The organism is Endozoicomonas numazuensis, assembly GCF_000722635.1.
Lineage (GTDB): Bacteria > Pseudomonadota > Gammaproteobacteria > Pseudomonadales > Endozoicomonadaceae > Endozoicomonas_A > Endozoicomonas_A numazuensis.
The window spans coordinates 1016201-1131543 of sequence record NZ_JOKH01000001.1 but is presented as its reverse complement, the minus strand read 5'-3'; the positions used below and the strand labels follow the sequence as shown (position 1 = coordinate 1131543).

92 protein-coding genes and 1 other RNA gene (1 of these 93 cut by a window edge) are annotated in these 115343 nt (G+C 46.4%); 35 read left to right on the top strand and 58 right to left on the bottom strand.

What is annotated here, in order from left to right; genetic code table 11:
* From GZ78_RS05010 to GZ78_RS28760, 3 genes are all read right to left on the bottom strand, one after another.
* Window positions 1-1672, bottom strand: partial view of an ATP-binding protein gene (locus tag GZ78_RS05010; protein ID WP_034833223.1) — the 5' portion only. The gene continues 53 nt to the left of window position 1, outside the view; 1672 of the gene's 1725 nt are visible here — the first part of the coding sequence; the start codon lies at window positions 1670-1672; its stop codon lies off the left edge, out of view.
* Complete coding sequence (locus GZ78_RS05005; RefSeq protein ID WP_161787308.1) at window positions 1672-2457, bottom strand: SIR2 family protein; 786 nt, start codon at window positions 2455-2457, stop codon at window positions 1672-1674. Before GZ78_RS05005 ends, GZ78_RS05010 begins: the two co-directional genes overlap by 1 nt.
* 90 nt (window positions 2458-2547) lie before the next feature.
* On the bottom strand, window positions 2548-2865 hold the full coding sequence (locus tag GZ78_RS28760) for a hypothetical protein (RefSeq protein WP_051785828.1): 318 nt from the start codon (window positions 2863-2865) through the stop codon (window positions 2548-2550).
* 294 nt (window positions 2866-3159) lie between these two features.
* On the opposite strand from GZ78_RS28760, the gene GZ78_RS05000 reads away from it, so the two are divergent.
* Window positions 3160-9591: an NACHT domain-containing protein gene (locus GZ78_RS05000; protein ID WP_034834205.1), complete on the top strand. Its 6432-nt coding sequence runs from the start codon at window positions 3160-3162 to the stop codon at window positions 9589-9591.
* Between the two features lie 99 nt (window positions 9592-9690).
* On the opposite strand, the gene GZ78_RS04995 is transcribed toward GZ78_RS05000, so the two are convergent.
* The 4 genes from GZ78_RS04995 to GZ78_RS04980 form a co-directional block, all read right to left on the bottom strand.
* Window positions 9691-11598 carry a TniQ family protein gene (locus GZ78_RS04995; protein WP_034833222.1) on the bottom strand — a complete coding sequence of 636 codons (1908 nt, stop codon included), beginning with the start codon at window positions 11596-11598 and terminating at the stop codon, window positions 9691-9693.
* Between the two features lie 19 nt (window positions 11599-11617).
* The gene (locus GZ78_RS04990) at window positions 11618-12730 is read right to left on the bottom strand and encodes a TniQ family protein (RefSeq protein WP_034833221.1); all 1113 of its coding nucleotides are present in this window, start codon (window positions 12728-12730) and stop codon (window positions 11618-11620) included.
* Window positions 12731-12825: 95 nt separating this feature from the next.
* Window positions 12826-13872 (bottom strand): TniB family NTP-binding protein, encoded by a 1047-nt coding sequence (locus GZ78_RS04985; RefSeq protein WP_034833219.1) that lies wholly within the window; start codon window positions 13870-13872, stop codon window positions 12826-12828.
* Entirely contained in the window at window positions 13850-14713 is an 864-nt protein-coding gene (locus GZ78_RS04980; protein WP_034833217.1) for a Mu transposase C-terminal domain-containing protein, read from the bottom strand. Before GZ78_RS04980 ends, GZ78_RS04985 begins: the two co-directional genes overlap by 23 nt.
* Window positions 14714-14914: 201 nt before the next feature.
* On the opposite strand from GZ78_RS04980, the gene GZ78_RS04975 reads away from it, so the two are divergent.
* Window positions 14915-15883, top strand: a complete 969-nt coding sequence (locus GZ78_RS04975; protein ID WP_034833215.1) for an IS1595-like element ISEnu2 family transposase — start codon at window positions 14915-14917, stop codon at window positions 15881-15883.
* On the opposite strand, the gene GZ78_RS04970 is transcribed toward GZ78_RS04975, so the two are convergent.
* The 3 genes from GZ78_RS04970 to parE all read right to left on the bottom strand — a co-directional run bounded on the left by GZ78_RS04970 (window position 15869) and on the right by parE (window position 19651).
* Window positions 15869-17008 (bottom strand): hypothetical protein, encoded by a 1140-nt coding sequence (locus tag GZ78_RS04970; RefSeq protein ID WP_152558555.1) that lies wholly within the window; start codon window positions 17006-17008, stop codon window positions 15869-15871. The two genes, GZ78_RS04975 and GZ78_RS04970, sit on opposite strands and share 15 nt — an antisense overlap.
* Window positions 17009-17010: 2 nt before the next feature.
* On the bottom strand, window positions 17011-17631 hold the full coding sequence (locus GZ78_RS27150; protein ID WP_081869672.1) for a TnsA endonuclease N-terminal domain-containing protein: 621 nt from the start codon (window positions 17629-17631) through the stop codon (window positions 17011-17013).
* 130 nt (window positions 17632-17761) lie between these two features.
* Complete coding sequence (gene parE, locus GZ78_RS04960; protein WP_034833212.1) at window positions 17762-19651, bottom strand: DNA topoisomerase IV subunit B; 1890 nt, start codon at window positions 19649-19651, stop codon at window positions 17762-17764.
* A 307-nt stretch (window positions 19652-19958) separates the two neighbouring features.
* On the opposite strand from parE, the gene GZ78_RS04955 reads away from it, so the two are divergent.
* A complete protein-coding gene (locus tag GZ78_RS04955) occupies window positions 19959-21446 on the top strand; it encodes an AMP-binding protein (protein ID WP_034834197.1) in 1488 nt (495 codons plus the stop codon).
* A gap of 322 nt (window positions 21447-21768) precedes the next feature.
* On the opposite strand, the gene GZ78_RS04950 is transcribed toward GZ78_RS04955, so the two are convergent.
* The 4 genes from GZ78_RS04950 to focA form a co-directional block, all read right to left on the bottom strand.
* Window positions 21769-23259, bottom strand: a complete 1491-nt coding sequence (locus GZ78_RS04950) for an MFS transporter (RefSeq protein WP_161787307.1) — start codon at window positions 23257-23259, stop codon at window positions 21769-21771.
* A 241-nt stretch (window positions 23260-23500) separates the two neighbouring features.
* Window positions 23501-24130 carry a YqiA/YcfP family alpha/beta fold hydrolase gene (locus tag GZ78_RS04945; RefSeq protein ID WP_034833209.1) on the bottom strand — a complete coding sequence of 210 codons (630 nt, stop codon included), beginning with the start codon at window positions 24128-24130 and terminating at the stop codon, window positions 23501-23503.
* A gap of 51 nt (window positions 24131-24181) precedes the next feature.
* Entirely contained in the window at window positions 24182-24739 is a 558-nt protein-coding gene (locus GZ78_RS04940) for an LOG family protein (RefSeq protein WP_034834194.1), read from the bottom strand.
* Window positions 24740-24947: 208 nt separating this feature from the next.
* Window positions 24948-25805, bottom strand: coding sequence for a formate transporter FocA (focA, locus tag GZ78_RS04935; protein WP_034833208.1), 858 nt, complete (start codon window positions 25803-25805; stop codon window positions 24948-24950).
* A 624-nt stretch (window positions 25806-26429) separates the two neighbouring features.
* Here focA and GZ78_RS04930 point away from each other — a divergent pair.
* Window positions 26430-26966: a hypothetical protein gene (locus GZ78_RS04930; protein WP_152558553.1), complete on the top strand. Its 537-nt coding sequence runs from the start codon at window positions 26430-26432 to the stop codon at window positions 26964-26966.
* Window positions 26967-27324: 358 nt separating this feature from the next.
* Here GZ78_RS04930 and GZ78_RS04925 read toward each other — a convergent pair whose 3' ends face one another.
* Together GZ78_RS04925 and GZ78_RS04920 are read right to left on the bottom strand one after the other, a co-directional pair.
* Entirely contained in the window at window positions 27325-28797 is a 1473-nt protein-coding gene (locus GZ78_RS04925) for a S41 family peptidase (protein ID WP_330217597.1), read from the bottom strand.
* Window positions 28798-29066: 269 nt separating this feature from the next.
* Window positions 29067-30215, bottom strand: coding sequence for a murein hydrolase activator EnvC family protein (locus GZ78_RS04920; RefSeq protein ID WP_051785823.1), 1149 nt, complete (start codon window positions 30213-30215; stop codon window positions 29067-29069).
* Window positions 30216-30411: 196 nt separating this feature from the next.
* Between GZ78_RS04920 and GZ78_RS04915 the strand changes: the two genes are divergently transcribed.
* The gene (locus GZ78_RS04915; protein WP_034833206.1) at window positions 30412-31383 is read left to right on the top strand and encodes a ribonuclease Z; all 972 of its coding nucleotides are present in this window, start codon (window positions 30412-30414) and stop codon (window positions 31381-31383) included.
* A 36-nt stretch (window positions 31384-31419) separates the two neighbouring features.
* On the opposite strand, the gene GZ78_RS30595 is transcribed toward GZ78_RS04915, so the two are convergent.
* Entirely contained in the window at window positions 31420-31545 is a 126-nt protein-coding gene (locus GZ78_RS30595) for a hypothetical protein (RefSeq protein WP_269078734.1), read from the bottom strand.
* A gap of 437 nt (window positions 31546-31982) precedes the next feature.
* Here GZ78_RS30595 and GZ78_RS04910 point away from each other — a divergent pair, with 437 nt between their 5' ends.
* Complete coding sequence (locus GZ78_RS04910) at window positions 31983-32603, top strand: FKBP-type peptidyl-prolyl cis-trans isomerase (protein WP_034833204.1); 621 nt, start codon at window positions 31983-31985, stop codon at window positions 32601-32603.
* Between the two features lie 170 nt (window positions 32604-32773).
* On the top strand, window positions 32774-32911 hold the full coding sequence (locus tag GZ78_RS29310; RefSeq protein WP_161787306.1) for a hypothetical protein: 138 nt from the start codon (window positions 32774-32776) through the stop codon (window positions 32909-32911).
* 65 nt (window positions 32912-32976) lie between these two features.
* On the opposite strand, the gene gpmM is transcribed toward GZ78_RS29310, so the two are convergent.
* On the bottom strand, window positions 32977-34506 hold the full coding sequence (gene gpmM / locus GZ78_RS04905) for a 2,3-bisphosphoglycerate-independent phosphoglycerate mutase (RefSeq protein ID WP_034833202.1): 1530 nt from the start codon (window positions 34504-34506) through the stop codon (window positions 32977-32979).
* Window positions 34507-34964: 458 nt separating this feature from the next.
* Here gpmM and GZ78_RS04900 point away from each other — a divergent pair, with 458 nt between their 5' ends.
* The 3 genes from GZ78_RS04900 to secB all read left to right on the top strand — a co-directional run bounded on the left by GZ78_RS04900 (window position 34965) and on the right by secB (window position 36319).
* Window positions 34965-35381, top strand: coding sequence for a rhodanese-like domain-containing protein (locus GZ78_RS04900; RefSeq protein WP_034833193.1), 417 nt, complete (start codon window positions 34965-34967; stop codon window positions 35379-35381).
* 60 nt (window positions 35382-35441) lie between these two features.
* Window positions 35442-35693, top strand: a complete 252-nt coding sequence (gene grxC / locus GZ78_RS04895; RefSeq protein WP_034833186.1) for a glutaredoxin 3 — start codon at window positions 35442-35444, stop codon at window positions 35691-35693.
* Window positions 35694-35854: 161 nt separating this feature from the next.
* A complete protein-coding gene (secB, locus tag GZ78_RS04890) occupies window positions 35855-36319 on the top strand; it encodes a protein-export chaperone SecB (RefSeq protein WP_034833184.1) in 465 nt (154 codons plus the stop codon).
* A gap of 43 nt (window positions 36320-36362) precedes the next feature.
* On the opposite strand, the gene trmL is transcribed toward secB, so the two are convergent.
* Entirely contained in the window at window positions 36363-36827 is a 465-nt protein-coding gene (gene trmL / locus GZ78_RS04885) for a tRNA (uridine(34)/cytosine(34)/5-carboxymethylaminomethyluridine(34)-2'-O)-methyltransferase TrmL (protein ID WP_034834189.1), read from the bottom strand.
* A 1280-nt stretch (window positions 36828-38107) separates the two neighbouring features.
* On the opposite strand from trmL, the gene GZ78_RS04880 reads away from it, so the two are divergent.
* From GZ78_RS04880 to GZ78_RS04855, 5 genes are all read left to right on the top strand, one after another.
* Window positions 38108-38668, top strand: a complete 561-nt coding sequence (locus GZ78_RS04880) for a hypothetical protein (protein WP_034833183.1) — start codon at window positions 38108-38110, stop codon at window positions 38666-38668.
* Window positions 38669-38802: 134 nt separating this feature from the next.
* Window positions 38803-41292: a TcfC E-set like domain-containing protein gene (locus tag GZ78_RS04875; RefSeq protein WP_081869671.1), complete on the top strand. Its 2490-nt coding sequence runs from the start codon at window positions 38803-38805 to the stop codon at window positions 41290-41292.
* A gap of 143 nt (window positions 41293-41435) precedes the next feature.
* Complete coding sequence (locus GZ78_RS04865; protein WP_161787305.1) at window positions 41436-42464, top strand: hypothetical protein; 1029 nt, start codon at window positions 41436-41438, stop codon at window positions 42462-42464.
* A 68-nt stretch (window positions 42465-42532) separates the two neighbouring features.
* The gene (locus GZ78_RS04860) at window positions 42533-43498 is read left to right on the top strand and encodes a hypothetical protein (RefSeq protein ID WP_034833178.1); all 966 of its coding nucleotides are present in this window, start codon (window positions 42533-42535) and stop codon (window positions 43496-43498) included.
* A 25-nt stretch (window positions 43499-43523) separates the two neighbouring features.
* The gene (locus GZ78_RS04855) at window positions 43524-44426 is read left to right on the top strand and encodes a hypothetical protein (protein WP_152558552.1); all 903 of its coding nucleotides are present in this window, start codon (window positions 43524-43526) and stop codon (window positions 44424-44426) included.
* 1 nt (window position 44427) lies between these two features.
* Here the strand turns inward: GZ78_RS04855 and GZ78_RS04850 are convergent, their stop codons facing one another.
* The 6 genes from GZ78_RS04850 to glnA form a co-directional block, all read right to left on the bottom strand.
* The gene (locus GZ78_RS04850) at window positions 44428-45138 is read right to left on the bottom strand and encodes a fimbrial biogenesis chaperone (RefSeq protein ID WP_161787304.1); all 711 of its coding nucleotides are present in this window, start codon (window positions 45136-45138) and stop codon (window positions 44428-44430) included.
* A 130-nt stretch (window positions 45139-45268) separates the two neighbouring features.
* Window positions 45269-45793, bottom strand: a complete 525-nt coding sequence (locus GZ78_RS04845) for a hypothetical protein (RefSeq protein WP_034833176.1) — start codon at window positions 45791-45793, stop codon at window positions 45269-45271.
* Between the two features lie 166 nt (window positions 45794-45959).
* The gene (ntrC, locus tag GZ78_RS04840) at window positions 45960-47387 is read right to left on the bottom strand and encodes a nitrogen regulation protein NR(I) (RefSeq protein WP_034833175.1); all 1428 of its coding nucleotides are present in this window, start codon (window positions 47385-47387) and stop codon (window positions 45960-45962) included.
* Window positions 47388-47415: 28 nt separating this feature from the next.
* A complete protein-coding gene (gene glnL / locus GZ78_RS04835; RefSeq protein ID WP_051785821.1) occupies window positions 47416-48528 on the bottom strand; it encodes a nitrogen regulation protein NR(II) in 1113 nt (370 codons plus the stop codon).
* Between the two features lie 192 nt (window positions 48529-48720).
* Window positions 48721-49266 (bottom strand): DUF4124 domain-containing protein, encoded by a 546-nt coding sequence (locus GZ78_RS28115; protein WP_081869670.1) that lies wholly within the window; start codon window positions 49264-49266, stop codon window positions 48721-48723.
* A 237-nt stretch (window positions 49267-49503) separates the two neighbouring features.
* Window positions 49504-50907, bottom strand: coding sequence for a glutamate--ammonia ligase (gene glnA, locus GZ78_RS04825; protein ID WP_034833172.1), 1404 nt, complete (start codon window positions 50905-50907; stop codon window positions 49504-49506).
* 576 nt (window positions 50908-51483) lie between these two features.
* Between glnA and thiI the strand changes: the two genes are divergently transcribed.
* Complete coding sequence (gene thiI, locus GZ78_RS04820; protein ID WP_034834184.1) at window positions 51484-52944, top strand: tRNA uracil 4-sulfurtransferase ThiI; 1461 nt, start codon at window positions 51484-51486, stop codon at window positions 52942-52944.
* Window positions 52945-52953: 9 nt separating this feature from the next.
* Here the strand turns inward: thiI and GZ78_RS04815 are convergent, their stop codons facing one another.
* Entirely contained in the window at window positions 52954-56376 is a 3423-nt protein-coding gene (locus GZ78_RS04815) for a class I SAM-dependent methyltransferase (protein WP_034833171.1), read from the bottom strand.
* Between the two features lie 21 nt (window positions 56377-56397).
* Window positions 56398-61701, bottom strand: a complete 5304-nt coding sequence (locus GZ78_RS04810) for a hypothetical protein (RefSeq protein WP_034833170.1) — start codon at window positions 61699-61701, stop codon at window positions 56398-56400.
* A gap of 254 nt (window positions 61702-61955) precedes the next feature.
* Here GZ78_RS04810 and GZ78_RS04805 point away from each other — a divergent pair, with 254 nt between their 5' ends.
* From GZ78_RS04805 to GZ78_RS04795, 3 genes are all read left to right on the top strand, one after another.
* On the top strand, window positions 61956-62465 hold the full coding sequence (locus GZ78_RS04805; RefSeq protein WP_034834183.1) for a dihydrofolate reductase: 510 nt from the start codon (window positions 61956-61958) through the stop codon (window positions 62463-62465).
* Between the two features lie 267 nt (window positions 62466-62732).
* Window positions 62733-65102, top strand: coding sequence for a hypothetical protein (locus GZ78_RS04800; RefSeq protein ID WP_034833169.1), 2370 nt, complete (start codon window positions 62733-62735; stop codon window positions 65100-65102).
* A gap of 287 nt (window positions 65103-65389) precedes the next feature.
* On the top strand, window positions 65390-66775 hold the full coding sequence (locus GZ78_RS04795; protein ID WP_034833168.1) for a hypothetical protein: 1386 nt from the start codon (window positions 65390-65392) through the stop codon (window positions 66773-66775).
* Between the two features lie 38 nt (window positions 66776-66813).
* On the opposite strand, the gene argA is transcribed toward GZ78_RS04795, so the two are convergent.
* The 4 genes from argA to GZ78_RS04775 all read right to left on the bottom strand — a co-directional run bounded on the left by argA (window position 66814) and on the right by GZ78_RS04775 (window position 71561).
* Window positions 66814-68121, bottom strand: coding sequence for an amino-acid N-acetyltransferase (gene argA, locus GZ78_RS04790; RefSeq protein WP_034833166.1), 1308 nt, complete (start codon window positions 68119-68121; stop codon window positions 66814-66816).
* 113 nt (window positions 68122-68234) lie between these two features.
* Window positions 68235-69389, bottom strand: coding sequence for an acetylornithine deacetylase (gene argE, locus GZ78_RS04785; protein ID WP_034833165.1), 1155 nt, complete (start codon window positions 69387-69389; stop codon window positions 68235-68237).
* Between the two features lie 196 nt (window positions 69390-69585).
* On the bottom strand, window positions 69586-70857 hold the full coding sequence (locus GZ78_RS04780; protein WP_034833156.1) for an inorganic phosphate transporter: 1272 nt from the start codon (window positions 70855-70857) through the stop codon (window positions 69586-69588).
* A gap of 23 nt (window positions 70858-70880) precedes the next feature.
* On the bottom strand, window positions 70881-71561 hold the full coding sequence (locus tag GZ78_RS04775; protein ID WP_034833155.1) for a TIGR00153 family protein: 681 nt from the start codon (window positions 71559-71561) through the stop codon (window positions 70881-70883).
* Window positions 71562-71730: 169 nt separating this feature from the next.
* Here GZ78_RS04775 and GZ78_RS04770 point away from each other — a divergent pair, with 169 nt between their 5' ends.
* On the top strand, window positions 71731-72360 hold the full coding sequence (locus GZ78_RS04770; protein ID WP_051785820.1) for a CYTH domain-containing protein: 630 nt from the start codon (window positions 71731-71733) through the stop codon (window positions 72358-72360).
* Here GZ78_RS04770 and GZ78_RS04765 read toward each other — a convergent pair.
* Entirely contained in the window at window positions 72357-73670 is a 1314-nt protein-coding gene (locus GZ78_RS04765; protein ID WP_051785819.1) for a GntP family permease, read from the bottom strand. The two genes, GZ78_RS04770 and GZ78_RS04765, sit on opposite strands and share 4 nt — an antisense overlap.
* A gap of 90 nt (window positions 73671-73760) precedes the next feature.
* On the bottom strand, window positions 73761-74021 hold the full coding sequence (locus GZ78_RS04760; protein WP_152558551.1) for a hypothetical protein: 261 nt from the start codon (window positions 74019-74021) through the stop codon (window positions 73761-73763).
* A gap of 236 nt (window positions 74022-74257) precedes the next feature.
* Here GZ78_RS04760 and GZ78_RS04755 point away from each other — a divergent pair, with 236 nt between their 5' ends.
* From GZ78_RS04755 to GZ78_RS04740, 4 genes are all read left to right on the top strand, one after another.
* Window positions 74258-76009 carry a GspE/PulE family protein gene (locus GZ78_RS04755; RefSeq protein WP_034834178.1) on the top strand — a complete coding sequence of 584 codons (1752 nt, stop codon included), beginning with the start codon at window positions 74258-74260 and terminating at the stop codon, window positions 76007-76009.
* A 234-nt stretch (window positions 76010-76243) separates the two neighbouring features.
* Entirely contained in the window at window positions 76244-76663 is a 420-nt protein-coding gene (locus GZ78_RS04750) for a hypothetical protein (RefSeq protein WP_034833153.1), read from the top strand.
* Between the two features lie 167 nt (window positions 76664-76830).
* Window positions 76831-78024 carry a type II toxin-antitoxin system RelE family toxin gene (locus GZ78_RS04745; protein ID WP_034833152.1) on the top strand — a complete coding sequence of 398 codons (1194 nt, stop codon included), beginning with the start codon at window positions 76831-76833 and terminating at the stop codon, window positions 78022-78024.
* A gap of 38 nt (window positions 78025-78062) precedes the next feature.
* A complete protein-coding gene (locus GZ78_RS04740) occupies window positions 78063-78797 on the top strand; it encodes a hypothetical protein (RefSeq protein ID WP_034833151.1) in 735 nt (244 codons plus the stop codon).
* A gap of 214 nt (window positions 78798-79011) precedes the next feature.
* Here GZ78_RS04740 and GZ78_RS04735 read toward each other — a convergent pair whose 3' ends face one another.
* From GZ78_RS04735 to GZ78_RS04725, 3 genes are all read right to left on the bottom strand, one after another.
* Window positions 79012-79368: a hypothetical protein gene (locus tag GZ78_RS04735; protein WP_034833150.1), complete on the bottom strand. Its 357-nt coding sequence runs from the start codon at window positions 79366-79368 to the stop codon at window positions 79012-79014.
* 198 nt (window positions 79369-79566) lie between these two features.
* On the bottom strand, window positions 79567-79920 hold the full coding sequence (locus tag GZ78_RS04730; protein ID WP_034833149.1) for a hypothetical protein: 354 nt from the start codon (window positions 79918-79920) through the stop codon (window positions 79567-79569).
* Window positions 79917-80717 (bottom strand): hypothetical protein, encoded by an 801-nt coding sequence (locus GZ78_RS04725; RefSeq protein ID WP_161787302.1) that lies wholly within the window; start codon window positions 80715-80717, stop codon window positions 79917-79919. The genes GZ78_RS04730 and GZ78_RS04725 overlap by 4 nt, the downstream gene beginning before the upstream one ends.
* Window positions 80718-81127: 410 nt before the next feature.
* On the opposite strand from GZ78_RS04725, the gene GZ78_RS28750 reads away from it, so the two are divergent.
* Window positions 81128-81313 carry a hypothetical protein gene (locus tag GZ78_RS28750; protein WP_161787301.1) on the top strand — a complete coding sequence of 62 codons (186 nt, stop codon included), beginning with the start codon at window positions 81128-81130 and terminating at the stop codon, window positions 81311-81313.
* Window positions 81314-81917: 604 nt separating this feature from the next.
* Here the strand turns inward: GZ78_RS28750 and GZ78_RS04715 are convergent.
* The 14 genes from GZ78_RS04715 to GZ78_RS04665 form a co-directional block, all read right to left on the bottom strand.
* Entirely contained in the window at window positions 81918-82472 is a 555-nt protein-coding gene (locus tag GZ78_RS04715; RefSeq protein WP_034833142.1) for a recombinase family protein, read from the bottom strand.
* Window positions 82473-82761: 289 nt separating this feature from the next.
* Window positions 82762-82947, bottom strand: a complete 186-nt coding sequence (locus GZ78_RS28110) for a type VI secretion system tube protein Hcp (protein WP_081869668.1) — start codon at window positions 82945-82947, stop codon at window positions 82762-82764.
* Between the two features lie 216 nt (window positions 82948-83163).
* A complete protein-coding gene (locus GZ78_RS28745; protein ID WP_152558548.1) occupies window positions 83164-83355 on the bottom strand; it encodes a hypothetical protein in 192 nt (63 codons plus the stop codon).
* Window positions 83356-83414: 59 nt separating this feature from the next.
* Window positions 83415-84023, bottom strand: coding sequence for a DarT ssDNA thymidine ADP-ribosyltransferase family protein (locus GZ78_RS04710; protein WP_034833135.1), 609 nt, complete (start codon window positions 84021-84023; stop codon window positions 83415-83417).
* A 58-nt stretch (window positions 84024-84081) separates the two neighbouring features.
* Window positions 84082-85098, bottom strand: a complete 1017-nt coding sequence (gene darG, locus GZ78_RS04705) for a type II toxin-antitoxin system antitoxin DNA ADP-ribosyl glycohydrolase DarG (protein ID WP_034833133.1) — start codon at window positions 85096-85098, stop codon at window positions 84082-84084.
* Between the two features lie 4 nt (window positions 85099-85102).
* Window positions 85103-85753, bottom strand: coding sequence for a type II toxin-antitoxin system toxin DNA ADP-ribosyl transferase DarT (gene darT, locus GZ78_RS04700; protein WP_034833132.1), 651 nt, complete (start codon window positions 85751-85753; stop codon window positions 85103-85105).
* Between the two features lie 239 nt (window positions 85754-85992).
* Window positions 85993-86856 (bottom strand): DUF2971 domain-containing protein, encoded by an 864-nt coding sequence (locus GZ78_RS04695; protein WP_034833131.1) that lies wholly within the window; start codon window positions 86854-86856, stop codon window positions 85993-85995.
* A 90-nt stretch (window positions 86857-86946) separates the two neighbouring features.
* On the bottom strand, window positions 86947-90099 hold the full coding sequence (locus GZ78_RS04690) for a type I restriction endonuclease subunit R (protein WP_236631475.1): 3153 nt from the start codon (window positions 90097-90099) through the stop codon (window positions 86947-86949).
* Window positions 90100-90227: 128 nt separating this feature from the next.
* Window positions 90228-90644 carry a hypothetical protein gene (locus tag GZ78_RS04685; protein WP_034833130.1) on the bottom strand — a complete coding sequence of 139 codons (417 nt, stop codon included), beginning with the start codon at window positions 90642-90644 and terminating at the stop codon, window positions 90228-90230.
* Window positions 90641-91234 (bottom strand): nucleotidyltransferase domain-containing protein, encoded by a 594-nt coding sequence (locus tag GZ78_RS04680; RefSeq protein ID WP_034833129.1) that lies wholly within the window; start codon window positions 91232-91234, stop codon window positions 90641-90643. The genes GZ78_RS04685 and GZ78_RS04680 overlap by 4 nt, the downstream gene beginning before the upstream one ends.
* Window positions 91235-91454: 220 nt before the next feature.
* The gene (locus tag GZ78_RS04675; RefSeq protein ID WP_034833126.1) at window positions 91455-92288 is read right to left on the bottom strand and encodes an Arm DNA-binding domain-containing protein; all 834 of its coding nucleotides are present in this window, start codon (window positions 92286-92288) and stop codon (window positions 91455-91457) included.
* A 223-nt stretch (window positions 92289-92511) separates the two neighbouring features.
* A non-coding RNA gene (gene ssrS, locus GZ78_RS28105) (6S RNA) lies at window positions 92512-92690 on the bottom strand.
* Between the two features lie 207 nt (window positions 92691-92897).
* Window positions 92898-93197, bottom strand: a complete 300-nt coding sequence (locus GZ78_RS04670; RefSeq protein WP_034833125.1) for a cell division protein ZapA — start codon at window positions 93195-93197, stop codon at window positions 92898-92900.
* The gene (locus GZ78_RS04665; protein ID WP_034833124.1) at window positions 93197-93406 is read right to left on the bottom strand and encodes a TIGR02449 family protein; all 210 of its coding nucleotides are present in this window, start codon (window positions 93404-93406) and stop codon (window positions 93197-93199) included. The genes GZ78_RS04670 and GZ78_RS04665 overlap by 1 nt, the downstream gene beginning before the upstream one ends.
* A 223-nt stretch (window positions 93407-93629) precedes the next feature.
* Here GZ78_RS04665 and GZ78_RS04660 point away from each other — a divergent pair, with 223 nt between their 5' ends.
* The 5 genes from GZ78_RS04660 (at window position 93630) to GZ78_RS04640 (ending at window position 99182) form a co-directional block, all read left to right on the top strand.
* Window positions 93630-94208 carry a UPF0149 family protein gene (locus tag GZ78_RS04660; protein WP_051785817.1) on the top strand — a complete coding sequence of 193 codons (579 nt, stop codon included), beginning with the start codon at window positions 93630-93632 and terminating at the stop codon, window positions 94206-94208.
* 168 nt (window positions 94209-94376) lie between these two features.
* On the top strand, window positions 94377-95588 hold the full coding sequence (ubiH, locus tag GZ78_RS04655; protein WP_034834175.1) for a 2-octaprenyl-6-methoxyphenyl hydroxylase: 1212 nt from the start codon (window positions 94377-94379) through the stop codon (window positions 95586-95588).
* Window positions 95589-95670: 82 nt separating this feature from the next.
* Complete coding sequence (locus GZ78_RS04650; protein ID WP_034833123.1) at window positions 95671-96855, top strand: FAD-dependent oxidoreductase; 1185 nt, start codon at window positions 95671-95673, stop codon at window positions 96853-96855.
* Window positions 96856-96981: 126 nt separating this feature from the next.
* Window positions 96982-98091 carry a histidine phosphatase family protein gene (locus GZ78_RS04645; protein WP_034833122.1) on the top strand — a complete coding sequence of 370 codons (1110 nt, stop codon included), beginning with the start codon at window positions 96982-96984 and terminating at the stop codon, window positions 98089-98091.
* Between the two features lie 278 nt (window positions 98092-98369).
* Window positions 98370-99182 carry a hypothetical protein gene (locus GZ78_RS04640; protein ID WP_034833120.1) on the top strand — a complete coding sequence of 271 codons (813 nt, stop codon included), beginning with the start codon at window positions 98370-98372 and terminating at the stop codon, window positions 99180-99182.
* Window positions 99183-99255: 73 nt separating this feature from the next.
* Here GZ78_RS04640 and GZ78_RS04635 read toward each other — a convergent pair whose 3' ends face one another.
* Window positions 99256-104259: a hypothetical protein gene (locus tag GZ78_RS04635; RefSeq protein WP_034833118.1), complete on the bottom strand. Its 5004-nt coding sequence runs from the start codon at window positions 104257-104259 to the stop codon at window positions 99256-99258.
* Between the two features lie 269 nt (window positions 104260-104528).
* On the opposite strand from GZ78_RS04635, the gene GZ78_RS04630 reads away from it, so the two are divergent.
* The 3 genes from GZ78_RS04630 to GZ78_RS04620 all read left to right on the top strand — a co-directional run bounded on the left by GZ78_RS04630 (window position 104529) and on the right by GZ78_RS04620 (window position 107172).
* Window positions 104529-105899 carry a glutamine synthetase family protein gene (locus GZ78_RS04630; RefSeq protein ID WP_034833116.1) on the top strand — a complete coding sequence of 457 codons (1371 nt, stop codon included), beginning with the start codon at window positions 104529-104531 and terminating at the stop codon, window positions 105897-105899.
* Between the two features lie 91 nt (window positions 105900-105990).
* Complete coding sequence (locus tag GZ78_RS04625) at window positions 105991-106695, top strand: glutamine amidotransferase-related protein (RefSeq protein ID WP_034833115.1); 705 nt, start codon at window positions 105991-105993, stop codon at window positions 106693-106695.
* Window positions 106696-106950: 255 nt separating this feature from the next.
* Complete coding sequence (locus tag GZ78_RS04620) at window positions 106951-107172, top strand: DUF2835 family protein (protein ID WP_034833113.1); 222 nt, start codon at window positions 106951-106953, stop codon at window positions 107170-107172.
* A gap of 158 nt (window positions 107173-107330) precedes the next feature.
* Here the strand turns inward: GZ78_RS04620 and GZ78_RS04615 are convergent, their stop codons facing one another.
* From GZ78_RS04615 to GZ78_RS04605, 3 genes are all read right to left on the bottom strand, one after another.
* Window positions 107331-107582, bottom strand: coding sequence for a YfhL family 4Fe-4S dicluster ferredoxin (locus GZ78_RS04615; RefSeq protein ID WP_034833112.1), 252 nt, complete (start codon window positions 107580-107582; stop codon window positions 107331-107333).
* Between the two features lie 61 nt (window positions 107583-107643).
* Window positions 107644-108135, bottom strand: a complete 492-nt coding sequence (coaD, locus tag GZ78_RS04610) for a pantetheine-phosphate adenylyltransferase (protein WP_034833111.1) — start codon at window positions 108133-108135, stop codon at window positions 107644-107646.
* Window positions 108136-108470: 335 nt separating this feature from the next.
* Window positions 108471-109952 carry a coniferyl aldehyde dehydrogenase gene (locus GZ78_RS04605; protein WP_081869664.1) on the bottom strand — a complete coding sequence of 494 codons (1482 nt, stop codon included), beginning with the start codon at window positions 109950-109952 and terminating at the stop codon, window positions 108471-108473.
* 221 nt (window positions 109953-110173) lie between these two features.
* Here GZ78_RS04605 and GZ78_RS04600 point away from each other — a divergent pair, with 221 nt between their 5' ends.
* Window positions 110174-110833, top strand: coding sequence for a TetR/AcrR family transcriptional regulator (locus GZ78_RS04600; RefSeq protein WP_034833109.1), 660 nt, complete (start codon window positions 110174-110176; stop codon window positions 110831-110833).
* Window positions 110834-110975: 142 nt separating this feature from the next.
* Here GZ78_RS04600 and GZ78_RS04595 read toward each other — a convergent pair whose 3' ends face one another.
* The 4 genes from GZ78_RS04595 to tnpA all read right to left on the bottom strand — a co-directional run bounded on the left by GZ78_RS04595 (window position 110976) and on the right by tnpA (window position 115093).
* Window positions 110976-111968, bottom strand: coding sequence for a hydrolase (locus GZ78_RS04595; RefSeq protein WP_034833107.1), 993 nt, complete (start codon window positions 111966-111968; stop codon window positions 110976-110978).
* A gap of 456 nt (window positions 111969-112424) precedes the next feature.
* Window positions 112425-113192, bottom strand: coding sequence for a hypothetical protein (locus GZ78_RS04585; RefSeq protein ID WP_034833104.1), 768 nt, complete (start codon window positions 113190-113192; stop codon window positions 112425-112427).
* 152 nt (window positions 113193-113344) lie between these two features.
* Window positions 113345-114439, bottom strand: a complete 1095-nt coding sequence (locus GZ78_RS04580; protein ID WP_034833103.1) for a malate dehydrogenase — start codon at window positions 114437-114439, stop codon at window positions 113345-113347.
* 249 nt (window positions 114440-114688) lie between these two features.
* The gene (gene tnpA, locus GZ78_RS04575; RefSeq protein ID WP_034833101.1) at window positions 114689-115093 is read right to left on the bottom strand and encodes an IS200/IS605 family transposase; all 405 of its coding nucleotides are present in this window, start codon (window positions 115091-115093) and stop codon (window positions 114689-114691) included.
* Window positions 115094-115162: 69 nt separating this feature from the next.
* On the opposite strand from tnpA, the gene GZ78_RS04570 reads away from it, so the two are divergent.
* Window positions 115163-115343 (top strand): helix-turn-helix domain-containing protein (locus GZ78_RS04570; RefSeq protein ID WP_034833100.1); only part of this gene is annotated, 181 nt, incomplete at its 3' end.

The window sequence follows — 115343 nt, the reverse complement described above, 5'->3', positions numbered from 1 at the left end:
TGTACTTAGGCTCCCTCACCTTGATGGTCATAGGCATTGCAAGCTCGGTTCCCACTACCAACGCTTCCCCTTGCCCAAGGCTTGGTAAAAAACTTGCTGCTGTAGCATCCAAGTCTCCACAAGCTCTTTCTACAACCGCCCGATCTTTATCATTGACCAACCTGTGTACAATCAGGGTTCCCATCTGGCTGAGAACATCTTCTGGTATATCCCTAGGTCGCTGGGTTGCGAGGACAGTAGTGAGGCCATATTTTCGCCCCTCTTTGGCGATCAGACCGAATGCATCTAGCTGGACACGGTTATTTTCATCTCCAACCTGCTTGTTGAGAAACTGATGAGCTTCATCAAGTACTGTCACCAATGGCATAGTCCGAAACTTTCCAGCTCTAGCAAGTTTCAGCAGATAGCGGCCAATAGCATTTGTGACCAGTTCTCTGGCATGCATATCAAACGGCATTGCTTCCAGAGATATTCTTAATACCTGATTTCTACTATCTACAAGAAAATCCTCGATGACTCCCGAAAGAGGTGTAGTATCTTCAGGCCTAAAAATGCAGTCTAGGTGACCTGAATTCAGGGTTGCATCAATCCGTGAAATCAAGCTAATGCAGTATCCAACCTCACCGTCATGAGTTCTTCCCCATGTAGATGGGTCAGGGTTGTTTGCATAACCACCATTAGGCCATACACATTCATTCTGAACTTGCTGAGACAGCTTGCTAATCTCAAAGTCAGCAAGTGTAGAGCTTATCTGACTTGAGTGTTCTCTTATCGCATCCAAAACAGGACGTTTCATCTGCCCTGCTTTGATAAGCTGTCCGTCATTTGCTAGATCTTCTCGGAGTTTCACTAGCTTTAGACTCTTAATCGCTTCACGCATTTTGGGAGCTTGCGCCCCTGCACTTGGCTGAAAAATAGCAAAGAGGTCTCTCTCTTCCAGCTCGTAATATGGGAATGACACAAACTCAACAGTTTCTTCATCATGACCTTCCAGAGAAGGGTTGTGGTCCCCAAGATATACACTACGAACGCCGTCTTTTTGCTTATAGAACTCTCCAGTTGCATCCAGAAGAATAGCCTTACCACCAATTCTTCTGATCTCTTCCACTATCCTTGCTACAGTCCAGCTCTTACCTCCGCCAGTTGCACCAAGAACACCACAGTGCCTTCCAAATAGCGTCTCAGGCTTGAGATTTAGAGCTACGTCCTGGGCACTGGGGAATGTCGCAAGTTTGATCGAACTTTGTGATTCGCCCGAACCGCTTTCAACCATATACTTCAGCAAACTGGGGTGAGCTGAGTACACATGTTGACCAATTCGAGGGTAGGAAATAATTCCGGGCTGCACCCTCTTGGTAGTCATATCCAGCGTTGCCAGCATCTGCACAGAGCCAATAGGGTTAGAGGTGATTTTTCTCCCCAGCTCAGCCTCTACAGTCAGACGTTCGCCCTCAGGTAGATGGACTTCAACAATGCGACCAAAAATGGCTTTTTCTTCCTGCTCAATAAAAACAAATTCCCCCACCTCTCCTGCACCAAAACGATAGCCGCTGTGGTGTCTAGCCGAAGATTCAGCCGCATAGGGAAGGTTGATACGAGCAAAGTTGGCAGAAACCTTTGTAATGGTTCCAATTTCTCTGGCTGGATCAAAGGGGCTAAACAGTGATGACATCAGCTTGCCTCCGCCATTCGCTTTACTCGCTCAAGATGCTTCTCCAGTGCGGTTTCTGCGAGAATGTCAGGCATGACCGAAACCAAATCTTCAAAAGTCCCGTTCAGCAACGCCAGTCGAGGATCGCCGTTTTCGATTAGGCTCTGAACTTTCTTCAAGTATTGATTGGTTTTCGCTATACCATCCCAGTCTTTCTCACCTTCACTTCGAGCCTTTTCTGGAGCCAGTACAGGATCACAGACAACAACCTTCAGGTTCAGATTGGAGCGCATAGCTGCAAGTATTGGTTCTGATATGTGGTTGTCATTAAAGCCGAAGCCGACGACGATTAGACCAGTGTTGGGCTTACGAATGGCAGCTTGAAAAGCGGACATCATTTCCAGATAGGGCTGCTCAAATGCAAGCTCATATTTAGTATGCCGAGGGTATATCAGAACAGGATTTTCCGGAGTTTCAGTCTTGGAAATTTCCTTGGTCTCAGGGTGGCGAGTCCAGTCTACACTGCCATGCATCTTGTATAAGTGAAATACATTGCTTATGTAATCTGGCGAGTCTGTATGCTCATCGCGCTGAACTATATCATAGCCAAAATAGCTGGCATCAAAGGTTTGCGGAAGCATATGTGAAAAGCCATCTATCACTACAAATCGACCCGCACTCCCAGCTTGCTCAAAGCACTTGTCATAGTTAGTGGTAAAGATCTTTGTCCTGACCTTACGGTTTGAGCGACGGGCGACACGACGAAGAAAGTCTGCATGAACAGGCAGCTCTGTAGATGAATCCAAAAAACAGGTCATCTGATGAACAATTTTCTCAGTCCTTTCAACGAAGGTGTTAAGCAGATCTTCATCTGCCCCTGTTATAAAGCCCTGAGCCTACTTGCATAGGGAGAGTAGTACTTCAATATTATCCTTTGGTTCCTCAGGGTATCGCACTATCCCCATGACCCTCTTCAGGTCTTCCTCCCCTGAACTTTTTACTGCCCTCCACAGGTCTGCCATCGTAGGGGCTAATTTTGCATCTTCAGCCCCTTTGACGCAAAGCGAAGTCCCTAGACCTGTCAGCACAACAAGGTGCTCGCATTTCATGGTCTCTGACAGGAAATATTTAACTTTTTGGAGAGCCTCCTTACCTGAATCATCGTGTATTGTATCTTTCCAAACTTTTTCAGTTTGCGCTGAAAGAAACTTCATCTCATCCCCCTACAAATAACCCCAAGTACTTCAAGTAGACAACGCTATATTTCCTTTTGTTATGAATCAAGCGATATCTATACGCCCCCATCGTCTGCTAGTAACATGTGGATAATTTCAAAAGCTCAACCCAACGAGTCATCACAAATTTTCAGACTTTTCATGGAGCACTTTGTTTATAAACATTTGGCTGCCAAACGCATGGGATAAGAGTTTCGTGCATACCTTGCCTCTATGTTGCTGATACGTTGGGATGGGCAGTCATGGGAACTTACTATTACAACAGGTGGAAAATTGAGCCAAGAAATAGCCTCCATCGACACGGTGCGTGCTTCTCGCGCAGGTCACACGTTTCATGAACGATGGGCTGCACGTCGCGCCTTACAGCTTGTATTTCCCAAAGATGATCTTTTTGCTATAGCCGTTGAAGGTCTGTCAACGAACGAGACAGCTGAACCAGGTAATGAAGCTGAAGATATTGCCGACCTTATTTTGTATTTTGGAAAAGGCGACACCTTTCAAACGTGCCGAGCTTTTCAAACTCTTCAGTTCAAATACAAAGCCACCCCAGATCCCGTTACATCTTCGTATCTCAAGAAAACGATAAAGAAATTCGCTGCAACTTTGCTCGGATATGAAAAAGAGTTTAACCGAACAGAAGTCGATACAAAGCTGACATTTTCGTTTGTAACAAATGCCGACTTTTCGGAACAGCTCTGGGGGGCGATTCGCTGCCTTAAGGAAGGATCAGAACCAAGCGAAAAAGCTGAGCGTCTGCAGTATACAAACTTGAAGAAATGGTGCGAAGAGGAAAACGTAAACGCTGGTCACTTGTGCCAACTAATCGAATTTAGAGCATCAACAAGTGACCTTTCAGCACAAAATAGCAGTCTTCACAAGACTCTCAGCGACTGGACTCCAGGTGTTGATAGTCAAGCACGCATGCGCCTCCATGGCCTTCAAGAGCTTGTTCGAGAAAAGGCTGGTTTGTCTGGGCAACGGAATAACCTTATCAAGCGTGAGGACATTCTGGATTCCCTTGAATGTGAACCAGAAGACCTCTTTCCCGCAAACACAGAATTTTTAGATATCGGCATAGTTATAGAAAGGGAAGCACTTTGCGAAGCCAGACATCTCATAGAGAATTCGACGCATTCAGTTTTTATTAATGCAGATGGTGGTGTCGGAAAGACAGTCTTCATTCAAAGCCTTGCTAATCACATGAATAGCAATTTCGAAACAGTGATATTTGATTGCTTTGGAGGCGGAAGCTACCGAGCAGAGGATCAAGCCAGACACCTCCCTAAGATAGGCCTACTCCAGATTGTCAACGAACTGGCATCTCGCGGTCTCTGTGATCCTCAACTCCCTTCTGATGGTGATCGGCAAGCCCTCATTAAGGCGGCCAGAAAGCGTCTGGAACAAGCGGCAAACACTGTAAAAAATCAATCATCGAAAAGCGGTGTGCTCGTAATTATTGATGCAGCTGACAATGCACAGCTTGCAGCTGATCATCGCAAAGAAGATGCTTTCCCAAGACTTCTCCTGGCAAGCCTGAGTCGAGAGCCAGTGGATGGCGTTAAAATAGTTTTAACAGCAAGACCCCACCGTATGGATGGTGTCATCGGCAGGAGTCTGGTCGAACGTTTTGAGCTCGGTGCTTTTTCTGAAGGCGAAACACGCCGCTTCTTGGAAACTAGGCGTTCTGACCTGAACGAGCTGGAGTTTACAACTGCTCTGGCACGTTCAGCCGGAAATGCTCGGGTTCTGGACTATTTGGTGACAAGCTGGAACGAGAATATTTCTGGCTCGATATCAAAAGAAAAAATCACAGTTGAAGAACTGATCCGACAGCGTTGTGACAAAATTCAGAGTGATCTTCACCTGGCTGGGTGGGACGATGATGAGATCAAGCAATTCTTTGTGGCAATATCTCTTCTTCCTCCTCCGATCCCCTTAGATGAAATGGCTGATGCACTTGGCTGGCCGCGAACTAAAGTGAACAGTGCAGTTGCTGATCTTGCGCCACTGCTTGAGCTGCTCAAGCATGGTGCAATTTTCCGGGACGAACCGACGGAAACATTTATTCGTGAAACCTATGCCACAGAGAAAGAGGCTCAGCAGTCTATCGCTGATAGACTCAATGCACGTCAAGTTAGCTCCGCATATGCGGCTGAAGCACTCCCGCATTTACTTGTAGTGATTAATGATGCTCAGCGTGCTTATAGGCTTTCTACCTCCAATGAATATCCCAACAGCATCCAATCTGAATATGGACGTAGAAGACTGCGGCTTATGCGACTGCATGCGGCCTTTATTCTAGCTGCGAAGGAAAGAGATTATGATCATGTACTAAAGCTAACCATGCAGCTTGCACAAGTGGCCGCAGCAAATGCAAAAGGCGATGAGTTCATACGCCGTTTGCCAGGTGTGTCAGTACGTCTCGGTGATCAGGATGCATCGCGACGGTTATTTCAGGACCGTTCGGGGTGGCGTGGTGCGAGAGACGCACGATTAATTGTTGCATTCGCTTTTCAAGAAGAGAGAGATGAAGCAAAGATCCACCAAAGTCGAGCCATAGGATGGATCAACTGGTACAACCAAAACCGTCGTGAAGACGAATTGCAGGATAGAGAAGGTCCTTCAGCCCCCGACCTTTCGGCTGTTCTGCTTCTCAGTATTTTGGAAGGTAATTATGGTTTGGCGGACCGCAACATTGCAAAGTTGAATTTTCAATTTGCTTTATCAGTTTGTCACCAAGTTATCGCACTCATTAAGCAGTATGAGGCACTTTGTGGCACGCGCATTTTGGGGAGTCTCACCGTATTTGCTTCAAGCAAAGACTGCCATTCTCTTGCACTTCAGGTGTCCTTGCTTGCGAGTAAAAAATGCCTCAATAGCGGTGAGCTAAAGCAGCTCTCCCGTGCGACAAGTACAAATGCAAAGATTATCAAAAGTGATGTGTTTGACAATGGGTATGACTATGAAAACAAGCAGCAAGGATTTATCTGTGACGCTGCAATGACTGCGCTGATTCACGGATCGCGACAATCAGCTTTGAATATTGTCCGATCAATTAAGACTGAACGTATGTCGAGCTATGACTATCAAGAACGTCATAGCCCTCTCAGGATCTGGTCTCCCATTCTCGGAGCCTGTGTTAGCGCATGGTCTGCTGGAAATAAGCTTCGTTTTCATCATCTCTTGCCGCGTGAGGTTCGAATTAACCGCGTCGCTAAAACCATCATGAATCGCCCAGAACTAACCACATTTCTCGGTGAACTGATGAAGAATATTCCTTCTGGCTCACGTAAGAGGGGAAAAGACAAAGATAAACCAGAGCACCTATTTAGTAGGAATGAATGCGAGAACATCGCAAAGAGCGTTGAGCTGGTATGTCATCTCGCAGAACCTTTGCAGGATGCAGTTCTAGCTCGGCGTACAATAAACGAGCATGATTTTCATGATTTCCTTGAGAAGTGGAAAGGTAAGCTCAGGACCAATGTTCATTGGCGTGCCGAGAATGCACAAGACAAGCTTGTAAAAAATGTCGGCTTTGGTTTCGCAGAAATACTCCTGCAACATGCAACAAAAGTTTCTCAGAATGACAGCCAAACTCTTATCGATATACTTAGCCGTGGACGATTCTCAGTATCAGAAAAACTAAATGCACTATTTCTGATGGCACGGCATGAGAACTTGCAGGAACAAACAGGCCTGTTCGCGCAGTCAATCTCGGAAATTATTCGTCAAGATGAGTATGTTGACCAGCGTGCAGAGCAGTATTCTCGGCTTGCTGAAGCCCTTCTGCCTTTAAGTCACGCAGAAGCTCAACAGTACTTTAGAGACGGGCTATCACAGCTCGATCAAATGGGGGGGGATGACTACGATATCATTTACTCCCTCTTGCGATATGCTGCCGAGCAGCATGGTGGATGGCTTCAACCTGTGCTCGGTCATCGCCTGATGAATCTTTGCCAAACAATATTTCAACATGAGCCAAGTAAATTTGACTGGACACTATTTGGTGAAGCTGCGGCAAAGTCCATAGGGTGCCAAGCACTATTCAAACTTCTCAGATGGGCTGATCAGGATGTGTCCGATTTTTCTTACGGACTGCCGCAGTTCGTTTGTTATCTCGCAAAGATAGGTCGTCTTGATGCACGGCGGGCGGCATTCATTTTGTTACTCTGCGAAGAGCAGGGCTGGTATAACTGGAAAATAGGGGATGGTCTAAAGGATATTATGGAGGTTGCAGAGGCGACAGATCGGTCTGCTATTTTCCACGCCATCTTCTCGAAACTAAAACTTGAACACCCCTTTGGGGGGAGAGAGTCTTTATGGAATAGCCTTCTAGAGGCAGCCGAGACATATCCCGGCGTTGTGGATCAAAGTGTTTTGAACTCGATCAAATCTCTAGGCCAAAAAGCTCGCGCTTTGCTAGACGATGAAAATAAACGTCAGAATTCTTTCAGCAACCACTCATTTGTTGAAAGGTCAGAAGATAAAGATGGTCAAAAAGAGGCTGAAGAAGCCTTTGAGAAGATTATAAGTGGATGTGATATCACTTCTCCTCATTCCATTGATAAGGTTATTCGCAACGTTCGACAAGACCGTCGTTTTAACTTTAACGTACACAAGAGAGTCATAGAGTGCTTGCGTAAACGATGCCCTTATGACAAACGCATCGAATTTATCAATATGCTTGCCGAACTTGTTGAACTTGATTTCGATGATGCCATTGAAGCAATTAGGGACAGTGTCGAGCTTTGGGGGGCGACTTCGATCCACATTACCTCATGTAAGAAAGATTTCATCCGTAAGATCTTTGAAACAAGAGGCTCAGAGCTTTTTGATTTGAGGTTTACAGGATCTCTTCGAGAAATAAAACGTCTGATCGATTTTTGCAATGATGGAAACTTTGTTCTGGGGTTGGTCTTAGACACTGTCGCTAAGGAAAAAATTGAGCTGACCGGCGATGAGTGGCTTCAGCTCGCAACAGCTCTTTGTCCCTATACTTCCGGTGAAGCTAACCTAAAGTCACTCGAAGACTTATTGTCTGGCCCAGCTGCAAAAATCGGCGATGAGATCGGAGAGGGAGCTTTCAAGTCGGTATATTCGCCAACGGAAAAGCAAAGTTCAATAGTGGCACGAATTACCTGGCATCTTCTTGGCAATGAGAAGGCATTTACTCGCTGGACAGCAGCACGGAGCGTCAAAAGTCTTGCTGATCTAGATCTTCACGATGACCTCGATGCACTACTTGGTTGCTTCGGCCAGGTCAAAGTAGACGCTCTTGTCTCTGAAAATATGGATTCTTCATTCCTTAATGCAGAGCAATGGTTACTTATGGGGTTATCCAGAGCCAGTTTCTATCATGGTTCTTCACTCGCGTATTTACGAGATCGATTTGAAAATCTGGCGGTACGTGATGACATTCATGTGATTAATAAGATTCATATATTGAGGTGTTTGAAGAATATCTCAGGTTCTTCTGCATCGTCGCGATGTATCAGAGAGCTTGAAAAGGAAATCTATTGTCCAGCAAAGGGTTATGCGGAGGAAAATGGTTGGCCCAAACCTATAGACTCTAAGACTGGATTTATCTTCGACTATGAATTTAACAAGCATGAAGTTTCCAGCCTTGCCCGTTTATTCGGAATTTCTGAGGGGGAGGCAACCGATGCCATTGCTGTCGAAATTCAGAAAAGATGGCCGGAGGCAAAAGACATGGATTACTTCCATGGTCAGGAGCGCTATGACTACACAAGCTCAGAACGACATGAAAGTTATCGTGACAGTGTTCAGCGGCACGCTTTGCTGAACGCGGCCACAACACTAGTCAAAACCCGATCAGTCATTCGGAGTAGCTACGAACCGATTGATTCATGCCCATGGATTGATTGGCTAAGGAAGTATGATGTCAACTGTGATAATGGTATTTGGCTTGCAGACCGAAAAGATAAAGTGCCTGATCAAGCAAAGGAATTTTTTGTTACTCGTTCCAAAGATGCAGAGGTTCTTGATGCTGACGAAACCTTACTTCGTAAGATTGGGGTAATAGCAAAAGGCTCAGATTCATTTTTCCCAATATGTGGATCTTGGAGGTCTCGTGATGGTGTACATGTAAGCATCTCATCTGCACTTGCTTTGAGGAAGGGAGTCATAGGGCAGTGCAAGACGTTCTCGCAGAGTCCTGATCATGATATCTGGCTTCCAAGATTTGACTCGGATGGCACGCCTGATCTGTATATAAGGCAAAGTAAATTCGAGCCTTTTATCTGGAGTCCTGAAGAGTACCCAATCGGCATTGACATTAATGATGAATTTGCAACCCGTTTTGTGAAGGAGCGGGAGCGACTTGGTAAGGAGATCATCAGAAGGTTGGGCTTTAAATCGAGTGACGATTTTCAGAAGTGGTTTACCCAAGATGGAAATCAAGCAATGAAGAGTCAGGTATGGGGGCAATGGCGACCAGATCAGAATGATCATCAGCGTGGTTGGTTTCAAGACGAAGGTAGCATACTTTGGGCTAACTCATCGTGGCTGGATTCTGCCTTAGCAACACTCAACCGAGCACTGGTGATGCGTATCGATTTTCACAAATATAAGTCATACCGCAGTTATGATGATAGACCAGAGCTTCGAGCTGTGTATATTGGTTTGCGTAAGTCCGATGGGGAATTTCGCTATTGGAAGGCTAAGACTGCTAGTAAGAACAAGTAGGAGGAGAAAGGGCTTCCCATAGGGAGGGGGGATCAGAACTGGGTATGCTTCTATAGGGGAAGATACCCAGCTTTTACATTCTAGCCATCAGAGGAGCGGTCATCTTCTGGTAGCACTTACCTCTGCTGCTAGCTTCCTGATAAATTGAGTTGGCAATTTTTTCTTGGAGTACAACCAGCAGTATCCCCCGTCAATGTCGGGTCCAGAAATAGGCAGGATTTTATTAGAGGATAATACTTTCATAGCCTTGGGGGAGTTCGTTCCAAGTTTTTTGGCAATTTCAGGCAGAGGGAGTTTCATTTTTTTGAAGCGTTCAACGACTGACTTTTTACAAGCCACTACAGGACGGGTTCTGCCTGGCAGATTTATTTTTTCCAAAGGAAGCTGCCCACTGTTGAGTAGCCCGAAAACAACATGTTTCTTGCAGCCCAGAAATTTTTGAATCTGAGGTGGTTGCCAATATTCAGAGTCGGACTGAATATCAGGGCGCAGGGCTTTAATTTCTTCCAGAGAAAACGCCAGCTCCCCTAAGCTAACTTCTTTGCCAGAAATAGCAGGGGTTAGCTTGCCCTTGATAATTTCCGAGACTAACTCTGGTAACCCGAGGTTGTAATATGAGACCTGTTCTAAAGCCTGCCTGAGGTTGAGCTTATGGGATTTGCGGAATCCTGATCTGATACTTTTTTTGCGAATACTTTCCTTCAAAGCTTCGATTGTTTCAGGATTGATGTACCAGTCTCTGGACTTGTCTACTGTAGGGCCACGGAATGGAGTAATGACACCTTTGTGTATCATGTTCCTCAGCTGGTATACCGTAATACCAAGCTGGTCGGCAGCTTGGCTGATAGTAAGGAGTTTGTCTAATATCGATTGCATCTCTGCAAGTCGTTCTTTCGATATAAATCGGTATAAGCTAGGCCCTTTCTGTAAGCGAATCTTGAGGAGTTTACAGAATTTCAGAAGTTGCTCTGGACGAATTTGTAGCTCCTTTGCGGCCGCTTTGATGGAGATAGAATCAGACTCCATGCGTGCCTTTCTGGCCTCTTGAATCGTTTGCTGAGTTGCATTGTGGCGATAATCACAATAGGCATCCCAGAGAGGCTTATAAACTGCCTTATGACGGTTTGCTTTTAATAGATAGAAGGGAGCTCCAATTTCTTTACTGATACCATCGGTATTGCCTTTTTTCCTACGGACTTGTCTGTTTTCAGCAAGCAACTTATAAAAGTTGCCTGGCCAGTTATCGAGACGCTTCATGGCTCTGCTGTAATGTATGTGGAGTAGATCGTTTGGGGCTGCTTTCAGGGACAGATATTTTTTGTTTTTCTGAAATTCGTCAGTTAGCTGGTAATCCAGAATCGCTATTGAACTTATGAGTGTCAGTGCGTCTGCAAGGCTGTGATTATAGAGAGGTTTAGGAATTTTTCTCATAGGTACTGGTTTATTCATACACAGCTGATAGATCAGTCTGGATAGGCGGTATTCTTCTAACAGCACTTTGTCGCTGGTGTAATCCCGGAAATCACATTCACAGTAATGACAAAGATGGACTCCGGGGCGGTTCCACCGCAAACGGGTATCACACTCTGGACAGTGATCAAACAGTTGGATGTGATGCGTTGGACAAACAGTAATGGCCGGAATATCCCATATTGCCAGGGCAATGTTGTTGGTATCCAGGCATATCGGGCAAACTCTGGGGTAATCAAGCCGCAGGTACTCATTGGCGATTTTGTGGTTATGGATAATGGACTGTTTTTCTTTGTTGAGCCCGTAGCGCAGGGCTTGGAGTTGCTCTATTGGTACATTGGTAATCTTTGATAGTTTTATTAGGCTGGCATCTCCCAGTACGTAATTGCTGGCTGTGTCATAATTTCTGCCAGTACAGAGACCGGCCAGTTCCAAGATGTACTGATTGGTGTGATAACCATTTTCCTGGGATAGCCTGAGGATGTAACCACGCAGACTTTCATGTATGTTGGGCTTAGGTCTTGAGAGTAGTAGCATCCTTGCCTCAGACAGGTTTTTATCCCCTTATAATATTATTGTGCAAATAGATTAACTCGTGTAGAAAAAAAACATGATCACATCTGAATCTACAGCTTTTTTTATCGACCTCAAAAAAGCTTGTAATAAAACCTTGAAGGTGAAACCAGAAAATTTTTTCTTTTCTTATATCAAATAGGACTGATAACTCATTTTCATTGATGAGAATTACTGTATTCCTTTTCATAGCTATATCTACAGCTTTCTTTAAGCCTTCAATTATGCACTGTTTCATATTTTGGATAAATTTGGCTTCTAAGTTAATATTGGTTTGCTCAAGAATGAACAGGATTCTGTCATTTATTTCACTAAGTTGGATAGTGTTTATTTTATTATTCTTATCTAATGCTTTTAATGTATCGCTTGTGATTTTTTTTGGAATGTTATTCTTGATGTCAGAAAGAAAATGATAAGCATTTTTTATGGTTTTTATAGATAAGCCATCTTGGTTGTTTATTGGTATAGAGTGGAGCATACAAAAATACATAATTAATTCGTAAGGGTCATGATTTTTGAGATTTATTCTTATGATAAACAGGTTTTTTTCGTAAAAAGATGAAGCGTCTTCTGCTTTGATATTCTGCAGCTGCGCACCACAAGTGCATTTGCTTATGCTTTCATTTCTGATATAAGAAATTTTATTTTTACATATTGGACAATGTTCGACTAGATAAACTTTATGCTTTAAACAAATGATTACGCTACAGAGATGATGAAAATAGGGTATGTAATTATTTTCTTTTAGACATAAAGGACATATAGGAATGCATTCCGTTCTATACATGAATATAGGGAATGAATTGTTCTTGTAAGTGTAGGAGAATCGATTTTCTATGTAAGAAGGAGTAGGGTTGTCAATACGCTTTAGTAACAAGCTAGATAGAGAGCTGCAAGGAAGGTTTAATCTCTTTTCAAAATTGGAAATTGATTTTTCAATTTCTGTCCTTTTATTGTACTTTGTATTAAGTTGGTGAAGGGGGAATGGAATTTCATATAATTTTTTTGCAACATTATAAGACAATTTTAAATCTTTTAATATCCTTATTATTGCAGACTCTAAAGTTTCATCAGAATAAATATGAAAATCAGACATGAATAACTTTCCGGCTATGTAAAACTAAAGATGTTTTCTTGGACATAGTGTTGAATTGCAATAGATGTATAAGATCTCGAATATTAAATGCTGTTTCATTTCTTCTTTCTTGTTTTTTTACTTGGGGATAGAATTTCAGCTGCTGAGAAATTTTCAAATATAGCATCTCTTATTCTTTTTTCACCCCGAATTCTTTCTTCCTCCTTCAGCCATTTAGATTGTTCAGTAAGGATTTTAATTTTTAGATTGTTATTGTTAGAAGTGGTGAATGGATTGTCAGAAATAAGAAATGAATCTCCCTCAACATCAAATGCAGATGCTAAATTTTCTAGGGTGATACTTTTTTGATTATTGGAAAATGCCTCGATAGCTGCCCATTTTATGATATCAAAAAGATCTCCAGTCCTTCCTGCACAACAAGCAAACATTTTTATGATAATATCATGATTAGCTGAAAGGAAGTTTTTTTTAAAAGGAAGGTATTCGTCGCAATTTTTCAGTATGTCAGTGAAAATATCATATTCATCTTTATTCCTGATATCAATAAATGGGATATTAATTATTTTCTTAAACCTTCTTGCTAACTGTCTGTTAGTTTCAATTATCACAGTACTCCATGGCATTCCTGCAGCAATGAAAGTTGATTTAGAGCCAATGATTATATCCTTTAGAGCCTCACCAGTGCTAAAAATCACAGACTGGTTATCTGTATCAATAAGGCTGTGAAATTCATCAAGATATACCCCTTTATTACCTATATTTTCATCAGAGAGCATATCTATAGCCCTTTGTCGAAGGTCTTTGTCAGTTCCTCTGTTATATGCTGGATCTCCAAGATCATGTAACAACTTACTAGAGAGGTCTTTAGGTTTACTAGAGCCAAAAACTTGGGAGTATAGGAAAGGAACTTTTGATATAATCCCCTCATCATTTCTCGGAAATAATTTAGCACATTGTTTACCAATTTCAGATTTACCACTCCCCGTATCACCGGTTATAAGAAGACACAATGGCTGATTACGATCTTTCGAATCTAAAAGACATTTTTCAATATAACTAATTATTTCATCAATTGGTGGATAGGTTATAAAAAGATCAAGAATGTATTCTTTATCTTGCTCAATTACTGTTTTTTTGCTCATCGACTTTCTCCTTCAACCTATCAGAGATAGCAAATCCTATTTTAGTACTATTTTTCTTACTGACTTTGGATTCAGCCGGAGTTATCTCACTGGCTGCAACTGTTTCGTGACCTGTAGCTACACCTGAAAGAGTTTCCGACTGTGAGCCATTATCGTCATCTTTCTCTATTACGGGGTTGCCAAGAGGATTGTCATTATCCATACCAAGATATCTTGATACCTTGCTTTTAGCCGACACAGAACCATCTGATTCATAACATTCCCGTACAAGCTGCTGGATTCTTGCATCAGCATCGGCCAATGCATTTTCATCAACTTTACCAGCCAGCACTTTGGCCATACGGATATTATTCTTATGTTGCCACTTGGTTAATCCTTGTGTGTAATCAGGCATTAAAGAGTATGCAATTATGTACTTATCAGACACTTCATCATAAACATAAATTTTGCTTATATCATCAGGATCAAGCTTTACAGTCGTTTTAATATCGCCTCTTTTTTGTCTCAATTTATGCAGTTCTGGAGAGTTATAAAATATGTATTGAATTTCGATTCCTTTTTTGGTTAGCTTTCTGGAATAAACATCACCAAACAGAATATCAAAGCTGTTTTTAGACGGTAACATTGGTGGAAAAATAGCAGCTGAATCTTCCCATCTTTTTTGTGGAATGACCGTTTTTAAATCAAACTCTCCTTTATGAGCTTCCTGATGATAAATGTCTACAACCCACGTATAAAATATTTCAACTAGCTTTTCAAAATAAATGACAGCATTCTTTTCTGAGTCGTAATCTTTTCTTTCAAAAATATTACTGAAGGTTGTTCCTGATTGTTCATGCAAGAGACCTTCGTTTAATGTTTTAAAAAAACTCTCAACCCCCCCTTTTATCCAGGGGGTTTTTACAGGAGAGTAATTGACAATAACCCCAAGGTCTCTACATGCAAGTTTGAAAGCTCTGCTCCAGTATTCTTTGCGGCTATGTTTCGCTAAAGGGTTGACAGGACTAAACTGTCACGAGGTTCTTCAACCGGAGGCTAGGTTATGCAGTCTCAGCAGTTTCAAGAAGTTCTTAATGCAATTTCGTTACTGACAAATCAACAGAAAAATATTCTGCTTAATGCACTATCGGATCGACATTCCCCTTCCGATATTGCTGTCTCCATCGAAGAGGCCTTTATAAAGGCACCAATATGCCCACACTGCGGTTCTGAAGATCTACAGCGGTGGGGTATTCGCAACCAGCGCCAGCGTTTTCGTTGCAAGGATTGCCATAAAACTTTGAACTCTTTTTCCAAAACACCATTGGCTCGACTCAGGCACCCCGAAAAATGGTCCAGTTATCTTGAAGGAATGACTCATTCTCTCACGCTTCGTCCGGCTGCCAAGCAGTGCCAAATATCGCTTGGAACTTCATTCCGCTGGCGTCATCGCTTTTTGCAAGCCATTGAGCATGATCAGGCACCAGAGCTTGGTGGTATAGCGGAAATCGACGAAACATTCTTTCGTGAGTCGTTTAAGGGGCAGAGGAAAGGTCTGCCTAGACCTGCTCGCAAAAGAGGCTCCGATAAGAAATCTGAATGCAGGAAAGTCCCAGTCATGGTAGCCAGAGATCGCAACTGTCACACTGTAGATGGCATTCTTGATAACGAGAGTGCAGACGAACTTTGTCGTCATTTGAATGGTCGAATCAATATTGAAACTGTTGTTTGTGCTGATGCAAGCCTCGCTCACGAGAAGCTTGCGAGGAAGCTGGGATTCACCTTCAAGGAGCTGGTGACATCATCTGGCAAAAGGGTTTTAGATGGAATCTTTCACTTACAACATGTCAATGCATATCATGGCCATCTTAAGGGCTGGATAGAAGGGATTTTTCATGGGGTTGCGACAAAATACTTACCACATTACCTGGGCTGGCGTAGAGCTTTAACCGGGATTCAAACTCTAACACCTGATCGATTGGGTAATAAAATTATGGAGTTTCTCCGCTTTCAACCTTTAAGCGCAACATAGCCATTCTTTGCCATTATCGCAAACTATTATTTCAGGAAGCCCAAAGCAGGGATATTTATTTTTGATCTCTGGAAATTGTTCAAGAATATGGTCTTTTCGAAGGAATGAGTTTTTAAGAGCTTTAGATAAACTTAGTATGCTTGGTGGCTCAAACCCAAGATAGAATCCTAAAATGCACTGAGTATAACGATCTCTAACAACGGTCAACCAAGGCCTACCAGCAGGCCTTCCGTTCCAGTAAAGGACAAATAAATCTATCTTAGTGCTATCAACTTCAACACATTCTAAGGCTCTGGATTCCTGATAGGTTGCATCTGCGCCACGGAATGCTTCGTTAGCAGCAATTAGTCCTTCTCTAGCGCGCATGACTTCGTATGGAAAATCTTTCTCCATTTTTTTAATACGCTTATAGATGGTCATGTAACTTGGAATCTGTACATCTAGCTTGTTACGTTTGATTTCAGTTTTTATTGCTTTATGTACTTTAGCAATACTGTTTCTATTTCTAGTTAAGTATATTTTTTCAATGTTTTGGTCTATGACATCCTTGATGTCTTCTCGCTTGTCATTCCTGTTACCTTTGTCTTTTATTCTAGGTAAAAGAGAGTATGACTGCTTACCGCTTTTAATATATACATCGTACCATTTTCTGACAGTATGAGGCGATGGTTTGGTTTTATCAGTTTTTGTATGTTCTCGCTCATAGACTTCATCCACCAACGGTTGAATATGATTTTCGGTAAATGCTGCTGGGTTCTTTTTCAAAATCTCATCAATGAAAGACAGTTTAAACTCTATAATATCTAATTCTTCTTCAGTGTAGGTATATGGGTCTCTTTTTAAGTAGTCATCCTTAAACGATGGAGTTTCATTGACGCTAATTGGACCGTTGGCAGGATTTAGCAATTTTTTTATAGTTTCTTCTTCTAATTTTTCTTGAACTTCACCACCAAAGAAAAATAAATCACCTTTCTCATAATGTTCGTATAGTTCTGCAGTTGCCATTATATGACTATGGCCAGTTTGAGTATTCGTTGCTTTTATGGTTTCGCTATTAATTACTTCCAGCACTTGATACTTGTTATGTCCAAGAGCGAATTGATTTCCGGGGTTGAATGAATACATCTTTACTCCTGCCATACCAGACTATACAAATCAATTGGGTAGCTGATATCAACAAAGAGATCTGAAATCGCTGCCAAGTGAAGAACTTTTGGCAAAGGATCTGCAATCTCTGCTTCTATACCAATCTCGCTTATTTGATATTTTTTATCGCTTTTGAGCAGTTCAAGGATTGTGCTTTTCTCATCTGGGGAAATACTATATCTAAGGTATTTGTAAATCTTTTTAAGATTTTGCAGTCTGGGCTTTGCTCGAATGAATATATCGTCTTTAACTTCAAACTCATATCCTTGTTGTTTAAATTCTTCCCTTACTGTATTCAGTTTTAATACTAAGCCATCATCGTCAATTAAAGCCTGCTCCCGCTTGATCTCAACCAGCAGTTTTTTTTCAGAGTTGTGAAAGAGAATTAGAAAATCTGGGGTGTATCGACGTTTTTTTCCATCAATTTCAAAGTGAAGTGTTACAGGCTGTCCTTCATAAAAACGCACATCCGGATCAAGCTCAAGGTAGTAACAATAGTCACGCTCAAGAGTCGATTCGTACATTATGCCATCTGGATTCTTAAGGCTAGGGAACAGCCCCGGCATATTGCATTTTGATTTCTTGATGATTCTGGTGGGCATGAGTACCACCTCTCACTACCGTCTCATATGTATTGAGGGTAGTAGAGAGGTGGCTATCTCACCAGCTTAAAGTATTATACTCACCAGCTTTTGGTAAAAACTCACCAGCTTATGGTGTTTCCAACATAATTCAGGAAATCTCCACCAGATCCCCTTTGGACTCAAGCCAGCTCTTGCGATCTCCGGATCGTTTTTTCGCCAGTAGCATGTCCATGTCTTCGCGAGTCATTTCAAAGTCTTCCAGTGTTAACTGAACCAGACGTCGAGTGTCGGACGACATAGTGGTTTCGCGGAGCTGCAGAGGGTTCATTTCACCCAATCCTTTAAAGCGCTGTACGTTCACTTTGCCTCGTTTTTTCTCGGCTTTGATGCGTTCCAGTACGCCTTCTTTCTCTGCTTCATCCAGTGCGTAAAACACTTCTTTGGCGACATCGATTCGGTAGAGCGGTGGCATCGCTACATAAATATGTCCCTGCTCAACCAGAGGTCGAAAGTGTTGCACAAACAGTGCGCAAAGCAGGGTAGCAATGTGCAGGCCGTCGGAGTCGGCGTCGGCAAGAATGCATATTTTACCGTAGCGCAGTCCGTCTAGTTTATCGGAACCGGGATCAACGCCGAGAGCTACGGAAATGTCGTGAATTTCACGGGAGGCCAGTACTTCACTGGAGTCGATTTCCCAAGTGTTCAGGATTTTACCGCGCAGAGGCAGAATGGCCTGATACTCACGGTCACGAGCCTGTTTTGCAGAACCGCCCGCAGAGTCGCCCTCTACCAGAAACAGTTCGGTATAGTTCAGGTCCTGGCTGGAGCAGTCTGCCAGTTTGCCTGGCAAAGCAGGTCCCTGTGTCACTTTTTTACGAGCGACTTTCTTGGACTTGCGCATTCGTTTCTGTGCGTTATTGATGCACAGTTCTGCCAATTGTTCTCCCTCAGCCGTGTGCTGGTTCAGCCAAAGGCTGAAAGCATCTTTGGCAACACCGGAAACAAAGGCAGCACATTCTCTTGAAGACAGACGCTCTTTGGTCTGGCCTGAGAACTGGGGGTCGGACAATTTGGCAGAGAGTACGTAGGAACAGTTTTCCCAGATGTCGTCAGGGCCCAGTTTGATACCTCTGGGCAGCAGGTTTCGGAATTCACAGAATTCCCGAATGGCTTCCAGTAAACCTGTTCTCAAACCATTGACGTGTGTTCCGCCCAGAGGTGTCGGGATCAGGTTAACGTAGCTTTCGGTGAGCAGTTCTCCCCCTTCGGGAAGCCACTGCACTGCCCAATCCACTGCTTCTTTCTCACCTTTTAATGAACCGGTGAAGGGCTCTTGTGGCAGGGTTTCGTACTCACGGGTTGAGCCTTTCAGGTAATCGGTCAGGCCGTCTTCGAAGTACCACTCATCTGTGTCGCCTGTATGGTGATCAGTAAACTCGATTTTAAGGCCAGGACAGAGTACCGCTTTGGCACGCAGTACGTGCTTGAGTTTGAGAACCGAAAATTTGGGCGAGTCAAAGTAGCTGGCGTCGGGCCAGAAACGCACAGTGGTGCCGGTGTTGCGACGGCCGCAGGTATCAATCTCGTGAAGGTCCTGATCCTTGTAGCCATTCTTGAAGGTAATCAGGGAGACTTTGGCATCTCTGCGAACCGTTACTTCAAGGCGTGTTGAAAGTGCATTAACTACCGATACACCTACCCCGTGCAGACCACCGGAGAACTGGTAGTTCTTGTTGGAGAACTTACCACCGGCGTGCAGTCGGGTCAGAATAAGCTCTATCCCGGTTATACCGTGTTCAGGGTGAATATCGGTAGGCATTCCCCGGCCATCATCTATGACCTCCAGCGAGTTATCCTTGTGCAGGATGACCTTGATCTTGCTGGCAAAATCCGCCAAAGCCTCGTCGACACTGTTGTCGATGATTTCCTGGGCCAGATGGTTGGGACGGGTTGTGTCTGTGTACATGCCCGGACGTTTGCGAACCGGGTCCAGGCCACTGAGAACCTCAATGGCTTCCGCTGTGTAGTCGTTACGCATGAAATCCTTGCTGGGTCTGATTGCGCGTTAACTCATAAGTGTACCTAAACCCTTGGCGTTAGTCAGTGTTGATCGTCGCTGGGTCAAAATTCAATATCTTGAGTTGCTCTGATAGTCCATGCAGCCCCTGGCAGGCAGCCAGAATAGGATGTTGCTTATTCAGTTTTGAATTTCAAAACTCTCGTTTCAGTCTTTCTGCGTTATTTATGCACTGAAAGCAGCGTTATGAACTTTCCGGACTATACTTTCGTCCACTTTCCATAAAGCAGGTTGGCACACAACAACCGCATTGAAGATGGAGTGCTGTATGCCTTTTCTGTCACAGCTGGTTGGGCATCCTGCCGATCGTGTGGCTGTTATTGATGAAGAAGGGGAGCACACCTACTGCTCTTTGCTGGAAAAGGCGAGAGTGTTGGCAGGTGTGTTGAAGTCGCACGGAGTAAAAGGCCAGTTTGTGGCCTTTCTCACGGGGCGGGAGTCTTCTTTTGTCGTATCACTTCTGGCGATCTGGCTGGCTGAAGGTATTGCTGTACCGTTGGATCCTTTAATGCCTTTGCCTGAATGGGAATGGCGGATAAAGGATCTGGATGTCGGCTATCTCGTTTATTCGCCAGGACGACAGGCTGATGCCAGTTATCTTGGTCAAAGGTCCGGGGTTGTGATGATCGCGTCTGCGGGCTACGACTCTGACCCTCTGCCACTGCGGCAGGTTGATCCGGAGCAAAGGGCATTAGTTCTGTATACCAGCGGCACCAGTCGCTGCCCTAGAGGTGTGGTTCATACATTCAGTTCTATTGAAGCTCAAGTCAGAACACTTTGTGCGGCATGGAACTGGCAGCCGCAGGATCGTCTGCTTCACGTATTACCGCTTTCTCATATTCATGGGCTGGTTTGTGGCTTGCTGTGTACGCTGGCAGCAGGAGCCAGCTGTAAGTTGCTGTCCTCATTCAAGACAGAAAAAGTGTGGGAGCATCTGGCCAGTGGTTCGTTCACTCTGCTCACGGCTGTTCCGACTATTTATAAATACCTGGTTGAGTCCTGGAACAAAACCAGCCCCGAGAATCAGTTGCGCTGGCGCGAGGGCGCGGCCGGTCTGAGGCTCGCTATTGTTGGCTCCTCTTCATTACCTCCTTCTGTTCATAAAGAATGGCGAAGGATTGCCGGACAGCCTTTGCTCACCCGTTATGGCATGACGGAAGTGGGTATGGTTTTATCTCAAGAGCCCAGTGGAGAGCGTTTGTCTGAATGTTTAGGGCATCCTCTGCCCGGGGTGAGTGTTCGGCTGGTCGATGAGTCCGGGAATAAAGTGGATACTATGGGGGAAATGGAAGTGCGCAGTCCCCAGATGTTCAGTGGCTACCATGGCAAGGAAGACCTGACACAGAAAGCCTTTCGACATGGCTGGTACCGGACCGGTGATATAGCAGCGTATGAACATGGCCAATATCGACTGCTGGGTCGCCGGAGTATCGATATTATTCGCTCTGGAGGCTACCGGGTTTCAGCTCTGGAGGTTGAAGCTTTACTGGATGCCCATCCGGGAGTTCAGGAGTGCGCGGTTCTGGGGACACCCAGTGAACGTCTTGGAGAAGCCGTCTGCGCCTGTATTGTGCCAGCTTCACGCCATGTCGACCTGGATGAAATACGTCAGTGGATGCGTACGCAGCTGGCTACCTATAAGCTGCCTACGCATATGGAAATTCTTGATCAATTGCCTAAAACGGCACTCGGTAAAATTGACAAGCAGTCGCTCAAGCGAGACTTAAGTCTGCAGAATACGTCAAGGGCTTCTTGATGGAAGTCTAATCTCTCCTTTTACTACCCGCTAAAAATGTCTTGTTTTTCGTTTGCCTAATTTGTTGTCTTTCCCCTGAGCCTGTCGAAGTATGCTGATCATGCACTTCGACAGGCTCAGTGCGAACGGTATTAGGTATAACGCTTGGCTGCATCAGGCACCTTCTTTTTATTCAGAAGGTTCAACCTGGTTCCCACGCTGGATCATGGGAACCAGATGACCTGCTAAAAATGTCGTGTTTTTCGTTCGTCTAATTTGTTGTCTTTCCCCTGAGCCTTTTGAAGGATGCTGATCATGCACTTCGACAGGCTCAGTGCGAACGCTATGAGGTATAACGTTTGGCTGCATCAGGCACCTTCTTTTTATTCAGAAGGTTCAACATTGTTGTGGTTATTGATTTTAAGGTTGCTTTCAACCAGGACCTTTTCTGTTCTGATGAAATAGGAACAGTAATGGGCTGAGGTGACGTGGGGCTAAACTCGAACGTTGGGGTAGGGTGAAGGTTTTCCCATAGCCATAGCAGTAACAGAAGAAGCAGGGCCAGAAAGCTGGCACCTGCCAACAGCTGGAAGCAGGCATCCCAACCATAAAGATCGAGCACTTTTCCCAAAAGCAGGTTGGCCGAGGTGGCACCAAAAATATAGCCAAAGAGTCCACAAAAGCCGGCTGCTGTGGCCGCAAAGGGCAAGGGAACCAAGTCAATGATGTGTACATGCACCAGCATGACAGGGCCGTATATTAAAAAGCCGGTCGAAATCAGCGAGAGTACAGCATAGGTTGTATCTCCCGGAGGTGAGTGCCAGTAAGCAATGACAGAAATGAGCACCAGAGCCATAAAGAGTGCATTCATGGGGGCACGTTTACCCTTGAAATGCTTATCGCTCATATAGCCGCAAATCAGGGTGCCTGGGATGGCTGCATATTCAAAGGCAAAAAAAGCCCAGCTGGAAGCGTTGAAACTGAACCCTTTGGTTTCAGTAAGGTAGACAGGAGCCCAGTCAATAACACCGTATCGTATGAAATAAGTGCAGGCATTCACAACGACCAGAATCCAGAGCGGAGGCATTTTCAGGCAGTGTTGCCCAAACAGTTGCAGTGTTCGGATGAAAGAGGTTTTGTGCTGTTCTATTTCCAGGTCTGCCGACAACTCCGGGGAAGGTGAAGGCAGTCGACATTGAGAAGGTTTATCTCGCAAAAGAAGGTATCCCACCATAGCGATGATGATGGCAATAAACGCTGGAAAGTAAATTTTACTTTGCCAGTTACCGAACAGAGCTACGGAGAGAATGGCAATGGGCCCCAGAAGGCCGCAGCCGACATTGTGCGACAGGTTCCATATGCTCATGGCCGTCCCTCGTTCCTGCCTGACGAACCAGTGTGCGATCAGTTTCGCACTGCAGGGCCAACCCGAACCTTGAATGCAGCCATTCAGAGCAAGAGTGATCACCATTACCATGAGTGGAAACTGCAGGATCGGCGAAAAGCCAAGAAAGAGAGAGAGTAGAGCCGAACCCAAAAGGCACAGAGGCATCAGTTTTCGGACATCGATACGGTCGGCCAGGTAACCCATTGCCAGGTTGCTGATCCCGTAACTGACCGCCAGCGCTGAGAGTGCCATACCCAGCTCAGATTTGCTGTATCCTTCGGCAATCAGGTCTGGCATGACCATGACAAAGTTTTTTCGGACCAGGTAATAGGCAGCATAAGAAAGAAAAGCCCCGGTCAGGACTTGTAATCTTAATCTTGAATAACGTTCGTGTTGTTCTCGCGAATAGCCGTCGGGTATAACAGAGCATTTAAAGAAGGATCTCATGAAAACTTCCATGAACTGCGTAGTAAGAAGTGGAATACGTCAAAAGACAGGAGTTGCTGTTAAACCGTAAAGGTCAGTGTTTTTACGGTAAAAAAAATCTTTCATCACCGGGGGAGACGAAAGATTACTTTTGTCGCTCATTTGTTCAGGCTCAAAGTCAACTTAGAAGATAATGTAGCATCATTCAGGAAAAACGCAGGTCGAATTAATGGCTTATTACTGAACCTTTTAAGAGGAAGAATTACAGCATTTTGCGATCTATTGACCTTCCGGACAGAAACTGAAAGACCAAAGGCAGGGCTTTATCGAAATACTTGAACGCATGGTCACCGCCTTCCTGAATCACCACCTCTGATTGTTGATATTTTTCTACTGCTTTTTTGTAGTTCAGAACTTCATCGCCCGTTTGAACCAGTAGCAGAATATCTTCTGGTCTCTGGATGTTCTGTATCTCCAGAGTTTTAAGTTGCTCAACGTGAGCCATGGTCAGCTGCCATTTTTCCCCTGTGTATTCATTCACTTGTGTTCCCAGGTATTCGGAAAAATGTTCGAAAGGTCGCACTGCAGGGTTAATTAATATCAGCCGGGTTGTGTACTCCGGGTGCAGCCAGTTGATTTGTGCCTTTAACCAGGTTCCTATGTAACCGCCCAGTGAGCTTCCAATAATATAGATAGGCCGGCAGGTGGTTTCCTGTTGCAGTTTTTCAGACAGTAGTTGTTTCACTTCGGCCGGAGAATGAGGCAAAGCCGGAATCCATGGCTCCATATCAATCCGGTATTGATCAAGGTATCGAAGCGTCTGTTGGGCTTTTACGGAAGCAGGGGCGCTGTTAAAACCATGCAGATAGATCAGTAATGGTTTTTTAGTCATAGTGGTTCCAACAGTTTAGAGAGTCAGCGGAGTGTAATCAGGCCAACGCCGTTAATGCTGATCAGGCAAACTTTTCTGAATCATTTTATCGACCAGCGTTTCAGGATGCGAATCTATGATCAATTGATCCAGTAACTGAGCAGACATAAAGCCTTCTGAGCTGGTGTGCGTCAGAAATGTCATCAAGTGGTGGTAATAATTTCGGGTATTAAGTAATGCAATGGGCTTGTTCTGATAACCTATATGATTCAACGCCATTTCTTCCGAGAGTTCATCCAGTGTTCCGATTCCCCCTGGCAGAACAATAAATCCATCGGCCAACTCAGTCAGCTTGTTTTTTCTTTCCAGCATATGACTGACTTGATGTAGCTCGGTTAATTCATGGTGAGCCAGCTCTTTTTCAAAAAGAATTTCAGGAATCACACCGATCACTTTGCCACCCAGCTCAATGGCTCGATTGGCAATAGCTCCCATTAAACCTATGTTGCCGCCTCCATAAACCAGAGTAATCCTTTGCCTGACTAATGCTTCGGTAACACGCAGTGCGTCATTTAAATAGTCGTCGTGGACTCCGGAGCGGGAGCCACAAAACACGGTGATGGTTTTCATAGGCTGTGTTACCTGTGATTTCATTGTATCTGAGCCGGTTTTATTCAGCAGAGACTCCGCAAGATTACTTTGTAATACACTTGCTGCTGGCAGTCTACCAACAGTGGGGATGGAAGTTTGAGTAGGAACCTGTCGAAGGGTGATGGTCATGCACTTCGACAGGTTCAGTGGAACGGTGTGGGGTATAACGCTTGGCTGTAACAGGTGTTTAAACGCGCTCACGCAGGTGAACAAACCAGTTGCTCAGGCCTACCATGACACCCCCGCCAATGATGTTACCGATGGTTGCAGGGATAAGGTTCATAACAATCATATTGAAGATTGTGATATTGCTGAAATAGTCCGCGCTGTAGCCGGTAGCTTCCCAGAATTCGGGTGTAGCAATGCTCTTGATCAGAAAGCCCATGGGCAGCAGGAACATATTGGCAACGGAGTGCTCAAAGCCGGCGGCCAGGAAGGCCGCAACAGGCAGCATACAGGCAAACATTTTACCGGCAGCAGAGCGGGCACTCAAAGTCATCCAGTAGGTCAGGCAGACAACGAGATTACACAGGATACCCAGCAGTAAGGCCTGAATGAAGGTGTGACCCATTTTGGCATTGGCAATGTACATATAATTGATGCCAACGTCACCGTGAGCTCCCTGGTATTGGCCCACTGCCATCAGCATGGCCACCATGAAAAAAGAGCCGGTCATGTTACCGATGTAGACGAGGGTCCAGTTCTTGGTAATCTGGGCGATGTTGAGGCGGCGGGTGGCACGACCCATCAGTAACAGGGTATTACTGGTGAAAAGCTCTGCACCACAAAGAACGACCATCATTAGACCCATACTGAAACTCAGGCCTCCAATCAGCTTGGCCATACCATAAGGCAGGCCCTCTGCGCCTGTGGTGACAATGGTATAAAACATGCCTGCCAGAGAGATGAAAATACCAGCCAGAACAGAGAGTACAAAAGTGACTTGGGGGTGTTTCTTGGTTTTACCCACTGCGGCTTCTTCTGCAAGTCGAGCAATTTCAGAAGGAGGTACGCAGCCAAATTGAGGAGTGTTATCGGTTTGCATATGGGGATCCAGGAGGGAGGGCATTGCCAAACTAAACAGCTTTAAAAGAAAAAGTCATTTCGTCACCCTCAGGTGATGGAATGACTTTCACGGGAAACAGTTATGATTGACTGAAACAATTGTTCATCGCCTTTGGCGATGAGAGTTTTTGATACTAGGAGGCTGACCGAGAATAGCGTCCGAGCATAAAATTCAGTAGAACGAGTCAGCTTTTTCACTGAATTTGTGCGAATAGTTGACCTATTTAAGCAAATTCAGTGGAAAAGATGGCCGTTCTTTCTGGATTTTAGGCCGGGCTGTTTATTCTCGGTCAGCCTCCTAGGTAGATAGTTTATCAACACTGAAACTAGGCTATCAGAAGGAAAATTCGTGAACTCTCTTCAGAAATTACTCATAGAATAGTTGACTTGCTTCGGCTTTTCCGTCGACGATAGGGGAGAACTTCTGATAGAAAGCCAATAGTCCGTATTTTCATTTTTTATTTTCATTTTTGTGTCTGGCTTTGTCATGGGTGACCGTAGTAAAGCAGGGTCTGGGTATAGGCTGGACGTGAAGCCATTTATAAGTGATGGTTTACTCCACCAATGACCACCGTTCCGAATCATGATTCCCGGAGAGAGGATAATGAACGGCCGTCCTTTAGTCTTCGCAGTCTGCATGATAGTCACTATGAGTACTCTGGCGGATGATCCGGACTTTATTCCGGTTGAGACCGGTGGTGAAGTTCTGAGCACTCGTAACGAAGCAAACAGTCATACCTTTGGCCTTCGGGCTTATACCATTTCCAGCGATGATCTGTCGGTTCCAGACGCTCACAGCTCTGCCAGACAAAATGGTCTGGTGGTTGATTACTACCCTTTTGAAAGTGGCTTCAGGGTTTCAGCGGGTACCTTTTCGGGCGATTCTAAAAAATTGGGTAAAGCTTATTTTTCCGGGGAAGGACGAGCTTATGTGGGGGTCGGCTGGAAAAAGTTGCTGGACGATGCCAAGCGGGTTGATTTCAGTGTGGATGTGGGAACATTTCTGGATATTCAGAAAACGGGTACTGAAAGTGCAGAAAATACCACAATAGAATCCACCGCAAGTACATCATTACAGCGAAACAAGCTTGACAGTAAAGAACAGCCTGTCATTAGTCTCGGGATTGAATTCAGGTTCTGAAATGCGTCGTATCTATCTGACTTTTTGCTTTATCTGTATGATCATTGCTGTCATATACCCATTGGATTTCAAGATGCTACTAACTAGTAGGTAGTAGGCGTCAAGTGAACGAAGCCCGTGAGCCTACAAGTAGTAGGTGATCGGGATGAGTGAACGCTGACAACAACGTAGCATCTTGAAAGGCGATGGGTATAGCTGCACTTTATGGCTATTATATCATCATTCGTACGCCGGGCTCAGATTTGAGTCTCATGGGTTTTTTAGAAAAAGCTATTTTGAAATTAGCCCGTTTTATTATTGGCTGATGACCCATAAAAAAACCGTCTGGATTACTCCAGACGGTTTTTTTGTTTACACCTTAGAGAGACGTTGCTGTCTTCATGGCTTCTTTAGTTTCTTCGGCGATCGCAGTGGGCTTTTTCTTGTCGCGGGTAGCGTTAATATGCATTCCCTTGAGGACGTTCAGCGCTTGGCTTAACTGATAATCCTGTTCAGCCAGTGAGCTGGATTCATCCTTCTGTTGACCTTTTTCCTGCTTTCCTTTGTCAGCCTGCTTGTTACCGTTAGAGAGGTGGCCTTGTAAATCAGCTTCTTTGTAGCCTGATACGCTTTCCACCGGGGTGACTTTGGCTCTTGGTACCACAATGTCTGGTTTGATGCCTTCAGCCTGAATTGAGCGACCATTGGGGGTGTAATAAAGTGCTGTGGTCAACTTAAGCCCTTTTTCATTATCAATGCTGAGAGGCAGAACTGTCTGAACAGATCCTTTACCAAAAGATTCAGTACCCACCAGAACCGCTCTGTGATGATCTTGCAATGCTCCAGCCACGATTTCAGAGGCTGATGCAGAGCCGCCATTAATCAACACTACCAGAGGAATGCCTTCTGACGGGTCGTCCTCATCTGCTTTAAAGTTAAGGTGAGAGTTTGGTATGCGGCCTTTGGTGTAGACGATCAGGCCTTCTTTAATAAAGGCATCGACAACACCCACTGCGGCTTGAAGTACTCCGCCAGGGTTGTTGCGCAGGTCAAGTACCAGACCATTCAATTTGCCATTCTGGGACTTCTTCAGTTTGTTCAGGTGTTCAACCACTTCCTTATCGGAATCAGATTGGAACTGGCTCATGCGAATGTAGCCATAGCCGTCTTCCAGTACTTTGGATTTAACACTCTGTACTTTGATAATGTCGCGCTTAACCACCAGGTCAATTGGCTTGGGTGAACCCTCACGAACAATGGTGAGCTTGATGGGCTCTCCGGGTTTGCCGCGCATCTTGTCGACAGACTCCATCAATGACATGCCTTTTACTGAGTTGTCATCCAGTTTGATGATCAGGTCTCCAGCTTGTACACCTGCTTTCTGGGCAGGAGTGTCATCAATAGGCGCTATAACCTTGATGAAGCCATCTTCCATGCCTACTTCGATACCCAGTCCGCCAAATTTGCCAGAAGTGTTTATTTCCAGCTCTTTAAAGTCGTCTGGTTTCAGGTAGGCAGAGTGCGGATCCAGCCCTGAAAGCATGCCCTGGATTGCATTATCCAGGAGCGTCTTGTCATCGACGTCTTCAACGTAGGCGCTTTTGATGCGCTGCATGACCTCGGTAAAGGTACGCAGTTCTTCCAGAGGCAGTTCACCTTTTTTCTCTTCCTCCGCCGCTTTGGCATCGGCCACTGGCTTGGCAGGCTCAACAACGACTGCCGGAGCAGGCTTTTCTTCCTGATTAACCGGTGCCGACCAGCCTTGCAAGGCAAATCCGGATGCCAGTGCCAGTACAGCAGCTTTCATCCATTGAGGCATTGGCTGCCGGGAAGTAGGAAAGGTTTTGGTCATGGAAGCTCCTGCACTATTGTTGCGAAAAACAGTTTGCCTGTAAGCATGCCTGGTCACTGGAAAGGCAAATTGTTTTTCTTCCACTGTGGGCATTAGGTATGCTCTTTTAAAGAGTGTTGAAGTATAGGCGGCTTTCTTTAACAGACTGCCTTATTCCCAAGTCTGTTACCGCTTTGGGCTTCGTCAGAAAGATCAGTGATAAAAACCCCTGATGCTTTCTGCTTTATCGGTTCACCCGACAGTTTCTACAATGATTTCTATTCGTCAGATTAAGGCCGGGCCAACCACGGAACCGGGTTCTGAGGTTTGCCATTGTGTCTGATTTCGAGATAGACACCGGGCTCGGTCTGTCCTCCGGATTGGCCACTGAGAGCAAGGGCTTCACCGGCCAAAACCGTCTCACCTTCTTTTTTGAGAAGCCATTGATTATGTGCATACAGTGACAGGTAGTTATTACCGTGATCGACAATGATGAGCTGACCATAGCCTCTCAGCCAATCTGAAAAAATAACCGTGCCGTCATGAATGGCCGCAACCTGGGTACCTGTTGCAGCGGAAATCAGAATACCCTGCCAGCGAATCCGGGTATCCGCTCTTTGTTGATTAAATCCGTAAAGGACGCGCCCGTTTACAGGCCAGGGTAGCCTGCCTTTGGATTGCTGGATTTGGGTATTGGTGGGCTTTCTGGCTGCCAGCTGAGCCAACACTTCTTCCAGCTGTTTCTTTTGTTGATTAAGAGAGTCCAGCTCCCGGTCATTACTCTGGAACTGTCGATTGATTCTGGAGATCAGTTGTTGTCGGTCACTTCTGGATTTAATCAACTGCTCCTGCTTTTGGGCCAGTATTGTCTGTTGCTCTTCCAATCGGTTGTTCAGAACCTGTTGTTGCTGTTTGTTGTCTTCTATTTCGGCCAGTGTTTTTTCAAACGTCTCTATAGCCTCCAGCTGTGCTTTCTGAAGATGCTTCAGATAGGTCAAATGCCTGGAGACTTCTTCCGGGTTTTCCTGATTCAGCAACAACTTCAGGCGGTTATCCCGGCTGGCAAGATAAACGGAGCGAACACTGTTGGCGATGCGATCTTTTTCTTTATTTTTTTGCGCCGTCAGAGCCTTCTGACGGCTTTGGAGCTTTTTTATTTCGGTTTTCCCTTGTTTAAGCTCTTTCTCTATTTTGCGAATAGAGTTTTGCAGCTGGCTCATTTCTGTTTCGGTGGACTGCAGCTGTCTTTCAGCAGATGAGCGCTCCTTATTCAGTTTTTCCAGCAGTTTTCTTAGATGTTCTATATCTCCGTTGATCGCCTCCAGCTGGTCTTTGGGGGATCCTTTTTCAACGGATTCTGCGTGGGCCATCTCGCTGTTCACGTAGCTGAACAGAGTCAGGGTTACGGCGAACATCAGGTTTGCAGCCGTGATTCTCATACTCAAACGTCACTGATCTTTTTTTTGGTATTTCAGTATGCCTTTAATAGTTGGCCTTTCACATACCCAATAGCATTATATGCTGGCCGTTTCCGATTTATTTTCCGTTTCCTGTAACGTGTTATGCTGTTTTTACAAAGAACAAATACAGTAACAGAACCCACTGGGAAAAACTGTGCAGGTAAACGACAACGATATGAGATTTACTTTTCTGGGAACATCGGCAGGGTCTCCCACTGTAGACAGAAATGTGACAGCTATGGCACTGGCACTGGATGAAAGTCGAGACTGGTATCTGGTTGATTGCGGAGAAGGTACCCAGCAACGATTGCTTAAAAGTCGTTACACCTTGTCAGGCCTTGCAGGCATCTTCATTACCCATGTGCATGGGGATCATATTTTTGGACTGCCTGGCCTGATTACCAGTGCCAGTATGCAGGGCAGGAAAGAACCGTTGATGATCTGTGCCCCTGAAGGTGTGGAAAGCTTTGTCAGGCACTCCCTGAAGTGCGCCGCAGTCAGCAATATGCCTTTTGAACTGAACTTTATTCGCAGTGACCAGCCTGACTTCCATTTTCAGGATCAGCGTTTTGAGGTCACTGCCCATGAGCTTTCTCACCGCGTTCCCAGTTTTGCCTATCGCTTTCAGGAGCAACCGGTTATCCAGTCAATGGATCAGGAAAAGTTGGCTTCCATGGGAGTGCCAAGAGGCCCTTTGTGGGGAGAACTGCAAAACGGCAACAGTGTGGCCTTGTCAGATGGTCGTATCGTACACGCTCAGGATGTAAGGCTGCCACCATTGTCTGGCAGGGTGGCCATTATAGGTGGAGATAATGACCAGCCTGATCTCCTCATTGAGGCCATGAAAGGTGTGGATGTATTGGTGCATGAAGCGACATTTACTGACCCCGTTCTGGAGAAAGTCGGACCCCAGTATATGCACAGTACTGCCAGAATGGTGGGGGAGGCGGCTGAGCAGGGTGGCGTGAACTATGTCATTCTGACGCATATCAGTGGTCGCTATCGAAAGAACTCTTCTGAATTTGCTTCTTCAGTTGAAGCACTTAGACGTGAAGCCCAGTCTGTTTTCAGAGGGCAGGTGGAGCTGGCGGAAGATTTTGGCTGTTGGGCATTGGATAGAGAGCGAAATCTATCGCGTATTGAATAGAGCAGGAAAGGGAGCCCCCTTTCCCTGTATGTCCTCTTACATCTTTCTGGCTACAGCTGTAGCGTTTCTGGCGGGGTCATAATTCCCGTCTTTCATGGCATTGTGGGCCCGTTTGAATGCAATATTTCCCGCATGATCCAGGTAAGCCTGATCGATACTCATATCCCGCTTGATAGAAGCCAGAACTTAAGGTGAGTTATCGTCTGGCTTCTGGATCAGATGCTTTTATGCATGTTAGTTCAGGCTTCAGAGCGCATAGACGAGTACTTCTTGTGCCTGAAGGAAGGCACTGAAACTCATCGAAAATAGAGTTATGACCAGAAGGGCTGGCTTTTTGAAAAGCATGAGGGTTTTTCAAAGGGTTAGTAAAGAGAGGAAGTTTATCTAGTCACAATAGAGTTGTGGTTCCTACTTAGATCTGAAGTCGGTCAGGTTCATGGTATAATGCTCTCTTTTTGCCATTTAAAGACCTCGGATGTCTGCTGGATTTAAGACCATTTCAAACGCTTAAGTCCGGCAGGTTTCTGGATGCAGGCTTATGGCATCAGCTTGAGCGATGCGAATCGCTTATATCTGTTTCACCCAAAGTGAAGAATTGAATGTCTGAATATACAAGTGTTGAAGAGCGCGTAAGCTATGGTATTGGCCGTCAGATGGGCGACCAGCTGGCAAGCAATCCGATTGAAGGTCTGTCTATTGATGCTGTTCTGGCCGGTCTGGCTGACTCCCTGAATGGAGCTCCAAGTGCCGTTGAACATTCTGCTCAGCAGGAAGCGTTCAATGAAATGCACCAGCGCATCCAGGCTAAGGAAGCTGAACAAGCCAAGGAGCTGTCTGCTGAGGGTGAGAAGTTCCTGGCTGAAAATGCCAAGCGTGCTGAAGTCGCTGTCACTGACTCTGGCCTGCAGTACGAAGTACTGGTAGCCGGTGATGAGAAAGGTGAGAAGCCAGGGCCTGATTCTACCGTTCGCACTCACTACCACGGTACGCTGCTGAACGGCACTGTATTCGATAGCTCTGTTGATCGTGGCGAACCGATTGAATTTCCGGTTAACGGCGTAATTGCTGGCTGGACTGAAGCTCTGCAGCTGATGACTGTTGGTTCCAAGTGGAAACTGTTTGTTCCTTATAACCTGGCTTACGGTGCTCAGGGTGCGGGTGGCGTTATTGGGCCATACGCGACTCTGGTCTTCGAAGTAGAGCTGCTGGCTGTTTCCTGATAACAGCTGTGGGCTGGGAGCGTCCTGCTTCCAGTCCTGTCTTGTTTTTCTAACCTGCTCGCCAGATTGCCTGCTTTGTTGAGGATATAGATCAGGCTGTTGCAGATGGGAAGAAAGCAGGGCTATTGGTCTCCAGTTTTTGCTAAACACCTTTTCAGCGTATCTGTTATATGAGTGCGCCCTGGCTGGGCGATATGGTGATTGAGTTGATGGAAGAAGATCAGGGAATGACGGAGCACTTTGAGCAGTGTGCTAAGGAAGCCAGCAGTTGGGATGGCGAAGCACCTTTCAGGCTTGTTTCCCTATGACAGAGTGTTTGAAACTCCACCGCACAGAGCCGTGGAGTTCTTTGGTTTTTCTCTGAAGAAAAAGCTTAAACTGCCAGAGATTTTCCGGTCATTTCTTCAGGCTGTTCAATACTCATCAGATCCAGCAGGGTGGGAGCCAGATCAGAGAGAATACCGTCTTTCAGTTGAATGGCTTTAGGGCCAAAGTACACCAGTGGAACCCGTTCACAGGTGTGAGCTGTATGGACTTGTCCGGTTTCCGGGTTAACCATTTGTTCTGCGTTACCGTGGTCGGCTGTAATCAGGCACTGGCCACCGGTTTCATCAAGCGCTTCAATCACGCGGCCAATGGATTGGTCGACAGCTTCAACGGCTTTCACTGCTGCATCAAACACACCGGTATGACCGACCATGTCGCAGTTTGCATAGTTACAGATAACCAGGTCGTGCTTGCCGCTTTTGATTTCTGCAACCAGCTTTTCGGTGACTTCCGGTGCACTCATTTCTGGCTGCAGGTCATAGGTAGCCACCTTGGGAGATTCCACCAGAACACGCTCTTCACCTTCGTATGGTTCTTCACGACCACCGCTGAAGAAGAAGGTTACGTGAGCGTACTTCTCAGTTTCAGCGATACGCAGCTGGGTTTTACCCAGTTTTTCCATGTACTCACCCAGGGTGTTAGGCAGTTCTGAAGGTGGGTAAGCACAAACAGTATCGATACTGGCAGCATACTGGGTCAGCATGACAAAGCCGGCCATAACAGGTTCTTTGGTGCGTGTGAAACCAGAAAAATCTTTATCAACAAAGGCGCGGGTGATTTCACGGGCTCTATCTGCACGGAAGTTCATGAAGAGTACCGCGTCACCATCATTAATAGTGGCAGGGCTTTCTCCAATAGTCGTAGCTTTAACAAACTCGTCGTTTTCTTCGCGCTCATAAGCCGCTTGAAGACCTGCAACCGCCGTTTTAGCGGAGAACTCGGCCTTGCCTAGCGTCATCAGGTCATAGGCTTCTTGTACGCGTTCCCAGCGATTGTCACGATCCATGGCAAAGTAACGGCCAATGAGGCTGGCAACCCGACCGATGCCTTTTTCCTTCAGCAAGGCATCGGTTTTAGCCAGAGTGGATTCTGCACTGCGTGGTGGTGTATCACGACCATCCAGGAATGCGTGCACATACACTTCTTTAGCGCCGCGTTTTGCGGCCAGTTCTACCATGGCATTGATGTGGTCTTCATGGCTGTGAACACCGCCAGGAGACATCAGGCCCATAATGTGAACCGCTTTGTTTGCAGAAACCGCTTTATCGATGGTGTCAGTAAACGCTGTGTTATCAAAAAAGTCACCGTCTTTAATAGACTTGGTGATCCGGGTGAAGTCCTGATAAACAACACGGCCGGCGCCAAGGTTCATATGGCCGACTTCACTGTTACCCATCTGACCATCAGGCAGGCCAACATCCATACCGGAGCCAGAGACAAAGCTGAAGGGATGTTCTTTCTGGAGACGGTCCATTACCGGGGTGTTGGCAGCCAGAATCGCGTTGGAGTCAGATTCTTTGCGGTAACCGTAACCATCCAGGATGATCAGGGCGGTGGTTTTGCGCTTGTCAGTCATGGATCAAACCTTGGGCAAGTTGTCTGTGGAAAATGCCGCTCTCTCAGACGTTGCAGCTTTTTTCAGGAACCGGGGTGAGCAGCATTTCCGGCTCAGGGCTGTTTTGAGAGGAGAAGGACTTGAATTCTACCTGCTTTGCGGCTCGTTTCCAGAGACGGGTCGATAGAAATTCACTATTTGCAGAATAGAACAGTTGTTTTAGTCAAAGCCTGATTTTCTCTGTTTTGCCGTGGTGACACATGACCTATTCTGAGTATCTTGGCGTATTTTTTGTTTTGTCTGTTGACGGGGTGAGGAGGAAAAGAGGTAGGTATTGAAACAGTCGTAACTCTATTTGGCAGACTGTATACTTGCCGCCTTAAGGCAATTAACCATGAAAAATAGTGCGTTTTTCTCTTTAAAAATTGAGGGGGCGTAAGCTGTTTTTCCTTCGCTAAGGCATTGAGTACTGGTTCAGTATGGAACAGATTATTGAATTTATAGGTAACCACCCTTTACTGGTGGGTTCGCTGGTGGCTCTAGTATGTGCGCTGCTTTTTAGCGAGATGCGTAAAGGTGGGCATAGCGTGGGGTCTCAGGAAGTCACCCAGTTGATTAATCAGCAAGGGGCTGTGGTACTGGATGTCAGGGAGAAAGCTGATTTCAGTAAAGGCCATATTGTTGATGCTGTGAGCATGCCTTACAGTAAGGTTGCAGAACGTGTTGGTGAGCTGAATAAGCACAAAGATAAGCCGATTGTTATTGTGGATGCCATGGGTCAGCACAGTGGTACTGTTGGAAAGCAGCTTAAAGATGCCGGGTTTGAGCAGGTAGTACGCCTGAAGGGCGGTATCGGTACCTGGACCGCAGACAGCTTGCCTCTGGTTAAGAAATAACAGGAAAAGCTTGCCGTTCTCCGCTGGGAGCGGCTTTTTGCCAACAATAATGGAAAGCAGATGGCTCCAGTTACCCTTTATATTTCTGCCTATTGCCCCTTCTGTCACCAGGCACTCAGATTGCTGGACAGTAAAGGGGTCAGCTACCAGACTATCAGCGTCGATGGCAGGTCTGATGTGCGTCAAGACATGACGAATAAAGCAGGCTCGCACACCGTTCCCCAAATCTGGATTGGAGACACCCATGTAGGAGGGTGTGATGATCTGTATGCTTTGGAATCTGAAGGTCGGCTGAACGACATGTTGAAGTAAAAACAGACTCGTCACTCTCCTATTGAAAGGATCGGGTTTGTTTTTTGGAAAATTGCAGATTATCTGGGTTGATATTCGTATTCTTATCCCCATTATAAGTGGGAATCGAATGTAGTCAGGTGCTCGGTACCGAGAACCGATATTTTTTTAAGGAATTGATAATGGCTGAGAATCAGCAGCAAGATCAGGCGCAGTTCGCGCTGCAGCGTATTTACGTCAAGGACCTGTCCTTTGAGTCTCCAAAGTCTCCAGAGATGTTTCAGGCTCAATGGCAGCCAGAAGTTAAGCTGGACCTGAACACCACAAACCGTCTGCTGCATGACGACATGTATGAAGTCGTGCTGTCTCTGACCATTACGGTTCAAAACGGTTCTGAAGAAGAGAAAGAAACCGCTTTTCTGGCTGAAGTTCAGCAGGCCGGTGTCTTCCTGATCAAGGGACTGGGTGATGATGAGCTGCATCGCACTCTGGGTGCATTCTGCCCGAACATCCTGTTCCCATACGCTCGTGAAGCTATTGATAACCTGGTTCTGCGTGGCAGCTTCCCTCCGCTGATGCTGGCACCTGTAAACTTCGACGCCCTGTATCTGCAGGCGCGTGAACAGCAGGAAGCTTCAATTAACTGATAGCAGACTGCCGTGCCGGGTTTTTGCCCGGCACATTCCTTCCTTACTCTCCTCCGGGAAACCCCATCTGCTTCCAGGCTTCATACACCATAACCGCGACGGTATTAGACAGGTTCAAGCTTCGGCTGTCCGGTAACATGGGTAAACGCAATATCTGATTCTTTGGCAGACTCTCCAGGATTTCGGTGGGCAATCCTCTGGTCTCCGGGCCGAACATCAAAGCATCTCCTGATTCAAATGAATGCTCTGAATAGTTAGTTGTACCTTTTGTGCTCAACGCCAGCACTCGTTTGGGTTTTACTGTTTTAAGAAAAGCTTCGTAATCTTCATAAATCTGCAAATTGGCGTATTCATGGTAATCCAACCCGGCCCGTTTCAGGCGTTGGTCGTCCAGATCAAATCCCAGGGGCTTGATCAGATGCAGATGAAATCCTGTATTGGCACAGAGTCGGATAATATTGCCAGTGTTTGGAGGGATTTCTGGCTGGTATAAAACGATATCAAGCATATTGGCTGGAACTGATTCAGTATAAGGAGCAAGAAGTATACCCAAAGGATTTGGAGTTGCTACAAGGCAGCCTGCAAACGAAGCCCTGGAAACCGGTAATTAGCTGGTGGCAAAGGTGAGTGGATATAGATAGCGCAGCAGTCACTTCAAAGGCAATGGCTATAAAAGTCTTTTGGCTCCGTGGTTGTCAGTGAATCTAACCAATCCGGTTAGAATTCATGACGACGGGAAACTTCTCAAAGAAGCCTGCATCTAAAGGATTACATGATTGCCACCAGGGTTGGAAGCAGTCTGATAGGGATGTTGAAAACCATAGCGTCAAGGTACTGACGCAAACCGTGAAGGACGAACTCCCGTTTTCACGGTTAACCAACATGCGCAAGCATGGTCAGCTGAAAAGGATTTGGCTGACAACAAGAGCCGCAACAGGTAGGACCTGCTGCGGCTCTATTTTTTCAGTTTAATTTATTATCTGAGAGCAGATATCAGCCTATTTAAACACAGGCCTGGGCAAGGCCCGAAATAAGTACCATGGTAAGAAGCAAGGCAATAATATTGCAGGTGCGGCCTACGCGGTATTGTTTCTGATCACAGCGGCATTGATCGTAAGGTGACAGGTCCATCTTCAGAAGCCTCTATAAATTCCCTGAGGGTTTTGCGATTACATGCTTCGAATACTTCACTGCCTTAGAAGCTACTTCATTAATCTTAGTTGAGCTATACCCTTCTGAAAGAAAATTTACGTAAGTTAGTCCTTCCGAAAATCCTTGTCAGGATATCTGTTTTCTTATGATGTCATTGAAGAATTATTCGAATGAGTGTTGATTTTCTGACGCATAAAGTGCCTATCTTAATTTATCGTTTTAATGATATTTAGTAATGCTGGGTGTATGAATCCGGTTACGTTTATGCGGAGAAAGCACCGGCTTTCAAAACCGTTAAGTTCGACAGGTTGACATAGCTCAATATCTACATAACAAGTATTTTTGTGATCAATAATTTATGTTAACCTGATCACAAAAGAGATGCGGTAAACAGCCTTGAGCTAACAAAGCCTTGAGCTAACAAAGCATCGAGAAAATAAAAAGTATCAGGGTCGGGGAAAGTCAGTCAGAAGAATAATAAAAAGACAGTAGTTGTTTAACTTTTTGTCATTCACCCTGCCTGCCTTGCAGTTCCATTAGAAGCCTGAATAGGTAGCTTCAAGATCAAGGTGTCTGAAAGCACCTGAAGCATAGAAAAAATAGACTACGGAGTGGTTCTAGATAATGGAGAAAGTGATGGGATTTAAAAAAGTAGCTGTAGCTGTCGCGCTGTCTGCAGGATTGGCCACTTCAGGGCTTCAGGCTGCAGATAATCCGGATAACCCTACTGCAAACTCATCAAGGGGTGACTTTGAGATTACTCTGAGAAATGAAGTTCAGATGAAACTGTTTCAATTGACAGATGTGGATCTTGTTAATACTGACTCAGGTGCTACCCCAGGAGATTTGACAGGCGTTACCCAGTCTTGTGTAGATTCAAATGTTGCCAGATACGAAGTTAAGTTAGAGAGCTCTAACGCTTTCAAACTCCAAGCAGGCAGTGGGCCGGCGTTAGGTGAAATTCCATACAAGCTGACATATTCTCAAACGGGAGCTACCGATCAGATCTGGGGTGTCGGTGGACAGGCTTCTGGAGTCACGGCTGGCAGCTTTGCAAAAGATGGAGATATTGGTGGTGGTGCTTGTAGTGGTGCTCTGAACACCAAAATAACAGTTGATATCCTTGAAGCAGATTACAAAGACAAGGATGTAGGTGTTTATGCTGACACGGTAACTGTTGTAGTTTCTGCAATCTAATCTCAATAGCCAGCGAAGTTGATTCCGGTGTCTTCGCTGGCTGTCTTAAAAATAAAAAACGACCGTGAGTCATTGCCCTGGGCTAAACCACGGTGTAGCAATCTGAGTAGTAGCAAAAAGGATTTTTCCGGGTCATGACTAGGCAAAAATGCATAAACATTTTATGTATTGTATTGCCCATGGTTTTTGTTTTGTCCAAAGCCATGGCCAGTCAGCCGCTTTTTCTTGCCCAAAATAAAGTCCCCGAAGGTTTTGAAACACTCAGTGAACCCCAACAGTCACTGGTTGATATCTATTATGGTAACCGCTATTTAACTTCCCAGTTAGCGACGTTTCAGCCAGGAAAAATTGCCCTTTCGAATGTCGATGAAGTGGTTCGTCTTATTGGTTCAGTTAATGACCCTGCTTTCTTGAATACGGCCTTATCCGGTGAGTTGAATACTCATGCTGAGGCTATCTGCCCGCCCAATATTACCAGTAATTGTGGTGTTATAGATCCGCCTGTAGCGGGCGTTATTTTTGATGAATCCCGATTCCGTGTAGACGTTTTTGTAAACCCTCGCTTTCTGCTCACAAGAGCGGCCGATGTAAGAAAGTACCTGCCGCCTTCCGATGCGGGCTTTGCTATGATGCAAAACTTTTCTGCAGCGGCAACCGGAACTTCTGAAGATGCTAATGGCAGTGACTACACCCTTAATGGCCTGACACTGCTGTCTTATTATGAGAACAGTATTTTGTCGAGCTGGGATTATTCAAAGTCTCAACACTTCTCTGTTAATCAGCTTTATGGGCAGAGGGAGTATGAAGGGTTTGAATACAATCTCGGTCTGCTTTCCAGTCAGGGTTTTGGTCTGAACTTTACTTCTGATCAGCCCATGGTAGGCGCTCGTTTTCAGAGCTCTGACAACACACGAAACGACAATGATTTCAGTGGTGGCATGCCGGTTGAAATCTTTATGCCGCTCAGAGGGCGGGTAGAAATTCGTCGAGATGGACGCCTGGTTGCCTCTTACTTTCATGAGGCGGGTCTTCAGGCGCTGGATACCACGGCCTTTCCCAGTGGCGCATACGATATAGAAATTCGGATTCTGGATGAGCAGGGCAACCTGCAGTCGCAGGAAACCCGTTTCTTTGCCAAACAATATCAGCTACCCCCGGAAGGTGAATGGCAGTTTTTTGCCGAGACTGGCCGAGTGATGACCACTGTTTTTGATGGGGCTTTACCACAGAGTACTGAACAGTGGTTGAGCAGAGCCGGTGTGAGCCGAAGAATTTTCGATACTATAGCGGGCACACTTTCTGCCGCAGCCACTCTGGATACCTCATTAATTGAGTTGGGTATTTATAACCTGGGTTATCGTTATGAGTTGTCACCTTCCTTTATGGTGGCGGACAACGGCAGTTACGGTATGACGTTAACAGGGAGAACCTGGCTTGGGGATGTCTCACTGAATGGCAGTTATCGTCGCCTCTGGAGAAACGATGCCAACGTATCCAATGATGACCGCCCGGCACTGATCAGTGATGCTTTTGAGCAAACCAGTTTCTCTGCATCAACGCCATTGTGGAGAGGCAGCGCCAATTACAGGTTTAGCAGTAATAGAAATAATGATGATGGCAGAACGGAAACTCATGGGGTGAGTTATACGGCTACGGTCTTCAGAACACTGGATTATGATACCAATGTCTCTTTTAGTTTCAGTGAGTCAGAAGGCAATTCTGTTGCGTTATTGAGCCTTGAGTGGCGATTCCGTCAAGATCGTTGGAATTTCAGGGTCAATCCCAGAGCAGAGGTTCAAAACAATAACGGGAATAGAGACAGAACAGAAAAAATGAGGCTGTCGGCTTCCTGGGATGATGGCGACCTGTACGATGGACAGTTGACCTCCAGTATGACTGCAGAGACTGGTAGCGGCGAGCGTAGGCTGGATGGTGCGGTGCAGTATGGCAATCGATTTGGCAGGGCTGCATTAACCGTTAATCATAGTACGACGGATTCTAATCAGGCTACCAACTTTAACGGCAGTTTCAGCACCAGCTTCCTGACCGATGGCAATGTTGTGGCTATGGGGGGAGAGCAAAGAGCAGAGAGTGCTCTGGTCGTGAATCTTAACGGTCGTGAAGGTGACATCTTTGATGTGAAAATTGATGGCCAGAGAAGAGGGTATGCCGTAGCGGGTAAACCATCGGTGATACCTCTGGCTCCTTTTGAGCAATATACCGTTACCTTGTCGCCTTCTGGGAATACGCTGTACAGCTTTGATGAGCGGGAACGACGCTTTACACTTTATCCTGGTAATGTGATGACACTTGATTATGAAGCCATTCCACTGCAGCTTCTCTTTGGGCGTTTGCTAGTGAATGGGGAGCCTCTGGATCGAGCCCGGATAACAGGGGGGCTTTATCCCGCCAGTACCGATGATATTGGTATGTTTCAGATTGAAGCTCGCTCAGATATCAATGAGCTTAGAATTGAGCTGGAGAATGGCTGGCAATGCAGTGTGCCGGTCAAGGCTGCTTCAGAAAAATATATTTCAAGAATGGGAACGGTGGACTTGTCTGAGTCCGATTGTGTTCCTGAGCTGGAAGGTCAACTGGCCATCGGTAAACGAGACGATTCCTGAGCAGGAAGCTTTATCAGGATCAGGTCAGTCATTTGAACTCATACTAACAAGAATGGAGTCTTGCTGTGTTCAGGTTCAGGTTCAGGTTCAGGTTCAGGTTCAGGTTCAGGTTCAGGTTCAGGTTCAGGATCAGTGTTCTGCTCTTGCTGTTTGTCTTTGTATCCGTTCCTGTGTCCGGACATCATAACGCCCAGAATGATGGTGATTGTGCCCAGACAGATGCCCATTGTGATGATCGAACCGGTTATCACAATCATTACTGGCTTAAACTGAAACGTTTATTTGATCTCGATATGGGGGAATGGGGGGGAGAGCAGCTGGTGAGTGGCTCTACCATGGCTGCTCAGGATGGAAGGTTGTTTTGTATTATTTCTTATTCTGTTCCTCATTGGAATGACAACTCAGCTCGTACGCTCTATGACTATCAGGTGCAGATTACCGGGCCACAACATTCAGGGGTGTTTGTCCTCCAGCCACAGGGGCAGGGAGGTGGGGGGCTACCGGTCACCTTAACTCTCAAAGGAGTTTCTGGTGATGCCACGGCTGATGTGAATTTTTCCCAATGGCTTACTTTCAATACCTTGCAGGGGGTGGATGAGTACGAGGTCTGCAGAAAAAATGAGCTCAGTATTCTTGCTGAAGTGACCCAGTCAGATATTCTTCAAAATGCCAGAGCCGGGCAGTACCAGGGCCAGTTTACGGTCACCGCTCAAAGTAATGGGCTGACGGTTTCTAAAAGTTTTCTTGTTACTCTGACTATAAAACCATCCATCATGATCAGTGGGCTCACTGACGTAGAGCTGAATTTCGATGGAGAAAACAGTATTCAGTCCATTGATCAGAGTTACTGCGTTTATAACCTGGGAGCAGGTGCATTTCAGTTAAAGGGTGAAAGTGTTCATGGTCAGGGTGTTTTTGCATTGAGAAACGGCAATAATCTTATTGGGTATGGTATTGAAACCACTTCATCCAATAGCGGCAATAACAGTTGGGTTGAATTGATTGAAAGTACTTTTGTTTCCGCCAATAGCTGGTCAGGTGATACCAGTCATCATTGCCAGGGCTCGATGGGTAATATGAAGTTTAGAATTAATATTCCTGAGCAAAATATGAGCGGTAAACCTTCAGGAATATACAGAGATACTGTACAGTTAACCGTCGTGCCCTTGTAGACAAGAGAGTAGCTGGGATCGGTTAATTATAAGAAAACCTGTTGTTTAAAGGTTCAGGGTTATAGAAGTTGAAGTATTTTTCCAGAGTAGTTTGTTCGGTACTGATACTCTTTTCAGCAGAGTCCAGAGCCTTTTTTGATTTTTTCGGTTATGTGGCAGATCCGCTCCATGTCTTTTCTGGCAATGCCAATCCGACCTATAATTTCACGGTTTCCTTTAGCGCTTACTGTAATTCCGGCTGTGTAGGGCAAGATTATCGACTGGCTTTGTCGGACTCAGACCCTGGCAGGCAAAGCCCGATAACTGGTGGTACGGAACCTCTTCAGTACCCGGCAGATGAACTGTCACAATTCCTGATCAGTGCCCAATACAGTCAGCAGAGTAATCAGGGTAGCCTTATTCCCGGTCAGTGGACGTATCCAAACAGCTCCAACTCACTTTTTCAGACGACAACCAATGGCTCTGTTACGGGGTCGTTTAGTTTCACTTTCAATCAAAATCGACTGAAACAGCTACCCGCTGGTACTTACAATTTCAGTTTTTATATAGTGGGTGAAGATATGTATGGCACTCTTCACCTCGACAGTATTCTTGTAACTATTCCCATTGTTGTACCTGAGTTAGTGCAAATTTCTGGCCTGGAAGATGTAGCTCTCGATACAAAGGATTTGTCGGGTAATACTCTGGATGCACAGTTTGGAGTCTGTGTATTCAGTAATACAGGAGGTGTATCTATAGATTTTGATGGCAGCAGTAATCCAGGTAGCGACTTCATGCTGAGTAAGCAGGGACAATGTGTGAACGCATCGGATTGTGTCAACTATCGTATGGTAGTTAAAACCCCAAGCGAAAACAGGCTAAATTATCGCAGACAAGGTCATAGACCGAATAAAGTCTGGACTGCCAGTGCTCAGCAAGACTGCGGTGGTCAGGATAATATGACGTTGCTGGTCAAACTCAAGCGGAATGATCTTGGTGATATCGACTCGGGTGTTTACAGCGATACCATGACTGTTACAGTGTGGGCTCAATAAATATAAGAATGGATGTTATTTTCTTATGATGTATGTCAGGGGAATGTTAGTGGTTCTTGCACTGACACTGTCTAGCACAGCTTCGGCTTTTTTTGTTTTTGGTCAGCAACAATATATTGCACCGCCTTTTACCTGGACCGGTGGTGACGTCACTATAGATCTTCCTGTTCAATTACAATCCTGCAATGGAACCAGTGTTGGCTCGGGTTTTCTGTCCTGTGGCTGGTTTAAGCAACTTGAAACATACACAATCGAAGCCTCTGACTTTGATTTTATTGCCTCAGGGAGTGCTTCCTCTATAGCAATGTCCAAAGTGACCTTCCAGCAAGGGGTGAACTCGTTATTGATCAAGGATGGGGGGACTGTGCCAGATACCAGTGCGACGTTTTTGAATCCGGGTAACTGGCAGCAAGTGACGGGTAATGTATCCGTTAAAATCAATGCATTGGATTTACAGGGGCAGCCCCCCGGGAATTATCAAGCTGTTTTGAAGCTAAAGGGAATGGAGTCCGGAGGGTGGATACCTTATACGGATAACAGTGATTTGATTTTTGATCTGAAAATTCCAGATCGAATTCAAGTCAGTGGCTTGAAGGATATTGCACTCAATGATCAAGCTTTGCAGGGAAGTATGGATTTTTGTGTGTATACACAAAGCGGCTCAAACTTTACTGTCAGAGCGACTGGGCTTGATACCGATTTTCTTCTGTCGGGCCAGGTGGGGTATCAGTTGAGAGTGGGGCAGGGCGGCATTATGGAAACCTTGTCGCCAGGCGTGGATGGGCAGCCCTGGAGTGGTTCTACCCAACAGTATTGCGATGGAGCCTCTAATATGAATCTGGAAGTTACAGTACCTTCATCGGAAATCTCAGGGCTTCTTCCTGGGGTTTATAAAGATACTGTAACTGTGACGGTTTCTGTCCATTAAATCAGAACGTCTTACGCTCTTCTGTGCTGCCGTTGAACAGACCGTATTCTACTTCGGTTTTGCTATTGGGCACTTTTAATGTCCAGCTTTGTCCTGCATACAGTCGTTTAATGTCATCGATATCAGAACATTTGCGCTTACTCTTCTGGCCAGAACAGAACTGGCCATTACGCAGAACGACATTGATGTTGCCGCTGTTAGTAAAAGTAATGGAGTCTTTTTCTCGCTTGGCTGTGACTTTGTATTCAGGGCTTTCCGGGCGAACAAAGACCAGTGTCTGATAAGCAATCAAAAGCTTAATAGCGTTCTGAGTGGCTTCCAGATCACCGACTACAGGTTTGAAAGTTACCCGGTATACAGACTCTGTTTTTTTGGGTGTTTCCAGGCTTACAAGTCGTACGGTTTTTCGGCTGTTGGGGGCAACTATGGCTTTCTGAGGAGTGCTTAGCAGTTTTAGTTCAGAAGGGTTGGTGACACGCACTCTTTCTTCTTGCTCTGTGCCTGGATTAACGACCTTGTAAACTTCAGTCTGAAGGTACAGGTTTTCCTGATCGGGGTTAGTGACAACGATATCCTGTCTGGGGGATTTGTCTGGCTCAAAATAGACAATCATTTTATCCAGAGACATAGCTGCGTGAGTATTCATTGTCATAAGCAGTGATGCTATAGCTAATGATTGGGGGGAAAGACAGGGTTTAAACCATGACTTCATCTGTTTACCCCTTGTGTTTTTATAATGTGATTCAGTCACTTGAGTGATCTCTTTGTCATCATCACCATGCATATCTGGTAATGGTCTATGGCTGCTATTTTATGGGTACAATCGTTCCTGGTAAACCGTCTTATTCAGCACTGATGATGAGTCTCAATGATCCTTCAAGAGGTTGTTGAGCTGAGGGTTCAGGTATCTTGACCATAAAGCCAGTTTGATCGGCATCGCAGTTGGCGTTACGCGGGATGGTATTAATCAGGCTACTGTTCTGACCGCTGTGCAGATCGTATGGCTTCTGATCTGATGACCACAGGTCAATTTCATAATTATAAGAGCGCTGACCATCCGTTAAGGAATATGAGCCTTGGGTCCCAGAACCCTCGGTGGCCACAGAATACTGACTAATACCTGTGCCTTTGATACACAGAGGTTCAGGCTTGTTGAATATGGCAACTGTTGAGGTCTGGTCATTGATTTGAGTGCTGGATTGTGTGGCTATCGAGGTTTGTAAACTGGGTTGTATGACCAGTCGAATACTGAATGACCCCGTGGAGGTTTTGCCAATATTGCCTTGTTGTGCTGAGTATGTGGGTAGAGCGATGAGTGTCAGTAATGAAGCCAGAAGGCTCCTGCAGGTTATTGAGCTGAAGTCCATTTGACACCTATTCCTTTTCTGGTGTTATTAAATGGAGTATAGAAATCTTCAGAACTCTGATTGGCAGGAGTGTTATTCGAAGGTCAGGCGGAGATATTCGGATAGATTGAAGTGTTTAGAGGGGGGATACCGTCAGAAGTTCGGCTCCCCCTTGTCGTTTGGATAGCTACTCTGTCAAAGCCTTGTCAGACATTTCCAGTTCTTTCATTTTACGGGTCAGAGTATTACGCCCCCAGCCCAAAAGTTCGGATGCATCTCTTTTTCGCCCCCCGGTATGCTGCAGAGCCGATTCGATCATGATCTTCTCAAACACCGGAACCGCTTTGTCGAGAATGCTGCTATGGCCCGCAGCCAGCTCTCTGTCTGTCCAGAGACGAAGCTGTTGCTCCCAGTTACCGGGCTGAGGCGTTACAGGGCCACTATCAGGCTGGCTTAATAGTTCAGGAGGCAGGTCAGAGATTAATACTTCACGACCTGAAGCCATCACTGTCAGCCATCGACAAGTGTTCTCCAGTTGTCTGACGTTGCCGGGCCAATCGAGGCCAGCGATGAATCGTGCGGTCTCCTGCGTCAGCACCTTGGGTTCGACATTGAGCTCTGTTGCGGCTTTGTCCAGAAAGTGTCTGGCTAGAACCGGGATGTCTTCTGATCTTTCGCGAAGTTTTGGCAGGTGAACTCGTATCACATTAAGGCGGTGGAACAAGTCTTCCCGGAAAGATCCTTCTTCTACCAGCTTTTCCAGATTCTGATGTGTGGCGGCAATAATACGAACATCGACTTTTACTGGAGTGTGTCCGCCCACTCGATAGAACTCTCCATCGGCGAGCACGCGGAGTAAGCGGGTTTGAGTTTCTGAAGGCATGTCTCCTATTTCGTCGAGAAACAAGGTGCCGTTCTGAGATTGTTCAAAGCGGCCTTTGCGCATTGCTCCAGCACCCGTAAATGCTCCTTTCTCATGGCCAAAGAGTTCAGATTCGATCAGGTCTCTGGGGATGGCGGCCATATTCAAGGCAATAAATGGATTGCTGGCTCTGGGGCTGTGCCGGTGCAGTGCTCGGGCAACCAGTTCTTTACCTGTTCCGGATTCACCATTAATGAGTACTGTAATATTGGACTGTGACAGTCTGCCTATGGCGCGAAAGACTTCCTGCATTGCAGGCGCTTCGCCAATAATATCAGTACCATTATCAACCGCTTCGACGACCTGTTCGGTTTTCTTTTGACGGCTGTGCTCAATAGCCCGTTTGGCTAAAGATACTGCGTCGTCTACATCGAAAGGTTTCGGAAGGTATTCAAAAGCTCCTCCCTGATAAGAAGAGACAGCGCTCTCAAGATCAGAGTGTGCCGTCATAATAATAACGGGTAGGTCTGGATAGGTTTCATGGACTTCCTTAAGGAAGTCCAGTCCATTCGTGCCAGGCATTCTGACATCGCTGATAATGGCTTCGGGCTGAGAATACTGCAGTTCTCGCAGGGCTTTGTCAGCGGAGTCAAAGGCATCCACTTCGATCAGCTCTCCGGTCAGGGCCTTCTCAAGCACCCAGCGGATAGAACGATCATCATCAATAATCCAGACTTTAGAATCCATACTCATTACTCGCTCCTGTTATTTATCCGCCTTGTCATAGGGTGGCTGCCCATCCTTTTAGCTCTTTATGAGCTGAGGGCTCTTTATTAGCTGAGGGCTCTTCAATCATAAGCGGTAGATAGACGTGAAAGCAGGTTTGACCTGGTTTGCTGTCACACTCAATGAGTCCCTGATGCTGGCTGATAATGTACTGCGCCATAGGGAGTCCGAGGCCGGTACCTTCTGCACGACCACTGATCATGGGATAAAAAATATTTTCCTTAAGGTGCTCAGGAATACCCGGACCATTATCAATAACCGACAGGTGGCAAACGAGTCTTCGGCGCTGGTTGCCAATCGTAAATTGTCGCGATATACGACTCAGAATGGTTATTTGGCCATCGCTTAAAGGCATGTGCTGCTCAATGGCTTGCATGGCGTTTCTCACCAGGTTGAGAATGGCCTGAATCAGCCGCTCCCTATCTGCAGGAAGGTCGGGGATGCTGGGGTCGTAATCTTTTATGATGGTGAGCTGGCCGCCAGTCTCGGCGTGTATTAACTGGATAACCCTTTCCAGTACTTCATGAATATTCAGGCTATTCATGCTGGGGGGTTTGATAGGGCCAAGCATCTGGTCAACCAGGTCTCTCAGCCGGTCTGCCTCTTCAATAATGATTTGGGTAAATTCGCTGAGTTCTTCATCGTTCAGCTGCTTATCCAGTAATTGTGCAGCGCCTCTTATACCACCCAGGGGATTCTTGATTTCATGAGCCAGGCCTCGGGCAAGAATGCGCGAGGTTTCCTGCTTGGCGATCAAGGACTCTTCACGGGTGATGCGCTGTAGCCGGTCTCTTGGATGAATTTCCAGTAGCAAAAAAGTGTGGTGATTTTCCAGAGGGGTGATCGTGTAATCCACCACTACTGGATTGTCGTGTATCACGATTTCAGATTCTCTTCGGGTAAATTGCTGGTTTTGTTCCAGCGCCCGTTGCAAATCTTTGAGCATAGATCCATGTTCAAGAATATGAGGCAGAGGCAATTGCTTGCCACTTTTTTCACTGATATCCAGGAGTGCTTCAGCAGCTTGATTCATGTAGGAGACGCGAAGCTCTTTATCCAGAGCAATAATGGCCGTGTTTAGATTTTCCAGTACGAATGCATTGATCACCGGCTGACACCTGGATAAGTGGTTGTTGTTTTTTAATAGTCTGGTTAAACATAAGGCAAGAATTGAACCAACTGTTGCCTATCTCTTTCAGTGCGTGATCTCTTTTGCATACTGACGCACCGTTGAGAGGTTGAGAGGCCTGAAATTATAAGTCAGTTCATTTAAATGCACCAGTTTGGTGCATTTAAAGTTTTAAGGAGCCGGGGCTGGTGCTGGAGCAGGGGTAGGAGGTCTAACAACCGTCCTCTGTACATGCACAGTGCTGCGGGTTGTTTTGAGTGTTTTGCCATTTCGGTTGAGAATAGCTACCGAGAGTTGGTGGGTGCCACGATCTATATTTTGCAGTTTAAACTGAGTGTTTCTTTGGGGCTTGCCCTGTTGGACACCATCAACGGACAGCGAGAGTGTGTGGCCAACAGTCAGTCGTGGTTTCAGGCTGACATTGACCGTGAAATTGCCATTATCTCTCACAGTCGAATCATTAGCCGGTTCAGTAATAGTGAAAGTCGGATAAATATCCCCTTTCTGGTCATCCAGTTGTTTGACCGCAGGCTGACTGGAAGTCGGGCTGGAAGGGATACTGGTAATGGGGGGGAGCTCAACAGGCTCGGCCTTTTTATTAGCGCCAGGGCTATCTGTGAAGGTGACATTGCCATTATTGTCGACTGTTTTGTATATCTCTGAGGACTGGCCTGACAGAGGTAAGACCAGTAACAAGCTAAATATTATTCTTTTCATAATGATCTACGGCTGATTCCGGAGTCACTCTAGAGTACTTTAGTGCAGTGTTGTTTGCATCTATGTGTCGATGAAAGGATGTTACAGAGAGTCTGCAGGGCAAGTGATAGGGGGGGGGCAGGGGTATATAATGGGGCTTAAACAACAACCGGAGTGCTATGGGATAGACACTCCGGTTTTATGTTGGATGGTTGAGCTTTTTTACGACAGGCGTTTGTTATCTCCTGTCACAGAAGCTTATACGCTGTAGTACAGATCGAATTCGGCTGGGTGAGTGGTCTGGCTAACTTGTACGCACTCTTCTTTCTTCAACGTAATGTAAGCATCGATCATGTCGTCGGTGAATACACCACCCGCTGTCAGGAATTCACGATCAGCGTCCAGAGCGGCCAGCGCTTCTTCGAAGCTTTCAGCAACGGTTGGGATTTCAGCGGCTTCTTCTGCAGGCAGGTCGTACAGATCCTTGTCAGCAGCATCGCCAGGGTGAATCTTGTTCTTGATTCCGTCCAGGCCAGCCATTAGAAGAGCGGCAAACGCCAGGTATGGGTTAGCAGTCGGGTCAGGGAAGCGAACTTCTACTCGACGGGCTTTAGGGCTGTTCACGTAAGGAATACGGATAGAAGCAGAGCGGTTACGGGCTGAGTAAGCCAGCATAACAGGCGCTTCGAATCCTGGGATCAGACGCTTGTATGAGTTGGTAGAAGCGTTGGCGAAAGCGTTGATAGCTTTAGCGTGCTTGATAACACCACCGATGTAGTACAGAGCGTTTTCGCTCAGGCCCGCATAGCCGTCGCCAGCAAACAGGTTTTCACCATCTTTGCTCAGAGACATATGAACGTGCATACCGCTACCGTTATCGCCTACCAGAGGCTTAGGCATAAAGGTGGCTGTTTTTCCGTAAGCGTGAGCAACATTGTGAACGGCATACTTCAGGATCTGAACTTCGTCAGCCTTGGCTACCATGGTGTTGAACTTAACACCGATCTCACACTGACCAGCAGTACCTACTTCGTGGTGATGTACTTCAACACCCAAGCCCTGAGCTTCCATGGCTGTACACATGGCAGCACGGATATCGTGCAGGGAGTCTACTGGAGGAACCGGGAAGTAACCGCCTTTAACCTTTGGACGGTGACCCGTGTTTCCGCCTTCAAAAGACTTGTTGGAAGACCAGGCTGCTTCTTCAGAGTTGATCTCGTAAGAAGCTCCGGAAATGTCAACGTTCCACTTAACGTCGTCAAATACGAAGAACTCTGGCTCTGGACCAAAGAACGCAGTGTCAGCGATACCGGTGGACTTCAGGTACTCTTCAGCACGCTTGGCAACGGAACGTGGGTCACGCTCATAGCCCTGCATGGTCATGGGTTCGATGATGTCGCAACGAATGTTCAGGGTGGTTTCGTCGGTGAAAGGATCGATAACAGAGCTGCTGTCATCAGGCATCAGAATCATGTCGGATTCATTAATGCCTTTCCAGCCAGCAATGGAGGAACCGTCGAACATTTTACCCAGCTCGAAGAACTCTGCGTCTACTTCGCTGACTGGCAGGGAAACGTGCTGCTCTTTACCACGAGTATCAGTAAAGCGAAGGTCAACCCATTTTACATCGTGATCCTTGATCAAGTTCAGGGTCTTGGACATTTATTATTCCTCCAAAGGACTTATAGCTCTCGTTGTGAGCACCGCAGGGTCGATTGTGAGGCCAGAGTACTACCACTCTTTGCCTTGTACATCGGGTATGGCGGTTTACCAACATTTAGTATGTGCCGCATTGGCGACTGTGCCGATACGGTATAAGCAATTGCTATGCCAGTATCAAAAACCGGTTGATTTTGCTCAGTTCTGCAGCCTGATCTTGCCTGAGTATGGTTGGCTGCACCGAAAAGAATCTCATCAAGCCGAAAGAATGCACAAAAATGGTGCGCAGATTAGGTCTGGCGTATCGCTTTGGTGCACTCGCCTGTTGTTTATCCATGGAATCATTTGCAGGCGGGGCCCAGTGTAGCGTGAAACTGCTTAGACTACTAACGATCCAGTGGTCTTTACGGAGAGTTTAAGCCGCATGTCTGCTCGTGAGTCTGAATTACCGGTGTCTGGGAGTATTCTGTATACTTCACGGGATTCGTTTCTTATTTTCGTAACTAGCATCTGGACCGGGTTCTCTCCCTGACTGGTGGTGACACTTTTCTAATGACAGAGCACCGGGAATACAATTCTATGAAGTTCATCATCAAGCTGTTTCCTGAAATTACGATTAAAACGCCTCCGGTGAGAAAGCGTTTTATTAAACAGCTGCGCAAGAATATTCGCACCGTTCTCAAGCGGGTCGATGAAAATGTTGAAGTGGCAGGATCCTGGGATTTTATCGAATTGGCGACCAGTCATGACGACCCACAGCTGGTGGCTCAGGTCTCAGATCTGCTGAGTCATATCCCCGGCATCGCTTATTGGCAGCAGGTGGTTGAGTATCCGTTGACGGATATGGATGACATTCTGGAGAAGGCTCTGGTGGTTAACCGTGAACTGCTGGCTGGAAAAACCTTCCGGGTTACCTGTCAGCGTTCTGGTAAACACGATTTCCAATCTATCGATGTTGAACGATATGTTGGTGGAGGCCTGAACACTCGTACAGATGCAGCCGGAGTTAAACTCAAAAATCCGGATGTTGTGGTCAAAGTTGAAATCAAGGGTGAGCGCTACTTTCTGGTCACCCAGCGTGGCAGTGGACTTGGTGGTTACCCACTGGGATCAATGGAGCCAGTACTGTCGTTGATCTCTGGTGGTTTTGACTCAACGGTTTCCAGCTTTTTGACAATGAAACGAGGCATCAGAACTCATTTCTGTTTCTTCAACTTGGGTGGGCATGCTCATGAGCTGGCGGTAAAAGAGGTGGCCTATTATCTCTGGAGCCGTTTTGGTTCTTCCCATAACGTCAATTTTGTTACGGTTCCATTTGAAGGGGTTGTTGAGGAAATCCTGACCAAGGTAGATAACTCCCAAATGGGCGTTATTCTCAAAAGGATGATGCTCAGAGCTGCCACTCAGGTTGCAAAAGAGATGTATATTGAAGCGGTAGTGACGGGAGAAGCCGTCGCGCAGGTTTCCAGTCAGACGCTCACCAATCTGGCTGTCATTGATTCCGCAACGGATCATCTTGTACTGCGTCCTCTGATTGCCATGGATAAGCAGGACATTATTGATATTTCAATCAAGATTGGTACGGAAGAGTTTGTCAAAAATATTCCTGAATACTGTGCGGTGATTTCCAGGAATCCGACCACCAGAGCCAAACCGGAAAAAATTGAATCAGAAGAAGCACGTTTCGATTTCTCTGTTCTGGAATCTGCAATTGAGAGTCGACGCAAAGTGTCTGTTACTGACATTATTGCTGATGACCTGACTCGGGAAGAGGTCGAGGTTGTTGAGACAACGAAACAAGACGACATTGTCATTGATATCCGTCATCCGGAAGAAGAAGAGATTAATCCGTTCAGTTTGCCTGATCGGGAAGTACTGACTATTCCTTTCTACCAGCTCAGAGCAAAGTTTACCGAACTGGATAAAGAGAAGCATTATCTGCTGTATTGTGAAAAGGGAGTTATGAGTCAGTTACACGCTATGCACCTTCGTGATGAAGGGCATGAAAACGTGGGTGTATACAACCCCGGGAAAAAATAATCTAAAAAACTATTTCTTTTTCAGGGCCACCATAACGATTCCTAAATGGTGCATGGCATCTTCGCTGACAGGTATTGCATCGGTACCTTTCACTTGATCCCATGCGCCGGGAATCTGAGGGAAAACATCTTCGTTCTGGTTAAGCATCCTGAAAGCCTCTTTGACCTCATCCTGCCTGCCGTACTTAAAGTCGTTGAAGCCTGCTGCAGTCAGGCTTTCAACCATGATATGTCGTACGTCGCCCTGTTGTGCTTTCTTGGTCAGACCGTAGGCTCCGGAAACGATAATCATAATCCCGCCTGGCTTCAGCAATGAATGACACTTCTTCAAAGTAGCTACCATCTGATCCGGATCTGAAAAAACAATACCTGTAATGTATTCAAAATAAATGGTTGAAAACTGCTCTTTATCCGGAAGCATATGAATCATGGTGCTGATGTCACCCTGAAGGTCTGGCAGCATGCTGGCATTAAGATCTGCAGTAAACGAGGTTTTTGCAGGATGCAGTTCTTTATGCCCTTCATGTGCGGCGCCACAGCCAATAACCATGGATTTTCCTTCACACTGATCAAAGCGCTTTCGAACCTCTTCAGAAGGCGGCTCGACAGCCAGCATATTGATGGCTAAAGGGTTACCGGCAATGATACTGACAATTTCCTGCATCTTGGCAACTGTGCACTGAGCAGGTTGTGGAGGAAGGTGAAGCCTGTTCATACGTTCATAGTCCATAGATGCCCCAGCTGTGGGTAGAACCTGTTGGACTATAAAACCTTCCATGCCTTTCTGTAGACGGGCAATCTGTGCTTCGACGTCTGGCGTTAAATGTTCATTAAACGTCAGGTTGCCTCTTTCATCCATACCCACGAGCAGATGTCTGGGTGTTTCAAATAGAATACCGGCTTGCTGGCCCAATTGCTGACCGTTGAACGTGGGCCATTCGGAGGTAACCTGTTCAGCTTTTATTTTGGTTGTTGGAACTGAGGCAACTGGTGAAACTTCAGGAACCATGTGGTCAGGTACTGTTGTCGTTTTTGCGACGGAGACGGATTCCTGTTTCACAACAGAAGGAACAGGCGGGGTTGAAGGCTTGAAGTCGAGGCTGGTGGCCTGCTGTAGCACCTCTTTTACCCGCGGTAAAAACGCTTTTAACTCTTCGTGCTCAACGGCTTCTACGGTCAGCTGGGTCTGTACATTCTCCACAACATGTTGAACGATCGCAGGTCTCTGGCTTTCATCAAAGTCATATAGATGCCCGGCTAATGCCTGATGCCATTGGGACTGATTTTCAGGGGAAGCACCTTGCGTCAGCAAATGGCCTTTTATTTGTCGGAACAGAGCATCGACCAACTCTTGATGATCCGAGCTATGAATGAGAACCACAGGTTGGGCTGTGGACTCGACTTGAAGAATCTGGGCTTTAGGCGGAATAGATAATTCTGGTGTAGATGAGCTTGCAACAGGCTGGAATTGACCCGTCAGAGTCATCACAAGGGCTGATTCTACCGTTTCCTGATGGTTGGCAAAAACAGGGTATCTTTCTGCCTGCTCATGCATTTGTAATTGGATTTGCGCCTGGGCCAGTCCAAAGATTTCATACCTTGTGGTTTCGTCAAACTGTTGCAGATAGTCATTCAGCAAACCGAACCAAGCATTTTGCTCGTCAGGCCCTGCCCTGTTGTCGCTGATGTCTTTATTAATCTGTGTCCAGAGATTCGTGAGAACTCTTTCATCATCCCGGGTGAGTTTTGTAGGTACGGCTTGTGCGGTAGCCATTTTGACGGGAGGTGGTGTCGGTTCACGCCTTAGTGCTTTATCTGGCGTATCTAAATGAAAAGGGAGTTTCTGGGCAGCCAGCTTAGGGCGTGCTCTTGGGGGTAATTCCAGAGCGGCTTTAATCGCTTCCCAGCAATCCAGAGCAACCTGTTTATCTGGCGTAACTTCAGATTTCAGTGCTGTTTCAATCAGTTTGAGTATACGCTCTGCTACATCCTGCTGTTCGTTATCAGGATAACCTTTCAGGTAGTCATTCTGTGACTCAAACCATTGTCGTTGATGATTCCTTCCAGTATGACCTCGAGAGCAATCAAAAACGATTCTACGTGACAGGGTTTCGGCAAAGTCCTGATAAGGTTGCTTTCTGGGCAGGCTGGGTTCGGAAATTTCTGGAGTAAGTGCTTCAGCCGTTTTTAATACCTGCTTCGTTGCTCGTTGAGCTATTGATGACTGATTTGGCAAATTAGTGAGCAAGTCACCTGTCAGATCGGATAAAACCGTAGCGGTTTCTTGTTCCGTCAAACTACTGAGCTTCTCTTTCAGAAGCTGTTCAGATTGTTTGGCAACTTCAGACAGGTTTAGTGCATCATCAGATTCAGCCGTCGTTTTTTCAATAAGGACATGAACGTCATGACTCAAAAAAGCAGGTTGAGAGTCTGTTTCATTGGTTTCAGTCTTGATCAGATTTTTGGCTGAATTAATCGTCCTGATCAGCGGATCCATTGCTTTGTTATCAGTTGCCAGGTGTCTGTTTTGACGAGAGAACTCAGCGAGCTCATTATCCAGAGCTGACAGAAGAATCAGTTTTTCTCTTTCCTGAATCTTGCAGCCTTTCAGTACTTTCTCAAGTTGTGTGGCTGCTTTCTGGGCATGAGCCCGAATCTGTTGACCTCTCACGCCGTTTTCGAAGGATTCTCTGGTTGCTCTTACAATCTCCAGAGCACACTCCATTCGGTCATTTAATCCTGTATCGGTGGGAACAGCTGGAATGGCTGTTGGTTCAATGGCCAGATCATGAAGTCCATTCAGAAGACGGTTGACGAGTGTCAGTCTGACTTTTGAACCACCTTCCAAGGGGGCTCCCAAATGGTTCAGTTCTCTGGCGAGCGCAGCAACTTTTGACCTGAAGAACCTTGGGTTGTTCACTCTCTTTAACTTTTCATCGAAGCTGATCAGCATTTTCTTCTTGAAGTAATCCAGTGTTTCTTCAGTGTGAGCATCCAGGTCATCGGCTGGAGTAAGTTGATCCAGTTGCTGCAAGAAGTCGACAACAGACTTGTGTAAGTCCTGGAATTGCCCCCAGTCACTTTCAACCAGTTTCTTGCCTTCTTCGGAGATCGTTTGGCTGGACATATTCGGCGTGAGCAGTACTGACACAGACATTCCCGTGAAGTCACGGGCAGCAGTCGAGCATGATTCCAGCGTTTCTTTCAGATTCCGTGAGGCATCATCAAAGCTTTTCACCTCCCTGTAATCCATATAACCCAGAGTCCACGAACTTAATGTAGACTGAGGCTCTGGTTCGAACTCGTCTTCCGAGACAATCTGGTGATCAACATTAAGTCCCAGTCGAGTGTGCCCCTGGCTTTTCTGAGCCAATGACTCAGCCCGATGATAGATGCTTTTTAACTGATTGAACTGACTGAAATCCGGATTCATTCTTCTTCCATGTGTCCTGAATTAATGATTGAGAGGTTGCAGGAATGGACTACCTCGGCTTATGGCAAATGCAGCGGTTCTGTCGGACTTATCTCTGAGGTCGTCGGCTTGGGTTTCCATAACAATGTCTGAAACACCCGTTGCAAGAAGCCTGGTGTAATCTTGGTCGTCCAGAATATGCTGGCGCCCGCTGGTCAGTCCTGTACCACTCATAAAGTGGGGGCTGGCAGCAGCATCACCGGCAGCTGTGATCATCAAGGGGACTTTGCCACCTTTATAGATAACGTTGTTTTCTGTTCGATCCTGGGCCACAGAGAAAGTGGTCGCAAACTTTTTGTTGATGGCTCCTTTTCTGGCATTGAGTTTTTCGTCAACGCCATAGGAATTGGCAACCGTCTGGAACCAGGCGGTTCTGATCAGGAGCTGTAACTTTCTAACATCCTCTTCTGTAGCGCCGTCTGCCAGCAAAATTCTCTGGGCATCGGCAAGGTAGTCCTTTATTTGGGAAGGTATCTCCATCCCGATATAGAACTGCTCTTTGTTTTCAAAACAGCGGGTTTGTAAGGGGGTTCCGGCAATTCGGCCAGACAGGGTGGTGAAGATCCGACTACCTGAGCCAATAATCTTCTGAGCAGCGGTTTGCCCCTTGGGAGACATTTCTCCAAGGAGTCGGTTTGAATCATCATCATTCAGTTGTCGTGCAAACTCACCTCTGAATATCCGATCACAAACGATCATCTGACGGAAGTCCTCAAAGTGTCCAAACTGATCAGTCTGGACATCAGCACCTTCCCAAGTGCAGACCCCATAATACTCTTCATTCGTAACCACTTTTGACGGCAGGTATTGGTTTCGGGTTGAGCTGCCTTTACCGCCAGCGCAGATCAGAACTTCAACGTCGTCCGTAAAACGTTTCTCTCCATCCGATGTCTTGGCATGCACCGTAAAGCCTGGGTGCTGATCGTTAGGGTCTTCAATATGGGTGAGTTCACACTGCTCGACCGGGACAAGAGCATCTCTGCTGGGAGCCATTTGGGTCAGAGTCTGCAGTTCGTCCAGAAGCGCTTTTTCCAGATCCCGGGTCGTCAGACCGCCAAAGGAGTCTTTGCCAATGAAGCCTCTGGCATTGTGTGTATCAGGATGCTCGGGAATGCGGAACAGCTCATAAAATTTCTCACCCAGATAGAACTTCAGCATACCGATCCAGATAGGATCCAGTCGTAGAATCTGGGCACGTTGGAAGTCGAACTTTCGCTTTTCCAGCACTTTAACATTGCCGCCTACTTCGAACTGGCTGATAGCTGACATCAAACCTATTGGACCACCCCCTTCGATCACTACTTTTGGATGCCTGTTTGCTGATTTATGCTCTTTAATAATCCACTCTCTTTGAGCCTGGAATATCTCCGGGCTACGCAGCTGGTCAATTTCGAGCATCTTCATATAGGCCTGGTGCTCCTGTGGCTTGGCCCAGTATTCTGGACGGGAGAGCACGGATGAATGCCAGCGTCGTCCAACCCCCAGTTGAATATCCAGCAGGGCTTTTCTGGCTACAACAATGGTGTTCAGCTCTTGCTGGGTCAGCCGTTCATTGCGAGCAATTTTATTGGCTATATCGGCAATATTCATTGTGGCGAGGCTGGCTACTGATTCATTGAACTCTACGGCATTGGCAATTTCTGTCTGAACATCAAACCGGATATTGTCTTTCATGGTATTGAGCGTGGGATCAACTCTGTTCCAGCCTCTGTTAACTTTTGGTAGCCCTAATTTGGCAACAAGCCCCGGGGCATTATCAATCCATTCCAGCAGTTCAACTTGCTCCTGTTTAACCTGATCCTGAGGGTCACCCACTACGAATTCGTTTTGAATGATGCCATTCTGCAGAGCTCTGTGGAGAATGGCTCTGAGCATGTTATAACGTCCCGGCGTGGTGTCTGGGTCAGTAAGGGTGAGAACAGGCTGAACGTCGGCTGCTGAATTATTTGCAATGTATTCCTGGACGACTTGTTGCATAACATTGTATTCAAAAGTGTCAAAGCCGCCTCCTTGCCGGGTGGCTCTGAAGTGAGCCTCCAGTTGTCGTTTTAGTCGGTCGGCGCGAATCAGGTCATAGTTGTCTGCTGTCGAGAGGAATAGCACCTGATAGTAGGCTTTGAGGAACGGTCTGGCTTCTATTAATGAAACACCAGGCAGCTTGACGGGAAGCTTTTGGATAGCTTCTTCGATGATTAGAGTAGGGTCTTTAACAGGTGCTGCAGGGATTCTCTCTTTAGGTTTGGCAGTTACTTGAGACGTTGCCTCTGGCAGTGGCCCTACAGGTGCTGGAGTAGTTGGCTTTACTGCTGCAGGCACTGTAACAACCAGTGGCTCGTCTTTGAATTGTCCACTGATACCATTGAAGAAAGCCTGAATGACAACAGGTGTATGCTGATCCATATTGGCCAGAGTCAGGGCATTGCTGACTTCCTGAATCAGTGTAAAGCCTGCGGCCTCTCTCTGGGAGACAGGCAACGTGCGAAGTGGTGCATTTAACCTGCGTGCCCACTCATTTTGATATTTATCACTGGTTTCGCCTGCTCTGAGTTGAGGGCGAATATAATCCATAAGCTCTCCTGCCACTTTATGAAAATCTAGTTGTGGTGGCTGAGCTGATGCAGTCGTTGCTGCTGGTTGTACTGGGAATGTCTGAGCGAGAGGCTGAAAATGTGGACTACCTGCCTGGTCCAGCAGATTATTGATGACCGGTATGTATTGGTCATGATCAGCAATATCCAGACTCAGCTCAAATTCTATTTTTTGCCTGAGCTGAATAAGAACCTGTTCTGTCTGGGCAGGGTGGGTTAGGAGGTGTGCTGAAAGCTCCTGATGCCATTCTTTTTGAGCGTCTGGAGTGAGAGCAGGATTGAGTGTCTTCGACAGTTTTCTGTAAAAATCAGATACAAAGTTTTCACTGGTTTTTTTGTCTTCTTCTGACTCTTTCAGAGCGGTGGCTGTAGATACTTTAGCTGTGACGGCCTGTTTAAAGTTGGCCTTCAGTGCCTGGTCACAAACCTGTTTAAAGTCTCTCTCCAGGCTTGCAAAGTTTTCTCTATGCCCATATTGGTCGCTTAGCTGGAAACCAACGACGGCTCTAGTCAGTCCCAGAGCACCGACTCTTTCTGTTTCAGGCAGAGTCATTAGATACTGGTGCAACATCCCATGCCACTGCAGTCCGCCATCCTGGTATTGAGTGTCCAGTGCGTTCAGACTTTCAGTCATTTTTTGGTACAAACGTATGGCAAAGTCTCCAGTGTCTTCCACAGGTTTTTGAGGAACAACTGGCGGTGTGTACTGAACCGGTGCCGCTTGCAGGCCAGCTCCAGATGAAAGCGTGAACTCAGTGTTGGTTCCTTGTTTGAGTACGTCCAGAACCTGCTTTTTCTGATCTTCAGACACACCATAACGACTGATGGCCAATTCTCTTTCGATATGACTGACAATCGTATTGAGAGCTCCCTGCTGTTGATCCGCCGGGATAGCCTTCAGATATTGGTGAATTGACTGGTGCCAGACAGTTTGTTCTGGCTGACCTGTTTTTTGCGCAGCCAGGTCACCACCGATCCGGGCATAAAGTTCCCTGCTGAATGCTGCATGCTCAAGTCTTGGCAGAACAGTAAGAGATTTTGTAACGGCTTCCAGACTGGGTAACTCTTCAGTAACAGCAGCGGGGCGTATTTGTTCCGACTGAAAATCTTGTTGGTCCAGACGGGCAAGAAAATTCAGAACCGGGCCTGCATAGTCCTGATATTGAGGTTGTCCCTCTATCTTCTGGCGAATGGCTTCCAGTACCTGATCCTTTGCTCTCTTTCGGGTACCAGGTGAAGCACCTCTGAGAGCGTCATGAAAATTGGTATACCATTGTTGCTGTGATGCAGCTTCCAGGTTGCCAGTATCCATATCGTGACGTATCTGGTTCCACAACGGTTTGGCTATCCAGTCATAGTTCTCAGGCTCAAGACGTCTTAAAGGAGTGACTTCTTGAGGTTTTCTCTTACCTTCACTGGCAAGGGTTTTAGACTGTTTTAGAAGGGGCAGGGTTGAAGGTGTTGCTCCCTGTTGCTCCACTTTACGTTTTTCTTCTTCAAGGTGTTTCGCTTTTCGTAGCTCTTCTTCTTTTTCCTGCTTGGTCATTTCTGTCCAGCGGTTTTTGAGGCTCACAAGCTCTTGAGCCAATGGATCAAAATCACGAGTTACACCTAACTTATTAATACGGTTGAACTCTTTACCAAATTCCGTTTGAAGCGATTGAACCATTTGAAGCTTTACTGCCGTTGGTGCGACACATTCCATAAGGGCTGAGGTCACATTTTTCCTGGTGGCCTCAGCCATGGATGCCAATAATGGTCCACGCAAGGCCACTTTTTTATCACTGTAATTATGAACCAGAATGGAGAGAGATTGTCTGGCAAACGTCAAACTCTGTTCTGGAGTGTTGCCTGTCTTTCCAGGCAAAGAAATAGGGTCTGTAGCAGTATCACCCAGGCTGTTTAACAAGCGGTTAGAAGCGGCTACGGATATTGGGTTTCTGGGATTGCCTTCAGAAGTGGTCTGGCTGGCCAGTTTCCCCAGATCACAATCTCTGGAAAGCTCTTTTAATGCTCTCCTGAAGGCGGGTCTGTCTTTAGCTGCTCCGGCGTGATCCTGTATAGAGCGCTGAATTTTAAGGCGAATACGTTCCTGATAGTGCATGTTGTCGAGATAGTCACGATAAGCTGACCATGTTTTATATTCAGGAGATGCTTTGTTGGCGATAGTTGCTAACGTCTGATCGACTCTCAGGGTCTCAGCCTCATAGGTCTGTTTGCTTTCCAGGCCCCGCGTGACGGCTCCCTGGGGAAGAGTCATACTGCCAAGTTCATCAAACTGTTTAAGCCCCTGCATAAACTCAGAAACATCACTCTTAACCTGCTGGAGCCTGCCCCAGTCACTGTCCATCAGTTTTCTGATTTCATCCATAATCGTGATGGCTGACATCTTGCGTCCGGTGATGACAGTGACTGGAACTTTGGATTGTGCGTTGGCTGCGTGGGCGCATTGTTGCAGCAATGGCGTGATCCGGGCTGCAGCATCATCAAAGGTCTTTACATTACGTCTATCCCAGTAGCCTCGGGTCATCAAGCTTTTATAAGACTGAGGTTCAGCTTCGAAGGAGCCTTCATCAACAGGCTTTTGATTCGCATCCAGCCCGATAGCCTCATGCCCTCTTTTTGAGTTGACTTTTTTTTCGGCAACGTAAGCAAGCTGTTGTAGCTGGCTGAAAGCATCCTGGCCTGAAGGCAACATCTGACATTCCTCTGGTTGTAACTGCTCATTTTTTGTAGGTAAACTTTAGAGTCGATTGACTATAGCCCAGTAAAATCAGGGGCACCATTCTTGAAATCGGCACTTTTGCCTACAAAAAATGAGCAGTTACCTCTGGTTTTATCTTGCAGTTATAGAGAAACCCTAGTTGATGGATTTCAGGGGTCTTGTGGGTACGAGATAAATGGCCGACAATGGCGTCTGATCTGGAAGCCTTCGGTGCATTTGCTCCCTTTATGAAAATTGCAATGATTGCCGCTGTAGCGGAAAACCATGCCATTGGCATCAATAACAAAATGCCCTGGTATTTGCCTGGAGATCTCCGCTATTTCAAGGCTGTGACGATGGGAAAACCCATTATTATGGGACGAAAGACGTTTGATTCATTGCGTAAACCTTTGCCTGGACGGACGAATATTGTCATTACCCGTGATAAAAACTGGCATCATGAAGGTGTTAAAGTGGTGCATAGTCTGGAAGACGCCATTTCTTTGGCGGAAGACGTGGCAATGATCAATGGCAATGAAGAAATCATGGTGATTGGTGGCGAACAGATTTATCGCCAGGCCTTAGACAAAGCTGACCGGTTGTATCTGACTAAAGTGTTCAGATCATTTGATGGCGATGCTTTTTTTCCTGAAATTAATGAAAGTGACTGGGGTATCACTGCCAGAGAAGATCAGGTCTCAGAAGATGAGCAGGCTCTGGAGTTCAGCTATCAGGTTCTGGATAGAAAGTCTGCCTGAGTTCGGGTAAGGATTCTAAAGCACGACAAGATTTTTAAACCAGCTTATTGAGGCTGGTTTAACCCCTTTGACAAAGTTCTTCTACTTCTTTCAATTCGATATCCATATGGCGGCTATATTTTAAATATTGCTGCATTCGTATTTTTTTATTCGAGTAAAATATCTAATGATTACTTTTAATTAGTTAATCGAATAAAAATGAACGCCTTGGTCTAATACACAGGAGCCCGTTCTTTTCTGGGCTCCCTATCTCAGGGATTGAGAGACATGCCACCAGAGGTTCGGAGCCATCGAGGCTCTTCTCTCTCTGCTGTAGGGCGCAAAGAGGCCGCTACAGCGTCAGAAGAAGATACCAGGCTGGGTCAGATTGATTATGGTCGGTGGCAGGGTCGTATCGTCTCGGTTTTTTCTGGAATTGGCAGTTTTTTCAAACGTTTTTTTGGCGGTGGTCCATCTGCGGCCAAAGCCCTTAGAGTCTACGATGCTTTTCGTCATGCCGCTCATAACGAGTTTTCTTCCCCCATCCAGCGCAGCCTTAATGACTATCACATAGCTTGTGCCATGGCCTACCACCGGGTTTGTGTTTTGAGTGAGGAGAGAAAGGGCCAGCAAATGAAGCTGGTGCTGTCAGGAGGCAGTGAACAGATTAGTGATCAGGTGATCACGGAAGTCAGAAAAACCGTTTCCTGCTCCACAGTAGAACTGACTTATAAATACCTGGCTGAAGATCGTGCTCTTCCTGTTGGTTTTTTGAGAAGGGCACTCATTCCTGATTTGATTCAGGGCGCAATGAGAGATTTCAATGTGGATGCTGACACGGCGGAAGCAATGATTACTCAATTGGCTCAGGATAATGGCCTGCATCTAGAGTCAGATATTACTTTTGAACGCATTCTTGAAATAAAGAATGCGTTGCGTTGGCGGTTTTTTCCAGAAGCGAATGTACCTGTCATGAAAGGTCGGAACCCCATTAGTCCGGTTGACCCTTCTAATCCTGCAGCTACACCTCCAGGTCTCGATAGGCCAAAAGCTACCCGTTATAAGCTGGATGAGGCTGATAAGGCTCATATTCAGAATGTTGTTGATAAAGGGGGAGGCATCAAGCTTAAGAATACAGATACTCGTAACCGGATCAAACGCTATTTTCTCAGGAATAAAAGAGACTTTACTCTCAATAGTTTTGCCATGGTCGTTAGTGCTGTGTTGACCGGATTGGTTACCGGAGGCATTGGTGCAGCGGTCAGTATATTCAGTTACGTTGCCTGGTGCGGTGTCTGGAGTGGCGGCACTGAACTCATTCGCATGACCCGGGCAGTCAGGGCGTTGCAGAGAGCTGAAGTATCTGCAGATTACAAGCTGGATGTAAATGATCTGGGTGTTTTGTCAGAGATGGACGATCAGAAATTTCGCGTCTTCCTGAAGAGTCTGAGATATATCTGTAGCCATGAAACGCTAACACGAATTTTTAATGCCTATTCTGAGCTGGAAAAAGACGCTCAAATGAGGCTGGAGATGGAAACGAACAAGGATGAGAGCCATCTGGAAACGGTGATACGGCTAGAAGAAGGTAAGGCCCGGTATCTCTATCGAAGACGCAGTCTGCAGGATGCTTTCAAGCTCTACAAGCGTCTTTATACAGCCGCTGTTAGTGATGTTGAGCGCATGGACAAGGAGTGGGAGCCGGTTCTGGATGAGTTGTGGAATTGCAAATTTAAAAATATGGATCCGGTGAAAAGAGAAAGCCTGTTTAGTCGTGCAGCAAATGATCCAAGGGTAATAGGAAAGTCCTACCATTTTAAGACTAAGCAGACGGGGTGGTGGAAAAAGGTTTTTCCTAAAATGACCCCTGATTTAAGCAATGATGGCTCTATTTCTTCAAAGGAAGCTATTGAGGAGCTGGAACGGGTTCTGGAAGAAGAAATGCCCGATATAGAGCTTACAGAGGAAGAAAGGTCACGTTTTAATACTCATGCAAACAGAGTTGCCAGTGCTCTTATTCTGGCCAAGAATGGTGTTCGAAGTTATATGAAGGGCTGGTTGAAGGGGGCTGTTAAATCAACCATGGTGCATGGATTTAAAGTGGGCTGGCATGCCGTTGAAGGTGTTCCAAAGTTGGAGATTTCCCCATACCTGCCCAGACCCTCGGTGGATGGTTTGATTATTTTTGGTTTTTTCTTTCTGGCGGATCTTTTTGTTAATAGATACAACGAAAAAATTAACAGGGAGCGGTTTGCCCACATTGTAGGTCAGAAGGAAGGCAAGAGCCTGACCTGGGACTTGTATGGTCAGAGAGAAAGAACTGGCCGTGAAGAAATGAATACCATGAGAAGGCTGGCAAAGGATGAAGTGGAAGGCTTTGTTGAGCGCATATTGAAACTGCATGACTCCCATAAAGAAATTATGGAAGCGGTCAGGCGTGAGAAACAGCTTGGGGAAGTGGATCCAACCTCTCCTTTATTTCATCATATGGAGGATGAAGAAGCCGCTGTTTTAATTCTTCGTCGTCAGTATCACCATCAAATTATCTCTGAAATGATGATGGGGGCTATTGGTCAGTATTATGAAAGTGTTCAGGCCAAAATGGGCTTCTGGGATCAGAAAATGAGTCATATTATTCCTCCCCAAAGCCCGCTTTAATCAAGTCAGACAATTCGTTACCTTCCACCGCTCAGACAAAGAGCCCGAATGAGTTCAACGAGTGATGTTTGTATAACTTCCTTCGTTTCAGAATATGATCACTCTAATGTTTCTGCAGTCTTAATTCTGTTTAAAGTGGCTTTGTGAAGTTTTCATGAATTCAAGTTAGCTTTGTTTCTGCTTCTGGCCATCTTATTCAGGTGAACTATGATTTTTCTTCTTAACTACTCATTCTCCACTCTCTGAGTGGGGCTGTTTGCCCATTTGATTGAATACGCTCTATCAGAATGAAAATAATAACCTTACTCTTGAATCGTTTTTGTCATTCGAATGTGCTTTTTTGTCTGTTTGCAGGCCTGCAGGGCTTTTTTATACAGGCTGGTTATGCTGAAAACTATCCCCTTCAGGCTTATGAGTCTGAGTGTAAAAGTATGGTTCTAATGGATGCAGGCAGCTCGGGCTCTCGGGTTATGTCGTATCAGTTTAAGCGTCTGTATGGTACTTCCCAATACGAGCTGATCAGGCAAACATCGTTGGTTGAAAGTGAACCCCCCCTCTCTTATGGCAAGCGCCTTCCTGGTCATCTTATTGGCGAAATGAGCTCTTTGTATCAGTTAAAATCAGGTGATTGCATTCCTAAAACCGAAGTGTTTGTTGGAGGAACGGCTGGCCTTCGGCATCGGGCCGTTATACTGAAGAATCATGGGAAACCACTGCTCTCAGCTGATCTGGTTCTAAAGCGGGTCGCTATAGAGTTATACAGGCAGGGAGTACCTGGCAACTACCCGGAGAATGTTCGTTTGCTGACAGGTCTGGAAGAAGCTGCTTTTACCTGGTTAGGCGTCAATACTCTTCGTGGTCAGCTAAAATCCGAAAAGCTCCAATATGGCATTGTCGAACTGGGTGGTGGTTCGGTGCAAATGGCTTTTCGGGTAAGGAAAGATGAGCAGAACTCTCTGTATCGTAGAGCGGCCAGCGAAATTCCGTCATCGGCCGTTAATATCAAACGTTTCTGGCGTTATCCGCAACCTGACATTGAAGTCTATGGTGAGTCGTATTCAGGTTTAGGTATCAATCAAGCCTATGATGATCTACTGAGGTTGGAAAATGTTACATCTCTTTCGAAAGTCTGCTCAGAATATCAATCATGTTCAGAGGTGGTGGATAAACTATTTGAAAGACCCGGGAGTTTGAGAAAAGACAGGAGAAGGCCTCTTCTCTATACGAGCATGCCGAAGGTATTCCACTTGAACGGTTATTTTTATGATCGTACTGTGGCGCTGGGTCTGCCTAATATTCAGACGCCAAGAATGTTACAGCTTGCTGCTCGCTATGTTTGTGGTTTGAAGCCCGACGGAGTTCATGAGAGGCTTCAGGGTCATTACCGTTCAGATAATCAGTTCTTTTCCGAATTCATAAAACTGCATAATCAACCCCCTCCACTGGAAGAAGACTTTTCCAGCAGTGGTGAGCCACGTAAGCCATTGGCAGAAAGAATGTGTGCTGAGTTTGTTTATATGGCAGAACTATTGAGTCGTTTAGGGCTGAAACCAGATACCCACTTGCTGGTCAGTAAATCGGTGAGCTATAAAGGTCATAGTTATGGACTCAGTTGGCCGCTGGGGTACAGTATTGCCCGGGCCAATGACTGGTTGAAAGTAAAAGAAGAGTAGGCTGGCCCTGCATTTGGGGCCAACGATAAGGAGCTGCTTCAGAGTTTTTTGACCAGTATCTTAGATTGCCTTTCTGAGTTGTATTGACTGCGTTTTTCTTTTGGCAGGGACTTTTGGCTGGATTCGGCAAAGCCGCGTTCCACAAACCAGTGGCTGGTTTGAGTGGTTAATACAAACAGTGTATCCATTCCTTGTTGAGACGCCTGTTCTTCTATTGCACTGAGAAGCAGGTCTCCCCGGTTTTTTTCCCGATAATCCGGATGTACTACCAGGCAGGCTAACTCTGCAGCGTGTTCTCCGGAGAACAAATGGATAGCCGCGCAGCCAATAATCATACCGTCCAGAGAAATAACCCGGAACAAACGAATTTCACGCTCCAGCTCTTTTCTTGAACGTCTTCTAAGAATGCCCTCTTGCTCCAGGGGTCTTATCAGTTCAAGGATACCGCCAACATCCTCAATACTGGCTGCACGAATTTCTTCATAGCGGTCACGTGAAACCATTGTACCTGAGCCGTCACGGGTAAAGAGTTCCAGCAACAGTGAGCCGTCCTGTTCATAGCTGATCAGCTGTGCACGGTCGACACCACCATGGCAAGCTGTGATCGCTGAGGAAAGTAGCCTTCTGCTGTCACCCTGAAGACTCTTGATCGCTTTACTGGCCTCCTGTGGGGATAAGCGACTGATAGAATGCCCCTGATGGTCCCTAACGCTCTCTAGTTTGGAGTACAAAATCAGTTTTTCAGCCTCAAGACAAACGGCTGTGTGGGTAGCGACTTCTTCTACTTCCATGTTAAAGAGCTCTCCAGTTGGAGAGTGACCAAGGCAGGAAAGTAAAACAATATAGCCACTGTCTAGCTGCTGCTGAATAGCTTCTTTATCAATTCTGCGAATGGCACCGGTGTGGAGAAAGTCCTGGCCATCAATAACACCTAAAGGTTTTGCAGTGACAAAGTTGCCGCTGATGACCCGTATGCTTGCTCCATGCATTGGAGAGTTAACCAGTCCCAGTGAAAGCTTTGATTCAATGCGAGCACGGAGGTTACCTACTGCATCCATTACACATTCAAGGCACTGACGGTCGGTCACACGTTTTTCATTATGAAATCTGGACTCAAGGCCCCGGGCACTAAGGCGTTCTTCTATCTGTGGTCGGGCTCCGTGAACCAGAACCAGCCTGACGCCCAGACTGTTCAGCAGGGAAATATCATTGATGATATTGTTCAGGTTGGGGCTTGCCAGAGCTTCACCGCCCAGCGTAATGACAAAAGTTTTGCCATGATGGGCATGGATATAAGGTGAACTCTGCCGGAAAAATTTTACGTAGTCTTTTTTATTTGAACTCATGGCTGCTGATGCGTCTCGTTCATTCTGCTTCAGTTCTATCTCTGGTTTTTTAATTTACAGATGCTCTATAGGAGGGTGTCCGTTTATCTTCGAGCAGCCTCCCTGATGGGGGATTAAAGGCAGAATCGTCGGATCAGGGATTTTAACAGCTCAATCGTAGGATTAACTCTGTCCATGGAAAGGTATTCATCAGGTTGATGGGCCTGGTCAATATCACCTGGCCCCAATACAACGGTATCCATACCCATCCGGGTGAAGAAGGGCGCTTCGGTTGTAAAAGCAACGGATTTTGCAGAATAGCCGGTTAACTCTTCACAGGTTTTGACCAGGGGAGAGTCGGCTGAACCATCAAATGGATCAATACTGTCATGAATAGCTTCCAGAGAAAGCTTAACATTATCGGCTCTGGCGATAGGGAGAAGACGTTGTCTCAGGTTTTCTCGTAGCTCCTGGCTGTCCATACCCGGTAAAAGGCGTACGTCAAAATCCAGATCGCAATGGCCGCAAATTCTATTCGGGTTGTCGCCACCGTGAATGCAGCCAAGGTTGATGGTAGGAGCAGGTACAGTAAAGCCGGGGTTATTGTATTGTTGGGATAACTCTTCCCGGAACGCCATAATTTCGGATATTACTTTATGAGCGGTTTCCATGGCGTTCTTGCCCAAAGCAGGATTACTGGAATGGCCGGACTGTCCCAGAATTCTGACTCGCTCCATCATGATTCCTTTATGCATGTAAACGGGTTGCATGCCTGTAGGCTCACCAACAACAGCATAACGTCCTTTGGGTTTGCCAGCGGCAGCCAAAGCCCGGGCACCATTCATGGAGGACTCTTCGTCCGCTGTTGCCAAAATAATCAGAGGGGCTTTCAGAGGGGCTTTCAGATAATCTTTTACCGCTTCCATGACAAGGCCAAAAAATCCCTTCATGTCACAGATACCCAAACCATAAAACCGGTTATCAGACTCGTTGAGGGAGAATGGGTCAAACTGCCAGAGACTTTCGTTGTACGGTACCGTATCAGTATGCCCTGCCAGCACCAGCCCTCCGGGTCCTGAACCCAGGGTTGCTATCAGATTGGCTTTCAGGGGTTCTCCAGGTATTGGCATGATTTCACAGCAAAACCCCATGGTTTCAAGCCACCCCGCCAATTCGTGAATAACAGGCATATTGCCCATATCCAGTTCAGACTGGGTGGAACTGACAGAGGGAATCTCTATCAACCGGGACAGGACTGCTTTCAAATCAGGTTGCTGGATTCCAGACATTATCAGGTCCTTGGTTCTAATCGTTCAATAATTGGACAAAAATAATAAACAAAAGTGCCAGATCCTCTGGCTGTCAGGTTACGGCCGAAATCTACAGGCTTATAGCATCATAACAGCCCTTATCCGGGATAGGTATGTCAGGAATCTGGAGTGAGAAGTAAATGTAGATAAGCAGGGCCCATAATAGGCCCTTTCATTATCCGAAAATCAGTTTCAAGGCATGGAAGAAGATAATTGCCAGAAAAGCACCGGCAGGCAGAGTAATGAGCCACGACATGAAAATGGTGCCTATAACCTTTAAATTAAGGGCACCGATGCCTCTCGCAAGTCCAACTCCCAGCACAGCTCCAACCAGTGTATGAGTTGTGGAAATAGGCAGTCCGGTACCTGAGGCTAAAACTACAGTAGTCGCGGCTGCCAATTCTGCGGCAAAGCCTCTGCTTGGAGTCAGCTCAGTGATAGCAGTACCTATGGTAGCCATGACTTTGTAGCCATAGGTGGCAAGACCTACCACAATCCCGGCAGCCCCCAGTAGCAGCACCCAGCTGGGCATGGCTGCTTTTCCAGCAATCTCACCACCGCTCAGGACAATACTGACTACAGCTGCCAGTGGCCCTACTGCGTTGGCTACATCATTGGAACCATGAGCAAAAGCCATGGAGCAGGCAGTGAAAATCATCATAACCCCAAAGACTTTCTCAACACTGGAGAAGTGAAAAGCCTTGTCAGCCTGAGCATCTTCCTTGATTTTGGATAGGGCTATTTTTCCAGCCAGCATCACCAGCAGGCCGATCAGTAGTGAAAGTAAAATACTTTCCTGATAATCCAGCGGCATACCTATGTGCTTGAGTCCTTTGATCAGAGTTACCATGGCCATCATGAATCCCACCAGGAACATGTAGACGGGCACGTAGCGTTTGGCATTTCTAAAAGGGTTGTCAGTATCAAGAATCAGCTTCTGGACACTCATGAAAATCATGAATGCAATACAGCCGGACATGATGGGAGAAATGATCCAGCTGGCAACAATAGAGCTGACCTTTCCCCAGTTCACGGCATCTACCGAGATACTGACCGCTGCAAAGCCGACAATAGCTCCGACAATAGAGTGGGTGGTAGAAACTGGCCAGCCGTAATGGGTGGCAACCATTAACCAGGTGCCTGCTGCCAGTAGAGCTGCCATCATTCCGTAAACCAGCAGTTGAGGGTTTTCCAGCAACTCTGGCATATTGGGGTCAATGATACCTTTGCGAATGGTATCTGTGACTGAACCTCCAGCCAGGTATGCCCCCAGAAACTCCAGACAGATGGCAATGATAATGGCCTGCTTGATCGTCAACGCCTTGGAACCCACAGAGGTTCCCATGGCGTTGGCAACATCGTTTGCTCCCACGCCCCAGGCCATGAAAAAACCAAAGAGGCAGGCCAGAATCAGCAGTATCGTTCCATACTCAGCGATAATGCTCATGGATGTTATTCCAATAAAGAGGGTTAACGGGCAAGCAGCAACTGAAGATGGCTGCCAACTCTTGATGCGCGATCTGCCAGATCACCGACCCAATCAATAATTTTGTATAGGAAAACGACCTCCACCGGAGGAAGATCTTTTTCCAGTTTGAACAGAATTTTTCTGACGGTAATCTGATGTTTGTCTGTATCACTTTCTATTTGGTCCAATTCTTCGATCAGTTCTTCGACCAGATTGACTTCTCTGCCTTTGAAGCCGGTTTCAACCAGCTCGTCCAGCTCGTCCATCGCTCTCACCGCCTGAGCTGAGGTAGCAATGGATCGTTTCAGGTAGTCGAGAAAGGCTTCTCTCATTTCCTGAGGAATCATCATCTGTCTGCCCAGTACAATACCGGCAATATCTTTGGCTCTATTCGCTACTTTATCCTGCACGGTAACGATTTCCAGAAGGTCACTTCTGGGTACAGGCAGAAACAGACTTTTGGGCAGGGAGAGGCGGACATTTTTTTTAATGACGTCAGCTTCGTGCTCAAGTTCGACGATGATTTTCTGGATGTCTTCAACTTCCTGCCAGTCACCATCAAATGCTGCTTTGAAAAAAGGCTCCAGTTGAATGGCGCACTCATGCGCCTTGGCTATGTGTTTTTGTATCGGGCCAATAGGGGAGCGGCCAAATACACTCGATAATAGGTTGCTGGTTGGCATAGTCGCAGACCTGTCGGGTTGAACGAAAAATTATAGGAGCTGACTGAATTTTGTGCACCGAAATTCCATTTACATTGAAAATGCATTGGATATTCAGGCTCTCATTTGCCATAACAAACCCTTAAGGTTGCAGGTAAAATGAGTCATTTAGCCGTCGGTCAGCTAACCCATGAGTAATGAAACAGAGTTAAAGTTGTCGCTGCCACAAGAGCAGGTACAAGCCCTTAAGACCCTTCCTTTCTGGAAAAAGTTCGCCAACTCGGCACCAGAATTTTTTCATCTGGGAAATACTTACTTTGATACAGCCTCTCTAAAGCTGAATCAGGCCCGGGTTGCCTTGCGAATCAGAGAGAAAAACGGTCTGTACTTTCAGACTCTGAAAACGAAGGGAGTGAGCGTTAATGGGCTGACCCGTCGAGGGGAATGGGAGTGGGCCATAGAGCGGCCGGAATTGGATATCAAAGGGTTACAGAAGGTTTGGCCAGCATCGCTGGGATCATTACCTTCTGAAATTCTGATACCGATGTTCTCAACTGATTTTGATCGGACATGTTGGTTGGTAGAGTGGTCTGAACCCAGAGCCAGGGTTGAGGTTGCACTGGATTATGGGTACGTTCGATCTGGCGATGCCAGCAGCGTTATCTGTGAACTGGAGCTGGAACTGTTGGATGGTGATGAAAGAGCTTTGCAGAGTATTGCTGCTCAGCTGACAACAGAGATTGATCTGAAACCTGCAGACAAGAGCAAGGCAGAAAGAGGGTTTGAGCTGCTTCAGAAAAAGCCTGATGGTTTAATTTAAAGCAGCCTGGCTATGATCAGGACAGTTCCCAGTCCTGTTAGAGCCTGAAGCAGGGTGGCTATGGTAAAGGATTTTAAGCCTGTTGCCGGGCTGATGCCTGAAAATTGGGTGACTACCCAGAAGTAGCTGTCATTGGCGTGAGTCACCATCATGGATCCGCACCCTGCAGATAAAAAGGCGAGTAGTCGTCCATTCTGGGAGTCCAGGCCTAAACCTGGCAGCAGGGGCTCAACCATTGAAGCTGCGCTGATCAAGGCTACGGTGGTAGAGCCCTGAGCGGTTTTGAACAGTGCAGCAATGAGAAAAGGGAGAATAAGACCGAGGCTCTCCGGTAACCCTTCAGCAATTCTGGCTATATGCCCTGTTTGAGCCAGCATTCCTGCAAGAGCACCTCCTGCCGTAATGATCAGAATAATCATGGCACATGATTGAATGCTTTCTCTGAACAGCCCAGCCAGCCCTTCTCGACATTTTCGAACTAATGGAAAGCTGGCCAGCAAGCCCAGGAAAAGGGCATTTGCAGGTTGTGAAAGAAAGTCAGCCCAGCTCTGTTCTGTGCCGTTCGTTTTAAAGTTAGCCATGGACATCAGTATCAGGGGTAAAAGAATAGGGATAATCGCTAGCCAGATTTGTGTTTGATGGGGGGATGAGACCGTCTTGACTTTCTTAATCTCAATAGGGGGCGTCTCATTGAGCCAGCGAATAACCCATTTTCCCCATAGAATGGCTACAAGGGTGGACATAAGTGCGACCAAGAGAGCCCACGGAATCACCAGACTGGGTGAAATGCCCAGGATCAGGGTGGCTGCTGCCGGGCCAGGGGTTGGAGGCACCAGGGCATGGGTGGCAAACAAGCCACCACCTAGAGCAACGCTCAGAGAGGTCGGGTTGCAGTGAGTTCTTTCGGCTATGGACTGTCGGATGCTGTTGAGGAGGATGAATCCAGAATCGCAGTACACAGGAATTGAAATGATATATCCGGCGATACCCATAGCCAGTGCAGGAAAACGCTGACCAATAGAGAAGATCAGCTTCTCCGCCAGCAAAAGCGCACCCCCGGATTTTTCAAGGATATTACCCAGTAATACCCCAAAAATAATCAATAGAGCCACTTCACCAAAGGTTTGTCCCATATCATGAGATATCTGGGGAGTAATGTCAGAAACCGGTATGCCTGAAAAAACTCCTGCAGCACAGGCACAAAGCAATAGAACGATAAATGGAGGCAACTTGCATCGGCCAATCAACAGTAGAATGACGGCTATCAGAGAAAGAATGAACAGCGAACTATGAAGGGTTGAATGGTCCACAGAAGAGCGTCTTAGGCTTTATGTTTTGAAAAAGCCAGTATAGAGGGAAAACAGCCACTCTGTTTCGGAGTGGCGACTGGCTAAGGAAAGCTACTTGTCTTCGTCGAGTGAGCGAGGAGTGTCTGAAGAAGTTTCTGTTTGTGAGGCGATATTATTCTGGGTAGTCACTTGTTGAATCTTTTTTTGCGCCATTCTTTCTTTCAAGGTCATTCCGCCAGCCCCGGGACCCCCTGTGGTCATCTTCTTATATTCGGGCTGATTATTATTCTTATCCGACTTCACTTCTTCCGAGTTTTCTACAGGGACATAAGGCTGGGAGCCTGAACCTGGTTGGATGGATTGGTCTGACATGAGGCCTCCTTGCCGCACTGGCAATATACTTAATTGAACTATAGCTTAAAGCCTGAATTTTCTTATAGGCATAAGCTGATGGTTTAGGGGAGAATAGTGACAATTAGAATAAGCAGTTAATCGCCGTGACACTGCCGATATAGGTCAGTTGAAGGCAGAAAAAGGAAACGACAGTGACCAGTGTCCGAGAGCCGAAGTCCAATACAAACACATTCAAGGCCTCACTCAAGAACAGGGTGCTTCTTCTGGATCTGCAGACTGTTGTCTCTGATCTGGTTCAGACCGGAAGACTTATACAGCAGGATGCGGATGAAATACTGGCTCGTCACCGTAATGCGGATCAACTCAAGCTCCATCCTCTGGAATACATTGCCTCTCAGGATCTGAAAGATGCCAGTAGTGGCGAATCATTTGATCTTGACTCTTTAATGAGCTGGCTCGCAGATCTTTCGGGTCAGGCAAACTTTCATATAGACCCGCTGAAAATTGATGCTGCAGCTATTACCCCGGTCATGTCTCACGCCTATGCACTGCGTCACCAGATTTTGGCAGTAGAAGTGACAGCAGATGAGATTGTCATTGCTTCTGCACAACCCTGGCACAGTGGCTGGGAAGATAACCTCAGGCATACTAATCGCAAGGAAATCCGGAGGGTTATTGCCAATCCAACTGATATCCGACGGTATACCTCAGAATTCTATCGACTGGCGCAATCTGTTCTGGGCGCCAATGAACTTAATGGTGTGCAATCTACCCAGCTGAACAGCTTTGAGCAGATGCTTGAGCTGGGCAATATGAAAGCCCCCGATGCCAACGATCAACATATTGTGAATATTGTTGACTGGTTGCTCCAATATGCCTTTGAGCAAAGGGCCAGTGATATTCATGTTGAGCCGAGGAGAGAGCAAACTCACCTGCGTTTTCGAATCGACGGTGTTCTTCACCTGATCTATCAGATGCCCGCTAAAGTGGCAGCAGCAGTGACCAGCCGACTGAAAATCCTGGGGCGAATGAATGTGGCTGAAAAAAGGAAGCCTCAGGATGGTCGATTGAAAACCCGAAACCCGGATGGCAATGAAGTCGAACTTCGACTCTCAACACTGCCCACAGCATTTGGCGAGAAGCTGGTCATGCGAATATTTGACCCGGATGTACTGGTCAAGGGGTTCGGAGAGTTGGGTTTCTCCCGAGAAGATGAACGTCGTTGGACTAATATGACCGGGCAACCTAATGGGATTGTCCTTGTCACGGGACCTACCGGTTCAGGTAAAACAACAACCCTATATTCGACACTGAAAAGTCTGGCTACTGAACAGGTGAATGTTTGTACCATTGAAGATCCTATTGAAATGGTAGAGTCCAGTTTCAACCAGATGCAGGTGCAACATAACATAGATCTGACGTTTGCCAGTGGCTTGCGTGCGCTTTTACGTCAGGACCCGGATATTATCATGGTGGGTGAGATCCGAGATCTGGAAACGGCAGAAATGGCGATACAGGCAGCACTGACAGGTCATCTGGTTCTCTCGACTTTGCACACCAACGATGCCCCTTCTGCTATTACTCGTTTACTGGAGCTGGGAGTACCGCATTATCTGATTAAAGCCACTGTTCTGGGCGTTATGGCTCAGAGACTGGTGAGAACACTATGCCCCTCCTGCAAACAGCCAATGAAGCTCGATAAGTCTGGTTGGAAGTCTCTTACCCGTCCCTGGTCAGCACCTGCACCTTCTCAGATTTATCAACCCGTAGGTTGCCTTGAGTGCAGGGATACGGGTTATAGAGGGCGGGCAGGGGTCTATGAGCTCATGCCTATGTCTCAATCTCTCAAGACCATGCTGGGAGAAAATACAGATATAGAAAGCCTTCGCCGTCAGTCTATTAAAGAAGGGATGTACAGCCTCCGCCTTTCTGGAGCCCAGAAAGTAGCCTCAGGACTGACAACCATTGAAGAGGTTATGAGGGTGACACCGGATCAGCAACATTGAGATGCCCGGAAATTTCATAAATCTGCTTTAAAGCAAGCAACTCGACACTTTATGAAATTTCAGGTCTAGCTCTCAGCTTGTAAAAGAAATCGTTGAAGTCTCCAACCGACTGTTCGATATTATACTTAGCCAGATACTTATCTGAAGTGACAGTGGAACAGTCGGATAACAATGAAAATAATAACCCTCTCATGTCTACTTTTATTACCTTTTGCTGCTCAGGCGCAGAAGTTAATGGAATTGAAACCTACCGAACAACCCCAGACCTTTGTTGAACAGATGCAGCAGAATTATGATCCAGAGATGACAGATCTTGTGCTGGAGTCATACTTGAACAGTCTGTTAAAAGCGAATGCTATTAAGGAAAGGGGAAAAAACTCATTCATAGAATACTCTGTTAAAGCCAACAGAGAGGGTGAGTTGGTAGTGACACGGCATCAACAACTAGAGCAGAGGTTGGTCAGGAATAATAATACACTGACAGTATACGGCGTTGGTCATTCTTTGGAGTCTGAATGCTCCAGTATCGAACAGCGTTGCTGGGTTTTTTATCCTGATAAGGCTGAGCGCTGGGTTGAAATTGAATATGCACCCAAGGCCGTGAAGGAATTAGCCAAAGGAATGGGGCTGTTAATCAAGGAGTTACAGAAATAGCCGGACTTTTCAAATGGTGACCACTCCTCATCCGCAGGGGAGTGGTCTTTCATAGAGTGAAATGCTTCTTCCCAAAACTAACACCTAAGGGATAACGGTTTCACATTCAGAGCAATTGTTAAAAAAACTCAAAGCCTATAACTTATGCATTATCTGTAATAGATAACATGTTAAGTTGGGTGTGTTGTGGGAATGGATGCCGTAGAATAGATTCTACGGATAAGATCGCAAGTGCTGTTCGCTATGAGAATCCAAAGGGAAGAAGCTGGTTTCGCAAGGCGATAGGCAAAAAAATCTATATCGAGCCTGAAGCACTGACTTATTTGAAAAGCCTTAATGGTTATGATCAGGATAAAGTGATCAAAGGTGTTGAAGAACTGGCCAGTATCCCTCATCCATCAGGCGGTATGGTTAATACTCTCCGTCCCAATTTCTTTAAAGCGAAAACGGTTCACTATTTTACTCTGAAATACCAGGTTACTTCTGAGCTGGTAGTTGTTTCAGATATTGATCTCAATGCATCGATGTTGTCAGAAAAGCCAAAAGGTAAAGGGGAAAGGGGCAGTCTTCATCGTGTGCAGAAAGTGGGGAACATGCAGTTTACAGCCACATCTGCTTTGAGCGATTCGAAGGCATTGCAAGAACAAACCTGGTCAAGAAGAACCGCTACTCATGACGTTCAAACAGAACACGCTGCTGTAAATGGTATGTTGAACGAATTGCAGAAAGCAACCTGGTTAATGGGGGTTCATGCTGAACACGCCTACCCTGAAGATAAAGTATCAGATTACACCCTTTTTCATAATCCAAGCGAAGGCGGTGCTCTCGATTTCTACGAGTCGGCAAGAGATAACATGGGTCTTACTACAGAAGTATCGCGCCATCTGGCAGCAGTATTGGCTGACGTGCAGCGAAAAGGTAAGCCTGTGAAGTGGGTCGTCCATAGTCAGGGAGGTATTATTTTCAAACAGGCAGTGAAGCTCCATCTTAAAAATTACCCGGGTTCTTCTTTAGATAAAAATACAGTCGTGTTTCATGCCGGTGGCAATAACAAGAAGGAAGCCTCTCGTATTCTTACAAAGGCTGGAATCAAGAGAGCTGCGCCAGACAAGGACAACCCATTTGATCTGGTTCCAAATCTGGCAGGTAGGAACCATATGGATCTCGCATCCATCAAACGAAGCGTCTCATTTTGGACAAAGGTCAAAGGGACACCTGATGCGAGCCCGGTTGAAAGCCCGCACACCTTGCCTTTTATCAGTCTTGAAGCCTACCATCGTTTTCTCACCCTGGCAGGCGATGAACGATCTGCTGCAAAAGTGAAGAAGCATATGCAGACAATGCAGGGGCAGGGTCATTGATCAGGCAGACATTGAAAATATTACAGGTGGTGTTGCTTATGGGGATTTTTTCCTTGTTGTTTGCTTGCAAAAGGGTCAATCCAGTAGGCCCTGTCTTTGAAGAAAGCTACCACAAAAAACTGGCATGTCTTCCTGACTTTGAGATGAAGTATAAAATGCCAGGCAACATGACCGAGTACTTTAACCTGGCGGCTCTGTATGCCAAGGAATCCCCGGAAGAAATGAGCTTTGATTGCGCTTCCCGGTTGGAGATGAGTTCAGAGAACAGCCAGTGGAGTCAGGCATTAGAGATCGATGGCAGTATCTGGCGTTACTATGCCAAAAACAAGAAGTCAGAAGCCAATGAAATGGCTACCTTGTACATTTCAATCTATTTGAACGAGAGGGAGAAGAACACTTCCTTAGAAGAGCAGATAGCTAAAGGGTACGATCAGTACTTCAATGGACCCGATGGCAACAACACCTGGCAACGTCAAAATAATCCAAAGCTGGATGCATTTCCTGAAAATGAAAAGTTCTTGATTCTCACGCCGCCTGACCATTTTCAATGGATCGTTATCAACAACATTGGCTATTTAAATTGGAAGGTCAGAGAAATCATCGATCATGAGTACAGCTATCATGCTTTGGAAATTAATCCGGATTACTTCCTGACCATCAAGACTCGCTACAGCATCGTAGCCCGTACCGATGAAGAACTGGCGGCGACCACCCAACAGGTAGAATCGGATATCCAGCGGTTTTTTGATGAGATACAGGTCATCGATCAATGATTGGGTGAGTCTAGTCAGCTCGTTGAAAGGGCTTTCAGAAGTGTAATGTGACGAAAGTAAGTCTCCCCAAACTGCCGCTGTCACGTAAGTGAAGGGTTCTAATGACTCCGGACATCTCGTTTTGAACTCTGTCACTAGCGAAACACCGCGCCCACTTGTACGCGCAGTCTCAAGGACAAGTAAGAAATACTGGGGCAGAACTACAGCTCTATGGCTATATATATGTGCTTACCAAGTAGCTTGACACCATAAGAAAACCACAAGCCAAAAGTCCAATCCAATGAGAAATCAGATGAGAACGAACGGACTTTGGTAACGCTTCAAAAACAGAGAGAACATTGTCACGTTGTGCTCTTTTGGGAAACAGGCAATAGTGACCCCACATCGTAAGCTTGTTCATGGCAAGAAGAAATCCATGGTCAACAAACGCTCCATCAATGGCTTCAGATAGCTTCTGATAATGCTTCTTGTAGAAGTAGATATCATTGAGTAGCACAAAAAGAAAAAGAGCGAGAAATGAAAAAAATAACGTGATTGCCATTATTTCAAAAGATGTAAAAGCTGCAAGCATAAGTAGGTACCATTATTTTGTTTTCTGATAGATCAATTCGCCGAATTTTTGACCTGCCCCACCCAATAATTTTGAGCCACCATAGCCGCCAGCAGCTCCAGCGACAACACTGCACCACAACAAGCTTGATCCACCTGTTGGCAGGCCAAATACGAGATTGCATGTGCGATATGGCACCGACAGAAAAAGAGACCAATTCTAATGAAGAAAGTACTTGCTCATAATTCCTCCACCAGCACCCAGTAGGCAGATACTCAAAATACCAAACCAGTGAAGTTTTAGTTGAAGGCGTGCAGATTTAGGCAGCGCTTCAAAAATAGAGTAAACATTTGCACGCTCAGCTCTTTTGGGGAATAGGCAGTAATGGCCCCATAGCATGAAACGACTGCTGGCAAAAAGAAAACCGCTGTCAAAAAATGCACCATCAATACTCTCTGACAACTGCTTATAATACTTTTTATAAAAATGAATAGCATTTATCATCAGGGTCACGAAAAGTAGTATCAAGAAAAAAAATGCCAACATAAATAGCCATTCAAGAATATTTATCATCTTGATGCCTCATATATTTTGTTTCCGGCGGCTTCTCCGAACGAACCTATCAACTTCGATCCCCCGTAGCCACCAACAGCCCCTGCAACTACAGTACACCAAAGAAGACTTGTACCAGCAGTTTCAAGGCCAAATACGAGATTGCATGTACCATACGCAGCCCAATAACCTCCTGACATACCTCCTATAATACTCCCCACAACTTTTGAGGGTTCGACGATTTTTGCTTTATCACACTCTTCGGAAGCAGGCTTAAGAGTGCAAGCTTTTTGAATATTTGCCGCACCTCCTGCAACATCCAGTGCCATAGAGACATAGCCCAGCCGGGCAAAGTTCTTTGCTGTTGCTGACACCTTTGCATAGTTGGTTGCATAATCTTTCAGTGAGCCGACATTACCCTGTATTTTCCACTGATGAACGATGGATTTAGACTGCAGGCCAAGCTGTGCCTTAATTCTACTGGCGGATACGTCCCTGCCGAACAGCTCTTTTTCCATCATACCGTTGATCGTTCGATCCAGCTGGGTAAACAGTACTTTTCTCTGATTAAAAAAGTGTTCGCTCCTGAGGTGTCCTTTAGTTCTGTAAGTAGAAATATAGAGTCGTTCAACTTGTTTGAGAATATGCTCTACCTGCTTACTTTTTTGGGCAAAGTAGCTATTCGTCCAACCATGCATGAGAGCCGTAACCGTTGTCAGGCTGCTCAAAAATGCGTAATGATTGGCTAACGCCTTTCGCTCTTTCTCAGACATTGTGGCCAGTTCTTTATCTACTTCCGTTGCAGCTTGTTGCATCATCGCTTCCCACTTCTTACAGCTGCTGGAGTTTGGCGGAGTGATGATGACCATCTGTCCCGGTAAAGCCCGGTTATTTTTCAAATGTGAATTAATGGCTGTAAAGTGTGACTGGGGTAGGTACCTGATAGAGCGTTCGAAGAAGTTGTGTGACGGTGTACTCACGATCTGTGATGAAGAAGAGAGCCTCTTCCGGGATAGAACTGCTCATACCACAATATCCTTATTGCTCGTTATAACGGATAACTTAATTTTGAGCGTATAATGGCAAAAACTTGCTGGGAATAGAAGGCAAAGTCAAAGTTATTCTGTTTTTTCGGTCTCTCCTAAACGGTGATAGCCCATCAAACCTCCTTGGTCCCATTAAATCTGGGGTGATTATTCTCGATACCAGCCGGAGTGCTGGAAAAAACATGTACAGTAAGAGCTGTCAATGGCTCGCCGTCTTTACGGAAGTGGTGGGTTGGCATAGGGTCGATTACTGCGACTTTACCCGGTACTACCTCTACCTCTACCTCTACCTCTACCTCTACCTCTACCTCTACCTCTACCTCTACCTCTACCTCCTCAACCGTCTCTGGCTATACAAGAACGCTTGATGCGGATAAGTGGGATGAAATTAAAGACTGAATTCAGTTAGCGACTTCTTTCAGGGTTTTCCATTATAAAACGGGGGAAGATTACACTTAAAACACGTGAATATTGCCTGTATGGCATGTGGTTGTAAGGCTTTGAGATATTATGAGAAAAGGTATGCTGTATGAAAAGTAAGTCTCCCCAAACTGCCGCTGTCACGTAAGCCCGTTGCTGTTAAGCAAGTGAATGATAGGGCTAACTACTTATTTCTTATAGATATATGTACGTTCGTACTTTGTCGTGGGCAGGTTTTTGGGCAGAGTATTGGGGCGTCTAGGGCTCCGTTATTTAGGTCCCAGTACATACTGAAAGTAATGCTCTAAATAAGTAGGTTTGGCCTGGTGCAACGAAGGTGGCATTAGCCCTTCTAAAGTGAGTAATTAGACCACTATAAAAAAGGGGGGAGTATGATGTGGATACTGTGCTGTTTCTGGAGTAGTAGGTGAACTATTTGTACCGGTTATACTCTATACGGTATAGGAGCTCTGGCAGCAGGCTGGATCACTACGCCGTAGGTCAACAGCTTATTGCTAGTCCCAGATATTCCGGTCAGAGTTCCTTCCCTGATTAATTTGATAAGCAGTTGTACAATGTCTGCCTGCTAATGCCATATTCCAGTGCAAGAGCTTTCTTTTGTTCTCCCTCATCAAGGCGTTCCTTAATCTCGTTAATCTGGTTCTGGGTCAACTTTGGCTTTGCTCCAATTTGTCTTCCTTGCTTCCTGGCAGCAGCAATACCTTCCCTTTGACGCTCACGAATCATGCTTCTTTCAAATTCTGCGAAAGCCCCCATCATCTGAAACATCAGCTTGTGCATAGGATTGCTGTCACCGGAGAAAGTCAGGTTCTCTTTGTGGAACTGAATGGTAACGCCTTGGTTGGTTAGCTCCTCAACCAGTTCCTGTAGGTCTTTCAGGCTGCGTGCTAGGCGATCTATGGAATGGACATGTAAATGGTCACCTTTACGCAAATGGCGCAGACAGGCTTTTAGCTGAGGCCGGTTGGTATTCTTGCCGCTGCAATGATCTTCAAAGGTGGTGTCCAGTTCAATCTCATCAAGCTGGCGGGCGGTGTTCTGGTCAATGCTGCTGACCCGGATGTATCCGACGTTCTGTCCTTTCATACTGCTACTTCCTTTACTTCTTCTTTGTGTAAAAGAAAAACTAGATCTTGTTTTACATCGTGTCCAATTGATCGGATTAAAGGTTATTTGACACAGTAGGTCATTGACTTAGCTGGGGTGGGTGTTGTGTCCAACAAGTACACTTACTTTTACAGATCAGCTATCACAAGTACTACTTGTCTATATTTTCCTGACGCTCTGCTGCAGGCTGGACTGCTGCTGCGTCCCCAAGCGGAGGTGTGATGGGGCAATTAGCACTAGGATACCGGCAGGGCTTCACACCTCCACTTTATTGATCCCAAGCCTTACGATTGATGCGTCGTCGTTTCGGAGGCGGATCAATCGTCACATCGGAAACAATGGTATCGGTCAGGGTAATGGTGAGAAAGTGTTCGTAATTGGCGGTCTGGTTGATGCGATAGAACTTGATTTTGCATTCGATTAATCGCTCGCTGGTAGTCAAGGCATAACGCAGTAGAGGGGATTATGTATCCATGGGTTTGAGAATTTCGAACGGCTTGTGTTCTCGTAACCCCTGCTTGCGGATGCTCCATGCTTGACTGTAAGCACCTTGATTTCGTCTTCATTTTCATACCACTTATGGAACCATTGGGGGAACGGTTTCGAATTCTTAATTGTCATCAGAGTAAACGGTTACGGAACGGTTTCGAAACCGTTTCCCTCAGAATACTTAACGGTTAGTTTTGATTGCGTTTCTAAGTCGGTAATCGATCCAGGAAACAGTTAGTAGGTATTCGAGGTAAATGGCAATAGCATCGTAGCTAGTTACGATGAAGAACTGGCCGCGACCACCAGGCAGGTAGAGTCGGATATCCAGCGGTTTATAGATGAGATAAAGATCTTGTCCCAGTGATACTGCCAAGCTGTATATTCTACGCTGTGGTGAGAAGGTCAATCAGCATGGCAGTATGCTTCATTCGTTTAGGTACTTGATGACTCTGTGGACAGGAACATATGAGAGTTAGTATTTACGTGAAAGGTAGCCCCTCTGGCTTTTTTCAGGGTAAGGACTGCATCTCTGACTTCCTCATTGGGCACAAAGATAGAGACAAAACTTGTATCCTTTACGGGAGCTGGAGACAAGCACTCAGCCATACAGACACTCTTTGAATGCGCGTTATGATAGTCACGTAGATCCATGGCATCCCAGTCAATAGCCTCTATTCCTTTGTCATACTCCAGCATTTCAGGTTGAGGTTCTGATAATGGGTGTTGTGGAATGACTGTCCAGCCACCATTCTTTGCAAGAGCTCTATATACTGTGATCAGAACGAACGCCTTGCCCTGGTTTGTGGGCATGGCTTGTACACAGCCATCAAAGGGGTTGCCGGGAAAGAAGTGGAAGGGGACATAAGTACCCAGTTCCTGTCGCTCTCGAGAGGTGAGTATGTCAGCATTGGCCACATCATCAAAGGTGCCTGAGTTAAGCTGATTGCGAGGTAACAGACCACACTCCAGAATATTTTCCAGATTGGATAACGGTGTTAAGTGATAGAGAAGTTTCTTGTATTTATAGCTTGAACGAGACACTCAAATATTCCAGCAATAGATAAAATCTTACCCAGTTTGCCGGAATATTGAGAGATATTCATTGACTCAGGTGTGACAACGCAGCTTTAACCTGGAAAGGGGTGAACATATTGGCTTTACGTTTCGACCAGGTACGAATTTTAGTCATCACATCTTCAGCGGATGAAACGTTCTCATGATTTTTTACCCAGAGAACAGACGAAAGTAATTCCATACCGTAAGGGGTTTCAAAACCATCAATCAATCGGGATACGGCTTCTAACCAAACGCGTGCATCTTCATTCCCACTAAGAAATGCTTCAGCTTCTTCAATTGCTCCAGGTAAGAGTTCGATCTCGCGTTCAGGGTTCTCATCATCGCCAGACCCAGTAATAAAGTGCCCTTCCATTTTGAACAACAGATGACGAATGTTCGTAGCATAGGGGCCGTAGTGGTGGGCTTTATATCGAAGCTTCAGGTCTGCACCTTGTTCTTGAAGTAGGTAAGCCAACTTATGGAACTCAAGCAGTGAAAGACGATAATCAAACTGATGATAGCGAGCCATTAACAGAATCATGAGTGCCTGTGAATGGCTCATTTCAGGCTTACTGGTACTTACAGGTTGATCTTTTGGGGCTGGTGCCCCTTTAGGTTCGTATAACAGCACTTCTACATCTGGCAGTTCGGAAAATGCCGCTTCGATACGAGGCTTGACTTCTGACCAGTTGAGCCCTCCCAGTCCACAACCTAGAGGGGGGATAGCAATACTTTTAATATTTCTGGCTTTTACTTCCTCAACCAGCGCCAACAGGCCAGATTCAACATCTTCCATTCTGGAAGGATTACGCCAGTGTCTTTTGGTTGGGAAGTTTATGATCACCCTGCGCTGAATCATATCGCCATATTCGTACACAAACATGCTGCCGGGAACGACCAGCTGCTTTTTGCAGGCTTGATGGTAAGCAGTAAAATTTTCGGGGAAGGCTTTTTTAAACTGGAGTGCGATGCCTTTACCCATATAGCCAACACAGTTAACGGTATTGACCAGCGCTTCAGCGTTTGCCCTCAGCAAATTTCCCTGCGTTAGTTTGATCATACCCTTAACCCTGATAATACCATTGAGGAATCACCCTGACGGGTGGCTTGTACTGGTCTGGAAATTGTTTCAGTTCCTCTTGAACCCTGGCTGCAACCTCGTGATTAATGGCGGCTATGCCTTTTATCATCGACCAGGGCAGGTCACCGTGCACCAGAAATTCTGCCTGTTTACGGCGCTTGCGGTCATTATCTTCCACCGTATCATACCATTCTCTCCCAAGTATGAGAGGCCAGTCGAGTTTTTCCAGATCAGCGAGATCATCAAACCATTGAGTAAAAGCAGCAATGCCATGCCCATCTGAGAAAACGAAGTCCTTTCCCGATTCAGCGATCTCATCAGCCCAGGCGATCAAATAGATCAGAGGCTCTTGCCCTTCGGAGTACCCATCCACTCCGCCTTTATAAAGCTTATAAAGCATGGGGGACAGCGGACCCAGGTAAAATGGAAGGTAATCATGAACGAAGCCGCAAGGCCCGCAGGGAATCCTTCTTTCATGACGAAATGCCTGGATAGAAGGATCATGGATTGTGTGGTACTGCATTCCGTCGGCAGGAGCTGAATTAGGCGCATGCAAAGCCCCCCTTGTCAGCAGGAGCTTCAGATTATCAAGGTGAGTCAGCCGGTAAAGTCGAACCGGGTCTGGAACTGGCATGCTTTATCCTATATAAAACTGCATTTTCATATCTTACCTTTCAGGTCATGGGAAAAGCAGTGCCCGATGATGATTATTGAACATTTAAGTCAGCTTCCATACCGCTTTCAACCGTCCCACTGTGTGTCTCCACTTGGAATACAGACTGTATTTTGTTCCCGAACAGGCCCGTTTCTGAGAAAACTTTGCTGTTACCCAAACAAAAAACCATTAAAAATATATTAAATCCTTTTTATCTACTAACCCGAATAATTTCCGATTCTAAGCTGGTATTCCCGCCCCAACTTATCAATAGACACTTCGCATAAATCAATCTTTACCGGTTTCGCATCCAGGCAGGCTTTGATGCTACGCTTCTTCTCATCTGACATTTTTTCACCTAAATACACGGCTCGGATACAGCTTGAATCAAACTCACACTTCCCATCTTTACCTGCTGCAAATAGCCGAGCCTCCTGCTCGTGGTGCCAGGTGCTTTTATGCTTGGTTGTGAAGGTTTTTTGTATCTCTGTAACTGTGTTTATTCTATCGCCAGATACATAGTCCTCGATATAGGTTTTCAGAGATAAAATAGGGCGTAATGTGTTGGAGTACTCTACACCGCTTGAACCTATACCCCTCTCTGGATTATGGTCTTTGAGTGATTTTTCGAGCTGTTCAAAGTTGTACTCAATGCAATAACCACGTAAGCCGTCAGCATAGTGGCCCCACAATGCCATAGAGCCAAGGACATGCTCTGGTGTTAGCCTATAACCTGCAACTGAGTAAGCCTTCGACGCTGAGAATATTGCTGTCTTTTGACGCCACGCCTCTACGTAAGCTTTGAACCATTGATGCACAAACTCTTTATCATCAAGGTGATCGTCGCAACGGTGCCGACCGCTTGTTTCTTTACATTTTTCATTAAATTTATCACGGAACTTCTGGTACAGCCTGCTGTCAATGTTTGAACTATCGATGAACGCCATACCTTCAAATGGGTCATTTAGACTAGCGCAGGAAGGAAACCAAATATAATCCTGATGAAGGGCATCAAGATCATTATCATTGCCTGCTCTGAATTTAAAGAGGCTAATGGGTTGGTTACTATTTTCAGTACTCATACATACTCAATAAAAAAAACTGCCGGGAGGTTACTATCCAGAACACAAAGTGGCACTCGGTAAGAGGTGCCTCTGTTGTGTTATTTCAACTCACCCCTTCAACATATCAAACACCACCCGAGCAAACCCACGAGCCAACTCTGGGTTGGATAGATACTGCATCATCATTTCCTGATGTGCTTCATTGCTGTCCATTACCGCATCATCAATCGCCTGCGGGAAGTCGCCCAGTAATGCCTGATCTGCCGTGTTGTTCTCGATCTGCTTCATCACCGTATCGTTCTCAACCAGCTTATCCCGCACGGTATAGGCGTAGTTGATCAGGTCACCATCGCTCAGGTCATCGGTAATAAATAACTCATTCAGGCGTGCCACAATCTGCGACAAGAACTCTTCTTTCTTGTCCTTCGGTTTGGCTGAACCGGCATCGCTGGAGGGTTCCAACTTATAGTCTTCTGCGTCTTCCTTCAGCTCAATATCTTGCTGGCGAATCTTGGACAGCCGGTAATGGCTCATCACCACGTTATCCAGGTCGATGTCGTCTTCTTCAATGACCTTTTCACGGAGTAATGGCCGCAGGTAGCGGGCGTACAGGCTGAGTTTTTCCAGCTCCTTGTCGTCGTAATCCACAATCTGGGACATAAACTCATAGAAGCGGGTAAAGGTGCCTAAATCCTTTTTGAAGATTTCCAGCCGGTCTTTTTCCTGCTTGCACTCTTTGAAGCTGTTTTCAGCATTAGCGATCAGTACGGCATCTTTGGTCTTCTTGGTGCGTTCGAACAGGGTCTTGGCGTGGATGTAGGCTTCAATGGCTGAGGCATAACGCTTCTGCCAGCGATCCACGGCGGGCTTTACGATATTGCTCACCGCCGCATTACTTTTGCTCTTGGCGAGGAAGGCTTCGCAGAACCGTTCCACTTCCGTCCAGGTGAAGATGCCACTGGCACGGAGTTTTTCATACAGGTCAAACACCTTGTCAGGGTCGGATACATCCGCCAGTTCAGCGGTCTGGTAATACGGCTGGAACGACTCCAGAATCTCGTCCGGCTCATTGACAAAATCCAGCACAAAGGTGCCACACTCGGCCTTGCCGGGGTAGGTGCGGTTCAGGCGGGACAGGGTTTGCACACATTCCACACCGCCCAAGGGTTTGTCCACATACATGGCGCAGAGTTTGGGCTGGTCAAAGCCGGTCTGGAACTTGTTGGCAACCAGCATGATCTGGTAATCGTCGGTGTTGAAGGCTTTGCGCATATCCCGGCCTTTCAGTGCCGGGTTCATATTGGTTTCGGTGAACTTTTGATCCAGCAGGGCAATGCTGTCCGGGTCGTCCTTGTGAAATTCCACCTCGCCGGAAAAGGCAATCATCACTTCTATTGAACTTTTCTTGTTATTTGAAGAGTCCGAAAGGTATTTATCAAACGCCAGCTTGTAACGCACCGCTTCCTTACGGGAACTGGTGACCACCATCGCCTTGGCCTGACCACCGAGCAAGCCTATGACATGCTCTTTGAAGTGGTCGATGATGACTTTCACCTTCTGGGAAATATTGTACTCATGGAGTCGCACCCAGCGGTTCAGTTTCACCTTGGCTTTTTTGCTGTCTACCTCTTCGTCGGTGGCTTCAATCTTCTGAGCCAGTTGATACGCTACTTTGTAATTGGTGTAGTTTTTCAGCACATCGAGAATGAACCCTTCCTCAATCGCCTGACGCATGGAGTACACATGGAAGGCTTCGGGCAGGTTCTTTTCAGACGCCGGTTGATCAGGCTTGGGCAGGCAACCAAACAACTCCAGTGTCTTCGGTTTGGGTGTGGCCGTGAACGCATAGTAATTCAGGTTACTGCTGCCTGTGCGAGCGGCAACCGTTGCATCCAATACATCTTCAGACGAAAGCTGCTTATCTTCATCTTCGTTATCTGACGCATTCACCATCAACACTTCTTTCAGCTTGCGGGCGGTGGAGCCAGTTTGTGACGAATGGGCTTCATCGGCAATTACTGCGTAACGGCGTTCCTTCAGGCTGGTGCTGTTCTCAATGGCCGCCAATACATAAGGGAAGGTTTGAATGGTGACAATAATGATCGGTTGAGCACTCTCCAGAGCTGCTGCCAGTTTCTCCGACTTGGAGCCATCACCTTCTTTTTTGTTGATGCGCCCCACCACACCGTCGGCGTGTTCAAACTGGTAGATAGTATCCTGAAGCTGATCGTCCAGCACGGTTCTGTAGGTAATGACTATCACCGAATGGAACTGCTTGTTACCTTCGCTATCGTACAGGGTAGAAAGCTGATGGGCGGTCCAGGCAATGGAGTTGGATTTACCGGAACCGGCACTGTGCTGTACCAGATACTTGTTGCCCGTGCCTTCGCTTTTTGCGGCAGCGATCAGCTTGGTCACCACATCCCACTGGTGATAACAGGGAAAGATCAGGGTTTCTTTTTTTGACTTGCGGCCTTCCCAGTCTTCCTTCTCTTCGATCTGCAAATGAACAAACCGACCAATAATATTCAGCAGGTTATCGGGCAGCAGCACCTCGTTCCAGAGGTATTCGGTGGCGTACTCATCTTGGTTTTCAGGCGTATCATTGCCCGCACCGCCTTCCGCCGTGCCTTTGTTAAACGGCAGAAAGAAAGTATCGCTGCCCGCCAGTTTGGTCGCCATATACACTTCGTACTGACTCACGGCAAAATGCACCAGCGCACCCCGTTTAAAGGTCAGCAGCGGTTCCGGCTTGCCGGTTTCCGGGTCTTTGGGCAGACGGGTCTTTTGATATTGCCGTTTGGCGTTTTCAATGGCCTGTTTGAATTCCGATTTCAGTTCCAGCGTCGCCACGGGCAGACCGTTCACAAATAGCACCAGATCAATGCGCCATGCCCTGGCCTTTTTGCCGGTTTCCGCCAGATGAGCGTCGGTGGCATAGGGGCTGTAAACCAGCTCCGGCACCACACGACAACGGTTTTCCTTATAGCGGGCCAGCGTATCCGGATTCAGGGTATGCTCCGGCATAAACTGGCACAGGGAGAACCGGGCATTGCGAATCTTCAACCCATGACGCAACACGCCCAGGGTGCCAAAGCTGCGAAGCTCCTTATCAATGGCATTGGCATCGGCTTTTTTTAACTGATTCACCAGATGGCTGATAAAATGCTGCTCCGAATCCATCGGAAAGCTTTTGCAGAACTTCTGCCATTCCTTCGGTTGGGTGTTCTTCACAAAGTCCAGTGCATCGCGGGTATACAACGCCGTTTCCCGGTCGTACTGGTCGCCACTGCCCAGCAGCCAACCAGGCGGGTGATCATATCGTTCTGGAAGATGGATTCGGTGGTACTGTCCATAGTCATTGCCTGAAAAGTGACTGCTTGAAAATGCTAAGAGATTTCAGGTAGTGATTTAACCAGATTTAGCAGCTCATGGGATAGTTGAATCAGTTCTTTTAATAGTTGCGGATTGACGTCCAGATGCCCTTCATACTCCGCAAGGTTACGCTGGTTGTGGCATTGATCCAGTACCCGCCACTTTGCACGACTCAAGCCCAACGTATGCTGTAAACACTGAAACACCAGATAACGGCTTTCAGAACGATAGCCATGCCAGCGTAACGCAGCCAGCGACAATGCGTGCACGGCACTGTAGGCCAGTGAAAACTGACTATCGACGGACAAACCTTGAATGGCAGCATCCTTCAATTTGGTTTCTGCTGCCCGAACCATGCCTGCAAATTCCTGTGCATCGGGGGGTTCTTTTTTGAGCTTGTTGATTTTGACCAGATTATCCAGCTCTTTCACGATAGCGTGTCTCCGGTTAAGGGTTGATCGATCAGCCAGAGTTTGGGCTGTTCCATAAGTCGTGTGATAAAACTTTGCTGACTGTTTTCTCTTTGCCGGAATTCTTCCGGGCTAAACAGAGTCGGATTGATAACTCGGCCTAGCTGCTGTTCTGCCGGTTCCAGCTGTTCCATGATGTCGCCGTAACTCAGGTCATTTCCGACCAGCAGTACGTCTATATCGCTGCCTGCATGCTCCTGCCCTTTTGCCACGGAGCCATAAATAAACGCTATGTCGCATTGCTTCAGAACTGAAGCCAGAGCCTCCTTAATGACACCCTGTGCGCCAAAGGTTTTGCGGGTAATGGCTTTCAGTTCCTCAAAAACAGGATTATCCGGGTTGGCCTGATAGTGTTGCTGGTTGCCCTGCTGATGGGTGGTCAGCAAACCGGCTTCGGTCATTTTTTTAACTTCACGCACCACAGCACCTTTACCCACGCCCGCCAGACGAGCGATTTCGTTCAAATAGAAAGAGGTGTCCGGTTTGCCGTACAGCACCGACAGCAGACGTTGCTGGGTTTTGGTGAATAACGCCGAGGCAATGGATGACATAGCGGCTTCGTCCCTGTAGAGGTATCAATATGGGAACTATAGGTATCATATTGGGACTTTTCAAGGTCACAATACGGGACTGATAAGTCTCATGTTGATACCTTTTGGTATTGTGCAGACAGCGTCAGCCCAATGGTCTCCGCAGTGCGGAGACCATTGGAGAGGAGTTAATTTGATGACCAGTCACGCACGTCGATTTTGCCGGTGACGGCGGCGGAGATTAGGGCGGTGCGGCGTTCCAGCTCTGGGTTCGTCGTGCACCAGAGAGAATGAGTGCTTTCTGCATTAGATAAAAGTCATTCTTGATTCGGAAACTGTCGGGATTCGTTAACAGTGTTCGCAGTTCAAGCATTGAATAATACTGAGTTCGTGTTTTTCTTCTTGCTTTGATTGAATAAGGTTCAAATGGGTTGGTCTTGCACTTGAACATGAGAATGCCCCATCGATACATAGAGACAGTAAAGCGGACGGTATCGAAGATGGTTCTTTCTTTTTGATTACTATCTCGTAAATGGGTAATAAGCCGTTTAATTTCCTCCGGAGGGACGTGGTCAGCAGGGTAGTGGCCCAGAACGGGCTCCACATGTTTCTTGATTCTGTTGTAAGGGCGCGGACCGATATTGTTTTTTTCAATGTGCCCTTTGACGTAGTCAGCCACCAGGTCAGATAGTGTGTACTCCTTCAGCAGAGGGACAAAATTGGCAGAGTCTTTTACCACCTCTTTGATAATGCCATTCAGGACAGATGGTTCTTTGATGTCTTGCCCATTTTTTCTGGCTGACTTTGCGGACAAATGAATTCGTCGGGCATCTTCCAGTGACCGATCAGGATAGTCACCATACTCTATTCGAGATTGTTGTTTGTTACGGTAGTGATCAGTGTACCGCCAGCAGAAGGTTTTTCTCCCTGAAGGAAATATCCGACAGATCAGGCCCGATGTATCGACCAGTGTGGTCTCTTTATTTTCAGCTTTTTTATTACGAATGGCGACATCCGTTAGATTTTTTTTTTGCCATAGTCGTGACTTCTTATTCTTGATTTTGAGGTCATTCACTATATGCCAGTTTTTCCGTTGTCGCTGGGTAACGAGAGGAAAACTGGGCAGTTATTTGGGCAGTTTTATTTGCGCTGCTATGTTTTGAATGTACCTTGGTGCACAGTATGAGACGAGCAAAAAAATGGCGGGTGATTCTGAGAGGGTGCCGCTTGAGCCTTATTTTATAGGGTGTTCGGCGATAAATGAGAAGTGATGAGATGAAATGTACTGAGTGAAAGTAAGTCTCCCCAAACTGCCGCTGTCACGTAAGCCCGTTGCTGTTAAGCAACGGTGGAGGTTGCTGTGATGAATCGGGCTTTCCACTGCAAGGTGGACTTGCGCTCCAGCATCAACGAGGAACTTCCTAGTTTGGTATTATCAGCCCGGGTCTTTAATGACTGGCAAACAGACCAGAGAGACTCAACCGGGATTATATCGGTTCTGCCGTACAAGTCTGTAGGTTTTTTTTGCTATTGATCTTTTGACTGATAGCTCAATTGGTTTTTTGCTGATGCTGCCTCGCCAGTCCATGATGCTCTAGGAGTCTGGAAGGGGAGAAGAACAGATAGCCGTCCAATTTTTAATTTGGTCGGCTATAAGGCGGATAATGTTTAAGCGCTGGTTGGCTTAGCTTTCGATCGACATAAGAGCCTGATCCAGTTTGCCAAGCATCTGTTTGATTTGTTCCTGGGCGTCAGAGTTATCAGTCAGGCTTTGTTGTTTACTTTGTAGCAGCTCATAACTGATGTTTAATGCTGCCATGACTGCGATGCGTTCTGCACCTATCACGCCGCCTGAACGGATCTGCTTCATTTGTTCGTTTAAATGCTGGGCTGCCCGATGAAGGTTAGCTTCTTCTTCTTTAGGGCAACTGATCAGATATTCCTTGTCCAGGATACTGACGGTGGTAGTGGATGGACTGTCCATTAGGATTCATGCTCCAGAGTACGCAGGCGGTTGATCATGGCCTCGACCTTGCTGCGTGCGACATCATTCTTTTCCATAAGTTGAGCGCGTTCGGCCAGCCAGGATTGCTCCTTGGCACGCAATAACCGGTTTTCTTCTTTCAGTTTCAGACTGATGGCTACCAGGTAATCAAGTTTCTGGTTCAGGGCTGCGAGTTCGTGGTCGTTCATAGGTTCCGGGACCGTGTTATTGGAACTACTATAGCGGCTGTAGGTATACAGAACAATGCCTTTGAGATTTGCCTAATCGATAAATCTGGTACACTCACTCACCATCAGGTTTTCATAGAGCCAATGGGATCAGGTCCTCTGACGGATTTTCAATCCACCCTGACAGGGTGGGGTTGTTACGGGTAAACGAGTCCTGTCCAGAAAGGCTTTCAAGGTAATTGCAATGACAAATAATGATGCGACTTTAGACGTTGTCGCCTTTGATGAGCTGGCTGACCGACTGGTAGAGCTGGGTGGTGGCAGTCATCCTTCTGAACTGCATGGAATTCTCTGTGGTACGTTTGCCGCTGGCAGTCAGCCTGGAGTAGAAACCTGGTTCAGACAAGTGGCTGGATTACTGGAGGACCAGGAGTTAGACAGTCGTTTTCAGGATTTGCTGTCCAATATGTATCAGGGAGCCCTGCAGCAGCTGGATCAGTCTGACTTTTCCATTGCCCTGCTCATGCCAGATGATGACGAAGCCCTTGAACAAAGAACAGAAGCGCTGGGTTATTGGTGTCAGGGTTTTCTCTCCGGTTTTGGTGAAGTGATTGGAAACAAAACGTTAAGTGAAGAAGTAGAAGGGGTTCTGAATGATTTCTCGGAAATTGCCCAGATACAACCCGAAGCGGATGACAGTGATGAATCTGAACGCTTCTTTATGGAAGTCAGTGAGTTTGTTCGAATGGCGCTGATTACCGTTTTTTCTGAGGTGACCGCCCAGGAAAAAACTAAAAAGGGTGATACCCAAACCATCCATTGATTGAGTCTGTTTCTGATATCTGAACGATAACAGTAACCATTTATTTCCCTTCGGTGATGAGTGTTTTCACGGTCAGCAGCCATGAGCGGAAAATGCAACTCACCCCGAAACATGGAAATGGCTGCAGAGCTCGATAAAGCGGTATTTCATAGTAAAAAGGAGAGAGGGATGACCGGGAAGTATGATGTCCTGATCATTGGTGGTGGACTGGTAGGTGCCAGTCTGCTGTGTGCTCTGGAGTCTGCGATCAACCAATATGAGTTGAAAGTCGCTCTGGTTGAAACGCACTCTATAGATGAGGCAAGGGATACTCCTCCCAGCTACGATGCCAGAGCCTCGGCACTCTCCTATGGCACCCAGTTGATCTATGAAGAGTTGGGGCTCTGGTCAGCCCTGGATCAGTTTGCCACGCCTATTCTGGATATTCAGGTGTCAGATCAGGGGCATTTTGGTGCTACAAACCTCAACTACCAGGACGAAGGGGTGCCCGCATTAGGTTATGTGGTAGAAAACCATCGTCTGGGTGAAGTGCTACTCAAAAAGCTGAAAGATTTTAGAGACCAGGGTCTGGTTGAAGTGCTGAGCCCTGCTCAGGTTGAATCCCTGCAACCGATGCCGGGCTCTGAAATGAAAGTGTTAATTGGTCAGTCTGGTGAGTCAGTCGAGAAACTGGCTTCGCTGGTGGTTCTGGCTGATGGAGGGCGTTCCAGTCTGATGGAAAAGCTGTGTATTGGACGCAAGCATTATGACTACGAACAGCACGCGCTGATTGCCAATGTTTCTCTGGACAGACCTCATCAAGGAGTTGCCTATGAGCGATTTTCCGGACGAGGTCCTATGGCTCTGCTGCCTCTTTCCGATGATCGGTCAGCACTGGTCTGGACTGTTCCCTCAGACGAAATAAACGACAAAATAGCCATGGATGATGAAACTTTCCTGACAACTCTTCAGGAAAAGTTTGGTTATCGGGCGGGTGAGTTTACCCGGGTCGGGACACGAGAAACCTATCCTTTGGCACTCAGTGTTGCCCGTGAGCAGGTCAGGCCCGGGTTGGTAGTTTTGGGCAATGCTGCACATGCAATGCACCCTGTTGCAGGTCAGGGCTATAACCTGGCTATCAGAGATACGCTGGCTCTTGCGGACAATATTATCAATTCTATAAGGCAGGGGATGTCTCCCGGCCATCTGACCCGGCTGCTTCAATATGTCGATGAGCAGAAAACTGACCAGAAGATGACACTGGACTTCTGCGACGGTCTGGTGAAATTGTTTTCACGACAGGAATTACCGGTGATCCTGGCCAGGAACCTGGGCTTAACCTGTCTTGATATGAGCCGGGGGCTGAAAGGTCGATTTGCTCGTAAGGCAATGGGGTTATAGTGGTGAATCTTGAATACCTGGCACTGGGTCAGAAAGGCAATGCTCGCAACAAGTTTTGGACGTTATTAGCAGGAGAACTCGGTTGAAATCATTTGATCTGGTGATTGTCGGTGGGGGTATGGTAGGAGCGTCTCTGGCTCTTTCTCTGGCCGAAAAAGACCTGAAAATAGCATTGATTGATCAGCAATCGTTGACGGCTCAGGCCTTTGCTCCCGATAGTATTTATGCTCCCCGGGTCAGTGCTCTGACAGAAGCTTCTTCCAGATTATTCCAGCAACTGGGTGCCTGGGAGTACATGACATCGCAAAGGGTCATGCCCTACCAGAATATGTATGTCTGGGACGGTGAGGGCACAGGTGAAATCGAATTTGATGCCAGCTCAGCGGGCTTTAAAACACTGGGACATATTGTTGAGAATGATGTGATCCGAAATGCACTTCTTCAGAAACTGGCAGAAACAGATATAGAGTGTTTCCCTGGGCAGTCAACCATTGACTATCAGCTGGGAGAACCCCATCAGGTTCAATTGGAGAGTGAGCAGATAGAGGCTCGACTGTTAGTAGCAACTGATGGTGCGGAGTCACCCCTGCGGAGATTGTCCGGAATCCCATCCAGCCAGAAGGATTATTTGCACCATGCAGTGGTCACCACCGTAGAAACGGAGCGTTATCATCAGGATACCGCCTGGCAGGTCTTTCTGGATACGGGCCCTCTGGCGTTTTTACCTATGCCCAGCCGGGGAAACAAGCACTACTGTTCCATCGTGTGGTCATTAATACCGAATCGGGCAGATGAAGTTTTGTTACTGGATGATGAGGCGTTCTGTCGGGCTATTCAATTGGCATTTGAATCCAGGCTTGGGGCTGTCATTTCGGCTGATCCTCGCTTTCGCTTTCCTCTGAAGCAGCGCCATGCCAGGCATTATCATCGGAATCGTATCGTGTTGGCTGGAGATGCAGCCCACACTATTCATCCTTTAGCCGGTCAGGGAGTGAACCTTGGACTTCAGGACGTAGAGGCTCTTTCTGAAGAAATTATCCGTGCCGTTGATCGTGGTGATGATTTTTCTGCCAGTCATATCCTGAATCGGTATGAGCGCAGAAGGATGGGAAGTAATTTGCTGATGATGAAGTCTATGGAAGGCTTGCAGAATCTTTTTGCTGCTGACGATATTGGTATTCGCTGGCTGAGAAATGCGGGCTTAAAGTGGACCAACCGCTTGCCCTTTGCCAAGGATGTATTGATTAAACATGCCATGGGTCTGTGAGAGGCATCCACCTGGAAACATTGCTTGATTAGTTGTTACTAAAACGGGGCTGATTTTCTAAACGAATGTCGTTTTTCTACCTATGCTTTGTTATTTGATTTTTAATGAATAAATCAGGAATAAAGTATGAAAAAGTGGCTTCTGGTTTGGAGTATGCTCTGTTTTTCTATCACTGTTGAGGCTCAGCCAGAGCCTGACGATTATGTGGTTACACTGGTTCGGCATGGCGATCGCAGCCCAAGATACCCATTAAATTCTGAGCTCTGGCCTATGGGGGTTGGGGAGATGACTGATACGGGCTTCAAACAGTGCTATGAAGCAGGTAAAAGCTTTAGAAAACACCAGCTTCCTGCCCATTTTCCAACGCGATGGAGTCCGGGTCTTAGCTATCATCAAGCCCGGGGTATGGACAGAACCATTCAGTGTGCCGCGACCATGCTTCAGGCTATTTATCCTGACAGTCTGAAAACGGACTCTGGTCATGAGTTAGCCGTGGTCCCTCCTGTCTATGCTCCTTTTCAGCGAGATGATCCCCTTCTTGGAATTCCTGACTCCTGTAAAGGGTATAGATCTCTGATCAGTGATATGCAAAAGAGTCCTCTCTGGATAAAGAAGGCAGAAGCAATTGGGCCTGAAAAGATCAAGCTCTGGGCGCAGATGTCAGGTCAAAAGCCTACGTTGCATGGCATGTCCCGTCTTGCCGATACATTGAACGTCAGAAAAATTCATAATATCCCTTTACCCGATTTCTTGACGACTGAGGATGAGCAGCAGCTACTGGAGCTGATGCACTGGTTTCTAGAGCACATGAGCAAAGATAAACGGATGGTCCAACTGACCAGTCAGCCGCTGCTGAATGCGATTGATCAACGTTATAAGCAGCATAAGACCTGTCTTGAAAGTGGCAAGACAGACTGTGAATACTTTTATCTGTTATCTGCCAGTGACAATAACATTCTGGCCATGCTGAGCGCTCTGGGGAACCCCAGGGCGCTCAATGTGCCTTATGCCAGCAGGCTGACGATACGATTCTCCCCCTCAAAAGGGGTAGTTCAGGCTTCATTTAATGACCAGCTTTTGACTTTATCCTGTGGCTCATCCTGCACCCTGGAACAATGGAGCCAGTTGGTGGCCTCGATTCAACGCTCCGACTGGACGGAATTGTGCCATCTTCAAGAACCTGAAGCTCATTCAATCCCCTCTGATATATCTACAGGGAGTAAAAAAGAAAAATAACGTTTTTTCTGAACTATATTTAACCCGCTTCGTCCAATGACATTAATAAAGCAGAAATCTGTTATGCCTTGAGTCTGTCAGGCGTTTGGGCTGTGCGAGATCTGCAAGAATGGGTTTATTTGGTTTCTGGATCTTGATCAGGAACAGAAAGTGCCGCCATCGTAAATGAAATGAGTCGGGGCATTTTCTTTATGCCAGCCATGGATGAGAATCACTGCTGGCAGTAAATCGTTCTTTCAAGGTGAAAATTAGAAGTATCCCTCGGGAAGGAGAAATGAATGCGTAGGTCTGTGCTCGCAGGTGCCGTACCTGTTGTTGTATTACTGGCATTGCTTCAAGGTTGCAGCAAGCCACAGGATTGTCCAAAAGTAGTTCCTTCGGCAGAAGATTCTGCCCGCCCAGTAGCTGAAGAAGAAACTTATGATTGCACCAGTGTGGATGCTACAGACGCACTGAAGCAGACATGGTGTGAAGCTCGTGGCGCTTTTGATCAGAGCTCAGTTGCGGGTGATGTGGCTAACTTTGGCCCTTATCTGAAAAGCTACCGCCAGGGTGTCAATGATGCTCGCCGAGCTGAAACCAGCCAGGTGTCTCTTGAACTGCTAGACGGTCAGACTGAAAAGCCTAAAGAGTCAGGTTATCGTGCAGGCTATAAGCGAGCGGTAGAAGAACTGGGTGTCATCGAGTACAACTGTGATGATACTGAAAAAGCCAGTGAGTATAAGGACCGCTGGTGTGAAGCGGATGATGCCTATCGTATTGCGGGTGTTGGAAGTAGTGATAACCCATTCCTGAGAGGGCGTTTCATTGATGGTTACATGGCCGGCGGTCGTGTAGCCCTTACTGTACCCACGTCCATGGAAGCATTTTTCAGTGGTGAAAATCCTGAGGGTAAACAGCCCACTATTTACAAGCGGGAAGGCGATGACGTTAAAGCTACCGAACAAGCTTTTTATAACGGCTTTGATGAAGGCTATAAAGCAATGATTGCCAGCATCAGGGAGTCTATTAATCAGGTCATGCAGCAGATGCAGGTTCCAGACAACATGCAGATGCCAGAAGGTCTGATGCCCCCTCAGCCAGGTCAGTAAGCTTTAACTGACATCAGGTAAAATAGAGCCCGGATGTTCAAAACAGCCGGGCTTTTTTATTGTCTAAACAGAGCTATAGCATGCTGGATGAACGACCTCTGATGGCTCTTTCAAACTCCTGCCATTGTTGAGGCGTCATAAGATTTTTTAGCTCCTGCAACAATTGGACAAGCATACCCGCTGATAGGGCACTTTGAAGATAAAGGTGAGGCAGCTGACTTCGGGCATAGAGCGTTAACCGGGTTTCCAGCTCACCAATAAAGGCTTGAAGATGTTGATCCAATATCTGTTGAACGTTCCTTTTAAGAATCATTGAGCTGATTGTTTGAGCAAGGCCCTGAAGGTGGGGGTCTGGGGGCGCTGTTATGAGCACGGATGATGAGGGAGAGGTCACATCAGGAGAAAAAATGGATTGAGAGGCGCTGACTAACTGCTCCAGTTGTTGAGCCAAATCTGTCAGTTGCTCCGGTGTCAGCATCACTTGAATCGTCAGAGCCATGGCTGCACTGACACCTCCGGCAGACGTCTCCTGCAAGGGAGTAAAGTATTGCTCCAGTACCCAGCTTAGTAATGTCTCGGCATTAGCGGGTTGAGCGGGTATTTGTTGGAACTCAATGAAGTCATGGGTTTGCGTCTGACTTCTAAAACTTTGATGCTGAGCCTGACGCAGCTGATAGATGAATTCCTCCACCCCTTCAACGGTTGTAAAAAACTGCCCGAGTATGCGAGCCAGAGATTCTCTATGCTCTTTTCGGTTGTGATTTTTAAACCATGAAAGTGACTTTCCTATTTGGGCTCGTGTTTGTGATGCTCCATCTTTTGCCGCTTTATGTTGAACCCAAAGCATATTGTTAAGACGAGTCTGAAAATCGACCGTTGTAATCCTCATCATGCCTCGGTTGGCTGCTGATTCATGCTGGTTTAAATGTTCAAGTCTTAATGTCAATGCCCTACCCGGTTGCAACTTTTTCATTGAAGGAGCTCTTGCGACAGGTCTTCTGACAACAGGAGTGTTCTGTGGCTGAGTCAGACTCCGGTGACTGCCCTGATAAACCTTGGGGTTTGCGGGTCTATGCCTGTAGCTGCTTTGTCGAGGGGGCTGATGAATACCCATCATGGATTGATGGTGTTCGGGGAGTGTATTGACGGTTCTTCCGATTCGATGGTCTCTCCGCAATGTCATGCTTCGTTTCGGAAGGGACTCATCATCCGTAAAGCCGCTGAAATCAGGCCTTCTTCCTCTTTTCAGACTATGGGATGGCTGGGGAGGAGGGGGCGCACCTCGAGTGTTCCAGCTTTGACCGTAAAGCCTGAAGAAGTATTGCTCAAAGCTGTTCAGGTTTTGTATCTGAATACTACTCAGTACCGTCTGTAAATACTGGTGAATGGGAGAATTATAAATTGAACCTTGATACACATTGCCCCGGGCTGTAGCCATTGGTTGCAGCCCTCTCATTCTTTGCAGAATTGAGCGCTGTTGCGGTGACAGCTGGGTTTGATCCAGCAAGAGTTTATAGTTTGCCAGACTTAATTCAGGCATTTGCAGTTCGTGTTGTAAATGCGTAATCAGTATTTCTCCGGCGTCGAACTGTTTGAGTTCCACTAACGTTTGAATCAGGTTGATCAGTTGCTGAGCCATGAATTGAGGAGAGACAGGTTGAGACTCCAGTCTTTGCAGTATTCTGCGAAGGGTAGCTTGCACCATCTGACCGTGTTGATAAGACGCTGGCACGACACTCATCGAAGATTGGCTAAACATTGAAACCTGGCTCTCGTACCCACTTAAATCCTCCGAAAAACTTCCCTGCGATGGAGAAAAAGTCTGGGGGGTATTCCTAGGTTTGCTGGGTTTTGGCAACAGTCTGGCATAGAGGCTGCTGTGGTCTTCGGCGTTACTGTTGTCGAACAAAAGCGTTATTATTTGCTCCTGGTGAACGGTTTCCTGAAGAGTGCTGTTTAGTTGTAGTTGTTGTTGCTTACTGTCAAAAGCCAATACATGGCCATGGATGATCCTTAGACCCATTAATTTCGGATCAGAATTCATTTGCTTCAAGTAGTTGATGATTGCCTGCCTTGCTTTATCAGACTTCAGATATTTGAGTACTCTCTGCAGGTGTTTGATGTCCCAGGTCATTTTTCTAAGTCTTTCTCTGAGAGGGTCCGCCAGGGAAGGCTCGGCCAGCACAGGAGGTGTCGTCTGACTTTCGAGAATGGGGACAGGGTCGTCTGCTGCGAGAAGTCTTGGTGTATTTAGCAGAACAGGTACGTCACCATGAACTTGTGGCGCTTCCTCATCTTGTTTTCCAGTGGTTTCTACTGTTGGCGTATCACTGGCTGCGGATTGTTTTGGTTCAGGAGCTATTTCATCAATGAATTCTTTGACGACGTTAGGTTCTTCATGAGTAATGAAATGGGCAAGAGCTGCCGCTAGAGGGTCAGTCAGACTGACTTCGATATCTTCAGGTTTGAGTGTGCTGAACACTTTATTGAGTTCATTATAGGAAGGCGTGTCAGAGAGGCTCTTAAACGGTGGATACAGCTTGAAAGCCGCCACGATCAAATTTTCCGTCTTTTTTATTGCTGCTTTTATAGAGCCATCATCCACCTGTTTGTTGGGGTTATCATCCTGCAATCTTCTTATTTCAATGTTTCGGGCCCATCTACTTACTACGGGATGGATCAGTGATAACTTGTATCCCGGCATATCTTTGATGACTTGCATTAATCGCAGCAGATAGGACTTTTGAGATTCTGTCAGGGTATGGGTGGGAGCTTCTGGCGTTAGAAAAGTGACATTAACATGCGGCTTTGTTTTTTTATTGCTCCGTTTTTTTTCCTGAGTTTCTTTAACAAGTGTTGCACCTTTCTTTCTGGCTTTTGTTGAAGGAGGGGGGAGCGTTGTTAAGGGGTTTTCAACAGCTCTGGGCTTTTCTTTGACTTCGTCATCCTTCCTCCCTAGCGCTTTATTCTGAGAAAACGCCTGCATGCTGGTTATCCCGGCTGGCGTCAGCAGGCTGACAAAGACTTCCAGAGAGTGAGTATTGCTTTGGCTGGCATAAAAGGATGTTTTGGAGCCAATGGGTGCATTGGTCCAAAATTCGGTCAGAGAGTCAGCTGAACTGGTCTTCAGGTTCATCAGCGCTTGCAGTTGTTGCAAGCACTGTATGGCAGTCGTTGGTAAGTGCTCGTCCAGCCAGGTCAGAACGGACTCATAGTCATCCATGGAGTGAACCCAAGTCAGCAGATGGTCTACCAGAGCATTGCCTTCAGAAGATAATAGTACTTGTGACTGGGCTGCTATTCCCGAATGAGGAGGGTGTTGAGATCTGCGGCTGCTTGAGCGTTTTGTCCATCCAGTCATGGCTGATAGTCGTCTAAATATCTCATAAGATACTTCTTTTGGCTGAGGAAGAGGTGTGTAAGTAGGTAAGTTAGCCAAATGGCTTGCTTCGAGAGTCTGACCATTATCCATAACCCAGGTGATGCCGGGTAAGTCATGATTCAGGTAGGCCATGAAATCGAGTGTCTGATCAGGAGTGATGCCTTCTATTGCCGCTTTCAGCAAACCTCTTAAAGCCGAGCTAGACGTTAGTCGACGTTTGTAATTTTTTTCCTCTTTCTTGAAGGCATAAGCATCTATATAAGCAAGCTCTCCATGGTGGGGGAATTTTTTTGAATTGCTTTTGACCAGTCCTTTCAGTTGACTGCTGAAAAGACTTTGATTCCCCAGATTATGGTGATCGAGCCAAGTAAGAATGATCTGCATATGCTCGTGGGCTGAGGCACTGTTGAGCATAAAGCGATACAGGCTTTCAGCGAGGTCAATGTTAATATCCAGTGCCGCTGACTCTGGAGAGGGTTCTACCTGAGATGGGTCTTCTGGCGGTGTAGGGTCATCTGAATGCTTGTCAGGGTCGTTATTCTGGGAAGAAGGTGGAGGATTAGTGTTGGGGAGACGCTCCGTATTGCCCCTCGCTTCCGCAGGCTTTCCGTCTGAAGTTTTGCCTGATTCATTAGGTGTATTTCCTGGAACCTGGCGGATATAGCCAGTCAGGTTGATTGCCAGAAAATCCTGAAACGAGCTTTCATCTGGAAACGGCTGGTCGCAGATGTGTTCTCCCCTGAAAAGCAGATTGTACATGTAGATGGATAATGCCTGACTGTTGAATAGATGCTGGCAGGGCGGGTAGTCATCGGTTAACGGCATTAATTCCAGGTCAATTAAGAGGTTGTGCAATTCAGAGTTCCTGGGAAAGTCAATCACATAATCCCCTTCAAAGGATTCAGCGACTTTTAAAACAGGTACTTTGTCCAGTTTTTCAGCCGGTATGATCGATCGCCAGTTTTGCACCCTGAATCGATAATAAGAAAAAGATCGTTGGCCATTCAAATCAAGACGTAAAACCGGAGTAATTCTGAAAGATGCTGGTTGTCGAGCAGGTATTGTGTGTTCAGGCTTTATAGCAGAATGCCATTCTGGCTCAATGGACAGAGTTTCGTTTGTTTTAATGTTTCTGAGCCGATAATAATCGGCTGCTTGCCTGTTTCTGCTATTGAGTCTTAGTACCGGTGTTGCATGGAATGTTGATAGTTCAGAATGTATGATCTCCGAATCAATCGTGTTATTTGATTGATCGTCGCCATTATTCGAATTGTCATCAGGAGGGATAGCAGAAGTAAGAATATCTCCTTCCTGAAAAGGTAAGGTTTTATAAATCCAGTGCACACCGGGTAAAAGGCGGTACTCACAAGGCTCTGCCTCAGTAGTCATCAGGTGTTCCAGAGCATATCCCGGTTGTACCAGAAGCGAACACTTCGGTCTCATGAAAGACTGAACGAGAATACCTGAACCGGTAGTGGGAGGGGTTCCATCGGGAGGCGGAAGAAATGGACCAACCTCTGTAGTTTTCGAAAAGGCATTTAACAAATATTGATAAATCCAGTAAAGGGGGAATCCTTCCATGTCTGGTTCTGACTGAACCAGCGTTGGATTGAAATCGTCAGGTATTAGCTGACTCATCTCATACAATAGATGAAGAGAAGGTATTACCAGCCCTGAAAGTCCCGCTTTTTCCATAGTCCAGTCAGTAGAGGCTTGAGGGGAGGGGGATAGTACATTCAGGGACAATGCACATAGTAAGAATGAGGGGGAGAGGATGCTTTGTCGAATTGAACACTTCTTTAATTCAGTCTTCATAATACTTAATAACAAGCAGTGACAGTGACCATTTTGATAAGCAATAGAGTTTAGTCGATTTTTTATTTAAGTGATTGTGTGGTCAAAAATGGCAGGCTATTGAGCCTTGTCTATAGTTTCAGGCGACAAGAATCTAGCTGGAGTATGCAATGTCTGAGCTCAAAAAAATAAAAACAGTCGAAGAGGCCAAGCAGCTGGTTAACCAGCGGAAACTGAGTCATATCAAGGTAGGGTTGTTTGATAATGATGGTGTACTGCGGGGCAAGTACATGGCCAGGGGTAAGTTTTTTTCTGCCCTGGATTCCGGCTTTTCATTCTGTGATGTGATTTTGGGTTGGGACTGCAAAGATCGAATATACGACAATACTTCGGTTACGGGATGGCATACCGGATTTCCAGACAAGCAGGTAAGAGTGCTACCAGAAACGGTGCGTGAATTGCCCTATGAAGAGAACATGTTGCTATTTCTTGCAGAGTTCTCTGATGAGGCTGAACAGGTGTGTCCCAGAGGCATTTTGCGCAAGGTGATTGAAAAGGCTGCCAGCATGGGATTGTGGGCACGAGCGGCCTGTGAGTATGAGTTCTTTCTGTTTCAGGAAACTCCTGACTCCATTCGTGAAAAAGGCTACCGAAACCTGAAACCTTTTACGCCAGATAGCTTTGGCTATTCCGTGATCAGGAACTCCGTTCATTCAGAACTCTATCAACAGATTATAGAGATGGCCCAGGTGATGAACTTTCCCATTGAGTCCATTCATACTGAGACCGGTCCAGGCGTTATCGAAGCAGCGTTGATGGTTGATGACATATTGTCGGCAGCAGATAAGGCGGCTCTTTTTAAAACATTCATGAAAGTGCTGGCAGAGAGAAATGGCTTAATGGCTACTTTCATGGCCCGCTGGTCTTCCGAATTGGCGGGCCAAAGTGGTCATATTCATATGTCCCTGGTTAATGCCAACGGAGAGTCTGTTTTTTATGATCCTTCAAAGCCATATGGAATGAGTGCGCTTCAAAAGCACTTTATTGCAGGTCAACAGCGTTTAATGCCAGAGTTTCTTGCCCTGTTGGCGCCCACTATTAACAGCTATAGACGTCTGGTGCCTGGCTACTGGGCACCTACCAGAGCGTCGTGGGGGATAGAAAACAGAACCTGTGCTCTCAGGTTAATTCCAGGTAATGCAAAGAGTCAGAGAGTCGAGTATCGGCTGGGTGCAGCAGATGCCAGTCCTTATCTGGCTCTGGCGGCTGTTCTTGCCTCAGGCCTCTATGGTATTGAGCATGAACTGGAGCCTACAGAAGCAGTGTCTGGAAATGCTTATAGCCAGAAATTCCCTGATGAACAGACTTTGCCTCGTTCTTTGTATGAGGCAGCCCAGCTGCTGAAAGGGTCAGAAGCTGCCCTGAGCTACTTTGGAAAAACCTTTGTTGACCATTATGCGGCTACCCGCGAATGGGAAGAAATGGAGTTCAGAAAGCATGTCACCGATTGGGAGCTGGCGCGATACTTTGAAATTATATAAACCTATATTTAAAGCTGTTGGGGCCGAGGTATGGGTAGAGAAAAATAGTGTTTAAGCCATGACCATCGCTATGGCTAAAGGAGAATACAGGATGAAGCTGGGAATACTTGAATGTGATGATGTCAATCCTTCTCTGGTGGAAACCTATGGCAGTTACCCGCAAATGTTCATGAAAGCCTTTCTATCGATTGACCCATTGATGACCTTCAGGGTTTATCGGGCTCATTGTAATGAGCTTCCGGAAGATTCCGGTGAATGTGATGCCTATTTGATTACGGGCAGCAAAGTCAGTGCTTACGAGCAGCTGGGCTGGATAAGCTCACTGGAGCTGTGGATTCAGGCTCTGGCAAAAACCGGCAAGAAGCTGCTGGGAATTTGCTTTGGTCATCAAGTGATTGCTCAGGCTATGGGGGGCGTGGTAGAGAAATCTGAAAAAGGCTGGGGGGTTGGCCAGTATACGAATGAAATCATCAAAAGTGATATCTGGATGGTACCTGAAAAAAAGCAGCTTAATCTTTTAGTCAGCCATCAGGATCAAGTATTGCAATTGCCTGAAAATGTTGAAGTAATCGCTGGCAGTCCTTTTTGTCCCAACTTTTTATTGCAGTACAACGAGCAGTTTTTGACCGTGCAGGGGCACCCGGAGTTTTCCAAAGAATATTCGGCTGCATTGATGGAGCATCGGAGGGGGGCAATTATCCCGGAAGATACGGTCAGGGCCGCTCTTGTTTCTCTGCAGCAAAAAGTAGACAGCCAACTGATGATTCAGTGGATGCGTCAATTTTTAGTCTCGTAAAGGTGAAGATCTCAAAAGTTTGAAACAGACAGTTATCTCACTTGGAGAGGAAAAAACTTTCACGCTAAAATAATAAAAATCTTGGAGCTTCAGGCACCTGTTGGACTTACGCTTTCGAGCACGAATATCAGTAGAGCGCGTCGGCTTTTGCTGAAATTCAGACTGAAATGCCCCTAAATCCGATAGAACCCTGGTCAGATTTCCATAGCTTAACCGTCAATGTTTCTTGATTGAACATGAGGAATGGAGTCCATAATGAATAAGGCCACCTTCTCTATCAGTCTGAGTTCTCAGCAGGTTTTACAGTATTATCAGGGCAAAAAGAATCGTGTCCAGGTCAATGCCCGGGAAGGCTTTAGTATGAGTATTCCCTATGACATTCTGCTGAAGTATGTCACCCGTGAAGGGGTTCATGGCACCTTTGAAATTTCTTATGGTTCCGATGGAAAGCTGGGCGAGCTTCGAAAGATTGGTTGAACTTTTCTTTTGCCAGGCATAGCGCTTGTTCGCAACTTCCCTAAGAGCCTGTCGCTTTAATGTATTTATGCTCGACAGCATAAGTCCGACAGGCTTCCAGGAGTCTGTCTGCTCACAGACAAACTCCTATAGGCTCATGAGTCATGAAAAAGCGATGATCAGGCTGCTGCGGTAATAATAAGATATTTTTCCATCAACTCATCATTAGACTCGACGTTATTCGGATCTTTGGGGATGCAGTCAACGGGGCAAACCTGTTGGCATTGTGGCTCGTCATAGTGACCAACACACTCAGTGCAGAGATGGGGGTCAATCTCATAAATCTCCTCTCCGGGAGAGATCGCACTGTTCGGGCACTCAGGCTCGCACACATCACAGTTGATGCAGTCATCAGTAATGATCAGGGACATGATGTAATCTCCAGTTCTGCTTGAGGCACACGGCTCAAGCCGCCAGATTCAGGATGCTCTATCAGCTCTGGGCATTAGGGCCAAACTTGGCCTTCAGGGCTTCCTGAACACAGGGAGAGACAAACTTGTCGATATCTCCACCCAGTGAGGCAATCTCCCGTACCAGCGTAGAAGAAATATAGGAGTACTGCTCAGCAGGTGTCAGAAACAGGCTTTCTACACTGGGAGCCAGAATCCGGTTCATATTTGCCATCTGGAATTCGTATTCGAAATCAGATACAGCTCTAAGGCCACGAAGAATTACTGTGGCTTTTTGCTCTTCCAGAAAGTGGGCGAGCAGGGAGCTAAAACCTGTCACCGAAACGTTATCAAGGTGAGCTATCACTTCTTCTGCCAGCTCAACACGTTTGGCTAAGTCAAACATAGGCTTTTTTTTGGGGCTTTCTGCTACCGCAATGACCACGTTGTCAAAAATTCTTGCTGCCCGTTCTACCAGGTCCAGATGGCCTTTGGTTATAGGGTCAAAAGTGCCGGGGTAGATTACCTTGCTCATTGAAAGTGCATTTCCTGCTGATGTCTCAGGAAGCCTTTGAAGCCGGTTGACCACAACTTGATAAGGTCAATAATCCGAAGCTCAATGACTTCACAGATGCCTATAGTGAAGGACAGTGCGTCTTGATCTGTCCCTTTCGTACTGAAAAGGTTGAAGCAGAATTCTTCAATCTATAGATAACGAAGGCCGAATGGTATCGAAATCGATCAAGGGTGACAAATAACCTGACTTAAAACCGGGCATTTAAATGAGAAATAGCTGTTTTTATAGTCCCTGTAAATCATTCCGGAGGAAATCCGGGCTATTAAAACACAACCCGGACCGGATGATTTCTATCAGGAACCAGAAAGGAATTTGATCATATTCTTTTTCAGCCAGGTATTGTAGGGAGGGAAAATGAACCGGGCGCTGTTGAAGCGACCTTTGCTAAAGACTGCTTTTGCTTTGGAAAGTGTCTGAAAGCCTTCATGCCCATGGTAGTGTCCCATGCCGGAAGGTCCGACGCCTCCAAAAGGCATATCATCAATAGCGACATGGAAAAGAGTTTCGTTCAGGCATACGCCGCCAGAATGGGTGTGGGTCAGTACTTTATCCTGTGTCTGTTTGTCTTCACCAAAGTAATACAGTGCCAACGGACGAGGACGTTCATTGACGAACTGAATCGCTTCATCAATGTTGTCTATTTCTATCACTGGGAGCAGTGGACCAAAAATTTCTTCCTGCATCACACTCATATCTGCAGTGGCATTGAGAATCAGGTGAGGAGGTAAACGGCGGGAGCCATCTGTTATGGCCTCATTATTGCCAACCCGGATTTCTGCCCCTTTGCTTTTGGCATCTTCAAGGTGATTAAGCAGCCTCTGGTGCTGTCTCTCGTTAATAATAGCGGTGTAGTTCTTACTGTTGTTGACTGAAGGGTGCATGCTGCTGAAGGCTTTGAGATAGGCTTCTACAAAGGCTTCCTTGCGTTGTTTTTTGATCAGTATGTAGTCGGGGGCCACACAAGTTTGCCCGGCATTTAATGATTTGCCGTAACAGACTCGTTCAGCTATTTCCTGTATTGGGAAGTCGTCATCGATGATTACAGGAGACTTGCCTCCCAGTTCCAGAGTGACGGGTGTCAGGTTCCTGGCTGCGGCCGACATGACATGCTTTCCAACCTGAGTGGAGCCGGTAAAGAGGATGTGATCGAATGGTAATGCGGTAAAAGCCGCTCCGACTTCTGCTTCTCCATTGACGACAGTGACAAGGTCTGCCGGAAATATATTAGCAATGACTTCAGCGAACAGTTTTGAGGTGGCAGGAGTGAATTCTGACATTTTAATCATTGCCCGGTTACCAGCGGCAAGGGCCGTTGCCAATGGGCCTACAGCCAAAAAGAGGGGGTAGTTCCAGGGAACGACAATACCAACCACTCCCAGAGGCTGATAAATAACTTTTGCTGAGGCCGGTTGTAAAGTGATCGAAACATGTCGCTTACTGGGTTTCATCCACTTCGGCAGATTCTTACTGCAGTAATCAATGGATGTGAACGATGGCATAAACTCTGCCAGTAATGAATCGGTCTCAGCACGACCTTCAAAATCTTTGTTCATGGCATCGATCAGAGATTTCTGGTTTTTCTTCAAACCTTCTTTCAAGGCTTTCAACCACTCTCTTCGTTGTTGAAGAGACGGACTGGGCTGTTTCTGAAAAGCTTGCCTCTGGGCTTCAAGCGACGCATTCATTTCTGCTATCAGACTGGAAGAACGATGGCTGGTTGTCGTTTGATCCGGTGATTTAGTCTCTGTAGTCTGGTCAATTTCAGTAACGCTCATGGCGCAGGTCTCCTTCAGCAGATCCGGTTCTTATTTTTTGTCTTGAAGCCGAGCAGGTGTTGATTGCCAAGACTCCAGAAGATGGTGAAGAAGCCGTGATGGCTCAGGTTACTCACTGATCAACACTGCCACTTCTGACTTTATGCCTGACTTAATATGGTTTAGAGTATTTACTCTAAACTGGAATCTATCGACTTGCTGGCAGAATTTCAAGGGTATTTATGGCTGTTAAAACTCGGGATCGCATTTTAGACAGAGCTCTGGAGCTTTTTAACAGCCAGGGTGAAAGAGCGATAACAACGAATCATATAGCAGCAGATCTGGGTATTTCTCCTGGAAATCTCTATTACCACTTCAGGAATAAAGACGAGATTATTCTTGCTCTTTTTCAACGACTGATTGACAGCATTGCGGTCAAAATTACCGTTCCGAAAGATCGTCCACTGAACTTTCAAGATAAACGGATGTTCCTTGAAGTAGCTCTGGCGGGTATGTGGGAATTCCGCTTTATTTATCGGGATGTGCATGGTGTTATGAACCGCAGCAGGGAGCTCAGGGCTGCCTATCAGCAGTTTGCCAGGCTCTCCCTGCAAACGCTGGAAAGGATTATTGTAGGGCTTGTGTCGTCAGGTTATATGGATGTGCCTGAGCAGGAGATTGAAGCACTGGCGTTGAACAATTTCATGGTCCTCAGTAGTTGGCAGGAATGGGTAACCGCTGCTTTTCTGGAAGAAAATGAGGTGTTACCCAAAAAACTGTTCAGAAGAGCTTTCTACCAAATTCTGCTGATGGACCGGCCTTTTGTCTGTGAAGTGGCAAAAGAATCTTTTGCTGAGCTGGAAGCAGAGTATTTTGTGCCTATGAGTATTCTGAAAAGATGAGCTTCTGGTGCAGCCGGGCGTTATCCCCCATACCGTTTGCACTGAGCCTGTCGAAGTGCATGGCCAGCATCCTTCGACAGGCTCAGAGTGAACGGGGTCTGTAGGGTAATTAACGCTTGGATCATGGTGATTAAATTAGAATTTATGGCGGAAAGTAACTGTTCAAAAACGCGGGTATTCGCTCTTCAAGCCAGAATTCAGGACGTAGAATAGAGCCTTGAATAAAGCCCACATGCCCACCCGCTGAAGTCAGCTCAAAACAGATATCCTGGGATAACTCTTCTTTGCGAGGCAGTGCTTGTGGAGTCATGAAAGGGTCGTCTTCGGAATGAATGATCAAGGTAGGTCTGGCGATGTCTTGCAAGTAGTACCGACTGCTGGATTGCTGATAATAGTCAGAACCACTCTTAAAGCCATGTAAAGGCGCTGTGATACTGTGATCAAACTCTTCAAAGGTTTTAACTCTTGATCCGTTGATCAGAGAGGTCAGACGCTGTGCTTCTTCATTCCAGCCTTTAGACTGAAACAATTCGATTTTGTCCTGTGCTTGTTGATACAGCTCCTTAAGGAAATTGTCACGGTAAATGCGTGATAGGCCGGTATTCATTTTTGCGGCACAAATGTCCAGACGAAAAGGCACTGAAACGGCCACAGCGCAGGTTAACGGACAATTCCTGGATTGTTCACCCAAGTATTTCAGGAGCACATTCCCTCCCAGAGAGTACCCTACGGCTGCCATCGGACGGTTGGGAAATCGGCTGCTCATTTCTACCAGTATTTGGTCCAGTTCAGCACTGTCGCCTGAATGGTAGCTACGCGCAAGGTGGTTGGGCTCGCCACTGCAACTGCGAAAGTTCACTGCCACACTTTGCCAACCCTGATTAAACAGTTGTTGCTGCAGACCCAGAATATATTTTGAGTTAGAGCTGCCAGTCAGACCGTGCAAAAGAACCACCAAGGGAGAGTGCTCATTGCTACCACACCAATCCAGGTCCAGAAAATCTCCATCTTCGAGCTTCAATCGTTCCCTGTGCCTCTCAAGGGACTCTTTTTGTCGAAGTAAAGGAGGCCAGAGGGTTTGTCGGTGTGGGCCTGAAAGTAAAAAGCTGGGGTGAAAAGGCGTAGGTGAATTCATTTCAGGCAGTAACTGTTTGATAGACGACGGATTCGATTATATCGGATGGAAAGTAAACAAAAATACATTTATATCTGTTTAATGCCAGAAGAATGATGGCTACCCACACTATAAAGCACAAACTCTTGGTAGCTTACTATTGCTACCCTTGCTTGCAGTGGCTTTCTATATTCAGGAACACCGTTGATGAGCTGTTTGCCGGAGAAGTAGCTGACAAGGCAAAGCACTTCGCTGAAGGTATCGCTGAAAACCTTGGTCGACAAATCACCCAAACAGCCATGAGCGGAAAATGCAGCTCACCCCGAAACATGAAGATCTCTACAGAGCCTGGATTAGCTGCATTTTCATAGTAAAGAGTCCCACTTATGACAGAAGACGTTCAATATCAGAAGGGACTGGCAGGCTTGAAAAACAGGGTCTGAGTCTGTCGGTAATAGTAAAGACAGGTTTTTATCTTTATGAGTTATCGGGCTTAGGTGGTTTACGAATAGGACTTCGACTGCGGTCACGATTTCGGTTGTCTTGTGAATAAGGGTTGCTGGACTCTTCTCTCCTACTTTTTCTTTCTGCTTTTCTTCTGGGGTTATTTCGGTGGGGGCGAAAGCGAGATCCTCTCTGTTGTTCTGTCGTTGCGTCACTGCTTTCCTGGCCTGGTGCCGGCAGCATCAAAAACAGGCGAACAAGGTTTCTGAAAACGGTCACAAACATGCTCATCAGTGTTTCTTGTGATGGATCGTTTTGTTCAGGCATGGAAGGGATAAACAGTCCTCCAGAAAAGCCATCCTGGTGCCAATAGCCCATGGCTTGCTTGTTAACGTTCAGGCAAGAACGATTGTTTAGCAGGCAGTCAAGCAGTCTGCCATGGATAATCCGCCTTTGGTTTTGAGGTAGAGGAAGAGTCGTTATGTCCGGAATTACATATTTATTAAATTTGCTGTCATAAGGCGGGTGGTTCTGATCTGGAGTCAGCTCTATGCATTCCTGATCTGTTTCCTGCAAAAAGCGGGTTAGGCTTTTGACAAATTCTTTCTCTTTTGAAAATTGAATGGTGAGTGTTTCCAGGCATATGGTTGTTTCAGGCTCTTCATTCGATAGTTCTAATCCAGGTTTTTCTTCTTCCGACTCGTTATCCGGTTTCTCTTTTTGATCAGCCAGAATTAATGAAGAATGCAGGCCGAATATGAAAGACGCAATAAATAGCAACAGTCGTGTGCATGAAAGCATCCTGAGATCGCCAGATGATGATGAAAGCTTCTAAGACTAGTAAATGAAGTGAGGCTACGCAGAAAGAAGAAGCAGGAGCTGAGGGGATCAGCTCCTGGGAGCCTGGTCAGGAATAGTGCTTGAACGGCCTATTCCCGGTCAGGTCTGGATGATCAGCAGATGCGATCAGCCTTGTAGTAAACATCAGCCTTATCAAGACCGTTGTCGTAAGCGGTCTGGCCGGTACGGTCAGACTTTCTCAGGTTTTCGCGAGACTCTGCAGTTTCTGCAGGCAGCAGGTGATCTACAGCAGCTTTCTCGCTCAACAGCTCTTCTTCGGTCTTTTTCATCATGCTCTGACCGTATTCGTTGATTTCCAGACCCTGAATGATCTGGTAGCTGCCGAATTCGCAGACACATGGGAAAGAGTAGTAAATGCCCTTGGCGACACCGTAGCTGCCATCGGAGATGATACCCATGCTGACCACTTCGCCGTTGCTGCCCAGAGCCCAGTCATGCATGTGATCCAGAGCGGCTTGTGCAGCGGAAGCAGCAGAAGACAGACCGCGCCACTCAATGATTTCAGCACCACGCTTTTGAATGCGAGGTGTGTAATCTTCCTTGTACCATTTTTCGTCAATCTGGCTGATCGCGGACTCTTCGCCCAAAACAGTAGCGTGATGGACGTCAGGGTACATGGTTGGAGAGTGGTTACCCCAAACACAAACACCGTCGAGATCCGATGGGTTAACGCCCAGCTTGTTGCCCAGAATACCTTTGGCACGGTTGTGGTCCAGGCGGGTCATGGCACAGAACTGAGAAGGATCCAGATTCGGAGCGTTACGGGACAAAATCAGGCAGTTAGTGTTAGCTGGGTTGCCAACAACCAGTGCTTTAACGTCACGGTTAGCTACTTCGTTCAGGGCTTTACCCTGTTCAGCGAAGATAACAGCGTTAGCTTCCAGCAGGTCAGCACGTTCCATGCCTTTGCTGCGAGGGCGTGCGCCTACCAGCATGGCATAGTGAATGCCACGGAAGCCGTCGAAAGGATTGTCGTGAAGGCTGATGCCATGAACCAATGGGAATGCGCAATCTTCGAGCTCCATGGCCACGCCACGCAGCTTGTCCATAGCCTGAGGAATCTCAACCAGTTGCAGAATAACTGGCTGATCCGCGCCCAGCATTTCACCGGCAGCAATTTTGAACAGAAGGGAGTAACTGATGTTACCTGCTGCACCTGTGACTGCGATACGGACGGGTTGTTTCATGTGACCACTCCTTAGAGTTCTCGTCTGAAAAGAGGCTGTTTTGAATTATTTCAGCGGCGAGAAGGTTACCTAGAACGATAGGTTAAGTCCACTACCGTGTGGGTGATGTTGTTTTTGAATGATAGGGTTTGTATCGTTCGTTGAGTTATTTTTAGTGAATGGCGAGTTGTCGATGTGATGTTTTGAGTCTACCTGTAATCGAAAGAGTGCTCCCTGCGACCTAGCAGGGAGGTGAATTTCGTCAGCCCGTCAGGGCTGATCTTGGTTCTCGATATACTCCTTAATTACATCCAATGGTGCGCCCCCGCAGCTTCCGGCAAAATATGATCTCGACCATAAGACAGGCTTTCGATAAGCACCCGCAATATCACAAAACTCTTGCCTTAGTCTTCTGGACGAAACAGCTTTTAAACTGTTTATCAGTTTGGAAATAGACGGGGTTTTGGGCGTAAACTCAACCAGCAAATGCACATGGTCTGCTTCACCGTTAAATTCAACCAGCTCAGAATCAAAGCTCCCGCAAATTTCAGAAAAAATATCTTTCAGTCTTGTTAAGTGCAAAGCTCCCAGAACTTTCTTTCTGTATTTTGTGACAAAAACAATGTGGCAATGCAGGCTGTAAGCACTGTGCCGACCTTTCTTTATTTCCTGCATACTGATATTTTATAATCCGTATTATGGGCTATTATATATAGCATATAAGATATCACACTGATTGCATAAATGAAGATTATCAAGGCATATAAGTACAGACTGGACGTAACGCCAGAGCAGCATGAAAGGCTTATGCAGCTCTGCGGTACATGTCGTTTTGTCTGGAATAAAGCCCTGAGCATCTGCAATGAAAAATGGAAGTCTGGCGAAAAAATTCCATCCTCTTACACCATGCACAAATGGCTTCCTA

Excerpts from the sequence above, each read along its gene's own strand:
- GZ78_RS28760 (WP_051785828.1), bottom strand. The coding sequence starts at position 2,865 with ATGAAGTTTCTTTCAGCGCAAACTGAAAAAGTTTGGAAAGATACAATA.
- GZ78_RS04995 (WP_034833222.1), bottom strand. The coding sequence starts at position 11,598 with ATGCTACTACTCTCAAGACCTAAGCCCAACATACATGAAAGTCTGCGT.
- GZ78_RS04990 (WP_034833221.1), bottom strand. The coding sequence starts at position 12,730 with ATGTCTGATTTTCATATTTATTCTGATGAAACTTTAGAGTCTGCAATA.
- GZ78_RS04985 (WP_034833219.1), bottom strand. The coding sequence starts at position 13,872 with ATGAGCAAAAAAACAGTAATTGAGCAAGATAAAGAATACATTCTTGAT.
- GZ78_RS04975 (WP_034833215.1), top strand. The coding sequence starts at position 14,915 with ATGCAGTCTCAGCAGTTTCAAGAAGTTCTTAATGCAATTTCGTTACTG.
- GZ78_RS04970 (WP_152558555.1), bottom strand. The coding sequence starts at position 17,008 with ATGTATTCATTCAACCCCGGAAATCAATTCGCTCTTGGACATAACAAG.
- GZ78_RS27150 (WP_081869672.1), bottom strand. The coding sequence starts at position 17,631 with ATGCCCACCAGAATCATCAAGAAATCAAAATGCAATATGCCGGGGCTG.
- parE (WP_034833212.1), bottom strand. The coding sequence starts at position 19,651 with ATGCGTAACGACTACACAGCGGAAGCCATTGAGGTTCTCAGTGGCCTG.
- GZ78_RS04955 (WP_034834197.1), top strand. The coding sequence starts at position 19,959 with ATGCCTTTTCTGTCACAGCTGGTTGGGCATCCTGCCGATCGTGTGGCT.
- GZ78_RS04950 (WP_161787307.1), bottom strand. The coding sequence starts at position 23,259 with ATGAGATCCTTCTTTAAATGCTCTGTTATACCCGACGGCTATTCGCGA.
- GZ78_RS04945 (WP_034833209.1), bottom strand. The coding sequence starts at position 24,130 with ATGACTAAAAAACCATTACTGATCTATCTGCATGGTTTTAACAGCGCC.
- GZ78_RS04940 (WP_034834194.1), bottom strand. The coding sequence starts at position 24,739 with ATGAAAACCATCACCGTGTTTTGTGGCTCCCGCTCCGGAGTCCACGAC.
- focA (WP_034833208.1), bottom strand. The coding sequence starts at position 25,805 with ATGCAAACCGATAACACTCCTCAATTTGGCTGCGTACCTCCTTCTGAA.
- GZ78_RS04930 (WP_152558553.1), top strand. The coding sequence starts at position 26,430 with ATGAACGGCCGTCCTTTAGTCTTCGCAGTCTGCATGATAGTCACTATG.
- GZ78_RS04925 (WP_330217597.1), bottom strand. The coding sequence starts at position 28,797 with ATGACCAAAACCTTTCCTACTTCCCGGCAGCCAATGCCTCAATGGATG.
- GZ78_RS04920 (WP_051785823.1), bottom strand. The coding sequence starts at position 30,215 with ATGAGAATCACGGCTGCAAACCTGATGTTCGCCGTAACCCTGACTCTG.
- GZ78_RS04915 (WP_034833206.1), top strand. The coding sequence starts at position 30,412 with ATGAGATTTACTTTTCTGGGAACATCGGCAGGGTCTCCCACTGTAGAC.
- GZ78_RS30595 (WP_269078734.1), bottom strand. The coding sequence starts at position 31,545 with ATGAGTATCGATCAGGCTTACCTGGATCATGCGGGAAATATTGCATTC.
- GZ78_RS04910 (WP_034833204.1), top strand. The coding sequence starts at position 31,983 with ATGTCTGAATATACAAGTGTTGAAGAGCGCGTAAGCTATGGTATTGGC.
- GZ78_RS29310 (WP_161787306.1), top strand. The coding sequence starts at position 32,774 with ATGAGTGCGCCCTGGCTGGGCGATATGGTGATTGAGTTGATGGAAGAA.
- gpmM (WP_034833202.1), bottom strand. The coding sequence starts at position 34,506 with ATGACTGACAAGCGCAAAACCACCGCCCTGATCATCCTGGATGGTTAC.
- GZ78_RS04900 (WP_034833193.1), top strand. The coding sequence starts at position 34,965 with ATGGAACAGATTATTGAATTTATAGGTAACCACCCTTTACTGGTGGGT.
- grxC (WP_034833186.1), top strand. The coding sequence starts at position 35,442 with ATGGCTCCAGTTACCCTTTATATTTCTGCCTATTGCCCCTTCTGTCAC.
- secB (WP_034833184.1), top strand. The coding sequence starts at position 35,855 with ATGGCTGAGAATCAGCAGCAAGATCAGGCGCAGTTCGCGCTGCAGCGT.
- trmL (WP_034834189.1), bottom strand. The coding sequence starts at position 36,827 with ATGCTTGATATCGTTTTATACCAGCCAGAAATCCCTCCAAACACTGGC.
- GZ78_RS04880 (WP_034833183.1), top strand. The coding sequence starts at position 38,108 with ATGGGATTTAAAAAAGTAGCTGTAGCTGTCGCGCTGTCTGCAGGATTG.
- GZ78_RS04875 (WP_081869671.1), top strand. The coding sequence starts at position 38,803 with ATGACTAGGCAAAAATGCATAAACATTTTATGTATTGTATTGCCCATG.
- GZ78_RS04855 (WP_152558552.1), top strand. The coding sequence starts at position 43,524 with ATGATGTATGTCAGGGGAATGTTAGTGGTTCTTGCACTGACACTGTCT.
- GZ78_RS04850 (WP_161787304.1), bottom strand. The coding sequence starts at position 45,138 with ATGAAGTCATGGTTTAAACCCTGTCTTTCCCCCCAATCATTAGCTATA.
- GZ78_RS04845 (WP_034833176.1), bottom strand. The coding sequence starts at position 45,793 with ATGGACTTCAGCTCAATAACCTGCAGGAGCCTTCTGGCTTCATTACTG.
- ntrC (WP_034833175.1), bottom strand. The coding sequence starts at position 47,387 with ATGAGTATGGATTCTAAAGTCTGGATTATTGATGATGATCGTTCTATC.
- GZ78_RS28115 (WP_081869670.1), bottom strand. The coding sequence starts at position 49,266 with ATGAAAAGAATAATATTTAGCTTGTTACTGGTCTTACCTCTGTCAGGC.
- glnA (WP_034833172.1), bottom strand. The coding sequence starts at position 50,907 with ATGTCCAAGACCCTGAACTTGATCAAGGATCACGATGTAAAATGGGTT.
- thiI (WP_034834184.1), top strand. The coding sequence starts at position 51,484 with ATGAAGTTCATCATCAAGCTGTTTCCTGAAATTACGATTAAAACGCCT.
- GZ78_RS04815 (WP_034833171.1), bottom strand. The coding sequence starts at position 56,376 with ATGAATCCGGATTTCAGTCAGTTCAATCAGTTAAAAAGCATCTATCAT.
- GZ78_RS04810 (WP_034833170.1), bottom strand. The coding sequence starts at position 61,701 with ATGTTGCCTTCAGGCCAGGATGCTTTCAGCCAGCTACAACAGCTTGCT.
- GZ78_RS04805 (WP_034834183.1), top strand. The coding sequence starts at position 61,956 with ATGAAAATTGCAATGATTGCCGCTGTAGCGGAAAACCATGCCATTGGC.
- GZ78_RS04800 (WP_034833169.1), top strand. The coding sequence starts at position 62,733 with ATGCCACCAGAGGTTCGGAGCCATCGAGGCTCTTCTCTCTCTGCTGTA.
- GZ78_RS04795 (WP_034833168.1), top strand. The coding sequence starts at position 65,390 with ATGAAAATAATAACCTTACTCTTGAATCGTTTTTGTCATTCGAATGTG.
- argA (WP_034833166.1), bottom strand. The coding sequence starts at position 68,121 with ATGAGTTCAAATAAAAAAGACTACGTAAAATTTTTCCGGCAGAGTTCA.
- argE (WP_034833165.1), bottom strand. The coding sequence starts at position 69,389 with ATGTCTGGAATCCAGCAACCTGATTTGAAAGCAGTCCTGTCCCGGTTG.
- GZ78_RS04780 (WP_034833156.1), bottom strand. The coding sequence starts at position 70,857 with ATGAGCATTATCGCTGAGTATGGAACGATACTGCTGATTCTGGCCTGC.
- GZ78_RS04775 (WP_034833155.1), bottom strand. The coding sequence starts at position 71,561 with ATGCCAACCAGCAACCTATTATCGAGTGTATTTGGCCGCTCCCCTATT.
- GZ78_RS04770 (WP_051785820.1), top strand. The coding sequence starts at position 71,731 with ATGAGTAATGAAACAGAGTTAAAGTTGTCGCTGCCACAAGAGCAGGTA.
- GZ78_RS04760 (WP_152558551.1), bottom strand. The coding sequence starts at position 74,021 with ATGTCAGACCAATCCATCCAACCAGGTTCAGGCTCCCAGCCTTATGTC.
- GZ78_RS04750 (WP_034833153.1), top strand. The coding sequence starts at position 76,244 with ATGGAATTGAAACCTACCGAACAACCCCAGACCTTTGTTGAACAGATG.
- GZ78_RS04745 (WP_034833152.1), top strand. The coding sequence starts at position 76,831 with ATGTTAAGTTGGGTGTGTTGTGGGAATGGATGCCGTAGAATAGATTCT.
- GZ78_RS04740 (WP_034833151.1), top strand. The coding sequence starts at position 78,063 with ATGGGGATTTTTTCCTTGTTGTTTGCTTGCAAAAGGGTCAATCCAGTA.
- GZ78_RS04735 (WP_034833150.1), bottom strand. The coding sequence starts at position 79,368 with ATGCTTGCAGCTTTTACATCTTTTGAAATAATGGCAATCACGTTATTT.
- GZ78_RS04730 (WP_034833149.1), bottom strand. The coding sequence starts at position 79,920 with ATGATAAATATTCTTGAATGGCTATTTATGTTGGCATTTTTTTTCTTG.
- GZ78_RS04725 (WP_161787302.1), bottom strand. The coding sequence starts at position 80,717 with ATGATGCAACAAGCTGCAACGGAAGTAGATAAAGAACTGGCCACAATG.
- GZ78_RS28750 (WP_161787301.1), top strand. The coding sequence starts at position 81,128 with ATGTACAGTAAGAGCTGTCAATGGCTCGCCGTCTTTACGGAAGTGGTG.
- GZ78_RS04715 (WP_034833142.1), bottom strand. The coding sequence starts at position 82,472 with ATGAAAGGACAGAACGTCGGATACATCCGGGTCAGCAGCATTGACCAG.
- darG (WP_034833133.1), bottom strand. The coding sequence starts at position 85,098 with ATGATCAAACTAACGCAGGGAAATTTGCTGAGGGCAAACGCTGAAGCG.
- darT (WP_034833132.1), bottom strand. The coding sequence starts at position 85,753 with ATGCCAGTTCCAGACCCGGTTCGACTTTACCGGCTGACTCACCTTGAT.
- GZ78_RS04695 (WP_034833131.1), bottom strand. The coding sequence starts at position 86,856 with ATGAGTACTGAAAATAGTAACCAACCCATTAGCCTCTTTAAATTCAGA.
- GZ78_RS04680 (WP_034833129.1), bottom strand. The coding sequence starts at position 91,234 with ATGTCATCCATTGCCTCGGCGTTATTCACCAAAACCCAGCAACGTCTG.
- GZ78_RS04670 (WP_034833125.1), bottom strand. The coding sequence starts at position 93,197 with ATGGACAGTCCATCCACTACCACCGTCAGTATCCTGGACAAGGAATAT.
- GZ78_RS04665 (WP_034833124.1), bottom strand. The coding sequence starts at position 93,406 with ATGAACGACCACGAACTCGCAGCCCTGAACCAGAAACTTGATTACCTG.
- GZ78_RS04660 (WP_051785817.1), top strand. The coding sequence starts at position 93,630 with ATGACAAATAATGATGCGACTTTAGACGTTGTCGCCTTTGATGAGCTG.
- ubiH (WP_034834175.1), top strand. The coding sequence starts at position 94,377 with ATGACCGGGAAGTATGATGTCCTGATCATTGGTGGTGGACTGGTAGGT.
- GZ78_RS04645 (WP_034833122.1), top strand. The coding sequence starts at position 96,982 with ATGAAAAAGTGGCTTCTGGTTTGGAGTATGCTCTGTTTTTCTATCACT.
- GZ78_RS04640 (WP_034833120.1), top strand. The coding sequence starts at position 98,370 with ATGCGTAGGTCTGTGCTCGCAGGTGCCGTACCTGTTGTTGTATTACTG.
- GZ78_RS04635 (WP_034833118.1), bottom strand. The coding sequence starts at position 104,259 with ATGGAAAAAGCGGGACTTTCAGGGCTGGTAATACCTTCTCTTCATCTA.
- GZ78_RS04630 (WP_034833116.1), top strand. The coding sequence starts at position 104,529 with ATGTCTGAGCTCAAAAAAATAAAAACAGTCGAAGAGGCCAAGCAGCTG.
- GZ78_RS04625 (WP_034833115.1), top strand. The coding sequence starts at position 105,991 with ATGAAGCTGGGAATACTTGAATGTGATGATGTCAATCCTTCTCTGGTG.
- GZ78_RS04620 (WP_034833113.1), top strand. The coding sequence starts at position 106,951 with ATGAATAAGGCCACCTTCTCTATCAGTCTGAGTTCTCAGCAGGTTTTA.
- GZ78_RS04615 (WP_034833112.1), bottom strand. The coding sequence starts at position 107,582 with ATGTCCCTGATCATTACTGATGACTGCATCAACTGTGATGTGTGCGAG.
- coaD (WP_034833111.1), bottom strand. The coding sequence starts at position 108,135 with ATGAGCAAGGTAATCTACCCCGGCACTTTTGACCCTATAACCAAAGGC.
- GZ78_RS04605 (WP_081869664.1), bottom strand. The coding sequence starts at position 109,952 with ATGAGCGTTACTGAAATTGACCAGACTACAGAGACTAAATCACCGGAT.
- GZ78_RS04600 (WP_034833109.1), top strand. The coding sequence starts at position 110,174 with ATGGCTGTTAAAACTCGGGATCGCATTTTAGACAGAGCTCTGGAGCTT.
- GZ78_RS04595 (WP_034833107.1), bottom strand. The coding sequence starts at position 111,968 with ATGAATTCACCTACGCCTTTTCACCCCAGCTTTTTACTTTCAGGCCCA.
- GZ78_RS04585 (WP_034833104.1), bottom strand. The coding sequence starts at position 113,192 with ATGCTTTCATGCACACGACTGTTGCTATTTATTGCGTCTTTCATATTC.
- GZ78_RS04580 (WP_034833103.1), bottom strand. The coding sequence starts at position 114,439 with ATGAAACAACCCGTCCGTATCGCAGTCACAGGTGCAGCAGGTAACATC.
- tnpA (WP_034833101.1), bottom strand. The coding sequence starts at position 115,093 with ATGCAGGAAATAAAGAAAGGTCGGCACAGTGCTTACAGCCTGCATTGC.